The sequence below is a fragment of the Pseudoalteromonas sp. Of7M-16 genome (genome assembly GCF_022347805.1).
Classification (GTDB): domain Bacteria; phylum Pseudomonadota; class Gammaproteobacteria; order Enterobacterales; family Alteromonadaceae; genus Pseudoalteromonas; species Pseudoalteromonas luteoviolacea_F.
On record NZ_JAKRFY010000003.1, the window covers coordinates 57,672 to 173,014 of the forward strand.

Below are 115,343 nucleotides of genomic sequence, written 5' to 3' on the forward strand. Positions count from 1 at the left end.
GCTCTATCGCATTACTGCCCGGCTGTTCCGTGGTCAGCGTTGCATAAGTGTCGACGATTGCCATTACCCTTGCCGCTTTACTGAGTCGATCACCCTCCAGTCCTCTAGGGAAACCACTGCCATCTAGTCGTTCATGATGATTCACCACCATGTCGATAATCAATGGAGTCACTCCCCTTTCTTCTTTGATCATTGCAACTGAATAGGCAACATGCTTTTGCATATGACGCGTTTCATTTTCGGTCAGCGGCGACTTTTTTTCTTGAATGCTCTGTGGCACTTTACTTTTACCAACATCATGTAACATTGCGGCCATCGCCATTTGTTCGACAACATGCGGTTTAAGGCCTAAATATTTGGCAAATATAGTCATCAATATTGTGCTGTTGATCATGTGGCGCCAACTAAAACTGCGTTTGTCTTTTAGTCGCGTCAATATCGCCATTACATTGCTGTGGTGAGTAACTGAAGTAATGATTTCCTGACAAATATCATGAACGAGATGCATCTGCAGCGCTTCACCACCCAAAATGTTGCCGTAGAGCAATTGCAGTTTTTTGTTTTGCACTTCAAACTGATTTAAAGCTGCTGAAAACACCTCTGCGGTAGGTAAAACTTGATTATGATGGGAAGTTAATAACTCCTCTTCATCAGCCCCCTGATCAGCTTCACCTTGCTGCCCTATATGCTTTCTTTCTACATTGGCAACATTCGCTCTGATAAAGCGTTCAGGCACTGGTACTTGGCTCTGAGTAACATCAATATTAAGTTCAAGTACGCCATCCGCTTCAAGCTGGGAAATAATCGCCGAATTACGCACCATCCCTCGTGACTTTAATTTAATTTCTGCATCAGATTTTAATTTGTGGACACTATCAACAAACATACCTGGTACAAGTTCACTGATGGGAATAGTTGCGTGCATGGTTCCTTAGAGAAGCTTTTTTAATCAAACCGCAATAATATGCATAGTTACGACTAAATTGTCTACTAGAAGATATAAATACAAGAATAAAGGATTAGTAAATAAAGGTAGAGAGAAATCCATTTCTTTCTTTTACTAGCAGCGTGACATGATCAGTCCTGGAAGTATGTACCCCAACCGTCATATTCAACGCCAGTTTGCTCAGCAACTGCTACCAACTTAGAGACATCCTCCATGATAACTTCTGCGTTGAGCTCAGCTTCAACAACAATATCAAAGCCCCAGATCTTTCCGCCATCTTCAAGCTCAAGCTCTGCTGGTTCCTCAACATCATAACCGAGTTTAAAAGCCGCTAAAGCAGCCTCTTCCAGCTTATCAAAGTTCTCACATACAAAGTGATGTTCTACTTCGTAAAGTTTTTCCGGATTAGAGCCATCTTCAAGTAGTGACTCCACGATGTCTTCACTGATCTCTTGCCAATTTTCCATCAGCTTTATTCACCTTTATCTAATTGTGCGATTTTATCGGCCATTTTAGCATGAATACTATTCGCATGCTCTCTTGCAGAGCAATCATCTGATAACTCAATTGGTGCCAACATCGAAATATACACTTTACCGTTGTTCCAACGGTTTAGTTTAATTTTATCTTGAGTGGAACTCATGCAGACGGGGATAATGGGAACTTGAGCATTCTTGGCCGCATGAAAAGCCCCTGTTTTGAAAGGCAAAAGCCCTCGGCCGTAACTGCGAGTTCCTTCGGGAAACATCCACAGCGACAAACCTTTTTGCTTGATTTTCTCTACTGATTTATCCAACGTACCAACCGCTTTTGAGCGATTCGCTCTATCAATTAAAATATTGCCTGATAACCAATAAAGCTGACCGAAAAATGGGATCCACTTCAGACTTTTTTTGCCCATGCTCACCGTATTGCGTGGTACTACCGCAGGTAGTGTGAATAAATCATAGTTGTTCTGATGGTTTGCCACATATAGTGCAGGCCCAACCTTAGCGACGCCAGGCGCTCTTTCTATCACCAGATCTACACCTATGACTTTAGCCATAGAACCGAACCAAGAGGCGATAATATGCACGTTATTTCGGTGAAACGGCCTGACAATACATAGCGCCAAACCAAAAATACAACTAAAAACAATAAATATGGCCATGGCCAAAATTCGTAATAAAGCTAACAAACTCAGCCCTCCTATAACTTGAGCGGTGTATTATAATCAAATAAGCGTACACTTGTAAGCTCAATTTTTTATGACACAAAAAAATACCGCCCCATAATTGGGGCGGTATTCTTAAAATTATTACAAGTGAGTATTAGCTCATAGCAGCCTGCAGTTTTTTCATTGCTGACTTTTCTAGCTGGCGAACACGTTCAGCAGAAACACTATATTTATCAGCTAAATCTTGTAGGGTTGCCTTGTCTTCAGCCAACCATCTCGCTGCAACAATGTCCTGAGAACGCTCATCTAACGTTTTCATTGCCGCCAACAAGCGGTTTTGTGACTGCTGTTGAAACTGCTCTTCTTCAATCACTTCGGCAATGTCACTGTTTGAATCTGCTAAGTACTGAACTGGTGAGAAGTTGCCACTTTGACTACCTTCATCTTCATCTGCACCTAAATCAAAACCCATGTCCTGACCACTCATGCGAGATTCCATTTCACGTACTTCTTTTTCGCTAACACCCAGCTCTGAAGCCACAGTGCTAACTTCTTCTTGGTTGAACCAACCCAAGCGTTTTTTGTTCTTACGAAGGTTAAAAAATAGTTTGCGCTGTGCTTTTGTCGTAGCAACTTTCACGATTCGCCAGTTTTTAAGTACATACTCATGGATTTCAGCTTTAATCCAATGTACGGCAAAAGAAACCAATCTGACACCTACTGTTGGGTTAAAACGTTTTACCGCCTTCATCAGGCCAATATTACCTTCTTGAATAAGATCTGCTTGCGGCAAACCATACCCTGAGTAACTTTTTGCGATGTGCGCTACAAATCTGAGGTGAGACATAATGAGCTGTTTAGCTGCATCTAAGTCACCATTTTCATGAAGACGAGTTGCAAGCTTGTGTTCCTTTTCAGCGTCCAGCATAGGGATAGTGCTAACAGCCTGCAAATACCCTTCAATACTTGCACTTTGCTGCCCAACTGTTAATGCCATTGCATATGTGTCTTTACTCATTTTTCACCTCAGTGATAAATTCTTAGTCTATTTTAGCACTCTAACCCTTAGAGTGCTAACTGCAATCTACTACTTTTCTTGACCAAAGATCAAGCTTTTTATTATTAACAATAAATGAACAAATAAGCCATTGATATTTATAGGGTTAATTATTGATGAATTTTAGCGTGATGGTAGGTAGCTATGAAAACAACGCAGACTTGTTTCAAACAAGCCTGCTAAAAAGTTAAAACTACACCTTTTCGGGCTCAATTTCTCGGATATATTTTTGCACTGATAGATAAGAACCGATAAAGCCGAGAAAAATAGCTAACATGAGTAAAAAGGACAGCTCTGAGAGATTTAACCCTTCTAGCACAAAGTTACTTTGATAAACACCAACGACAAGAGATACAGCAGACTCTAGCCACCACAGCATCAAAACAACACATATAAAAGCGACCAACCCTCCAACGATACCGTACCATATCCCAGTCCATAAAAAGGGAGTATGAATAAAGGTATTGGTTGCCCCTACAAGCTTCAATACCTGGATCTCTTCTTTTTTATCCATAATCGATAAACGTATAGTATTGCCAATAATCAATACCACTGCACTTAACAATAAGACCCCTACTGTAAATACACTTTCTTTTAATAAGCCAAGTAGTGCATTCAAGCGCTCAAGCCATTCAATATCTAGTTTACCAAACTCAACCTCACGCTCACTTTCAAGTTTTTCTAATAACACTTGAGCACTTTCCGCGCCTCGGTGACGCTTGGTTGGAGTCACCAATACCACACTGGGAAGAGGGTTTTCTTCTAAATAATCCAATGCTTGACCAAAGCCCGACACCTGCTTGAACTCTTCTAGTGCCTGAGATTGAGAAATAAAACTGACCGACTCTACCTCGGGGTAAAGTGCTAATCGTTTTACCAATGTTTGTGTCTCTTGAGCACTAATATCTTCTTTTACAAACAGAGATATCTCAGCTGCTTCTTGAAACCCACTGCTGACTTTCTGAACGTTTTTTACGACTACATATAGGGTTGTCGGTAAGGTTAGGCTTAAGCCCAATACCAAAATCGTCATCATTGAAGCCATAGGTGTGCGCCACATCTCACCTAGGCTGTGTATGCCGTGCCGAAAAATGGTCAGTACAAAAAAGTACAACTTTAAAACCACAGATTTATCTTGGCTATTAACTTGGTTGCCGCGACCTTTGAATAACAAACTCATAGTGTCCCCCCGATAAAGTCACCTTTAAGAGGATCAATGGCTAGAGGGTCTTGTAGCATGCGACCATGATCAAGTGTCAAACTGCGGTACTTCATACGGGCAATTAAACCCAAATCATGGGTGGCGATAAGCACAGATGTACCATGACGATTAAAATCTTCAAACAAGCTTAAAATTTCCATTGATAATTCTGGATCTAAATTACCTGTTGGCTCATCTGCTAGCAGCAAAGGCGGAGAATTTACAATCGCGCGTGCAATACCGACTCGCTGCTGCTCCCCCCCTGACAACGTACTAGGCTGGCACTTGATTTTGTCCAATAATCCAACTTTGTCCAATGCTGCATGAACACGCTTAGTAATGTGCTTTCTGTGTGTACCTTCAATTACCAGAGGTAAAGCAACGTTGTCGAAGACATTATAACGTTCAAGCAATCGATGGTTTTGAAAAATAATGCCGATATCACGACGAACAAAAGGAACTTGGCGATTGGAGATACTATTTAAATCAACATCGTTGATAAATACTTTTCCTGCGGAGGGGCGCTCCATTAAGCTAATCAACTTCAGCAACGTACTTTTCCCCGCGCCGCTGTGGCCTGTTAAAAAAGCCAGTTCACCCTTTCCAAGCTCGAAACTTACTTTTTCTAGAGCTCGGTGACCACCAGGGTAAGTTTTACTTACTTGTTCAAATTTAATCATATGCGACCTACAAAATGCGTATGCTCCATCCTTAAAATTAAAAAGCGCCTCGACTAAGTGGGCGCTTTCTAACTCTTAGCTGTTACTTTTCATCATCTTGGCTAAATAGTGCCTCGATAAAGTCATCGCTCTTAAAGGTTCTCAAATCATCGATTCCTTCACCGACACCAATATAACGAATTGGCACTTTAAACTGATCTGCAACCGCAAAAATAACCCCACCTTTAGCTGTACCGTCTAGCTTGGTCAGAGTAATACCCGTCAAACCAACAGCCTGATCAAATAGTTTAACTTGGCTAATTGCATTTTGTCCTGTGCCCGCATCAATCGTTAACATCACTTCATGAGGCGCTTCAGGATCTAGCTTTTTCATTACTCGCGCAATTTTTTCAAGCTCTTGCATGAGGTTGTCTTTATTTTGCAGACGACCTGCCGTATCAGCGATTAGCACATCGACATTGCGAGCCTGTGCAGCTTGAAAGGCATCAAATACAACAGAAGCACTGTCGGCACCAGTGTGCTGTGCGACTACTGGGATATCATTTCGCTCACCCCAAACCTGCAACTGCTCCACTGCCGCTGCACGGAAAGTATCACCAGCAGCCAGCATCACAGATTTCCCTTGCGATTGGAATTGCTTCGCCATTTTACCTATAGTTGTGGTCTTACCGACTCCATTTACACCTACCATTAGAATGACGTAAGGCTTTTTACCCGGATTAATTTCAAGCGGTTGCTCTGCATCCTTCAAGATCTCAGCCATTTCACTCTTCATCAACTCGTATAGCGCATCGCCATCTTTTAATTGCTTGCGATCGGCTGCGTCGGTCAAGTTGTCAATCAGCTTCATGGTTGTTTCAACGCCCAAGTCAGCTGTTAGTAACTGTGTTTCAAGCTCCTCAAACAGATCGTCGTCAATTTTTTTGCCTCGGAATATCGACGCAAAACCAGACCCAATATTCTCTTTTGTTTTCAAAAGGCCTTGTTTTAAACGTGCAAAAAAACCTTTTTTCTTTGGTTTTTCCACTTCAGCTTGCTCTTTGGCAAGACGCTCTGCTTCTTCACGTTCAGCCTTTTCTTTGGCAAGACGCTCTGCTTCTTCGCGTTCAGCCTGTTCTTTAGCAAGGCGCTCTGCTTCTTCACGTTCTGCCTGTTCTTTAGCAAGGCGCTCTGCTTCTTCACGTTCTGCCTTTTCTTTAGCAAGGCGCTCTGCTTCTTCACGTTCAGCTTGTTCTTTGGCAAGACGCTCTGCTTCTTCACGTTCAGCTTGTTCTTTGGCAAGACGCTCTGCTTCTTCACGTTCTGCCTGTTCTTTAGCTAGACGCTCTGCTTCTTCACGTTCAGCTTGTTCTTTAGCTAGACGCTCTGCTTCTTCACGTTCAGCTTGTTCTTTGGCAAGACGCAGTGCTTCTTCACGTTCAGCTTGTTCTTTGGCACGACGCTGTACTTCTTCGCGTTCAGCTTGCTCTTTGGCACGACGCTGTGCTTCTTCGCGTTCAGCTTGTTCTTTGGCAAGACGCAGTGCTTCTTCACGTTCAGCTTGTTCTTTGGCAAGACGTTCTGCTTCTTCACGTTCAGCTTGCTCTTTAGCTAGACGCAGTGCTTCTTCACGCTCAGCCTGTTCTTTAGCTAGACGTTCCGCTTCTTCACGTTCAGCTTGTTCTTTGGCAAGACGCTCTACTTCTTCACGTTCAGCATTTTCTTTAGCAAGGCGCTCTGCTTCTTCACGTTCTGCTTGTTCTTTGGCAAGACGCTCTACTTCTTCACGTTCAGCATTTTCTTTAGCAAGGCGCTCTGCTTCTTCACGTTCTGCTTGCTCTTTGGCTAGACGTTCTGCTTCTTCACGCTCAGCCCGTTCTTTAGCTAGACGTTCCGCTTCTTCACGTTCAGCTTGCTCTTTGGCAAGACGCTCTGCTTCTTCACGTTCTGCTTGTTCTTTAGCTAAACGTTCCGTTTCTTCACGTTCTGCTTGTTCTTTAGCTAAACGTTCCGTTTCTTCACGTTCTGCTTGCTCTTTAGCTAGACGTTCCGATTCTTCACGTTCTGCTTGTTCTTTAGCTAGACGTTCCGCTTCTTCACGCTCTGCTTGTTCTTTGGCAAGACGTTCTGCTTCTTCACGTTCTGCTTGTTCTTTAGCTAGACGTTCCGCTTCTTCACGCTCAGCTTGTTCTTTGGCAAGACGTTCTGTTTCTTCGCGCTCTGCTTGTTCTTTGACTAAACGTTCTGCTTCTTCTCGCTCAGCCTGTTCTTTGTCGGATTTACCAAACCCCAACCAAGATAAAAATTTGTTTTTCTTTCCCATAACCAACTAATACCATTAAAGTTTGTATCGTGATTTAGTCGCCATAACCGTATCTATGATCACCACCATAAAGCATAACGCTGTGCAGTGCCGCATTGACTGCGCTTCACTATTTATCAGTGTTTATTAGGCTCTAAGGCTTGTACAAAGACATCAATAATCACATAAAAGACTTTGCGATAATTGTTATAATCACTAAGTTAACGCCATAATATGCGCGTAGTGTATCATGTTCCAAGTAGATGAAAACTTTATAATCGAGCACAACCAACTCGATAGCGAAAATATATGAAAAAAAGAAAGCCTCAAACTCGAACGGATGGCCACATTCGAATTATTAGCGGTAAATTTAAAGGCCGAAAGTTGCCAGTTAAAGATGTTGAAGGCCTTCGGCCTACGACCGATCGAGTGAAAGAAACTGTATTCAATTGGCTAATGGCTGACACGCGAGATGCAGATGTTCTGGATTGTTTTGCGGGCTCCGGCAGCTTAGGGTTAGAGTCTCTTTCACGATTTGCCAATCATGCAACCTTTATAGAATTAGACAAAACCGCGGCCGCACAAATCAAACAAAATATACAAACACTTGCGTTGGACAACGCACAGGTGATAAACGGTAGCGCATTAGATTATTTGAGTAACAACTCACAACAACGCAATTTCGACATTGTTTATCTCGATCCCCCGTTTAGAAAGAACCTAGTTTCTCCTTGTTGTGAATTACTCGAAAGTGCTGGGTGGCTAAATAATGACTCGCTAATTTATGTCGAATTTGAGAAAGAAGCACAACCGGATTTTCCAGCTAACTGGCAGTTGCTAAAAGAGAAAAAAGCTGGTCAAGTGAACTGCATGCTTTTTCGCCGAACTGACATATCCGCGCCTTAAATCGCCCATGGATATTAGTGCATGACACAATTATTCAGATCCGCTATAATTTGATCTTTACACGCGGTCTCGCTTCGGCTTACAATACCGCACCATTTTTGAACCAATTGACCATTTTTCGGTCAATTTGAGCCAAGCTCATTATTTAGGTAGGTGAATTTTTAATGCCAGTAATTAAAGTAAGAGAAAACGAACCGTTTGACGTAGCACTTCGTCGTTTCAAGCGTTCATGTGAAAAAGCAGGTATCCTTTCAGAAGTTCGTCGTCGCGAGCACTATGAGAAGCCAACTGCAGAACGTAAGCGTAAGAAAGCAGCAGCTGTAAAGCGTCACATGAAAAAGCTTTCTCGTGAAAACGCACGTCGCGTTAAACTATACTAATTAACATTTGGTCTTGTACATATGAGCTTATTAGCGACGCTAAAAGACGCCCAAAAGGAAGCAATGAAAGCCAAAGACAAACCTCGTCTTACGGCTATCAGAGCAGCTCTAGCTGAAGTCAAGCAACGCGAAATTGATAACCAGACAACGTTAGATGATGCTGGTATCACCTCGGTGTTGGTTAAACTGGTTAAACAGCGTAAAGACTCTTTCACACAGTATACTGATGCTGGAAGAGAAGACTTAGCACAAATCGAGGCTGGTGAAATATCAGTACTTGAGTCATTCTTACCTCAGCCTTTGTCTGAAGAAGAAGTACTTGAGATGATCGATGCTGCAATCGCTGACACAGGCGCAGCTGGTATGCAAGACATGGGTAAAGTAATGGGTGTGATCAAAGCGAAAGCGGAAGGTCGTGCCGACATGGGCAAAATCTCTGGTTTAATTAAACAAAGATTAAGCGCATAATTACCCACATACAAATGTATGAAATTAGTAAACCGAGCCTTGTGCTCGGTTTCTTCGTATAAGCGTTAGGAAAACTATGGCTGGCAAAATTCCAAGACAGTTTATCGATGACTTATTGGCTAGAACTGACATCGTCGAATTAATTGACGGTCGAGTTGGCCTCAAAAAAGCAGGAAAAGACTACCAGGCCTGCTGTCCATTTCACAATGAAAAATCCCCCTCGTTTACCGTCTCCAGAGATAAACAGTTTTATCATTGCTTTGGTTGCGGTGCCAATGGTAATGCCATTTCATTCTTGATGGAGTACGACAAACTTGAGTTTGTTGATGCCATTGAAGAGCTTGCTGGTATGTACAACCTTGAGATCCCAAGAGAGCAAGGGATCGGTGGGCCACAAAGAAGTTTTGAAGAAAAGAAGTCAGATTATGACTTAATGATGCACACTACCCGCTTTTACCAGCAGCAATTAAATACACATAGTAATGCGGCGCAAGTACAAGACTATGTCAGAGGAAGAGGACTTTCAGAACAAACAGTCAACAAATTTCAAATCGGCTATGCCCCGCCAGAGTGGGATGCCTTAATTGGGAAGCTTGCACGTAACCCATCACAGCGGCAACAACTTGTAGAATTAAAACTGGCAAGTGAAAAAACACCTGGTAGACAATTCGATTTTTTCCGTGACCGCTTGATGTTCCCTATTCGTGATAAACGAGGCCGTGTTATCGCATTTGGTGGACGTGTTATGGGTCAAGATCAAGGCCCAAAATATTTGAATTCACCAGAAACGAGAATTTTCCACAAAAGCTTTGAACTGTACGGTTTCTACGAAGCAAAACAAGCACATAAAAAACTAGAACAAGTGCTGATCGTAGAGGGATACATGGATGTCGTAGCCCTTTCAGAGTATGGTATTGACTATGCGGTCGCTGCACTCGGTACTGCGACAACCCTTGAGCATATGCAAACATTATTTCGCAACACTGATAAAGTTGTGTGCTGTTACGATGGTGATAGAGCTGGACGGGATGCCGCATGGCGTGCTCTTGAACATGCTTTACCCAATCTAAAAGATGGTAAATCACTTGGCTTTGTATTTTTACCTGATGGAGAAGATCCTGACTCTTTGGTGCAAAAAGAAGGAAAAGCGCATTTCGAAGAGAGGTTATTAAGTGCGGATGATTATAGTAAAGTACTCTTTAATCGTCTGTCTGAGCAGTGCGACCTAACAACTGATGCTGGAAAGGCCAAGTTAATGGCAGAAGCTATCCCACTGATTAATAATATACCCAGTGAATTTTACCAAGAGTCGCTACTAACTACATTAGCAAGATTGATCGGACGCACCCGTGAGCAACTCACCGCTAAGCTTTCAACACCCAAAAAACAACATACCATAGAACGAAAGTTTAAAGTAACACCTATGCGTCGCGCTATCGGTTTGTTGTTACAACACCCCCAGCTTGCACAGAGCGTTGACTATTTGCCCGAGCTTGCGCATATGCAATTACCTGGTATGGCGTTGTTTTTAAAGTTGCAGCAAACGTGTTTAGAAAACACTCAATATACCACTGCACATATCTTAGAGTCGTTTCGAAATGGCCAAGATTATGAGGCTTTAAAAAAGCTTGCTACTTGGCAGCATAATATTCATGAAGAGGCTTTAGAAGATGAATTTAAACATACATTTAAATTTATTGAAGACCAGTGTTTAAATTTGCGACTAGAGACCTTACTTATAAAAGACAAAACAGAAGGCCTAAGTAGCGATGAACGACTGGAATGTGCGTTATTAACACAAGCTTTAGGCTCTCGTAGAACTGGTCAAAATTAATTTTTGGTGTTATAATGTTCTATTCACTGCGTCAACCAAAATAACGCTGTTTTTAGCTGGCGCCCGTTGTATAAACTTTATCAGAGTGGAAGCAAAAATCTCTATGGATCAATCTCCTCAGTCACAACTCAAACTTCTGATTCAGAAAGGTAAAGAGCAAGGTTACTTAACTTTTGCAGAAGTTAACGATCACCTTCCACAAGACATCATAGATTCGGATCAAGTCGAAGATATCATTAGCATGATCAATGATATGGGTATTCAGGTTTCTGAAGCAGCCCCTGATGCCGATGAGCTGATGATGCAAGAAACAACCACCGACGAGGATGCGGCAGAAGCGGCGGCAGCTGCGCTAGCAACGGTAGAAAAAGAAATTGGCAGAACAACTGATCCTGTACGTATGTATATGCGTGAAATGGGCACCGTTGAGCTACTGACTCGGGAAGGCGAAATTCTAATAGCAAAGCGTATTGAAGAAGGGATAAATCAAGTACAGATTTCTGTTGCTGAATACCCTGAAGCAATTACGTATTTACTTGAACAGTGGGACAAATACGAAGCTGAAGAGATGCGCCTAAGCGACATCGTTACAGGCTTTTTTGACTCACTGGAAGATGACGAAGCAACCATCTCTGCAACCCACATTGGCTCTGAATTAAGTGAAGAAGACTTAGATGACGAAGACGATGAGAGTGATGATGACGATGATTCGGAAGAAGGTGAATCAGGACCGGATCCTGAAGTTGCCCGTGAACATTTCGAAGAGCTACGTTCTTTATATACTAGCGCACGTCAGTGTTTCGAAGACAAAGGTCGTAGTCACCCTGATTCGCAAGCTGCTATCAAAGAAATTGGCGAGTTGTTCCGCAAATTTAAATTAGTACCAAAACAGTTTGACCGCATGGTTAATAACATGCGTGAAATGATGGACAGAGTACGCGTACAAGAGCGTATCATCATGAAACAAGCTGTTCAGATTGCGAAGCTACCTAAGAAAACTTTCGTTAAGCACTTCGCTAACAATGAGACAGATGTCGCTTGGATTGATGCAGAAATCGCATCTGGAGAAAAACACTCAGATAAACTTCGTGAAGTTAAGCCTGAAATTGAGCGCTGCGTCAATAAGCTCAAAGCCATTGAAGAAAGCACAGGCTTGAGTGTCGAACGCATCAAAGACATCAACCGTCGAATGAGCATAGGTGAAGCGAAAGCACGCCGTGCGAAAAAAGAAATGGTTGAAGCTAACTTACGTCTTGTAATTTCAATCGCTAAAAAATACACCAACCGTGGCCTACAATTTTTGGACTTAATCCAAGAAGGTAACATTGGTCTAATGAAAGCGGTTGATAAATTCGAGTACCGTCGTGGTTATAAGTTTTCAACTTATGCAACTTGGTGGATCCGACAAGCTATCACCCGTTCAATTGCTGATCAGGCAAGAACAATCCGTATTCCAGTGCATATGATTGAAACGATTAACAAACTTAATCGTATTTCTCGTCAAATGCTACAGGAAATGGGTCGTGAACCTAGTCCTGAAGAGCTGGCAGAACGCATGATGATGCCAGAGGATAAAATCCGCAAAGTATTAAAAATTGCCAAAGAGCCAATTTCAATGGAGACACCAATTGGTGATGATGAAGATTCGCACCTAGGCGATTTCATCGAAGATACAACCATTGAATCTCCGATTGACTCTGCAACAATGGAAAGCCTGCGTGGTGCCACCAATGAAGTCCTTGCAGGCTTGACGGCCAGAGAAGCAAAAGTACTTCGCATGCGTTTTGGTATTGATATGAACACTGACCACACGTTAGAAGAAGTTGGTAAGCAGTTTGACGTAACCCGAGAGCGTATTCGTCAAATCGAAGCGAAGGCGTTACGTAAACTTCGCCATCCTTCTCGTTCTGATTTACTGAAAAGTTTCTTAGACGTCAAAGGCTAAGAGTAATAAATACAAAAAAAGGCCGCATTATGCGGCCTTTTTATTTGAATAAAATGTGTGCATCCCTAAAACGGCTGAAATAAGCTGATAGGCCATATACACGCAATCTGTCGTGCTCTTTCACGTGCTACAGCCGTGAAATGTTGTGCGCAATCAATAGATGAAAAAAGTTTAATAGGAACAACACTATGGCTTGGATCCAAATCCGAATTGATGCTAACAAAGAAACAGCAGACCTTATCAGTGATTTGTTGATGGACATTGGATGCCCTTCTGTCACATTCATCGATAGTCAAAATAACCCTGTCTATGAGCCTAAGCCTGGAGAAGTCATTTTATGGCCTGAAACAACAGTGATAGGTTTGTTTGAAGCGACACATGACATGCAAGCCGTCATTGACTACCTCACTGCCAACATGGCTGAAGCGCCAAAATATAAAGTCGAACAACTAGAAGATAAAGACTGGGAAAGAGAGTGGATGGATAATTTCCACCCAATCAAGTTCGGTGAACGTTTGTGGATTTGCCCTAGTTGGCGTGACATACCGGAACCTGACGCAGTAAACGTACTTTTAGATCCTGGGCTAGCATTTGGTACCGGAACACATGCAACCACTTCGCTGTGCTTAAAATGGCTTGAAGCACAGGATCTTAGCGGTAAAACAGTGGTCGATTTTGGTTGTGGTTCAGGTATTTTAGGAATAGCAGCTATTAAACTCGGCGCAGAGCGAGTTATCGGCATAGATATCGACCCGCAAGCTCTAGTTGCAAGCAGAGATAATGCCGAACGAAATGGTGTTGCAGACAAGCTGGAAGTTTATTTACCAGAAAACCAACCTGACTTTAAAGCCGACATTGTTGTAGCAAATATCCTGGCACAGCCACTGCGCGAACTCCATGAAATTATCCTTGGCTTTTTGAAGCCACAAGGTGCAATTGCAATGTCAGGCATCTTAGAAGAGCAAGCTCAATCTGTAGCAGATGTATACGCCCCATATATTGATTTAGACGCAATAAAGCAAGAGGGCGAATGGACACGAGTAAGCGGAATTACAAAACAATAACAAGTGTAACGACTATCTTCTGAGTTAGTAATCTATTACACGTAAGGCCTGAACTTAACAGGCTTTACGCTTTATTTACAGCCAATCGGCCGACCTCAATTAAGTCAAAAAAGATTTTTTGAACAAATTTACAGCAATTTATGTAGCCCTTCATATTGTTACCAAAAGTCAACCCAAAAAGTTCAAAAAAAAAACACTTATGTTCAATTTATAGCCTTTGATTTTTGCAAAAAAAACCGTAAACTTAGCGCCCCTTGAAATGAGGCAGATGAATAGTAGTGCGTATTGGTCCATACCAACTTGATAACAATGTGATCGTAGCTCCAATGGCTGGTATAACAGACCGACCATTTAGACAGTTATGTCGGCGTCTTGGCGCAGGGTTAGCGGTGTCAGAAATGTTGTCATCAAATCCAAAGGTTTGGAAAACTGATAAGTCGATGAACCGTATGGATCATTCTGGTGAGTCAGGAATACGTTCTGTGCAGATTGCAGGAGCAGACCCTGAGCTAATGGCACAGGCTGCACAATTCAATGTCAAAAATGGTGCGCAAATCATAGATATAAATATGGGTTGCCCAGCCAAAAAAGTGAACAAGAAACTCGCAGGTTCTGCACTATTGCAGTATCCAGATCTAGTTGAGGAAATAGTACAAGCTGTCGTTGGTGCAGTCGATGTACCTGTTACCTTGAAGATCCGCACAGGATGGGATCCGGAAAACCGCAATGGTGTTGAAATTGCGAAAATAGCCGAACGCAATCGTATTGCATCACTGGCAGTACACGGTAGAACCCGTGCATGCATGTATAAAGGTGAAGCGGAATACGACACTATCAAAGCGATAAAGCAATCGGTTTCTATTCCTGTTGTTGCTAATGGCGACATAACGTCCCCAGAAAAGGCAAAACAGGTTTTGGATTATACGGGCGCAGATGCCATCATGATTGGTCGAGCCGCCCAAGGTCGTCCTTGGATTTTCCGAGAGATAGACTATTATTTGCGAACTGGAAAACACTTGCCAGCACCGGAAGTATCCGAAGTGCGTGGCATATTGATGGAGCACCTTGTAAACCTCCATCAGTTTTACGGTGAACCAATGGGTGCGCGCATCGCACGCAAACATGTATCTTGGTACTTGCAGTCCCATGACCAAGAAGGTCAATTTAGGCGAGTATTCAATGCACTTGAGGAGCCAAAAGCGCAAATCGAGGCATTAGAAAACTATTTTGAAACACTAGCAGCTAACTAAGAAAGAGACATAAAGATGTTCGAACAAAATGTGACTTCTCCTTTTATCACTAACGCTCATGTTCAGTCACAAGAGAAACCGCAACCACTACGCGATGCAGTTAAAAAAGCTGTCCACCACTACTTAAAGCAGTTAAATGGTCAAGACGTGCAAGATGTGTATGAGCTAGTTTTATCAGAGCTTGAAGCACCATTACTAGAAGAAGTGATGACTTACACACGTGGTAACCAAACTCGTGCTGCAATCTTACTAGGTATCAACCGTGGTACTCTTCGTAAGAAGCTTAAAAAGTACGGCATGAACTAATCCGTATTTTTCGAAAACGTCTTTACCAAGACGTTTTCGAGCCCCCTTTTCTGCTCAGTGATATGCTGATAGTACATTTTATTCTGCTTAACTCATCCAATTTTAATATTGAAATCCTAACTTTACCCTCCTCAATATAGAAAGTTCAGTATTTCTCAATCTCGTTAACATCATTTCCATCGTTTTCTCATCCTAGTTGAGCTAAAATACAGCCTTTCTAAGCTAGCCCTTAACTAATCATTGAGGAAATCAAAACCATCATGGATATACATCGTCCTATTCGTCGCGCACTATTAAGCGTGTCAGATAAAACTGGTATCGTTGAGTTTGCCCGCACTCTAGCTGAGTCAGGCGTTGAACTTCTTTCTACAGGCGGTACTTGTAAACTCCTAGCCGACAACGGCATTCAGGTAACGGAAGTATCTGACTACACAGGCCACCCAGAGATCATGGATGGTCGCGTGAAAACTCTCCACCCGAAAGTACACGGTGGGATCTTGGGGCGTCGTGGCCAAGATGAAGACGTTATGGCAGACAACAGTATCTCTGCTATTGATATGGTTGTAGTTAACTTATACCCCTTTGCACAAACTGTTGCAAAAGCTGACTGCAGCCTAGAAGATGCAATTGAAAATATTGATATCGGCGGCCCAACAATGGTGCGTGCCGCAGCTAAAAACCACAAAGACGTTACAATCGTGGTCAATGCAAGCGACTATGATCGCGTTTTAGCTGAAATCAAAGAAAACCAAGGCTCAACAACGTATAAAACACGTTTTGATCTTGCTATTGCTGCCTACGAGCATACAGCACAGTACGACGGCATGATAGCAAACTACTTCGGTAAGCTTGTTGCTGATTACACAGAAGAAGCAGCCGAAGAAACCAAGTTCCCGCGCACTATCAATATGCAGTTCACTAAAAAGCAAGACATGCGCTATGGTGAAAACTCTCATCAAGATGCCGCATTCTATGTGGAAAATGATATTGAAGAAGCGTCAGTGGCAACAGCGAAGCAATTGCAAGGTAAAGCATTATCTTACAACAACATTGCAGACACTGATGCTGCGCTTGAATGCGTGAAAAGCTTCGAAGCGCCTGCTTGTGTTATCGTCAAACATGCTAACCCTTGTGGCGTCGCTGAAGACAAAGACATTTTAAGTGCTTATGACAGAGCGTTTAAAACTGATCCGACATCGGCTTTTGGTGGCATCATTGCCTTCAACCGTGAACTAGATGTTGAGACAGCCAAAGCTATCATCGAGCGTCAGTTTGTTGAAGTCATCATTGCTCCAAGCATTTCTGCTGAAGCTGCTGAGATTGTTTCTGAAAAGAAAAATGTCCGTCTTTTAGAGTGTGGCCAGTGGGAAGCGAAATCGACAGGTGTTGATATCAAACGTGTCAACGGTGGTGTACTTATCCAAGATCGCGACCAAGGTATGGTTACATTGGGCGATCTAACAGTTGTCTCTAAACGCCAACCTACAGAGCAAGAGTTAAAAGATTTACTATTCTGCTGGAAAGTAGCGAAGTTCGTTAAGTCAAATGCCATTGTTTATGCTCGAGACGGTATGACGATTGGTGTGGGCGCAGGCCAAATGAGCCGTGTTTACTCAGCGAAAATCGCGGGGATCAAAGCCGCTGACGAAAACCTTGAAGTGAAAGGTTCTGTTATGGCATCAGATGCATTCTTCCCATTCCGCGACGGCATCGACGCTGCAGCAGAGGCTGGTATCACCGCAGTGATCCAACCTGGAGGCTCTATGCGCGACGAAGAAGTTATTGCCGCGGCTGATGAAGCTGGCATGGCAATGGTATTCACCGGAATGCGCCATTTCCGCCACTAATCGAAAAGCGCGAAACGTTTAACGTTTCGCGCTTTTTGTTTGCACCAAATTAAAGTATTCTGACCAAAAGACAATCACAATAACCTTGAAGGAACTGAATAATGAAATTAGGTATTAAAGCATTAATCGCTGCAGGCATCGTCACTGCAATCACAGGCTGTAGCAGTACAACAAGCTCTGATGGCTCAAATGCAAATATTGCAAAAGCGGCACAAAGCAGTGAACGTGCTGAGAGTAATCGTGCGCGTGATAAATACCGTAATCCAGTCCAAACATTGGAGTTCTTTGGTCTTAAGCCCAATATGACTGTCGTTGAAATCGCACCAGGTGGCGGTTGGTATACAGAGATCCTAGCGCCAACAATAAAAGGCCAAGGTACTTTATACGCAGCACACTTCCCGGCCGATTCCGAGGTTGAGTATTACAAAAAGTCATTAGCCGCATTTAAAGGTAAGATTTCAAGTGATACACGTTTTAGCGAAATCAAAATGACTGAATTCTCTGCATTGACTCATCATGATATCGCTCCAGCAGGCTCTGCGGATATGGTTTTAACTTTCCGTAATGTTCATAACTGGTATATGCGCCCTGGTGATGAAGGTGTACTTAAATCATTCAAAGCATTCCATAAGGCGCTTAAGCCTGGTGGGATCTTAGGGGTGGTTGAGCATCGCTTACCAGAGCACCGTGATACAGAAGATCAAAAGCGTTCAGGTTATATGAAGCAAAGCTATGTCATAGAAATGGCTAAAAAAGCAGGCTTTGAATTGGTAGCAAGCAGTGAAATTAACGCTAACCCACTAGATAGTGCAAATCACCCTCGCGGTGTTTGGACACTACCGCCAAGACTTGCGTTGGGTGATGAAAAATCAGCGCAATACAAGGCGATTGGGGAAAGCGACCGAATGACTTTAAAGTTTAAAAAGATTTAATAGGAAACTTTGCCATGAATGTACTTGTCATTGGCAGCGGTGGCCGTGAACACGCACTTGCGTTCAAAGCCGCTCAAAACCCATCTGTAAAAACTGTATTTGTAGCACCTGGTAATGCTGGTACTGCTTTAGAACCAAAATTAGAAAACGTTGCAATTGGTGTTGAAGACCTTGATGCACTTGTTGCATTTGCCAAAGAGCAAAAAGTATCGTTGACGATTGTTGGTCCTGAAGCGCCATTGGTGATTGGTGTTGTTGATCGCTTCCGCTCTGAAGGCCTCGCTATTTTTGGCCCAACTCAAGCAGCAGCACAACTTGAAGGCTCAAAGTCATTTACTAAAGACTTCTTAGCTAGACACAAAATCCCAACAGCGAGCTACCAGACATTTACCGAGATTGACCCTGCAATTGCATACGTCAAAGCGCAAGGTGCACCCATAGTAGTCAAAGCAGATGGTTTGGCAGCCGGTAAAGGCGTGATCGTAGCAATGACCGAAGCTGAAGCGGAAGAAGCGATCCGCGACATGCTAGCAGGCAATGCATTTGGTGATGCTGGCAGCCGCGTGGTAATTGAAGAGTTTTTAGAAGGTGAAGAAGCTTCATTTATCGTCATGGTAGACGGTAAAAACGTCTTACCGTTTGCCACCAGCCAAGACCACAAACGTGCATACAATGGTGATCAAGGGCCTAATACCGGTGGTATGGGTGCATATTCGCCTGCGCCTGTTGTAACTCAAGAGATCCACAATCGCATTATGGATGAAGTGATCTACCCTACGGTAGAAGGAATGGCAGCTGAAGGCCACCCTTATACAGGTTTCTTATATGCTGGCTTGATGATAACAGCTGATGGCACACCAAAAGTCATTGAATATAACTGTCGCTTTGGTGATCCTGAAACACAGCCAATCATGCTTCGTTTACAATCAGATCTTGTATCTTTAATTGAAGCTGCAAACCGCCAAGAGCTGGATCAAACTGAGATTCAGTTTGATCCAAGAGCTGCTGTCGGTGTTGTACTCGCTGCGAAAGGTTACCCTGCAAGCTACCCTAAAGGAGATGCAATCTCTGGTCTTCAAGTAAATTACTCTGAAGGCGAGAAAGTATTCCATGCTGGCACTAAACAGCAAGGCGATGCTGTTGTAACAGCTGGTGGACGTGTACTTTGTGCGACAGCACTAGGACACTCAGTAACAGAGGCGCAAAAGCGCGCTTATGCACTGGTCCAAGATATCCACTGGGAAGGTGTAGAGTTCCGCACTGATATTGCTTATCGTGCCATTGCACGTGAGCAGTAATCAAACTAGGTATCCTATAAAAGCGGCTCAAAATTAGCCGCTTTTTTTATTTCAATTTTAAATAACGCAAATAAAAACAAAAACCAATATCAATTGCAAACAATTGAAATATATAATTTTTTTGATTTTATCATTGGTATTTTTTGGCTGTCTTGCTAGGATCTCCTTTTGTATCATCTTTAGGGGCGTAAAGATGCAGGGCACACTAAGTAAACTTAAAGCCACCCTCACAAACCCAATTCAATATCAACTACCCATTGGCGATCAATTAGTTAATTTAAATGACTATTTCGGTCAGGAAATAACTTTGACTTTCACGGGTAATATATATTGCTGTAGTTGTGGTAAAAAGACTAAAAAAAGCTACTCCCAAGGCCATTGTTTTGTATGTATGAAAAAACTCGCTAGCTGCGATATGTGCATCATGAAGCCTGAAACTTGTCATTATGACCAAGGTACTTGTCGCGAACCTGAGTGGGGAGAAGCCAATTGCATGATCCCTCACTATGTCTACTTGGCGAATACATCAGGGTTGAAGGTTGGTATCACACGCCATACTCAAATTCCAACCCGCTGGATAGATCAAGGCGCAACACAGGCGTTACCAATCTTTAAAGTACAAACTCGCCTCCAGTCGGGTTTGGTAGAAGTTGCGCTCGCAAACTTCATTGCCGACAAAACCAATTGGCGCAACATGCTCAAGGGTATCAACCCAGAGTTAGATCTGAAGCAAAGTGCTCAGGAGTTGATCCCTCAGATCCAAGAAAAACTCGATGAACTTGCACAGCTGTTTGGTGCCACAGCAATCGAGCGCCTCGATGAAGAGGTGGTTGATCTAGCCTTCCCAGTAGAAGACTACCCAACCAAGATCAGTTCATTTAATTTTGACAAAGAACCCTCTGTGACCGGGATCTTAAAAGGGATTAAAGGCCAGTATTTGATCTTTGACAATGGGGTTATCAACATTCGTAAGTTCACCTCTTACGAAGTCAGTTTTTCTGCTTGATAAAACTCATACCAAGCCGCTTGAGTAAGCGGCTTGCAATACAAATATCCTTGCATCGCATGACAACCTAGCTTTTGTAAAAAACGCATTTGCTCCTGCTTTTCTACTCCCTCAGCGACAACGTGCAGTTTAAGCGCTTTGGCCATCGCAATAATAGCGCTGACAATTTCGCTGTTTCCATATTCATCAGGGATCTTGGCAATAAAACTTGGATCTATTTTTAAGATATCAATCGGTAGCTTAGTTAAATAACTTAAAGCGGAATAACCGGTGCCAAAATCATCCAAGGCAATACTGACCCCCATTGTTTTCAGCTCAGTCAGTACCGCCTTAGCTCGCTGAAAATTACTGACAAAACTGCACTCTGTCAGCTCTAACTCAATTTGTGTACCACTCAGGTTATATTTATCTAACGCATAGCGTAAAGTATTAACTAGATCCCCTTGTGTTAAGTGCTGCGCAGAAATATTAATAGCTAAGTGCCGTATTTCAATATTGGTCTTCCTCCAATGTGCAAGCTGTGCACAAGCGCGATCAATCACCCACTCATCCAGTTTTACAATTAACCCCAGCTCTTCCGCTAGAGGGATAAATTGCGCAGGAGAGATCATCCCAAGATTGGGATCGTGCCAGCGCAATAAACACTCCAAACTTGTCAAGCGGCTACTTACTAGGCACTTTAGAGGCTGAAAATAAAGTTCAAACTCACCATTTTCAAGTGCACTTTGAAATCGACTTTGCATCGATAAGCGCTCTAATGAACGAGCATTCATTGAAGCCTTATACATTTGAAATGAGTTTCGTCCCAGCTCTTTGGAGCGATACATAGCCACATCAGCATGCTTTAATAAGCTCTCACTATCCAAACCGTCATCGGGGTAGATGGACGCGCCCAATGACGCAGTGGCAGCAACACAGATGTTTCCCAAGTCAAATGACTTATTAAACTGTAATAACAGCTTATCTGCAAAATTAACCACAGAATCCACATCGACCACTTCTGTCAGCAAAACCACAAACTCATCTCCGCCGAGCCGTGCCAAGGTATCCCCTTCATTGAGGATACTTTTGATCCGCTCACTAACTTGCGTGAGCAACTTATCACCAGCACTATGCCCTAGGGTGTCATTTACCTCTTTAAAGCGATCTAAATCGATAAACATCACGCTGATCTTATGTTGGTCGCGATGTGCCGATGCCAATGCCATAGACAACCTATCATAAAACAAGCGCCGATTAGGCAGTCCTGTCAACTCGTCAAAATATGCAAGGCGCGCAATTTTTTCTTCTGCATTTTTACGCTCAGTAATATCACTGAATATCGCTGCGTATAACGTTTCATCACTATAGGGGTCATTGATTTCAATAATTGTGAGCCACTCGACATAAATATCCCCACTTTTCTTTTTGTTGCAAATTTCGCCTTGCCACACCCCCTTCTCTCTCAGCGCTTCCCACATTCTGTTATAGTAGCTTTCATCGTGAAGGCCTGAACTCAGTAGGCTCGGAGTTTGCCCTATCACCTCGTAGTCTTGATAGCCTGTCAGAGCACTAAAAGCTGGGTTAATTTGAATGATCTCTCCACTGCTACGCGTGATCATAATGCCATCGAGTGATGCATCGATGATCCGATTCGCTAAATAGAGGTTTTTCTCCGATTTGCGTAATGCGATATCTCGCTGTGCCAATACATTCTCAAGCTCACTGCAATAGGCTGTTTCGATTTCTGTAAGCACATTTTTCAGTGCCAAAAGACCAATGACTTCATTCGATGTCGCATCTCTGACAACGAGGTGGCGAATAGACTTAGCCGTCATCATACGGTAGGCATCAAATAAACTTTCCTCCGGAGTCATGGATAACATAGGATAACTCGCGAGCTGCCAGCATGGCATTTGCCACTGCGGATCGAGTATGGCATATGCAATATCACGTTGTGTGATGATCCCGTACTCTTGCAGTTCAGTGTGATGAACTAACACTGCGGTTGTTTTGTCTCTGCGCATGATTTCAATCGCGTCGCTGATGCACTGCTGACTATCCAACACACTGACACAGCTGTCATAATGATCGGCAATAGGACGAAAATGCAGATAGTGATCCAAGCCCTGATTACGAACTATATCTGATAGCGAAACCACACCTGCCGGTTCATTTTTCGAATCAATTACCAGTAAGTGTCGGATACCAAGTTGATGCAGTTTAATGGTTGCTTCGCTCAATGTTTTATCAAGCAGAATATCGTGCACTGGCGAGGTCATGACCTCACCAATAGGGAGCTCTGTAAGGTGAATATGTTTAAGATCTAGCTTTACACAATCTGATTCTGTCCAAATACCCGTTATCTCACCATCTTTCGTGATAAAAATGGAACTTACGCTATGCTGTCGCATTCTGACGAGTGCATCGTATAAACTGGTTGATTCATCACAAGATAACAAGCTAGTCGAAAACACGTCTTTAATTTTCAGCTGACGTGAGTCACCTATCATAAGCACTTTCCTCGCATTCTAACTACCATCTTGAGTATACTTGGCTACCTAGTGCTAACTTTGACTGAGAACAAATAATGACGATTAAATCATACCCATTAGTGCTGATATTCGACCAAAGTATAGAGTATGTTGACAGCCCACAATCACTGCAAGAAAGTGTGTTTTATTTAACTGAAAAGCAAATAAAAACAACCACATGTATTTTTAAGGATGGAAGTGCAAGTACACTCAATGGCGAGCCAATAACGCTGGATAGTTTTGCCAATTTAACGCCTTTAGTGCAACAAAAGCTCGCTTCTGAAGGTCACTGCTGCACTGCAAAAATACACATTTCTGATATAGAACAGGTATTTAGTTTAATGGCGGAAACTATCTAGAAAGTTTACGATTCAGCTAAGTTTCTTATGTGTGTTTCAACACTGCGGCCAAGAGAAGACAAATCATAGCCGCCCTCTAGGTATGAGATGATACCAAGACAATCAAGCTCTTTACTTAAGAGCGCGATCTGTTGAGTAAACCAAGCGTAATCACTTTCGACAAATTTGAGCCCACCCATATCATCTTCTAAATGAGCATCAAACCCGGCGCTAATAAAGAGCAACTCAGGGTTAAATGCGCGCAGTTTAGGTAGCCATTGTTGACTGTACAATGCTCGTAAATCATTGCCGTCACTCGCAACGGCCAATGGCGAATTAACGACAGTCTCGGTATTTACAATTTCAGAGTTTGGATAAAAAGGGTATTGGAACAAAGAGCAAAAGAGAACATTAGGATCCTCCTTTACAATTGCTTGTGTACCATCACCGTGGTGCACATCAATATCCAATATTGCAATGCGCTTAATGCCTTTAGTTTGCGCATATTTGACAGCAATCGCAACATTGTTAAAAATACAAAACCCCGCTGACTTATTTTGACTTGCATGATGCCCTGGCGGTCTCACTGAACAAAAAGCAGCATCGTGGCGCCCTGCAAGTACTTCATCGACTGCCAAGATACCCGCACCAACGGCCCGCTCTATAGCTTTGAATGAATCTCGGCACAGTGCCGTATCACCATCTAAGTCCGTAAGACCATGCTCTGGAATTGCCGACAACACCCGCTCAACATGCTCAGTATCATGTGCCAATATATAATGTGACATTTCTGCTTTGGGTGCAGTTAAATGAGTCACCGCGATGTCCAACCCAGAAGCTAATACCCGATCAGAAATCGCATCTAGACGCTGCGGTGATTCGGGGTGTTCACTCGCCATTTTATGCCGACGACACAATGGGTGGGAGATGATTGCAGTGCGCATATCCGCTGTCCTTACAAAAACTGAGTGACCAGTGTATCAAAGCATGGGGTTACATGCTTTGATACTTTGGTTTGATATACCAGTAACCCGTTCTGCCTTAATCTTCTTGAGGCACCGCGACTAACCCAAGATTATGAAAATCAAAACTAAAGTCAGTAACATCTGGGTTTACCCACTCCAAATCAGCACTTTTAACGTGCTGATCATGCATGGTGAAATGAATATATGAATCAGCTTCTAATAGCTTTTCATGCCATTTAATCACAAAGGTATTGCCATTATGATGGCTCAATGTCCCTTTCAACAGTTTGGTATGTGTAAAATCAATATGTAATTGCCCTGCGATTTCTTCCACAATCACGTCCCCGTACCAAGGACTGCGAAGTGTACCTGTGTAGTGGCTCAAAGGTAAACTCGCTTGCTTATCAATAACTTTTTCAGGACCAAGATTATTGTACAGCGCGTCGCGCTGTTGTTTATAGCTCTGATAGCTTTGTGCTACCCAGTCTTGAGGTTCTAAACCAAGTGCCTGTTCGAATACTTCATTGGTAATTGCTTTGAGCGCAGGGTAGGCGTGTTGATTCGATAAAATGACAACCCCTAGCCCTTTTTCTGGGATCATTGCAACTTGCGAGCCCATACCCAATATCCCGCCCATATGGCCCACACGCTTATAACCAAAATAGCTCTCTACGGCCCAACCCAGAGCATAACCTTTAAAATCTTGCTTAAATGCCGCTCTATCAGACTCTTTTGGTAGGCGCATTATTTGGGGATGCCATAAATATTGATGCATGTACGGATCAATCAGCTGCTTTCCTAAAGGCGTTTTACCTGCATTGACCTGTGTCTGCAACCACATAGTCATATCCGTTACGTTTGATGCAATGGCACCAGCTCCTCGGAAATCCTCGAGATAGTCACCGACAAACTCTTCTAGCTGCCCATTGTATTTAATTGTGCCTGTCGCAAAATTTTTATTGCTGTTTCCAATACGAGAAAAACCTGCATACGAGTTATCTATCCCAACCTGAGGAAAGATGCGTTTTTCAACAAAGTCTTGCCAGCTCATATTGCTGACTCTTGCAACAACCTCACCTGCTACAACAAACATCAAATTATTGTAATGGTACTCTGTGCGCAGTGCAGCAATAGGTTTAATATGCTTTAGTCCAGCCAATATATCTTTTATCGATTTATCTGTATTTGGCCAAATCATCAGATCACCAGCACCGAGTGCCAACCCACTGCGGTGGCTCACCAGATCTCGAATAGTTATTTGCTCAGTTAATTGCTGACTATGTAACTGGAATTCAGGTAAATGCTTAATTACGGGGTCTCCCCAGTTTAATTTACCTTCTTCCGCTAACATCGCTAATGCAGTTGCAGTAAATGCCTTACTGTTTGAAGCTATTCCAAACAACGTATGTTGATCTACTAGGCCCTCTTTGCCAAACTGCCTAACGCCATACCCTTTCGCTAATACAACTTTGCCGTCATTTACAATCCCGATCGCCAGACCTGGAATTGAAAAATCATCCATAGCTTGCTGTACAGACTTTTCAACTTCAGCCAACTGTGGCGCAGTTAAAGCTAAAACACTGTTACTCATCAACATTGCTGTTGCACAGCATACTTTGCGCCAAAAAGCTTTTTTCATATCCGTATTGCCTTATTTTTTATAAATGTTTGATTCCAATAAATGTTTATTTTTATTCTCGTCAACAATGCTTCTTTGCATTTTAATTTTTTCAATATACGGTTCTGGAAACCCATGCTCCAAAGCCCCGTTTAGCACATGTTGTTTATACCAATCAAAAGGAAGCTGATTACTTACGAAAGTATTTGCAACATAACAATGGGCTTTAATCGTTCTTCGATTCATTAAGTCGACGTTGAATATGACACGATCATAGCGAGCACCTTCAATGTTATCTAGCTCCGTCATTTCTAATTGGGACAAGCCATACACAACGCCATAGACAACCATGGGCGCAGGCGCACCAGCAATATTGCACTTGGCGGAACCATCTTTGCTCAGCATATCAAATGTGAGTTGATGTCCTTGCAAAACCGCGGTGCCAATTAAGCGTGCATTCGGCAGCCTTTTTTTAAGCCGCAAAGTTGATAAATTTGAACCGTAGGCAAAATAAAAATAATCGTCAGTTTGCATTGCACTACCTATATTACAACTCGCATTGCCAAAAGCAGCAACACCACCCCGATCCCTCTATCAAACCAATGTCCGGCACGGTGAAAAAACCGTCGAACTCTCGGCCTAGATAAAATTACTGATAACAGAGAAAACCAAACCCAAGTTGCCAAAGCCATATACAAGCCGTAAAAAATTTGTACTGCCTGTGGCGTTTCAGGATCTATCATCAAGGTGAATAAAGATAGAAAAAACAGCGTCGCTTTTGGGTTTAATGCATTGACTAAAAAGCCACGTCGCAAGGCTTTAAAATCAGACTCAGTGTTAGACGATGCATCAAGATGTTGTTCAGGCTCCGTGTTCTTTTTAGCACGTAATGCCTGTACGCCCATATAAGCTAAATAAGCGCCAGCAACATACTTAAACAAGTCAAAAAGTTCAGGTGAATTGGCCAGTAGTATCGCCACACCCAGTAGACAATATGAAACATGCACAAAAATGCCTAAACCGACACCCGCGCTAGTATACAAAGCATTCCGTCTGCCCTGCTGGACACTTTGTTTCAAAACAATCGCAAAATCAGGTCCCGGACTTGCAACCGCAAGAAAATGAGCCAGTGCGATGATTAAAAATTCATCGAGATATTCAACCACGACCGCGTTCCTCTAATGCCAGTAACATAGGATCTGGCGACGTTTCTAATATTTTTTTCAATTGCTTTTGCGCCTTTTTAAACATGCTTTTTAAGTGAGGTTTAAGGTGCTTCCCACCTTGTTGCTCTCCTTTAAAGTGGCACACTAAAGCATGTAAAAATATACTTTCTTGCTCACTCAGCGCGGCTTGACGATTTGCATATGGATTGTAGCACGAGCCGCACCCGCCTCTAAAATGATACGCGGTGTTACATAACATGGTGCCAAAGCCCATAAATATCGCCAATACATCTGCCGCCACAGATAAATTTTGCTGTCCGCCTGGCGGTAACTTCCCAACATGATGAATTAGCATCAGCGCCATACCACCAGCCATACTGGCCACAAGATCTTGTGGTTGATTAATTTGGTTTGGATTATAAGACAACAAAATTGGCTGACTTGGTTTACTCACCAACGAAATATCCTCTCCTCTTAGCCCACCAGACAATGTGAACCGAGGAAATGCCTGCTGCATAGGCATATGTTGTGGCGCACTTAACTGAACTGGCCAGTGAGATAAACCTGCGTAGCTTCTTACACGTTCAAACACAGATTGTGCCATCTCTTCAACGCTGGTGACCCTGTCAGGAAAGTGTTTTTCTGTCGGCTGTACAACTTGGGTTTTTTGTAAAAAATACTCACTATCAAAATGTTCTGCAGCCCACAGGAATAAATCAATTAGCGATTGTGACTCAGGGGACTCTAACAGAGGCTTTGGCTTAAAAATTGATAACATACGCTTTTTCGACATCTCTAGAGGATAATAACTCAACACCTTACCAAGGCCTATTCAGTTAAAGCAAGGTAAGACGATGATAAAATAACATTAAAAGCACGGTAGCAAAATCTCTGCGGACCATACTTGAAGATATGGAGTTCTAGACTTGGCTAACAGCGAGAAGCCAATTATCATGAAGCACCAAGAATAAATAATCGCAACCTTATGCCACACATCATTATTGAACATTCAGCATCTCTAGATACCGACTTTTCACAACTACTCAAATCCATACACCAAAGCACCATTGACACAAATCTATTTGATGCAAGCACCATTAAAACACGTCGAGTGGCTTTCCCGGAGTGCATACTGGGAAATGGTAAAACTGACTTTGTTCATGTCCAAGTCCATCTCTTAACAGGAAGAACGCAAACCCAAAAACAACACCTAAGCGAATCCTTACTGAGCACATTGCAAACCCTATTTTCTGAATCCGTCAGTTTGAGTGTGCACCCCTATGATTTAGACCCTGCTATTTATCGAAAAAATTAAATGATTCATAATGTGTACCTAGCAATACCATCAAGTAAGAGAAAATAGATGAAATTCCCATGCCGAATAGACAAATTCGTTAGTCATATAAACGAACTGCCGCGTAGCAAAGTAAAAATCCTGATCAAAAAGGGAGAAGTGTCTATCAATGGCATAGTAACAAAAAAAAGTGATGTTCAAATCACTCGCGAAGACAGTGTTGAAGTAAGCGGTAAACCACTGAAATATTTAGGTAAAAGATACTTCATGTTGAACAAACCACAAGGCTATGTCTGCGCTAATAGCGATGAATTACACCCTACTGTTTTTGATTTACTTGATGAGCCGAACTTAAAAGATTTTCATGTCGCAGGTAGACTTGATATCGATACTACAGGGCTCGTACTGATCACCAATGATGGTGAGTGGTCACACCAAATTACCTCGCCAAAAAAGCAAAAATACAAGACATACCTTGTTGAAACAAAAGAAATAATTACAGAAGAAGCGCTGGAGCAATTACGCCAAGGTGTCGCTTTACACAATGAAAAGCAATTAACTCGACCAGCACAAGCGCAAGCTGTTGATAAATATGCACTGCGGCTCTCTATCTGCGAAGGGAAATATCATCAAGTGAAACGTATGTTAGCAGCAGTATCAAATCATGTTGTTGAATTGCATAGAGAAAAAATAAGTGATATTGAACTTGATCACGAACTGTCAGCAGGTGAATACCGCCCTCTTACAGAGCATGAAATAGACATAATCAATGCAAAATAGGTCGTAATAAGGTCGTCATATGAGGAAAAATCATCTAATTTTTACTTATATACGGCAAAGCCCTACTTACATAGCGCGCTCAAACATGATAAATCATAAAGGTAGAGTGCCATAAACTTTTAACTTCCTCGCTAAGGTGCATATTGTGTTTTCGACTCTGACTTTAAGACTAAAAATAATATTTTTTGCAGCTGCTATTTTTATCGCCTTAATCTCCATCGCGGTGCTCGGGCTGCAATCACTTCGTCACGCCAGTGAAACGGATAATATCGCTCGAATTAATCAATTGATGAAAAGTACCGTCAATATCGTAGAACAATTTGAGCAGTTTGTGCGAGCTGGCGAATTAACTGAACAGGAAGCAAAAAAACTGGCAGCACAAATTCTTAGAGAAAATAAATATCACGACTCCGAATATGTGTACGTCGTCGATGAGCAGCTTAATTTCGTTGCTGCCCCCCATGACCCACAACTACACGGCACCAGCTTTAACGACTTTAAAGACGCCGATGGCAACAGTATTGGACGACTGGTGGAGAGAAAGGTTGGCAACAAAACGAATCGCATCATTACCTATCACTGGAACTCTCGACGAGACGGAGAAGTGGTTGATTTAACATCTGTGGTGCAAAAAACCTCTCTATTCGGGTGGTATGTTGGCACAGGTATCAGTTACAAAGAAGTTGATGCGAGATATTGGGAAACCGCTAGCTGGCTGCTCACACTGTCTCTGATTATCGCAATCGCACTCACTTTCACCGTCACGCGCTATGGACTGTCGCTGTCCAATAAACTGGGTGCGGAGCTAAATGAGGTGCTTGATATCGTACGTCATGTCTCTCACGGCAATCTCACATCACTAATAGATACGTCTCGTGCTAAGGATTACAGCATTATGGCTGCCATGAGCTATATGCAAGACGGTCTAAAAGGTGTTGTTAGCGGACTTATGGTGGTCAGTGACAAGTTAAAAGAGCAAAGTTATGACGGTGAAGCGCGCTCTAATGATCTCGAAAGCCTAACATTGAGTTTAAGTGAAGAAACTCAGATGGTTGCATCTGCTATAACAGAATTAACGGCTTCAGCTCAAACAGTCGTAGAACATGCTGAGCAAGCTGCTTTTTCAGTACAAGAGGCAGAAAACCAAGGTCAAAACGCTGATCGGCTTACCGCAAATGCAAGTGAAGCCATTGTGCTACTTGAGCAACAAATTGATAGCGCAGGCAACAATATTCAAGCACTTGATGAAGAAGTGAATAATATTGCCAATGTGCTCAGTGTTATTCAGAGCATTGCGGAACAAACTAACTTACTTGCACTAAACGCAGCAATTGAAGCAGCTCGTGCTGGCGAACAAGGCAGAGGGTTTGCCGTGGTTGCTGATGAAGTACGCCAACTTGCTCAGCGCACCCAATCTAGCACAGAAGAAATTCATACGATGATTGGCAACTTGCAAGCAGCGACACAAGAAGCCAAATCTTCAGTTTCTTTGAGTATTGCTACCAGTGAAAAAACGGTTTCGATGTCCAATGAGGCCAGCGAAGCACTACGCAGTGTAGCCACTTCACTGAGCGCAATTTCTCAAATGAGTGACCAAATAGCCTTGGCAGCAAAAGAGCAATTAATGGCAGGAGAAGACACCGCAAGACGGGTAGTAACCATCTCTGATACAGCTGCACAAACAGCAAATGTATCGCAACAAGCCCACAGTGCAACTGACAGCATTAAGGCGCAAGCGGCGCAATTAGAAAGTGAAATGGCGAAATTTAAGCTTTAATTTCACACTTTTACCATAATGCATTTTCCCAAAGTAGAATAGGTACATCTAACCTTTTCTATTTTGGGTATTTTTTTTCACAAATTGGCCTGAATTTAGCATCCTATTTTTTTGTAAAAAAATGTTTAACTCTAAATTATTTGGTGTTAAATTCATTGAGTCGCCCAGAATAAATCGAACGTAAAGTACCAACTTTGTTTTTTATTTTGGTTCTTTTTAATGATTTTTGGTGATACTTCTTCTGGTAAAGCAGTAAGGCTTTGCGTTGTGCCTATTGCCATTGGAAACTAGAGAATGTCTCACATTCAAATAGCTGACTAGACGATAATGAAATAAGGATAATCACAATGAAGATGATTGCTAACAAACAATGCCGTTTAATTGCAGGCGGCTCAGGTTTATTAGGTCCTGCGGACCCTTTTTCAGAAAAGCGGAACTCACAACGAGAGGCGCTTGTTGCAAATAATAATGCGGGCCAAAAAAAGCCCAGCCAATACCCTTAACTTATTTTTCTGATAAGCATCACTTATGGCAAAACAGTTTGCATTCAAAGATTTACTACTACCTTATGTTGTAATGGTAGTGGTGATCTTTATTATTCAAGACGCGACATATTTCTTTTTTCTCGCCTATATCTCTATTATCTCTTTGGTATTTTTGATTGGACATAGACTCCGAGATGTCAATATATGCTCCATTTCATTTATCGCGATGATCCCGGTCTTATTTGAAAACATTATCTTCACGACGGGCTTGATCAGCTTGGTATCAACACCCGGAGATAGACTTATCCAAAATAGTTTGATTTACGGTGTTCACTTATTTAAAGAGCTCATTATTTTAGTGCCGCTTACTTATCGGGTAGAAATATCTAAGCGCCTCTTTCCTAAGCACAAAATCCGATATACATTTGCTGACAGTATATTACCTTGGCTTTGCCTTATCAGTGCAGCAATGAGCTTCTTTGCGCTGATAGAGAATTATATACGTAATGGTAAGGGGTATGATATGACGTTCTTTTTCTATGCCTTTGACATCACAGGTTACTTAAATTATTCGCTCTTTTGTGGTGTTTTAGTAGTGTTGACATTTATCACATATAAAGAGGCGTATGACTTCAAAGTCCCTTCAATAAGGCGCTAAGTAATTTCAATGAAATGGGTTTGTTAGCGGCAGCATATGACTCTTTGACAACATATTGAGGTCAAAGTAGCGCTGTAATAGCGCATGGTACGCACCGCTGCTTTTCAGTTTAGCTAACCCCATTTCAAGCTTTTTGGCCAACCCTGGTTTGTCTTTATTGACGAAAAAATAAAACCTTGCAGGATAAGATAAATAGTAATCGGGCACTATCATTAATTCTGGGCGATTTTGGTTTACGATTTCCGATTGTGCCTCGACAATCGAGCGAGGAAAATAGTCTGCTTTTTTATCCAACACCATATCAAACATCGCCTGGTAATTTACGATCGGTTTTACGTTAAGCCCATTGCTTGACAGAATTTTGGTGTCTGGCCAATCGTGTCCCTGTACCGCTGTAAAACGGCTTAATTGCGCTATCTCTGTGACTGCTTTAAAACGAGCGTATTGGGCCTTATGGATGATCAATACTCGTTTACCTATTAGGCCATCAAACAAAGGGAATTTTACCGCTATTGCCAATTTCTCACGCGCGGGGCTTGTCATACTCCAATGTAAGTCAACTTGCCCTTTGCTGAGCGCCATTAATGTCCGCTGCTGGTGTGGATGCACTTTCACATGTTCGATATTAACGTCATGGTCAACAGCTTTTAATGCCTGTTGCAGTAGCTCATATAAAAAAAGGTCACGATCATAGAGCGGGCGCTGCTCTTTAGCGACATAGATGGTTTCTTTTTCGTTATCGTTTGCACTTGCTGCAATGGCTAGCGCAATTAGGCAAAAGTAAAAAATATGTCTGATCATAATGTTCCCCAAACGTGCTAATTAGCTCGGCAATTACGACGTTATAAATCACTATATATAAACAAAGAAAGAATTTCTCTTCGCCTTAAGTATATATATTTCACAATTTATATTCACGAAGCAATAAGTTTGCGCCAATTAGCTGCAAACTCAGTTGGGGCTGCACACATTATTCCTCAGTACCAAATTTAAGTGATGATACACGTACGTGCTTTAATTAACAGCGGCTTCAACTTCTAACCTCACCATTGGGGCACTCGGTTTACGTCGATTGCATACAAACAGGTAGCTATTTCTGTAGCGCTTAGCTTCTTTTTTTGCATCAGTAGCTAACGCTGCTACCTGATGGCTATTTTTACATGATTCTACGTCAGGTGTTACTAAGCCAATTGAAAGTGTCAGTAAAGGTACAAACTGTTTTTGCCCTTCTCTATTAGTTGCCCAGTAGCCACCGGCAGCAACATGTTCGGGAGTAAATAACGCCTTTGATCGCGCTTCAAACTGTTCAATGATCTGATGACACAGACACTCGGCATCGGCTTGGTCAAACACCACCATAAAGTCATCTCCACCGATGTGACCAACAAAACACTGGCTGTGCTGACATACCTGTAGCGTGACATCCGCAAGTAATTTAATGACACTGTCTCCACTGGCATAGCCATAAAGATCGTTAAACTGCTTAAAGTGATTCAAGTCGATATAAGCCAGTGAAAAAGTATGTTTGGCACGAAGTCGCTGCTCAATAGCCTCATTGATTGCAACATTGCCAGGTAACATAGTCAGTGGGTTGGCATGTTGCGCATGGCGGATCTTATCCTCTGTAATATGTTTTAGAATATCCCTCAGAGGCGCCAGACCAATATACTCCCCCTCTTTGGTGATCACTATATGTCGTCTAATATCAAACTCATTTTCGGTAATGAGTTGACTGACAAAATCGAGCTGTTGTTGCTCATCAACGATCAAAGGCTGCTTATCCATGAGTTTGACAACAGGCTTTTTGTCAAATAGAGCGTGTCCATAAGGAGCCGCGAATACTTCTGTTAATTGGTCACGGTGTAACAGCCCTACAGGTTGTCGCGTATCGTTTAATACAGCAATGCTTGTTAACCTTTTATTTTGTTCAAAACGTCGATGTGCGTCCAAACATTGGGTGTTCATGTGAATAGCTGGTACATCATGTGCTAACCAGCCAATCGCCATCGACTGTTCAAACTGACTTACGGTTGGTTCAGATTTAATTTGGTCATTGAGAATATGGCTAGGGCTAACAGCCAAATCATTTGATTCTCGGCTTGGCCTCGCCAACAAAAAGCCTTGAGCATTGATAATGCCCATTTTTTTGAGCAACTTTAATTCTTCCACTCGCTCGATCCCCTCGGCAATCACCGCGGTATTGGTCGCTTTAGCCAGCTCAATGATCGACTTGAGGAACTCTCTTTTTACGATACTTTGATCACAGTAATCGATAAAGTAACGATCTACTTTAACAAAGTCCGGACACAGTTCAGACCACTGCTTTAACCCTGAGTAACCTGCCCCCAAATCATCAATGGCAATTTGGAAACCTAGTTGGCGATAGTGTGAAATGGTTTTCAGCAATAAAAACCCGTCGTCCACTTTGTCCTGCTCTGTTACTTCAATAACAACTCGGTTGCAATTTAATCCCGCTTCTTCGATTAAATGAAGTGTTTCCCCTTTTGGGTGTTGAGGATCGAGTAAGGCCTTAGGGCTTACATTCAGAAAAAGCTTGCCGGGTAAATTCAATGCAGCAAACTGCGCAATCGCCTTTTTTCGACAAAGTAGTTCAAGTTCAGATAGTCGGTCATATTTACTGGCAACTGCAAACATCTTATCAGGCTGCACTAACTCGTTATCTAAACTACCTCGGCTCAATGCTTCAAAGCCTAGTACCTGCTCTTTTGCTATATCAAAAATGGGTTGAAACATTGGATATACAGCTTCGTTTTGCAAAATGTCATCCAACATGACGTATAAAGGATCCACCGAAACAACCAAACTTAATTCAAGTGCTCAATAATCGAGCAAAATATCAAAGATTTATGACAGTTAGATTGCAATCCAATGGAAATTACCAATTTCAGGGATAAATGTGGAGTGAAGGTGAATTTGTGGGCAAGCCAATGAGATGAAAACAGGATGTTTTCATCTCAATACGCGATTAATTCAAAGCGCGTTCTACTTGATCAAAATGTGCAATCACTTCGACAATTTCTAGCTCAGCGTCTTGGTAATGCGTTTTCTCAGTGAAGCCTAGTTTAGCAATCGCTTGAACAGTTGCTGGGTGCACCAACAGATCTTTGGCATGATAGCATACAGGATCGCTGTATTTAGGCAGTTTACCATCTTCGTGGTAGCCGCTTTCAATCTCTTCCAAAGGCAGTGTAGGGATCACATCCGCAGCTTTATCGAGCGCGTCTAGATAATCTTTACATTGAGGGTATTTGGTCACAAAATTCGCTAGCACATCACGAGATGTTGCTACTAACTCAGCTGATTCTTGCTCTAGAGCGGCAGCTGATTTTTGTTCCCTGATGTTTGCTAACAATGAAGTAGCCTGAGTTTTATACTGGCCCAGTGCGTTTTCACTTGCAGGTGCTTTTGCTTCAGACTTAGCTTCTTGCGTGCTTGGTTGTTCTGAACATGCAAATAGTGCCAAAGCAGCGCATGCAATTCCTAGCTGTTTATACATACAATCCTCAATTCATTATTATTGATAACAATTCTCATTATACAGTCTTGTCATGAATTTGAAACCAAAAAGGCCACAATAAATGTGGCCTTTTTGATTCAGTTCAAAATAGATTTGAGTTGAATGAGCAAATACTAAGTACTGCTCAAATACTCATAATTAAGGCATAGCGTCTAAATCTGCACCTTCTTTCTCTACTTCTACTGGGATCAAGTCTTCTTTACTTACACCCATTGCAACCGCAACAGAGCTCGCAACATAGACAGAAGAGTATGTACCAATGAATACACCAAACAACAGTGCAGTTGCAAAACCGTGGATTGTTTGACCACCCCACACAAACAAGGCAATAAGTACCAAGATTGTTGTGATTGAAGTCACAAGCGTACGGTTCATTGTCTGCGTCAATGAAATGTCGATGATTTCCAATGTGTCATCAATACGAACTTTACGGAAGTTTTCACGGATCCTGTCAGAAACAACGATGGTATCATTCAGCGAGTAACCGATTACAGCCAAGATTGCTGCAAGAATCGTCAAATCAAACTCTAAGCCCAATAACGAGAACAGGCCCATCGTTAAAATTACATCGTGAAATAGTGCCGCAACCGCTCCGACCGCAAAACGCCACTCAAAGCGAAATGCAACGTACACTAAGATACATAAAAGCGCAGTAAGCATCGCTAGACCACCCTGCTCTTTCAGATCTTCACCGACACTTGGTCCGACAAATTCAATTCTACGCATTTCAACACTGCTATCAGCCAACTTCAATGCATCGATTAACTGGTTACCAATGGTCTCAGCTTTGACATCATCACGCGGTGCGATACGTACCAACACTTCTTGGCTTGAACCAAACAAGGTAACCGCAGCATCTGCGAAGCCATTCTCAGCCAATACTTTACGAATTTTAGGCAAATCCGCAGGTTGTGAGAATCCAACTTCAACTGCCGTACCGCCGGTAAAGTCCAGACCAAAGTTTAAACCCTTGGTCATAAACGATGCGATAGAAGCCAAAATCAATAAAGCAGAAAACGCCATCGACATCTTTCTTGCCGACATAAAGCGGATCGTGCTCGATAACTTTAATAATTGCATGCGCGCTCCTATATCGACAATTTGTTGATGCGTTTACCACCGATAAAGGCGTTGATCACGGCACGAGTACCAATGATCGCGGTAAACATTGAAGTCAAAATACCAATCGCAAGTGTTACTGCGAAGCCCGCAATTGGACCCGTACCCACTGAAAACAGGATAATTGCAGCGATTAGTGTTGTGATATTCGCATCGAAAATCGTACTGAATGCGCTGTCGTAACCAAAGTGAACAGCCTGCTGTGGACTTCGTCCATCGGCTAATTCTTCACGAATACGCTCAAAAATAAGCACGTTTGCATCAACAGCCATACCAACGGTCAAAACAATACCTGCGATACCAGGTAGGGTGAGTGTCGCACCACTGATCATTGACATCACACCAATGATCATCACAAGGTTTGCAGCCAGTGCCAAGTTAGCAACTAAACCAAACCCTTTGTAATACATCAACATGAATCCAAGTACAAAGGCAAAGCCTAGTACTACCGCCGTCATACCAGCTTCAATGTTTTCCTGACCCAAGCTTGGACCAACCGTACGCTCTTCAACAATTTGAATTGGTGCAACCAAAGCACCCGCTCTTAGCAGTAAGCTCAAATTATGGGCTTCAGCTGGATTATCAATACCTGTAATACGGAAAGAGTTATTCAAGCGAGATTGAATAGTCGCTACGTTGATGACTTCTTCTACCTTAATAGGTGGCAGCGCTTTACCGTTCGCATCTTTCTTACCTGAAGGTTTATATTCGATGAATACCGTTGCCATGCTCTTGCCAACAGCACGCTTGGTAAAGGCGCTCATCTTCGCGCCACCTTTGCTGTCAAGGTTAATACTCACTTGCGGGCGCTGATATTCATCCATACCAGACTGTGCGCCTGTAATATGAACACCTTCGAGGATAATACGTTTTTTCAATACTACAGGGTAGCCATCTTTGTGATACAACACTTCACTGCCCGCAGGTACGCGGCCCTGTGTAGCTGTACGTGTATCCGCTCTGTCATCCACTTCACGGAACTCTAGCGTTGCGGTAGCACCTAAGATTTCTTTCGCACGAGCCGTGTCTTGTACACCTGGTAATTGCACGATAATGCGCTCAGAACCTTGTCTTTGTACGTTTGGTTCAGCAACACCTAGCTGGTTAATACGGTTACGAATAATGGTTTCATTTTGCTTGATGGCATAATCGCGAAGTTCGCGAACCTTTAAGTCACTCAGGCTAGAGAAAAATGCCAACTCGTTACTGCTGTCATTAACAAATACATTGCCTGGGTAGCGACTTTTCAAAAAGCGTTCAGCAGCTTTTTTGTCTTCGACAGAGCGCATCACAACCTGAATACGGTCACTATTGGCTACTTCACGAATAGTGCGATAGCGAAGCTTCTCACCGCGTAAATCGCTCTTATAGTCTTGCTCCATCTGCTCAAGCGCTTTGCCAAGTGCTGTTGCCATGTCTACTTCCATTGTGAAGTGAACACCACCGCTGAGATCCAAACCCAATTTCATTGGATTTGCCCCAATGCTCTTAAGCCAGTCCGGTTGCGCTGGAGACATGTTGATTGCAGAAATGTAGTCTTCGCTTAGTGTTCCACGCAGGATATCCTGTGCCTTAAGCTGATCTTCTACATTCTTGAAGCGAATGAGAACTTGCCCTTCTTCAAGGACAGCAGATTTGATAGGTAAATTATTGTCTTGTAGTGTTTTATTTGCTTGATCAAGCACGCTTAAATCGGCGCTGGCCCCTTTCTTTCCAGAGATCTGTATGGCCGGATCGCGACCATACATATTAGGGGTGGCATAAAGAATGCCCACGGCCAATACAGCGAGTACAAGTAAATATTTCCACATTGGATACTTGTTTAGCACTGGATTATCCCTTTGTTATTGTTATAGCGACTTCATCGTACCCTTAGGTAAAACTGCTGCCACTGCTGACTTTTGTACAGTTACTTCAACTTGATCATTCAAGGCAATTACCACGAAATCCTTGTCTTCAGCAACTTTCGAAACTTTACCAACCAGACCACCTGACGTTAAGACTTCATCGCCTTTGCCAAGTGCACCCATTAGGTCTTTATGCTCTTTAACACGCTTCGCTTGCGGACGGTAAATTAGGAAATAAAATACCAAACCGAAAATAGCTAACATGATAAGCATTTCCATGCCACCACCTGCTGGCGCTGCTGCCGCTGTGCTTGCATGGGCACTAGAAATAAATAAGCTCATTGCTTTTCCTCATCTAATTTTTTATATAAAACTGTTATTCTGCTTCTACATCAGCAAGAGGGGGAACAGGTAGCCCTCTACGCGCATAAAAGTCAGCGACAAATTCATCAAATGTGCCCTCAGTAAGGGCATTTCTCATACCTTCCATCAAACGTTGATAGTAACGCAAGTTATGGATGGTATTTAAACGCGCTCCAAGTATCTCATTACACTTATCTAAGTGATGTAGATAGGCACGCGAGTAATTTTTACATGTATGACAATCACACTCTGCATCAAGCGGGCTTGTATCTGTTTTATGAACAGCATTACGGATTTTAATCACACCGTCGGTAACAAACAAGTGGCCATTTCGTGCATTTCGTGTCGGCATTACACAGTCGAACATATCAATACCGCGGCGTACGGCTTCTACCAAGTCTTCAGGCTTACCCACACCCATTAAGTAACGAGGTTTTTGTTCCGGCATTTTGTAGGCACAGTGGTCCAAAATTTTAACCATTTCTTCTTTTGGCTCGCCCACTGATAGTCCACCTAACGCATAACCATCAAAACCAATTTCTTCTAGACCTTTTTGTGATTCAGCGCGCAGTTCAGGGTACATACCACCTTGAATAATCCCAAATAAAGCTGACGGGTTATCAGCATGGGCTTCTTTTGAGCGCTTCGCCCAACGCAGTGATAACTCCATAGAGTCTTTGGCTTCTTTTTCAGTTGCAGGATAAGGCGTACATTCATCAAATATCATCACGATATCTGAGCCTAAGTCACGCTGCACTTCCATGGCTTTTTCAGGAGACAACATGATCTTTTCACCGTTGACAGGTGACTTGAACAATACACCTTCTTCAGAAATTTTACGCATTGCACCTAGGCTAAATACTTGGAAACCACCTGAGTCGGTTAGAATTGGCTTATCCCAATTCATAAAGTCATGCAGGTCACCATGCTGTTTAATGATTTCTGTGCCAGGACGTAACATCAAGTGAAACGTATTACCCAAGCAAATATGTGCACCTGTATCTTTCAATTCATCTGGTGTCATACCTTTAACGGTGCCATACGTACCAACAGGCATGAATGCTGGTGTTTCTACAACGCCGCGATCAAATACCAAGCGTCCGCGACGTGCTTTGCCATGTGTGCAATCTAATTCAAATTTCATAACTACCTCGTGTCGGAAAAACAGTCCAACAAAACTCAACCTGTGACGCCCATTTACAATGGGGTCATATAAACCGTCAGATTCTATCAATAAAGCCAGCGCAATTCTAATATTGGGGCTAAAAAGGAATAAATAAAGTCACAACCAAAAAAGGTGGGGTATAAATATGAAAAAACCGGCACTTAGCCGGCTTTTTAAAACTATATTATTGTTTTTTAGTTAAAAACATCGCATCGCCATAACTGAAAAAGCGATACTGCTCAGCGATAGCCTGCTGATACGCATTCATGATATGTTCTTGGCCCGAGAACGCGCTGACTAGCATGATCAGTGTTGACTCTGGCAAGTGAAAGTTGGTGATCATCACATCGACGACATTAAACTTGTAACCTGGATAAATAAAAATATCAGTATCACCGTAGAATGTTTTAAGTTCTCCGCCGTGAACTTTTGCAGCCGACTCTAAAGATCTCACCGATGTAGTGCCCACGGCAATAACGCGGCCACCACGGCTTTTGCATTTAGCAACTGCATCAACAACTTCATCTGGTACTTCAATATATTCAGAGTGCATATGATGCTCTTGTACATCATCAACACGAACTGGTTGGAAAGTCCCTGCGCCCACATGCAAAGTAACAAAGGCCATATCTACGCCCTTGTCTTTAAGCTGTGCCATCAAACTATCATCAAAATGCAGGCCCGCTGTAGGTGCAGCAACAGCACCTGGCTTTTCCCCATACACGGTTTGATAACGCTCTTTATCCCCTTCTTCGTCTGGACGATCTATGTAAGGCGGTAGCGGCATATGGCCTATTTCATCTAAGATATTTAGAACTGAGTGCTCGCCTTTAAACTCCAGTTCAAACAGTTCACCATGACGGGCAACCATGGTTGCATTCGCTTTGCCTTCAAGGATCAGCTCGGCCCCCGGCTTAGGTGATTTACTTGAACGAACATGTGCAAGTACACGATGCTCATCTAAAATGCGCTCAACTAAAACTTCGACTTTACCACCTGTAGATTTTTGACCAAACATACGAGCCGGGATCACTTTGGTGTTATTGAAAATGATTAAATCATCAGGTTCAATCAGATCAATAATATCCTTAAATATTTTGTGTTCTAATTCCCCACTGTTTCCATTCAATGTTAAAAGGCGGCTACTTGTTCGCTCCGCTTTCGGGTGGCGAGCGATCAATTCATCTGGTAGTTCAAAACTAAAGTCAGCAACGCGCATATCAGACCTCATATTCGTGCAATAAGGCGGCAAGTCTAGTGCTGCAAGATAACGAAATCAAGCAACAAACATGATCTATTCATACTTTTTCACCTCTTGTCAGCTCTGCCAAATAGCATTACTCTACGGACTGATTTACATGTATTAGAATTCGTCAAGGCGCTCGAACAAGCCTTGGTATGTTGCTTAAAAGGCAATATAAAACATGTAAATAAGCAATATTGGGCAACATTTAAAAACTTAAAACATGGGTTTGGGGTCGTAACGCCATGGCTAAACAGCTTACTTTATTACTCGTCAATGCAGATCATGGTGAGCGTCAAACCGTAATAAGAACGTTACAAAAGCTCAATGTATTTCAAATAATAGAGCTCAATGATACGCAGGCAGCTTTGCAGGTGTTGAAGCAACGGGCCGTTGATTTGGTAATAAGCGGCTTAAATGTCGGAAAAATAGATGGCTGGCGCTTTTCCCGTATGATCCGTTCTGGATTACTTAAAACACCCAAGAATACTCCTATCGTGTTAATTCCCCCGACTTATTGCGAGCGCATAGCTGAAACCACAGCTCGAAGCTATAGCATAGATGCAGTCTTACCTTTGGAACGTCACGATGTACTACCACAAGTTTTGGCCAATGTGTTGTCCACACATTTAGAAAAGAGTAGTCGCTTAAACTTGTTATTGCTCGAGCCCAATGAACAAAAAGCTGCCGATATTAGCGAGCACTTGGCCCTGAGTTTCACATGCAATCAGGTAGCCACTGAAAATGCGGCGCTCTCAGAGTTTTTACAAAACGACTATTCAATTGTGTTGCTAGATGCAACATCTACACGCGCAGAGACCACCAAAGAACTTGTCGAGAATATTCTGCAACATAAGCCCAGCCAAGCTATAGTCACCATTATTGACAATCAAAATGCAGATTATGCCGAACAACTGTTGCTATTAGGGGTAACAGATTTCGTCCGTGTCCCCTACAACTTATCTGTCCTGAGCAAAGTCTGCGATCACGCTGCGAGGCGCGAAGACTTTATGGTGAGCTACGCGGAGTTTGCTCATAAAGTGGAACAGTTAAGCCGACGAGAACAAAGTTATAAAGAACTGTTTTCAGCCCACCAACGCATTTTATTACATTTAAATACCGTGGTCCTTGAATTGGATGCCACTGGTTGTATTCGCTTTATTAACCCAGCTTGGGAGCAATTGACCGGTCACAAGTTAAAATCAACTCTGGCCACACGCCTCTGTGACTATGTTCAAAAGAGTGATTTACCAGCTTTAAATAAAGCCATTGAAGAGGTGCTAAGCGGCCCTTATACATCGACCGTTGAACTTCAACTAATTCATCACTCTGGTGCATCTGTGTGGGTGGAGTGCCGTTTTCAGCTAATTAAAAACCAAACAAATATCGCTTCAATCACAGCCACAATAGATAATATTCACGAGCGCAAAGAAGCTGAGTTACAGCTACGTCACTTGGCATTACACGACACGCTGACAGGCTTGCATAACCGTTACTTTTTTGACCAACAGCTCAACCACTTTTGCAAAGATGCAAAACTCAAAGATGATACCGAGCACGCGCTGATTTACATAGATCTGGACCATTTCAAGATCATTAATGACAGTAAGGGGCACCAGCAGGGCGATATTGTCTTGCAAGAAGTGGCGCAATTATTCAGAGCGCATATCAGTCAAGAGCACTTAATCTTCCGGATCGGTGGCGATGAGTTTGCGATTTTACTGAAAAATACACGTTTGTTAGATGCCCATATGATGGCTGAGAGTATTTGCAGTGCCATAGAAGGTCATCAATTTCATTCCGAAGAAGCCAGCTATACCATCAGCTGCTCCATTGGCTTAACGCAAATTTCCCGCGTCAACTGCGATCCCAATGAGTGCCTTAAGCAATCAGACATCGCGCTGTATATTGCAAAAAACCTTGGCCGTAATCTGGTTCATTGCTACTCCAAAGAAGATGCCAAAAATAGTACCCTACAAACGGGTTTAGAGTGGGGTCATAGTGTTCGCGAAGCGCTTAAGAACAATCAATTTGAGTTACACTATCAGCCGATCTGGGACTTTAAGCTCAACAAAATCGCCTATTTTGAAGCCTTGTTACGTTTAGTTATCGACGACAAACTGATATACCCTAATCAATTTATTCCGGCCTTGGAGCTGCTCAACGATACTTATTTAATGGACCAGTCGGTTATCAGAGAAAGCATTCGAGCTGTGGCTAATCACCCCGAGCTACATCAGATTTCTCTGAACTTGTCTGCCCAGTCATTTCTTGATGAACGCTTGATGCCACATATACAAGCGTGTTTACGAGACTTCCAAGTCCCGGCACACTGCATCATATTTGAAATTACTGAATCGGCAAGTATAAACAACCTCAGTGCAACACAAGCTATGATCAACCAATTGAACCAGCTGGGTTGTCACTTTTCAATCGATGACTTTGGCACTGGATTCAGTACATTTAGCTACTTGAAGCAACTGCCTGCACAGCATGTAAAGATTGACGGCTCCTTTGTTCGCGATATGTTAAATGACCCCATTGACCTTGCGCTGGTTAAGGCCGTCAATGATATCAGTCACTCTTTGGACAAGTGTTCTGTCGCAGAGTACGTTGAAAGTAAAGAAATTTTTGATGAGCTAAAAAACATCGGTGTGGATTATGGGCAAGGTTACTATATCTCTAAACCACTTCCAGTCGAGCAGCTTAAGCAGGCTATGAAAACTATTTTATCCTTAAAAACAGCATGCTAATTAAAATGGGGAAAAAAGTCACTGCAACCCCCAAAAAACTCAACTATAATAAAAGTTCGCAATGAATGTCTTCTTAATTCACTTATTTACATATAAGTAGAAGACATACAATGGATTTGAGCACATCTCGTAATGGAATTCGGGGAGATAAGTATGTTTCAGTTTATTCTGTTTCTATCACTGGTGCATTGTCTAATCACAGTACAATGTTACCGCTGCGCCAAACAAAAAGGGTATCCAACTAAGTTGTTTACTGTATTAGGATTTATACCGTATTTTAACTTAGTTGTTTGGGTGTACTTATTATTTTTACCCAATATTATGTCACAGAGCAAGCTCAGTTCGACTTAAAAAATGCTTCATCATTTTATCAAAAGCAGTGTTATTGACACTGCTTTTTAATGAACTCACCAACCTCATTACTAAACAGCCTAAAATCGCGAATACGGCCTGTAGTTTTTCGCCACAGCAAGCCTATTTCTCGGTATGCATCCGCTTGTGGTGGCAATGTGATCATAGGCTTGCCTTGCAAAATACCGGCATTTAATGCCATCTGAGGTAAAAAGGTCACCCCATTTTGGTATTCAACCATGCTTAACAGTGTGTGCAAGTTTGCCGCCTCAAACGGATTGATACACTCACTTCGAGTCAGGTTACATGCACTCAATGCATGACCAGTCATACAGTGCTCACGCTCTAATAAAAATACACTGTCTTTAGGTAAGAGGTTAAAATCCTCAAGCGCATCAGGGATTTCATAATCTTTGTGGTGCACTAAAGAAAAATGGTCTTTCGTCAATACTTGGGTATGAAATTTGTCTGTCCGGTAAGGCAACGCCAATATACCCATATCAATCTGACCGTGCTCTAATTTATCAAGCAGCCTGTCACTGGTATCTTCTACCAGCACCAACTGGAGGTTAGGAAAGACACTCTGACAATACTGATATAGAGGTGCGGCAATAAAACTAGCAATGGTCGGGATTAATCCCAGCACCAACTTTCCTGATAATGGGTTTTTAAAGCTCTTTGTTAATTCCACCACACTAATAGAGTCATCAATGATTTTTTTTGCACGAGCAACCACCTCTTCACCTACATCAGTAAACATTAAGCTGCGATTTTCCCGCTCGATTAACTGACAGCCAAGTGTTTCTTCTAAATTTTGGATTGCACTGCTCAGCGTAGATTGACCGACAAAGCATGCCTCAGCTGCGCGACCAAAGTGTTGTTGTTGATGAACTGCAATGAGGTATTGTAATTGTTTTATACTTGGTAAGTTATTCACTGATATACCCATAAATAAAAAGACCCCAACACCACTGGCGCTGAGATCTTTTCAAGCTAAAAGTCTGTTTTTTTGTTAAACGCCGAACACGCTTCTCAAAATATAGAATATAACAATAGCAAGGGCAGCACCGACTGGCAATGTGATAACCCAAGAAACCACAATGTTTCTGATCACACCCATATTCAATGCAGCAATACCACGTGCCATTCCCACACCTAGTACAGCACCAACCAAGGTCTGCGTGGTCGAAATAGGTAATCCAGTACCTGAAGCGATCACCACGGTAGAAGCTGCTGCAAGTTCAGCTGCGAAACCACGGCTCGGTGTCAAATGCGTGATACCTTCACCAATCGTTTTAATTACTTTCTTACCAAGTACAGCAAGACCGACTACGATGCCTAAGCCACCCAAAGGTAGAATCCACCATGCAAGCGCAGCTTTTTTCGCCATTTCACCGTTGTTCTCAACGATGTTAACAACCGCAGCTAATGGACCAATCGCGTTCGCAACGTCGTTTGAACCATGCGCAAATGCCATACAACACGCGGTCAAGACCATTAAGACAGCAAATACTTTTTCAACATTGTTAAACTGCATTTGTTTGTCAGCATTTGGATCCATTTTCATGCGTGCAATAACAACTTTACCAATCAGGCCAATGATTACCGCGATACCAACCGCAAGCGCATACCCTTCAAAGGTGCCCAGATTAATACCAATGTGCTTTAGACCCTTCTTAATCGTGACTAAAGACATTACAAAACCAGCTAGACCCATGTAGAAAGGTACAAATCGTTTTGCGTTACTTAAAGGCTTATCGGTATCGAAAATCAGCTTTTGTGCGCTCATAAAGATTAAATAAGCAATAAAGCCTGAAATCGCAGGGGTAACAATCCAGCTGCCAACGATACCTGCAACTTTGCCCCACTGTATAGCTTCGCTACCTACGGCGACCAAAGCAAAACCAATGATTGCGCCAATGATTGAGTGTGTAGTTGAAACAGGCCAGCCCAATACCGACGCTAACAACAACCACGTACCTGCTGCAAATAACGCAGAGATCATGCCCAGAATCATTAATTCTGGTATCTCAGCGAATGGGGCTGCATCAATAATGCCCTTGCGGATCGTTGACGTTACCTCACCACCAGCAAGATAAGCACCCGCGAATTCAAAAATCATCGCAATGATGATTGCCTGCTTGATTGTGAGCGCTTTCGACCCCACTGAAGTACCCATGGCATTTGCAACATCGTTTGCACCAATACCATAAGCCATAAAGAAACCAACTGCCGCTGCGATGAGAACTAACATCGAGCCATGAGAAGCAATGATATCCATTGAAAAACCTTTAGTGTTCTTAAAACACTGATTGTGTATTTATATGTTTATCTCTCACTGTCTTAACGAGACGACATATAAATAACCATTAAACAAACACAACACCGCCGCTCTCTAGTCTACGCTTTGAGAGTAACAACGGTGTACTTCTTTATAAACTGTCGCTGATCAAGATCAGCGTGCTAACATCACCTCAAGGCGTGCGCCTACGCGCTCAGCAATATCGGCAAGCTCACCTACCCACTCGATGATCTTGTATAAAAACATCACATCTACCGGGTTAAGTTCAGCTTCGACTTGGCGAAGTTCTTGGCGAATTTTAATTTGCATATCGTCAGTGTCTTGTTCAATGGCATCTAGCTCACTCAACATCTTCTCGACTAATACAACTTCACGACCTCTAAAGCCTGTTTCTAACAGCTCATCCAGTTCGTTAATAGCTTTTGAGGCTTGTTTCGTAGCGTCTACACAACGGCTCAAATACGCGACGAAATCATTTTGAATTGACTCGGGGATCACCATTTCTCGGCCTACGACTCGACCAGCGATGTCTTTGGCTTTATTGGCAATTTTATCTTGATGGGTAATAAGTTCCAGTAAATCAGTCCGTTCAACTGGCATAAATAGACCACGAGGTAGCTGAAGACGTACTTCTCGCTTTAACGCATCCGCTTCACGTTCTAGGTTACGAATATTAACGCGAAGTGCATCCGCTTCAGTCCACTCCCCTTTGAAGACATGTTCAAAGAACGGGATCAAGCTTTCACTGGCTTGATGCACTATCTTAATGTGCTCTTCAATCGGCTTTATAGGAGACTTTGCAAACACTCCTAAAAACGCATTACTAGGCATAACTGACCCTTAAATCATAATAATATGCATGTGCAGAGGCCAAGTTTACAGCATTAACCGAAATTGTGAACGATTTTTATCGTGAAGTTAGGATTATTCGTTCATTTTTGTTCGAATAATCCATTCCCAGATTAAAGGGTTTTTTCGATATCTTCTTGAGAGGTATGGCGAATATCTTTTCCGTTCACGAAATAAATTACATATTCTGCAATATTCTGACAGCGGTCACCGATGCGCTCTAACGAACGTACAGACCAAACAAGGTCCATTATTTTGGGTATCGAGCGTGGGTCTTCCATCATGTAAGTCATGATCTGACGCGTAAGCGCTTCATATTCACGATCCACTTTGGCATCTTCTTTATGCACTTCAAAAGCACACTGCGCATCCATTCTTGCAAAAGAATCCAGAACATCGTGTAGCATTTTAGACACTAAACGACCCATGTTCTCAACATTCACAAGTAGATGTTGCTGATCTTTGGTAAATGAGTCCAACGCAACTTTCGCAATGCGTTCAGCTTCATCACCTATGCGCTCTAGATCCGCAATGGTTTTGGCAATTGCGACAACCAGTCTTAAGTCACTTGCAGCAGGCTGTCTCTTTGCAATAATGCGTGTACACTCTTCATCGATGTTGACTTCCATCGCATTGACTTTGTAGTCGTTTTCACTCACCTTGCGGGCTTTTTCAGCATCACTTGTGCTCACGGCATCTAGTGCCAGGTTTAATTGCTGCTCAACCAATCCACCCATGCTCAATACATGGTTTCGTACGTTTTCTAGCTCTTCATTAAAGCGGCCAGATATGTGCTTATTAATATTGTGTTCCATCTAAAACCCTACCTTTGATAACAACCCAGACGCGCTGCCCACCCAGGGGCAGCAGAGATTCCTCATCTTAACCGTAACGACCTGTGATGTAGTCTTCGGTTTTTTTCTTCGTTGGTGTTGTAAATAGTGTATTGGTATCCGAATACTCAATCAGCTCACCCATATACATGAAGGCTGTTTGGTCAGATACACGTGCAGCTTGTTGCATGTTGTGTGTAACAATCACAACAGTATACTTATCTTTTAGGTCATTAATGAGTTCTTCAATAACCAATGTCGAGATTGGGTCAAGTGCCGACGTTGGCTCATCCAGCAGTAAAACCTCTGGCTCAATCGCAATAGAGCGAGCGATAACCAAACGTTGTTGCTGACCACCAGATAGACCAAATGCACTGTCGTGAAGACGATCTTTAACTTCATCCCAAAGCGCAGCACCGCGTAGTGAGCGCTCTACAACCTCGTCAAGTTTACGTTTGTCTTTGATACCTTGCAGGCGAAGACCATAAACCACATTTTCATAAATTGATTTAGGAAACGGGTTAGGTCTTTGGAATACCATGCCCACGTTGCGGCGCAGTGCTGCAACGTCGACGCCTTTGTCATATATATTTTGACCATGGAGGTTAATCTCACCTTCAATGCGACATGTATCTACCAAGTCATTCATTCGGTTGATACAGCGCAACAGCGTGGATTTACCACAACCAGACGGGCCGATAAAAGCGGTTACTTGACCCTTGGGGATCAACATATTGATTTTACTCAGAGCTTGTTTATCACCATAGTAAAGGTCAAGGTCTTTGATCTCTAAAGCGGTTTGCTCTGGGCTCAAGTTGGCAAGATCTAATTTCGTATTAGCATCTGCATTATTTACTTGTGGCGCTACTGTAATCATAAAAGGATACCTATTTCAAATCTGTACTATTAGTGCTCTAGAGCTCTGAATTTTTCGCGTAAGTGGTTACGAATGCCAATCGCTGTGATATTCAGTGCGATGATCACCGTAACAAGTAAGAAAGCTGTCGCATACACAAGTGGGCGTGCCGCTTCTACATTTGGACTTTGGAAACCAACATCATAAATGTGGAAACCCAAGTGCATAAATTTACGATCTAGATGGATATATGGGAAATTGCCATCTAGCGGTAAGGTTGGCGCCATTTTAACTACACCTACCAACATCAGTGGTGCTACTTCACCGGCAGCACGTGCAACCGCAAGGATCAGACCCGTCATAATTGCAGGACTCGCCATCGGTACGATAATACGCCATAACGTTTCAGCCTTGGTTGCACCTAACGCCAAAGAACCGTGGCGTACTGAACTTGGAATACGAGATAAGCCTTCTTCTGTCGACACAATTACCACTGGTAAAGTTAAGATTGCCAATGTAAGCGCTGACCAAATGACACCTGGCGTACCAAATACCGGGCTAGGCGCTGCTTCTGGGTAAAATAACTGGTCAATAGAGCCGCCCAGCATATAAACAAAGAAACCTAGACCAAATACACCATATACAATAGATGGCACACCCGCCAAGTTAATTACTGCAATACGGATCATTTTGGTGACGGCATTTTTAGCCGCGTACTCATGTAGATAAATAGCTGCAACAACCCCAAACGGTGTCACGATCACAGCCATCAGCATAACCATGAAAACAGTACCAAAAATAGCAGGGAACACACCGCCTTCTGTGTTTGCTTCACGTGGGTCATCGCTAATAAATTTACTCGTCTGTGAGAAGTAATGACCTACTTTTGCAAAGAAGCCCATGTTATTTGGGAACCAAACGTCGAGCACTTGGTATAGCGGTAAGGTGACTTCTTCACCACGCATATCACGCACTACCACATAATCTCGTTTGGCGTCTGAACGCAGTTCAAATAAACGCTTTTCAAATACTTTGTAATCTTCACGTAACTGAGCACGTTGTGCTTCCAAGTCTGCTTTAATTTCAGGCGTCAGATCGTTGTCCAGCTGGTAGCCGCGCTCTTTTAAACGCAGTCTCTCTAGCTCATAGTTGATATGGCCAATATCACCGTTTTGTAAATCCAGCGCCTCTTCGTTTAAATCTACTGCGCGCTCAACGAGCTCTTCCAGGCGCTCCACTGGGCTTTGCGAAACAACTTGACCGTCTTCAATAACACGTACAACGTAGCCATAGAAGTTACCATTTTTAGTTCGCTCAAATACTGCCATTTCTTCTGGTACTGAACGACTTTGGATATCTGTCGTTAAGATCCAGCGGAAATCCAACTCTACAAATTCACGGTTACCGGTTTTAACCAACAAGCGCTCTACAAATTCATCTTGATAATCAGACAAATCGTAGCCCGCTGCTTCTAGGCGTGATTTAGGTACCATTTCTCTGTCGTAAACTTCACCAATTACGGTTTGTTTGGCAACTGACCCTTCCAGCTCAAACTGAACTACTTCGGTTGGCCAGAAAAAGCTCAACCCTTTCCACGCGATCATCGCCAACAAGCCGATGACCGAGATTAAACTGATGCTAACAGCACCACCTGTCATCCAGATCCACGGAGATCCTGACTTAAACCATTGTCTTACCATGTCATTTCACTCCATTACATCGAGCTGTATTTATCACGTAGCTGCTGACGAACAAACTCGGCCACGGTGTTAAAGATAAATGTAAAAATAAACAGAACAAATGCAGCTAAGAATAAGATTCGGTAGTGCGAACTACCTACTTCTGATTCCGGCATTTCGACAGCAATATTTGCGGCCAACGTGCGCATACCTTGGAAAATACTCCAATCCATGATCGGTGTATTACCCGTCGCCATTAGTACAATCATGGTTTCACCTACCGCACGGCCAAGGCCCATCATCACGGCTGAGAAAATACCAGGGCTAGCAGTCAATAGTACTACTCGTACTAGGGTTTGCCACTGCGTCGCTCCCAGAGCAAGAGAGCCATTAGAAAGATGTTTAGGTACACTGAACACCGCATCTTCCGCAATAGAGAAGATAGTTGGAATAACGGCAAAGCCCATTGCGATACCCACGACTAAAGAGTTACGTTGGTCAAATGTCAGGCCTAATTCATTGGTTAGATACTGGCGCACATTCCCGCCAAACATCCAAGTTTCAATGCTGTCGCTGATAGCAAATGAAAGCCAGCCAACGATTAATACAACTGGGATCAACAACACTGAATGCCAACCATCAGGTAATAGATGGCGAATTTGCTTTGGTAGCTTAGTCCAACCAAATGCCGTCCCTAGAATTGCAAGCGGTAGCATTATTAGTAGCGCAACAATGGCTGGTAAATGCGCTTCAATCAGTGGCGCTAACCATAAGCCTGCAAGAAAACCAAGGATTACGGTCGGAAGCGCTTCCATGATCTCAACGGTTGGCTTCACAACTCGGCGTAGCTCTGGTGACATAAAATATGCCGTGTAAATCGCTGCTGATAGGGCAATTGGCACAGCAAACAACATCGCATACATCGCAGCTTTAATGGTACCAAATGAGATAGGAACTAACGAAAACTTAGACTCAAAGTCATCACTTGCAGAAGTTGACTGCCAAATATACGCAGGTTCTGGATAACCTTCATACCACACTTCTTGCCATAGCGCCGACCACGTTACTTCAGGGTGCTCATTGTGTAACTCAACCACATTTAGCGTATTGCCTGAAAGTAGCAAAGCAGCATTTGCTCGAGGTGATACAGCAAAATGTTCAATTGCACCATCCGTTACTTTACCTTGCCATAAATGTGCTTCGCTGGTGGTATAATACAAGCCTAGTTCACCAGTATTCGTGGTAGTAAAGAAAGTACGGCGGTAGAATTCGCTAAAGATATCAACTTGCGCACCAACAACACTTTCAAACGCACGTATTTTGGCAAATTGACGACCTTGCTCTGAATTGACTTCAAACCACTGAGATACTTCACCATTGTCATTACTGATCATCAGTGAGTTAGCGCCCGCTAATAAATTCATATTGACTAAGTTGGCGTTTTCTTCATTTGCTGCCAACAATTGAATTTGCTCTACTTCATCAGCAAATCGTGTGTCAAATACATAAATTTGGTTTGCCGAGCGTACAAATACACGTGTTGTATCTGGTGAAATCAATATTTCATCAACACGCCCTTCAATCGGCAGTAAACTACGTTCAACCGCCCACTCTATCTCGCCAGAGAACATATTTTCTTCAGCGCTGAAAGATGCAAAAATAACGCGCTTATCCGCCATTTGTGCAATGACTGCGGTTTTATCTTCATAATGGCTAAATGCAAACTGTTTAATGGCCTGCCCTTGCTCATCAACCACTAACTGCACGCCATCTAAAGGATAGCTCAGACGCGGCTTCATCACGCGTTGATTGCCTGGGAAAGAGATTAAAAAACTCGGCTTAACAAGCTGAACTTGACCATTGTCTAAGCCGTATGCATACATGCCTAAAAAAGGTGCACTTTGAGCAAAGCTACTAACTTGACCATCTAACTCAACTGCTAATGAGCTAAGTTGTTCACCGGTTTTGTCACCTTTGATCTGATAGAAGTCGACTTGGCCAGCACTATCTAGTAGATAAGCTATTTCAGTTTGCTCCTCCATGCCAAGACCCAAGTAAGTTTTTTCACTTTGTAGGGCTAATTCGGTACGCTTAGTCACACTTGCAGATTCAAAAATCGGCTGTACGACATAAAGTAAGTAGAAGAAGATCAAAAGCAAAGCAACCAATACCATCACCCCACCCGAGGTAATGCCAAATTGGGCAAAGCGGTCTTTAAAGAGACGGCTTCTATCCGTTTTGAAGGACGGTTTTTGCGGATTGGAAGTCATCAAAACACCTTTTTATTATCAAGTTGCGGCGCATTATATTTCATCAAGATGACAGTTATGTTACATCAGCCATGATGATTTTGTGCCTTTTTTTAACTTTTATTACGCCTGCGCAAATCCCACATTGAATGCACTGTATTTTCATTTGCATTTGTTTACAAAGCAAATGTCATCTTATTGGAAAAATCTGCCACATTTACTAGGCTTAACAGGCGATAGATCGCTTTTCCACCACCGCCAAAAAGGCATTTAATAATAAGAGACATGTGATATGAAGCAGTTAGTATTAACACTTATAGGTAAGGACCGGCCTGGTCTCGTTGAAGAAATATCTGCCACAATTTTTCAGTATCATGGTAACTGGGCAACCAGTAATTTAAGCCACTTAGCTGGACAATTTGCAGGTATTATACTCGTTGAAGTTGCAGAAGAGCATTTGCAAACATTGCAAGACGCCCTTCACGCATTACCAGAGCTTGAAGTCCGTATAGAGCATGGCGAACACAGCCAGCCAGAATCTCAAATTGAAAAACTAAACTTGGTGATCACCGGTAACGATCGCCCGGGAATAATCCAAGAACTTTCGAGTGTGATCCGCCACAAAGGCGCCAATATCACGCACTTGAATTCAAGGCAGCAAAGTGCACCCAACTGGGGTTTGCCCATATTTAGCGCATTTGCCACAGTGAGCTTACCGCCAGGAATGGATAAAGAACATGTTGTGGATGCCCTGGAAGCTATCACCAGCGACCTGATAGTTGATGTTGAACCTGACTAATCTTTGATTTTAAATAACCCAATATTTCAATTACATTCTAAACTTTATATGGCAGGGAGGTTTACCACTGCCATATATCTCTTTTCTGCATAGCTTGTACCCAATGTCATATAAGTGTCACATTCTGGACATACTCTAGAATAAGCTATCGTTACTACGGAATGTAAAATGCACGCACTATCTAGCGACCCTAAAGCAATCAGCTTTTTTGCCAAAGAGCTTAGTTGGCTGTCATTTAATGAACGAGTCTTACAAGAAGCCAAAGATAAAAATAACCCAATTATTGAGCGTATTCGCTTTTTGGGTATTTTTTCTAATAACCTTGACGAATTTTTTCGCGTTCGTGTCGCTGATGTAAAACGCCGTATACTTTTGAGCAATTTACCCGATGCTAATTTTGAAGAAAACGAAGCACTTCTAAATCAAATACAAAAAAAAGTACTGTCTTTAGGCAAGAAGTTTAATCATATCCACAAACAAATTTTCACGGATTTAAATGCACACAATATTCATGTAAAACAGCCTGAAGCGCTTTCCGAATTTCATAAAGTTTGGCTACGAGATTATTTTAACGATCAAGTATTGCAGCATCTATCACCAATTTTACTGACCGAAAATAAAGATTACTCTGATCTTATCAACGATACGATGACCTACCTGTTTGTAGAAATGCGTAACGACAATGACAAACATCATCACGCCCTATTAGAGCTACCAACTGATCGCCTCGATCGTTTTGTTATTTTGCCGCCAGAAAGAACACGTAGGCAAAAAACCCTGATGCTACTTGACGATGTGGTTAGATATCACCTGCGTGAAGTGTTTAGTAACTTCTTATCCTTTGAACATATTGAAGGCTATGAAATCAAGCTGACCCGTGATGCAGAGTACAACCTTGATGATGAACTAGAAGAAGGCCTGTTAGACAAAATGTCCAAAGGCCTCAAACAGCGTTTATATGCTGAGCCGGTAAGACTAACTTACGACGAAGCCATGCCTGACAGCATTATGAAAGTGATGAAAAAACGTTTAGGCGTGACACAGCAAGATGCGTTAATCCCAGGTGGCAGCTATCGTAACTTTAGGGACTTTATCGCTTTTCCTAATGTTGGTAGAGGCTATTTGGAAAATAAACCTTTGCCTCCTCTCAAAAGCAGTGCGTTTGATAAACATGACAGTGCATTTAAAGCGATTTCTGAACAAGATGTTTTGCTTTACTATCCATACCATACCTTTAATCACATGCTGGAATATGTGCGCCAAGCAGCATTTGATCCAAAAGTAACACAGATAAAAATCAATATTTATCGTGTTGCGAGCCGCTCACAGCTCATAGCCTCGCTTATCAATGCAGCCAAAAACGGTAAAAAAGTCACCGTGATGGTCGAATTAAAGGCTCGTTTTGACGAACAGAACAACATTGAATGGGCCAAAATGCTCAGTGAATATGGTATCAAAGTCATGGTTGGTCTACCCGCACTGAAGGTACACAGTAAGCTTTGTGTGATCCACAGGAAAGAAAAAGGACAAATCGTTAAATATGCTCATATTGGGACGGGTAATTTCCACGAAAAAACCGCGCGAATTTACACTGACTTTAGCTTATTCACCAAACATCCGGAGATCTGTAATGAGTGTGACGATGTGTTTAAATTCATCGAAACCAGCTATCGCCCTTTTAGCTTCAAGCATTTAATGATTTCTCCACTCAATGCCAGAGAAAAAATATACTCGCTCATAGAGCAAGAAGTAGAAAATGCTCGCGCGGGGAAAACAGCTCGTATTACTGTTAAGGTCAATAACTTAGTCGACAAAGAGCTGATCGAAAAACTCTACAGCGCCGCAATGGAAGGTGTAAAAATTCGCATGATCATTCGTGGTATGTGTGCCTTAGTACCAGGAATTGCAGGCTTTAGTGACAATATTCGCGTGATCAGCATTGTCGACCGTTTTTTAGAGCATCCAAGAGTCATGGTGTTTGAAAATAATGGCGACCCTCAGGTTTATATTTCTTCCGCGGATTGGATGACACGCAATTTAGATCACCGTGTTGAAGTCGGCGTACCTATTTATGACGACACATTAAAACAGTTGATCATTGATACATTGGAACTACAATTTCGAGATCGGGTGAAGGCGCGCTTGATAGACGGTGAACAAAAGAACAACTATGTAAATCGCGGCAATAAGAAAAAAATTCGCTCACAGATCGCAATATACGATCACATAAAAAAATGGGAAAGCAGTAGGATTTAACATGACAACATACCCCTCTTTTGCAGCCATTGATTTGGGCTCAAACAGTTTTCATTTAGTGGTAGCAAGGGAGGTGGATGGTCGATTGCAAATTCTCCATAAAGAAAAGCAGCGGGTATATCTGGCTGCCGGTCTCAATCAAAATTTCGACCTCGACAACACAGCCATCGAGCGCGCAATGCATGTATTGGCCCAGTTTGCAGCAACTCTAAAGGGGTTTGATAAACAAAATGTTGAAGTAGCAGCAACCTACACGCTGAGAAACTGCAGCAATCTTCGCACCTTCTTAAAACAAGCAAAATCCGTTTTCCCATATAAAATCAACGTTATTTCTGGTCAAGAAGAGGCAAGACTCATTTATCAAGGTGTTGCCAATTATATCCATGACGAAAACAACCGCTTAGTGATCGATATTGGTGGTGGCAGCACAGAAATCATCATTGGTAAACATCAGCATCACAAATTACTGACCAGCCGTAACATTGGATGCGTAACCATGAGTAAACTTTTTTTCGAAGATGGCAAGCTCTCAGAGAAACGCTTTAAAAAAGCCATCATCCATGCCGAACAAAATATTGAGGGCATCACAGCCAGTTACTCAAGGACTGGCTGGCAAACGTGTTTAGGTACGTCAGGCACGATTAAAACCCTCGCAGCCATCAATGAAGAATTATTTGCCAATAAAACGTTAACTTTAGCATCTTTAGAGTTGATCCAAGCTTACTTTGTTCAAGCTCAGTCACTTGCTGACATTAACCTCAAAACGTTACCAGAAGAGCGTAAGTCCAGTATTGCTGGGGGGCTTGCAGTGCTAATTGGTGCATTTAACCAGCTTAATATTGAACAGATGGTTTACTGTGATTATGCTTTACGTGAAGGCCTACTGCACGAGCTGGCGCAAAATGCAGAGTTCGATATTCGCACCCGAACCATTACCTCTTTTGCTGAACAGTATGCAGTTGATACCTTGCATGCACAGCATATTTGTCACACCGTCGCTCGTCTATTCAAAGCCGCTAGAGTACACTGGCAATTGGAGAGTTTAGACCTTGAAATATTGCGCTGGGCAGTACAACTACATGAGGTTGGCATTGCGATAAACTCTTCGGGTATTCATAAACACAGTGCTTATGTTGTGAGCAATAGCCAACTTCCAGGATTTACGCAAGAGCAGCAACAGCTGCTCGGTGCGCTCATTCGATTTCACCGAAAAAAAATCAAACCATCGGAGCTCAATACACTCGTTGAATTGGAGTCGCAAGGCCAGTTTGCCAAACTGCTCACCTTATTGCGATTGGCTATTCTTTTTCATCAAAAGCGCCAAAAAAGCCAAGTACCTGACTACACACTGTCAGTTACCAATAGCACTGTTGAATTGTCATTTGATCAAAGCTGGTTTGAACAACATAGTTTGTTTGCAGCAGATCTTGAACAAGAACAGATATATTGGAAAAGCTTACCGTTGTCGCTTTGTATCAACACATACAGTACCAAGTGACAAAACGCGCGATTGGCTCACGGCGCATTAATTTTCATGCTGCCCCAAGTCATCTCGCGCCACAGCGAACATTTCGTCGCCATACGCACGGCTCTTAAGGATCAAGTCAAATAACACTTGTACATCGGTCGCTGGGCGAATGGCGTTCAAAATCAATTCCGCTTCTGTCAGGTTGTTGCGCTCTACTTCAATAGCAAGCCGAAGTGCTCCACCAATCAAACCTTTATAACTTAGCAGTGCACTGCTTAAGTCTGGATCGAGCGAAAACTCATCAACCACAACAGACAACTCTACATCTAAGATGGCATCCAATACAGACATCAAGCCTATCAGGTAACCCTGCTCCGCCATTTCTTCGCCACCGGGAGCCAAAAATAGCTCGAGAAACTTAGCTCGGTTTAAGCCTAACTTAGTCAGCTCTGTCGGCTTATCAGCACCCAACTCACTCAAAGCTAGCACTTTCACAAACTGACGTATTGCATCTTCGCCAAGATAAATGACAGCTTGGGATATGGAGCGGATCTCAATACGATCTTCACCTGCTTTGGCATTTGCAAGGCGCAATACACGTGCAGTTAAACTCAAATCTTTCGATACGCGATCTTGTACTTCTTTAAAACAGAGGGATTTTTTCGCGGTACAACGCAACAAATCGAATACCGCGAGTTTAGATGGTTCAACATTACCGTGATTAAGCATCTCAGGTTTAGCGAAGAAAAAACCTTGAAAGTAATCGGCACCCGCACTGCGGATAAAGTTAAACTGCTCTTGTGTTTCAATTCGCTCAACAATCACCTGTAGGTGAGGATATTGACGCTTAAGTTTTTTAACCATCATGGTTGTTTTGATGATCGGCAGTTCGACTTCAATCTTAACAAAATCCACTAATTCCAACAGCGGCTGCCAACGAGGATCACCGTCATAATCATCAAGCGCAAAACGATAACCTACCTTTTGGAGTTTCGTGACCGTGGAAGTCAGACTTTCGATATCTTGAGATCGCTCAACGATCTCAACCACGAGCCCCTGTGGACTCAATAATTTAGGAAGCTCTTGGATCAGCGTTTCATCAGAGAAGTTTACAAACGCCAGCGCACCCGCGGCGAGTCTATCTAAACCAATAAACAGCAGTGAATTAAAAAATAGCCGACCCGTTGCTAACCCATCACTGATACCACTGGGAAACACATTATTGTGAGAGTCCCGATATAGCAGCTCGTAGGCATGTACCTGTAACTCGCCATTTAAGATAGCTTGGCGAGCGATATACTGAACGGCACTTTTTTTTACCTTGGCAGTTTCACTACTCATTAACATCCTTCACTCTTGCACGCATTTCTGGCATCCATAGCTTCAGCATATGAAAAGTTCGCCAGCGGAGCAAATAAAATCCAACCTGATCTTAGTTAAGATCAGGAGGCCATACAGTTGGGGTTATTCGCCAACCAGTTCAATACTGCGAAATGCCCCTTCATCGGCAGCTAACTCTTTGACCAATTCCGGCAGTACACTATCCATTGTATCTTTGAGCACGTAGGGAGGGTTGATAACTATCATTCCCGATGCCGTCATACCTCGCTCTTCAGTATCCGCCGAAGTCGCTAATTCAAATAATTGGATATTCCTCACGCCAGAGGCTATCAGCTCGGCTTCCATTTGATCAATACGCGCTCGGTCAACGACTGGGTACCAAATCATGTACGTACCCGAGGTGAAGCTTTTATGCGCTTTTAAAATGGTATTTACCGCTTTTTGGTAGTCTGTTTTTATTTCGTAAGGCGGATCCATCAACACCACAGCACGACGGGACAACGGAGGAACCAAACCGAGAAGGCCTTTAAAACCATCTTCACCCTTTACACGCAATGAACGTTTATGTGCCGTGTTTTTTTGCAATATCGGCAAGTCTTGCGGGTGTAATTCAAAGAACCACCCCTTATCTTGTTTACGCAGGTATTGTTCGGCCACTTTTGGGGATCCAGGGTAGTAGGCTAAAGCTTTTTCGTTAAAACCTTTTACCATATCTAGATAGCGGACAATTGCCTCGTTACTGCCGCCATAGTGCATAAGGCGCCCTATTCCGTCTTCAAATTCTTGAGTCTTTTGCGCGTCACTGGAAGCCAACTCAAATAACCCAGCGCCAGAATGTGTGTCTATATAGTCAAAAGGCTTATCTTTGCGAGTCATGTATGAGAGCACTTCTGCCAATACTAAGTGCTTGATTACGTCTGCTGGATTACCAGCATGAAAAGAGTGTCTATAACTGAGCATAATATGCCTTATTCACTGACTATAAGTGGCTTTTTGAAAATTCGTCTCAAATCCGTGCGGCCGAAATCTGACCACTTTAATGAATAACAAATGAACAAAATACGAAGTTATCGGAATTATCTCTCAAAACGGCGCAAAAATCAGTATAAAGCTACGCAAATACTGGTAATAAAGCCCACTTTGCTTTACATTTGCATGACAAAACACAGTGATAAGAGCGCATTTAAAATGAACGATATTCTTCCACAACTCGAACAACTGGTAGATCAGCTTATTGGCAAAAATGAGCAACTAGAGCAGCAAATCAATCAATTAAAAGAGCAAAACAGCAAATTAGTTGATGAAAATGAGACGTTGCAGCTAGAGTTACTTGAACGCGAAGAAAAGCAAAAAGAAACCAGCACAACACTTAGCAGCCTACTTGATAAACTTCAGAGTGCTCATCAGGCGAGCTAATGACAGATAAAGTAAGCCAGGTGGCTGTTACCTTACTTGGTAAAAGTCACCAGTTTTCGTGTCCTGAAGGTCAAGAGCAAGCGCTTGTTGATGCTGTTGAGCTACTCAATTCGCGTGTCGACGAAATGAAACGCAAAGATACAGTTCGTACAGATCAAAATGCCCTACTAATGGCAGCTCTTCATCTCTGTCACGATTTTCAGGCACTAGAGCAAGAACAGCAATCGGCGAGAGCAAAGAGCAGTCAGCTAGTTGAGCGACTAGGTGCCCACTTAGGGGCTAAGTAACATGCCATCAAGAATCGGCGTCGGCCTCTTTTTTCTGCTGCTTCTTCCGATCCAATCACTCGCCGCAACTTGGCATCCAATAGACGACCATACAACCCTTATTCAACCTGCTAAACAAGCCAGTTATTTACTGCCCAATCAAGCACTGATCCAAGGAGACAAATGCGCCGCATTAGTCGACAGCCACGGGGACTTCGTTGCAATTGAGTTGCTAATTGCGCAAATTCGCTCAAAGCTCACTGTACCACTTTGTTACGTGCTCGCCACCAATTTAGATTTAAAGCAATTATCTGGTGTGATGTTGCTGCAAGGAGCATTTCCCGAAACGGTTATTTATACCGCCACGTACGGACATGAAAACACCCAGCTAAATAGTGCCCTAGAACAAGAAATTGCACATAAATTACAGGGCTTTGAACAGAGTTTACAATTGAGTGAGAAGCGTATTGCTTCAGCACCTAAGTCGGCACAACTAGATTGGCATGCAAAATTACAACAAGCCAAACAGCGATTAGCGCGCTGGCGCGCACTAAAAGCACCGAAAATTACACAAATTGATAAACCACTCCATTTGGAATTAGGGAACTTCATTCTGCACGCAAAACCTTTACATGGTTACAAGGGCCACGGACTTTACATACAGACTCCAAGCAATGGTGCCCTGTATGGTGGCCACACGGTCAACCCTTTGCCCTACGTTGCACAGTCGAATACCCAAGCATGGCACAACACACTGCGTTCAATCGAACAATCCGAGGCATTCAATTGGGTATTACCCAGTTTTGGCAAGCCCTATAAAAAGTCACAATTACATCTGCCGATCGCTTTTTTTGAGTTGCTAAATTCAGCTCATACACCACAGAAACTCAGCGAGTTACGCCAAGTATATTTAAAACACAACATCTCTTCAGTGCAGTTCAATGCATATTTTGAACAGGCGCTAAAGCAAAAATAACACGCTAGATTTTGAACAAATAACCATCAACAGGTATAGTACTGATCATGAACTATGCTACTTCAACTATCGAATACCCTTTGTGGTTTCTTGTGCGTTACTTTTATGAAGTATAAAAACCTATGTGCAAACTTTTGTTTTTGCATCACTTTAATCAGCATAATAGGATGTAAGCAAACGCCTACCCAAAGCGCATCCCATCAAGATGTGTTGAATGATCTATTGACGCAAAAAATATTTAAGCCGGTACCTGAAGTGATTGAGCGTGTTGTTAAACCGGAGCCTGAACCTCTAAAACCGTATAAAGCGCCTGATATTTGGCAGCACATAGCCCAGAACCTCAGTTTTGAGCAGACTCCACACCCTCGCCTTAAAACCAGAGTTGATTGGTACCTGTCTCAACCTGAATACTTACTCACGGTGAATCGCCGAGCTTCACCTTATCTATACCATATCGTAAAAAAGATAGAACAGCGCAACTTGCCGCTTGATCTCGCGCTCTTACCTTTTGTGGAAAGTGACTTTCGCCCGCTTGCAGTGTCACAGCAAAGTGCAGTCGGCGTTTGGCAGTTAGTTGACGCTACGGCCTATCACTTTGGCCTGCAAAGCAATGATTGGTATGATGGCCGTCGCGATGTATTGGCATCCACGGATGCCGCATTGTCTTACCTACAGTACTTGCATAAAACCTTTAAAGGCAATTGGCTACATGCCATTGCTGCATATAATACTGGTGAGGGGCGCGTTAAAGCGGCGATAAAACGCAATCGAGAAGCAGGTAAAAGTACGCACTATTGGCACCTCAAACTGCCAAAAGAAACCGCTGATTATATTCCTAAGTTGCTAGCACTGAGTTATTTGCTCAAGCACCCCCAAACAGGGTTCAAACGCCCGAATTTAAATAACACACCGAGCACGACAATGTTGGATGTTGGTCAAGCTTTTAACTTTGGTGTACTCGCAAAATTACTCGACATTGATAAACAACAGCTTCACGACCTTAATACAGGCTTTTTACGCCATCAAAGCCCTGAGCAAGGCCCCCACAAAATACTCGTTCCACTCTCAGAAAAAGCGCTTATGCAAAGCCCGTTTTATCGTGAGCAATTCAGCCGCAGCTACAACGTAAAATTAAATGACACGCTCTATGGCATTGCACGCCAGTTTGGCACCTCGGTAAAAAAAATAAAGCTGTTAAATAATAAACAAAGTAACCTAATTCGGGTTGGTGAAACACTGCTGATCAATCAAGCAAACTTAGACCGTTCACTGACCGTCGACTACCAGATAAGCCCTTATTTAGAGCAGCAAGCCATACCTAAAAAGCCCACCATTGAACATCACCATACAATAGTTTCCGGCGACTCACTGTGGGATTTAAGCCAGCATTATCAAGTGCCATTAAAAGATTTGCTTGATTGGAATAACTTACAAGCTGCCAGTATATTATCACCGGGTAAAGTGCTGATATTACACCTACCAAGCCAAGCCAACCCGCAGCCAGAGACACACGGCAACGAACCGAGTTATTTAGATGTCTTGGAAGGTGCTCTACAGCTCAAAGAAGCACCTAAGCCAAATCAACCTAACTTGCCCCCAGACTAAGGGCTAGCGTAGAATATAGGCTCACATCAAAGAGATATAAAGAGCACATATGCAAATAGCAAAAGATACCGCGGTAGAGTTTCACTACACGCTGACAGAAGGCACTGAGCAGATTGAGTCAAGCACGAGTGGAGAACCACTTAGCTACCTGCACGGCCAAGAAGGCATGTTACCTGGCTTAGAGCAAGCGTTGGATGGTAAAGCCGCTGGTGACAAGTTCACTGTGACTCTTGAGCCTAAAGACAGCTACGGTGAATATCAAGAAGGTCTAGTGCAGCGAATTCCGATCAAGCACTTACAAGGTCTTGGCAACAGTAAAGTTTGGAAACCTGGCATGACAGCCATCGTCGACTCGAATCAGGGTAGACACCAAGTAACTATCGTAAAAGTTGGCCGTTTTAATGCAGATTGCGATCTGAACCACCCATTCGCAGGTAAGACTTTAACATTTGATGTAGAAGTTGTGAGTGTTCGAGCTGCAACTACCGAAGAGCTTTCCCACGGCCACGTTCATGGTGCTGGTGGCTGCGGACACGATCACTAAGGAAAATATATGCAACCTGTTGCCATCATCACTGGTGGCAGCTTCGGCATTGGTAAAGCCATTGTTGAGAAGCTGCAAAGCCAAAACTACCGAGTGTTTAACCTCGACATTGCCCACAGCGAAACTGGCGAATTTCGTCACTGTGACGTCAGTCAAGTTGAGCAAGTTAAACAAACAATAGCTGAAATTACCGCCGAAACAGGCCGCATTGATGCGCTCGTTTCAAATGCAGGTAAACACCTCAGTGCCACCATAGAACAAACTGACGAAGCAACACTGGATGCACTTTTTGCGCTTAACGTAAAAGGCGCATATGCGGCGGTACAAGCTGTACTACCGAGTATGAAAACACAACAAAATGGCAAAATTGTGTTTATTTCCTCAGATCAAGCACATGTTGGCAAGCCAAACTCATTTGCATACAACTTAACCAAGCACGCTCTGGCTTCTATGGCTAAAACAACGGCATTAGATTACGCGCAGTATAATATTCGCGCAAATGCTGTTTGCCCAGGCACCATAGAAACTCCTCTTTTTCACAATGCCATTGATAAGTATTGTGCTAAAAGTGGTGCTGATAAGGCCGAGGTTGTCGCTGAAGAGGCGGCACTACAACCTTTAGGACGACTCGGTCAACCAAAGGAAATTGCCGCTCTGGTTGCATTTTTACTGAGTGACGATGCTGCCTTTATTACCGGTAGCTTACAAACTATAGACGGTGGTTATACGGCACGCTAATGAAGATTATCGACCCACATTTGCATTTTTTTGACCTTGAAAAAGGCCAATATCAATGGCTCAAGCACAATCCACCAGCTTGGAAGAATATTGAACAGATAAAGCAAAACCACTTGCCATCAGACTTGCTGGACATGTCTTCGATTGCAGTGGCAGCATGTGTTCATGTTGAAGCAGGGTTTGATAATAGCAATCCAATTAACGAGCTCCAATGGCTGGCAAATGTCGTCCCGCCATTACCCTATAAAGCGGTCGCTTACGCTAAAATAGATAACCCTCCAGAACTTTTTAACGCGGCGCTTAAAAAACTACACCATCCCAGCTTGGTGGCCATACGAGATATTACAGAGGGAGAGGATGCCGAGCGCCTACTGTCTCCTAATGTGATCCGCAACATGCAGCATTTAAGCGAGTTAGGTCTGCACTTCGAAGCACAATTTGAAATTCATAATACTGCGGTCTGTGAACACTTGTTCGAGATACATCAAACTCATAAAAATAGCCGTTTAGTCATCAACCACGCCGGATTTATGACTTGCCGTGACGATTGGCAGGACAATATTGAAAAGCTAGCAATGCTGAATAACTGCTTTATTAAATTTTCAGGTCAAGAGCTGCTTGATGCACCAATGAACCCAAAACAACAACTCGACGTTTTGTTAACGAATTTTGGACCGACACGCGTAATGCTTGCTTCAAATCACCCGGTGTGCCTAATCGAGCATAACTATCAAAGGCTGTGGGCGCACTATTACGAACTGGTACAACAAATTGATCCGACGCTTTGGCAAGCGCTTAGTTTTGGCAATGCCAAACGCATTTATGGGATTACACTTTAAGAGCGGATCTGAACCAAATCAAATGCGGCTAAGCTTGGCACAATGACTTGTAAGCGCTTTTCTGTTTCGTCCAGTGTATTGAGACATTCGCAGTATTCATTGGCCTTCACTTCTAGCTGTGCCGCTTTTTGCTGTAAAGATTTATCGATTTCTTTGGAGATGATCTCCATACGCTGTCCCATATCCGAAAATCGACTTTCAATATTGCCTTCTCGAGATTTGAACGCATCACCTACAGAAACTAAGATAGCACCTAGTGAGCCATGTACTGCGGAGTGAATTTTTCCGCTGATCTCTTTTGTAAAGAAGTCGTCTATTTTGGAGAGTGATTGAGGAGCGATGTAATAGAAGTCTTCTCCGCGCTTGAACTTGTCCATCAGTGCGCGTTCAACGTATTGGAGTTGTGTTTTCAGTACTTCTGGATTGCTATCTGACATTCCTTCGACCACTTGCTCAATGGCGCTCAATCCAAGGTTTACTCCATCAGTGGCAAGGTTAACTAGCTCGGGTACAGTGTCCCGGATCCCCTTTGCATATTCTTGCAATACTTGAGTTTCCTGCTCATTGAGTTGCACCCAAAGCCCACGGACGAGCAGCTGGTTGTCATTGTTGATTTGAACACGTGTTTGACCATTATCTAAAATGCGGATCACCGAATCAGTGATAATTAAACCATGCCCTAACTCTACATCACATTTATCATCTGCATAGGCAATACTTGATGCGCCAAACAACAGCGAGAATAAAACAGACTTAGTGCTAGATATAGACAACTTCATACTACCCCCATACGTAATAGCATGAGGGTAGCAAATTTTAATTTTTAACCAAACTTATTTTTCTGATTGCGGGCAAAATGTATATCGCATTAAACGCACAAACGCGTCTGAGGTTTTGCTACTTGATCTATCGTTCAACCCATCCGCAAACTGGTATGTCCAAGCTCGTGATATATCTTTTGCATAAGTCGTGCTAGTCCAGTAATTACCACTGTGATTACCCAAAAAGACAGTGGCATTAATCGCAGGATCTTCACAGCTGCGCTCCACAATGGTTGCAAGTTCCTTAACATTTGGCACCTGCCAGTCATCATGACCCCCTAACCGGCTATTATTTGCTGCCGTTAAAGCCTGCTGCCAATTAAGCTGCTGCTCCTTGTTATCACAGCTCCCTGTTTCTGCGTTGAATACAAAACCGAAAGTACAACGTTGCCACATTATATCCGTTTTGGTGTCGCAGACTGTACCGTCTTCATTTACGATAAATCGCTCGTCAGGCGTAGACAGCGGAACAGAAGTGTCCGAGGCACATTGCTGAGCAAATGCCACAGAGCTAAACAAGGAAGTGGCTATTAGAAGTTTAATTTGCATTGGCATTTCCTCGTACAAGTCTCACATACGCGGTTTGTGCCTTTGCTCTTGGCACGTCATTTCCGGTTATCATATCAATTACATAAGCTCTGGTAAGATTAGCATCCAGTCCATCGGTTCCCCCTACTGCCGTTTGATTTGTCCAATAGTACAAATGTCCCTGTATTGCTTCATCTGGCATATTGGGGAAAAAGGCAGGATCTAATACATGGACACTATTTCGACCAAAATCGACAATGCTCATCAGCTCGGTATAACTCGGTAAACGCCACGTGTTACCGCCACAATAACCACCAGCTAGTCCATTGACATTATTGATAAACGCTTGAATACCACCAGCTGTATTTGCATTAAACGTCCAAGTATAATGGTTTTGCGCATAACGAACTGACGTTGCAGTTTGATCTTTAACTTCCCAAACTAGCCCTGTGATGTTGTCCCGCACACAGCTAAATGTCGGCGCATCATCTTGCAGCTCTTTGCCGTCAGCATCAAGTTTAGTAAAGTCAAAAGCTAAATTGCCAGACCCCTCTTTAGAGATCACTTGCGCTACGCTATCTCTACCCAGCTCAGCATCTTGCCTTGGAAACAAACTATCGCCACACGAAATAGCTGTAGAATTGTTGTAGCAGGTGCTTGAACCACTGTCATTCAGGTTACTGAGTGGTTTGGGTAATATATCAATTCGAACCTCATCATCACCACTGCGATTAGAAGAGTCTGTCACCGTCACTTTAAAGGTAGCAAAGGTATTTTGTTCTTTATCAGGGGCTTGAAAAGTCGTTTTACATTCGGTGTTATTGGCAAGGGTGATAGCGCTGCCGGTGCTGGATTGCTGCCAGTTACACGTATATTGTCCGTCAACAGTGACACTTTTGGTTGCGTCCAGCGTGACTGTATCAAACTCAAGTACCTGCTGGTCCTCACCGGCTTCGGCAAGCACAACCTCATCATTTTTAGCCAGAGCAACACTGATATCCGTTGTTGTACTGCCCCCTTCATCATCAGTGACAGTTAAGCGCCAGACCGCAGTTTGTGTTTCAGCTAATAAAGGATGTACAAAACTTAAAGTGACCTTGCCCGTATCTTCCACTGAGATGTTGCTCGGCCCTGAGATCAACTGCCATTTATACCCTACCACCTGACCGTTTTCATCGGGGTCACTCGACTCCGACGCCGATAAAACTATCGTGTCTTTATATTTTGACGACTCTTCCGGCGCGGTTTGCTTTACAACCGCAACAGGCAACTGGTTATTAGATGTAATATTGACATTCAGAGTATCGCTCACCAGCTCGCCATTTGGCGCAAGGTAGTCCACTTTCAGTACAGCGAGGCTGTTGCCTTTTACATCGGGAGCAGTGACAGTCAACTCTTCCCCAGTTTGTGGAAATCCATCAAAAGACGGGCCTGATGTGACCTGCCAGTTAAATGTTCCTCCAGAGGGAGAAGCAGCAGCTTTAAGCGTAAATTCGTTCTTTTCGATGACAGTGACATCTTGTCCTGCATTGACACTGGCTCTGACAACTTCTTCATTTGAGCCACCTGAACCTCCACAGCCACTCAACACCGTTGAGATGGCCATGACGACAAGCGATTTTTTTAGCATTACAACTCCTAACTGACTACCTCCGTGTCATGTTAGAGGTAGCTATCTTGATGGATACGAACAAATAACTTAGTGCCAACCTTACTGTAATCTACTTTGTATTCACGACCGTCTAATGACTGAATAAACAGCAGTCGCTTAACTTCGCTGAATACGTCTGCACTTGAAATTTGCACCACCTCTAAATAGCGCTCTTTAGCTTCCCGACGATTTCTCGGTAACTCTTCTTTAAACGGCACTAAACCCGTGGCTGTTACCTTAATCTTTGGGTGAGTTTCCCCATTCACGATCACTAAATCGAGCTTTTTATCTTTATGGATAATGGTATTACGACCACTTTTAATAAAGGCTCTATCGAAGCTCATGTATATATCCTGTTACTTCATCTAGCGGTGGCAATTTGCTCATGCAAATCTTTGACCACCTTTTCTGGCGTTAACTTCCAGTGGTTTAAAATATTAGCAAATTGCCATATATCCCTGTCTAAAACATTCGCAGGTAAGATGAGATCATACCCAGTAATCGTTTTAAGGTTTTGCATCCGATTTGCAAACATGGCCATCAGGCCTGAATATGAGCGCCCGTCCGGCGATTCATAGCAGGTTTCTTCTATTAGCCATTCTGATGGACAATTGCCATTTGCGCAATGTATTTTAACAGCTTGTAAAAAAATATGCCGCTGTTCTATTAATAGCTTCCCAGCCAAACGGGGGGTCAGCTCTATCAAAAACTCATCAATATTGTTTAGTTTAATACCTACAGCATTTAACTCAAGGTTTTCAACTCCTTGTGTTACAAAAGGGACACCGCTGGAATGAAAATTCTTGTGAGAAACATGCATAACGCCATATTTATGGACATAATTGAGTGTAATGGCGCTCATTTCAATGCTGTAAAAAGGCTGCTGACTTTTTAAAAAGCCCAGTAATATCGAGCAAATAGCAGCTGCTGCAAGCGCCAGCTCCAATATTGTGGGCGGCGTGGCCCGCAGCGTAACAAACACAATAATAATAACAAGGCAGATACCACCTGCGAGCATAAACTCGATACTGTGACGATTGGCTGTGGCACGCAGTGATACTTTATGCATAGTAGAACCACCAATAAAATATCAGCATAGCAATCAACCACACGAATAGTTTTCGTAATTGCAGACACTTTTTACAGGGTTTTACTTTACGCATTTTCGTAACCTTTTGGGTACACAGTAAGGAGTCTTGTTATATTTTCGTTTAATACACAAATATACAAGATATCCGCAATTTTCTCCCTCAAGAATTTTTGTACACTAATCATCTACAAATAGTGAGATTAAATTATGCGTGCAAACCAGTCGGGCAAAGCCCTTTTTCCTACCCTTATTTTAATGCTAATTGCATTGTGCGGCTATCTCTATTTTCCCGCATCACAAGGTGAACAATCAAATCGTGCCAGCAGGGCTGTAGAAGTCTCTGTTCATACGGTTATCCCTCAACATCGCGCAATCACCGCCGAAGCTATTGGCTCTGCTCGGGCCAACCAAGCGGTCGACATTACAAGTTCACACAGTGATTATATCAGCGACATTTTATTCCGCGATGGTCAATCAGTATCGCGTGGGCAAAAATTAGCGCAGCTGAACAATAAAGAGGAGCTTTTAGCTGTCAAAGAGTTGACTATCAATTTAAAAGAACAACAAAGACAACTCACCCGCTTAACAGAGCTGGCCAAAACACAGTCTGCCGCTCGCTCTCAGCTTGATGCACAGCGTTCGACAGTCGAGGCGCTCAATACTCAGCTTCAAGCCACAAAACTCAAGCTCTCAGAAATGACTATTTATGCGCCCTTTGATGGCGTATTAGGGAAGCGCTTGGTGTCAATCGGCAGCTACGTAAAAGACAACACACCACTGACCACCTTAGATGACATCAACACCATCAAAGTAGATTTTCAGCTCCCAGAAAAATACTTAGCAAAATTAACTTTAGGCATGAAGGCCAGTGTAGTCAGTGACGCCTATCAACAACAGCTGTTTTGGGGGCACATTTCTCATATCGACCCACGTATTGACGAATCCACTCGCAGTATTCAAGTCACCGCCAGTTTCGACAACGCTGAAAAGCAACTTCGTCCGGGTATGTTACTTAACGTCGCAGTGCAACTACAACAGGTAGACGCCTTAATGGTGCCTGAAAAAAGCCTGATCCCAAGGCAAGACAAACATTTTGTGTATATTGTTGAGGATAATAAAGTTAAACAACAACAGATCACCTTGTTAAATCGCTTTTCCGGCTGGGTTGCGGTTAAAGGCATCGAGTCGGGACAGTTGGTTGTGACCGAAGGCACAACTAAAATTCGCAGCGGTAGCCAAGTTACGGTAAAGGGGTAAAGCGTGAAGATCACTGATACGGCCGTAAAGCGCCCTGTTTTTGCCATTGTCATAAATTTACTGTTGCTTACTTTCGGTATTGTGGCTTTTACCATGCTACCTCTGCGTGAATACCCCGATATTGAAACCCCTATCGTCAATGTCAGCACAGATTACACTGGCGCGTCAGCAGCAGTAGTCGAAGCCAAAATAACCCAAGTACTTGAAAATCGTATTTCAGGCATCGAAGGTATTAAAAGCATTAATTCATCGAGTCGCAATGGTCGCTCTAACATCACCATCGAGTTTAATATTGATAGAGACATTGACGCCGCAGCAAACGATGTTCGTGAACGAGTTTCTCGCGCCCTAGATCGACTCCCCGAGCAAGTTCGCCCTCCAGAAGTGTCTAAATCCAGCGATGATGAAAACGCCGTAGCCTGGTTTGTACTCAATAGTACGTCAATGGATACACTGCAACTCTCAGACTACGCTCAACGTTATATAGTGGACCGTCTAGCCGTTGTTGACGGTGTCTCCCGAGTACAAATCGGTGGAGAGCGAAGGTATGCGATGAAAATTTGGCTTGATCGCAAAGCAATGGCCGCCAGAGGTGTGACAAGTAGCGATATAGAAAATGTGTTACGTAGAGAGAATGTTGAACTGCCCGCCGGTGAAATTGAATCACTAGATCGTGACTTCGCAGTGCGGATAGCACGTAATTATACCTCTCAAACCGATTTTGATAATCTTGTTATCAAACGGGGAGAGAATGGCTACCTGATCCGATTGAGCGAAGTTGCCAAGGTATCTTTAGAAGCGCAAGATGAAGAAAGTACATTCCGCGGCAATGGCAACAATATGATAGGCCTGGGTATCGTAAAGCAAGCCAAAGCCAATACTCTGGAAGTAGTTGATAACGTTAGACAAGAACTTGTTGCTATTAAACGAAATCTGCCTGAAGGCACTCGGATAGAAGACAGTTATGACTCCTCTATCTTTATTCGTGAATCGATATCGGAAGTATACCGAACACTCGCCATCGCCATGGGCCTAGTGGTACTGATCATTTTTATTTTCCTCGGTAATATTCGCGCGACCTTGATCCCCGCAGTCACGGTCCCCGTTGCCTTGGTGGCAACTTTTATGTTCTTACTGGCAATGGGTTATTCTATTAACTTGCTAACATTATTAGCATTGGTTCTCGCAATTGGCTTGGTTGTTGATGATGCCATTGTCATGTTGGAAAACATTCACCGCCGAATTGAGCAAGGAGAACCTAGGCTACTCGCCGCATTTCGTGGTGCACGAGAAGTTGGGTTTGCAATTATCGCAACCACGTTAGTCTTGGTATCGGTTTTTGTGCCGCTCGTCTTTATGGATGGTCGTATTGGTGCGCTATTTACCGAGTTCGCTCTGGCAGTCAGCGCTGCGGTTATATTTTCGAGTATCACCGCCCTTACGTTATCACCTGCTCTTTGCTCAAAAGTACTCAAGCAAGGCCAAGAAGGCCGCTTTTCACAGTGGATGAACCAACAGTTTGGTAAGCTGGAGCTTGGCTACCAAAATGTACTAAAAAATAATATTCATAGCCGATATGGCTTGATATTGGTGCTAGCACTTTCAGTTGCCGCCAGCTACGGACTCTTTAAGCAAATTCCCTCTGAACTTACTCCCAAAGAAGACCGCGGCACCTTTTTTATTATGATGAATGGCCCTGAAGGGGCGAGTTATGAAAATAACGCTGCAAATATGGCACAAATAGAACAGCACTTAATGCCATATTTGGAAAACGAAGAGCTCAGCCGAGTCTTGGTTCGCGTGCCTGGGTGGGGTAACCGCGGGGGTGTCGCTATCGTGGGCATGCCAGATTGGGATGAGCGCAAACGTTCAACCTGGCAAGTAATGTCTGAGATCAGTGGCAAGATGCAACAAGTTACTGACGTCCGAGCATTTGCGATCATGCGCCGTGGCATAGGTGGTGGTGGCTCTTCCCGCCCAATTGAGTTTGTGTTGCAAGGTAATGACTATCAAGAGCTAGCAGCTTGGCGAGATCGCATTTTTGAGCGAGCCCGCAACAATCCGGGGCTAGTCAGGTTAGATCATGATTACAAAGAGACCTTCCCGCAGTTTCTCATCAGTATTGATAAACTAAAAGCGGCTGATTTAGGTGTATCAAGCAATGACATTGGCCGTACTCTTGAAACCATGTTAGGCCAACGACGAGTTACCACATTCATTGATCGTGGCGAAGAATACGACGTCATCCTAAAAGGAGAAAAAGCGGATTTTAGTGCCCCTACAGATATCAACAATGTCTATGTTTCTTCACGTACAGGCCAGCTTGTGCCACTAGATAGCCTGATCACAGTCAAAGAAGAAGCGACAGCGGCAAGGCTTAACCGCTTTAACCGCATGCGCGCTATCACGATTACTGCCAACCTTGCACAAGGGTATACCCTAGAACAAGCGCTTGATTTTTTAAATCAAGTCGCAGCTGACGAAAACCACACCGATGGCGTTATCGACTATAAAGGTGAATCACAGCTCTTTTATGAAGGGGCATCGGCAATGACCTATGTATTTATTTTGGCTCTGGCTGTGACTTTCCTAGTGCTGGCAGCGCAATTCGAGAGCTTTGTTCACCCGTTAGTGATCATGTTAACCGTGCCACTTGGATTGATAGGCGCAATGCTAGGTCTATACTTCAGTGACAGCTCATTAAACATTTACAGTCAAATCGGTATTGTTATGTTAATTGGCCTCAGTGCTAAAAATGGCATTTTGATTGTTGAATTTGCGAACCAGCTGCGCGATAAAGGAGTCGCATTTGAACAAGCCATTATTACCGCCGCGACCCAACGGTTGCGACCGATCGTCATGACCTCACTTACAACAGTGATGAGCGCCATTCCACTGGTTCTCGCAACTGGTCCTGGATCCGAAAGCAGAATGGTAATTGGTGTCGTGGTTTTTGCTGGTGTTAGTTTAGCCACAATTCTCACCTTGTTTGTGATCCCAACAGCTTATAGCATACTAGCTAGACGCACACGATCACCAGAGCATACGGCCATTGCACTTGGTGAACAGCAGCAAGCTTACCCTCATCGTGAGCAAAACGAAGGAGTTGAATAATGAGCAAACTACATTTAGCCACGTTTGGTGGTGGATGTTTTTGGTGTATTGATGCCGCCTTTCGCAAAGTTAACGGCGTCACGGCAGTAACCTCAGGTTACACTGGTGGTAGCACACTTGATCCGACCTACAAAGAGATCTGTTCGGGCACAACCGGACATGCGGAAGTAGTGCAATTGGAATTTGATGCCGAGCTGGTTACGTACGAGACATTACTTGAGATGTTTTTTACGCTTCATGATCCGACACAATTGAACCGGCAGGGAAATGACGTTGGAACTCAATACAGAAGTGTGATTTTTTATCACTCAGATGAACAGCAAACCCTCGCACAAGCACATATTTGCGCGATTCAAAAACACTACGATGCGCCTATTGTGACCGAACTGAGTGCGGCTGAGGTATTTTATGATGCTGAGCAATATCATCAAAACTATTTTGATGAAAACCCTAACCAAGGGTATTGTAGTATCATGATAGCGCCAAAAGTTGCTAAGTTTGAACAGCGATTTAGCGATTATTTAAAGTAAAAAAGGTGAGCATCAGCTCACCTTGTTTTATGACTTAAAAGCGGTATTGTAAATTAACAAAGAAGCGTCGCTCAGGTGTATTGTAGTAGTTTACAGAAACGACCTCTTGTTGTTCATTCGATACTAGACTTGATACCACCGCACCATATTCTTTATCAAACAAGTTTTCTACTCTCGCCGATAGTTTTAGTGCATCAGATAGTTCGTAATTGGCTGCTAAATTAACCAATGTATATGAACTCAAGTTGAAAGCTTCCCCAGTAGGTGTAGATCTAGAGCTGTCTCGTTGACCTCGGAATTGAAGCTCAGTTACCACCTCTAGTTCATTCCATTGTTTTGAAAGCAACCAGTTGGCAGAGTGCTTAGCGATACGTGGCAACGGCTTGCCCTTCGACTCGTCTTTGGCGTTCACAAAAGCATAGTTAAAGTTAGATTCGATACCGAACATCAACGTGTTTAACACGCTGACCTCCAAACCTTGGTGCAAAGCATTGTCAATATTGGCAGGTGCCCAATTGCCTTGAGCGTTCGGCGCCCAAGCTATTTTGTTTGTATAATCGGTGCGATAAACTGCAAAATCAACCGTGGTATCAGCCAGTGACGCTTTCAAGCCAAGCTCAAAGTTATCTGACTCTTCAGGCAGTAGTGCCGGGTTTCCTGAACCAGGATAATACAGGTCATTGAAAGTTGGAGCTTTGTAGCCTGTATTATGCGCAAATCTAAATGTTGCATCACGGTGTACCTTGTACCCCAATGCTACGCTGTGTGTAACTTCACTGCCAAATTGGTCATCGTCATCGTAACGCACTGTCGCTTCAACAAGCGCTTGGTCATATTCATACACTGACCCCACAAACACACCCAAAGTATCTCGTGTGCTTTGCTCATAAACTAACGTCGAAGCCGATACATCATCTTCTGATGCACTTACCCCGCCCAAAACAACAAGGTTTTCTTGGACATCGATATGCCCATCGTAGTTAAATATGGTGCGCTTAGTGATCGTTTTCTGTCTTTTAGACTCGTCTACACTCACTGATTCATCTTGAGATTTTGTCACTGTAAAGGCGTGTGAGGTTTGACCTAACTGAGTTTCAAAGCCCAAACTCAGCACTTGATTATCGTATTCATCAAGATACGCAGTGTCGTTTTGTGAACCAAAAGGATTATCATAGAATGTATCCCCTTCACTGCCTTGGAAAGCTGCAAATAGCTTGCTATCAGGTGCGATTTGATACTCGGCTTTGAGGCCCAAACTGGTATTGTCATGACCGTCTGAGTCTGGCTGTGTACCTTGTAATACGTCAAAATTATCGGTTTCTTCATGCCCTAAGTTAGCCAATATTGTCAGGTCTTCATAGGTATAAGACGTCGCCACTTGCCCATTGCGGTAACTGTTACTGCCAACAGTAACATCAGCTGTGGTATGCTCAGCTCGACGAGTAATAATGTTGATCACACCTGCCATTGCGTCCGAACCATAAATCGCAGCGCGTGAGCCTTTAACAATTTCAACACGCTCAACACTTTGCAATGGGATTTTTTCAATCGACTTGTAACCTAATGTCGCTGAACCCACTCGAACACCATCAATTAACACTAAAGTGTGATCTGAACTTCCGCCTCTCAATGCAATAGTCGTCGTGTGACCAAAACTGCCGTTTGCATTAATTTGAATTCCAGCTTGCTGAGATAATATGGTTGCAAGGTCACGTGCGCCACTACGCTCAATGTCAGCGCGGTCTATAACCGACACAGCTGCTAGCACATCTTTTTGTGACTGTTCGATTTTGTTTGCGGTTACTGTAATGCGTTCAATTTCTTGAGAAGCAGACGTGTGAAATGAAACCGCTGCTATTACAGCAGCGCTTAGCGCAGATATTTTTATCATGAAGATCCCCTACCTTGTGCCCACCGCACAAAGTTTCATCAAATAAGTCAAATTCAAGGCCGGTCTCCGGGCTCAACTATTTAAATTTAGTTTTACCGTTGCGGGGGCAGCGTTGGGTTTACCAAGTCCTATACTTGCGCACCAACTTCCCGATTATCCATTACATTTATATTCCGTATATATCTTTTGGCACCTCGAAATTCCGCGCATATTGTCCGAGATTTAAGGGGGGATTGTCAATGGACGTCTAGAGTTCCAGTGCCATATTTAGACACTGAAACTCTCAGAGTTTTAAGATTAGTCTCTGAAGTTTTTAAATTGGAAAGGCTGACCGAGTTCCGCTGTGCGGATCAACTGCATGACTTCTTGTAAATCATCTCGTTTTTTACCCGTTACACGCACTTCTTCACCTTGAATAGCAGCCTGTACTTTCAACTTAGAATCCTTGATAAGTTTGACGATTTTTTTCGCCATATCTTTATCAATACCTTGCTTCAACGCAACTTTGCGAGCAAAAGTTTTACCACTGCGCTCTACATCTTTCAACTCGAAGCTGCCAACATCCAAGCCTCGCTTTGCTGCTTTGCCAACCACCATGTCGAACAATTGCATTACCTGCTGTTCAGATTCAGATTTTAATTGAATTACTTCATCTTTAAGCTCAATTGATGCTTCAACACCACGAAAGTCATAGCGTGTTTCCAGCTCTCGGTTTGCATTGTCAACGGTGTTTTTAGCTTCCGTCATTTCTATTTCAGATACGATATCAAAAGAAGGCATTGCTTTCTCCTCAAAACAAATTTACGGAGAATTATAACAACGCTCAGACGCAATAATATATAGTTTTTTACACAATGCTCACGCCAGTTATTTTTAGAAACGATCAAGCGCTTATATTGTTGACTATTCATACGTTTACTATTAAGCCACTTTTAATATTTCAGTGTTATACTGAATCTTCATCACGTTGGAGTTGGAGTGCATGTGACAAGACAAGTATATCGAACACTGTTGCTGTTATTTTTGATAGTCATTACTTATCTGTTTGCAAAAGAAGTTAAAAATCATGTCGTTAGAATTGAGCACCTAGACAAAGTGGTGCATTTTGGTGTGTTTTTCGCGCTAGCGTTTTTTTCCCACCACGCATTTAGATTCAAAATTTGGTTTCATATGACACTCTTAATCGGCTACGGGGCAGCAGTTGAATGGATGCAATCTACCTTACCATATCGACAAGCATCACTCGGTGATTTCATTGCCGATGTGATGGGCGCCATCAGCTATTTTGTAGCCATCTGGCTGTTTCGCAAATATAGACTGCGCCGAGGGGAGCAATGAGTGATATTTACATTTTGGGGTGTGGTGCCGTCGGCTTATTACTCGCTGAAAAACTGTCGCATAACCACTGTGTGACTTTAATTACCCGCACCGCTTCAAAGCAAGACTTCTTTTTTATCAATGGCAAGCAACGTACACGATTAAATGTTAATTTGACTACACTGGCGGACCTCAATGAAAAAATACACACATGTATTGTCCCAGTCAAAGCTTACCAATTAGTTTCGGCCATGGAAGCGCTCTCCCCTCACCTAAGCCAAGATGCCAATGTGATTTTGAGCCACAACGGGATGAGCGACCTCAACCATTTCAATAGTATTTTGCAACCGACTCAAGCGCTCTACTTTTTGAGTACATCAATGGGAGGGATGAAACCTGACTATAATACTGTGATATTCAAAGGACCAGGGCTTACACAGTTAGGGGCCTGTAATGTACAGGCTAAGAGGCAAGTTACAGAACTATATAACCACTACTTTATGCAACACTTTGAACCCATTGAGCTCACCAATGATATTGCTGAAGTCCGCTGGCAAAAGTTATGTGTGAATATTGCAATCAACCCTTTGACGGCCTTATTGGAGTGTCCAAACGGTGCATTGCAAACTCCCGCCTATGCAACACAAGTGTTAAAACTACTCAATGAAGCCTGCTTTGTTGCTCAATGTGAGGGGGTGGAATTGCAACTCGCAACCGAGTTAGCGCGAGCGTATAAAGTCATGGCGCTCACACAGCATAACACTTCATCTATGGCCCAAGATATTAAGCTAAAACGCCAAACTGAAATTGATGCAATATGTGGCTATATCGCCACCACAGCGAAAAAGTACGGATACCAAGCCACAGAAAACGAAATCTTGTGGCAACAAGTAAAAAGAAAAGAGCAGACTTAAGCCTGCTCTGTCATTATGGTCTATACACTTTTACCTTAGTAAAGCCGTTCTCGTGCAAAATCAACGCTTGCAGCTGGCTCATAACTCCTTTACTGCAGTATAGGTAATAATCTTTATCCTGAGGCAGATCACCGAATTTAGTCGCGAGACGGAAAAACGGTAAATGGATCACTTCAATTCCCTCTATCTCAAGCGGATCTGCATCTTCTTCTTCAGGTGAGCGAATGTCCACTACCACAGCATTTTCCGGCAGCTCCTGAACACTTTCAGCCTCTTTCACTTCTTCTTTTGCTTCAGCCTCAATATCGCGAATATCTTTAATAACCGCGTTACTCACCACAGTATCAAGTACGTCAAAATCAAAATTAGCTTCTTCCGCTTCGATTTTTTCCAGTACCGCTTTAACAGTTGGTTTTTTAGAAATAACGCCACAGTATTCTGGCATTGCTTCAGCCATCTCACATGTGCCTATTTCTCTGGCGATACGAATGATCTCTTCTTTATCATTTTGGATCAAAGGGCGTAAAATCAAGGTGTCTGTCACTCGATCTATAACGCTTAAGTTGGCAAGAGTTTGGCTTGAGACTTGCCCGATACTCTCCCCTGTTACCAGCGCTTGAATACCCAGTTTTTGTGCCACTGAACTGCCCGCACGCATCATCATACGCTTAAGTACAACACCCATTTGGCTGTTTTCAACATTTTCAAGAATTTCAGCGACGACAGGCTCAAAATCGACAGTAATAAATTTCACCTTATGGGTAGAGCTATATTGCTTCCAAAGATAGTGGCTTACCTGCTTCACACCAATTTCGTGAGCAGCGCCACCTAAATTAAAGAATAAGAAGTGTGTACGCGCGCCTTTGCGGATCATTTGATAAGTTGCCACACCAGAGTCAAATCCGCCGGAAACAAGTGATAAAACATCTTCTTGAGTAGGTAGTGGAAATCCACCAAGGCCGCGATACTGAGCTCGCACAATGTAAGCAAACTGATCTTTAATCTCTATTTTTACGGTCGCTTGAGGTCTGGTTAATTTAACGCGAGCCGTTTCAACATTCTGATTCAAACCACCACCGACGTAACGCTCAACATCACTAGACGTAAAGTCGTGCTTACCTTGGCGTTTGACACGCACACAAAACGTTTTATGTTCTATCTGCTCACGCACCAGTGGCAGCGTGTGTTGGTAAATATCGTCTAGCGTTTCAAAAGTAACTTCTTGGACCTCTAGAAACAAGGTGATCCCTGGTACGCGCTTTAAACCATCAATTAAAGCCAACCGAGTATTGTCATCACTTAACTGACTAACCACGGTGATATTATCCCAGTTATTTTTAACTGTGACTGCTTCATCAACACGACCGAGCAAGAGTTTAATATTTTTCTCTAAAATCTTAGTGAAACGCTTACGCACCGACTTACTTTTGATGACAATTTCAGGGTGCAGCTTGACGATAAATTTAAGCATAAGAAGTTACTCGCTGGTGTGAAACTATAAACGTACAAAACGTTGAATCATTTTAAGGCGCGGGATTATAGCAAACTTATTAAAGACTAGGAAATAAACAGACAGAATGGCAACTTGTTTACAGTTGAAACATTAAGCTGCTAAGTAATTCAGCAGCTTAAATTGAATTGAAAAATGTATTTAAGCAATGCTCGGTAAACTGGTGTCCGCTTGCTCCTGATAGTAGTCACGCAGCTGAGCAATCTTGTCACTGCTCATCTGTGTGGCGTAGGGTTTAAACAACATCAATACTTTAACAATGCCGTTGTAGATATCTTTTTGCTCTAAAACACCTGTCAACCGACGCGCTTTGACATAAGGAGTCCAAAAACTCACAACCATTTTTAACATGTGAGCCAGCTCATCAACATCGTAATCCTCGATGTCAATCACACCGGCACTGCGCAGGCCGATAACAACGGCTTTTACTTGCTCAAACAGCTGCGACTGAAACTCAATATAGTCTTTTTTTAGACCTTTATCACGTGCCAGAATGTCCGTCAGGTTGTCGTAGAAAAAGTGATAGCGCCACATCAGTTCAAACAATGAATCTAAGTATTGCGTCAATTGTTCCAAAGGTTCATGGTCAATACTCAGCGGCTTGAAGTGAGTACTTAAATGCTCACTGTAAAGAGAAAAGATATGTCTAATAATATCTTCTTTATTTTTAAAGTGATAATACAAATTACCGGGGCTTATCCCCATATTAGAGGCAATATGATTGGTCGTTATCGCTCGTTCACCATGCAGGTTAAACAAGGCTATGCTCGTACGGATTATTTTTTCCTTGGTATTCATATCCAACTCTCTTTACACGCTTAATTATACTAACGGCTTAGCGGCCACTTGGTTAATTGAAAATAGCACTAAACATATACAAGGTTAAATGAGCAAATTTGAAAGCAGACCAGTGAATTTGCTTGAGAAGCTTGCTAACATAGCAAAAATTTTTAGTGTTACAATAATCCCATGAAAGTCATAGCTCTCTACCCTGGTACATTTGACCCTTTAACTAATGGACACGCTGATCTTATCAAACGCGCAGCAAACATGTTTGATACAGTTATACTGGCCATCGCCCATAATCCAACAAAAAAACCTTGTTTTACATTGGAAGAACGGGTTGATCTTGCAAAGCAAGTACTTGGCGATATACCTAATGTCAGAGTAATTGGCTTTTCGGGATTGCTCGTGGACTTAGCTAAAGCACAAAATGCAAACGTCTTGATCAGGGGGATCCGTGCAGTGTCAGACTTTGACTATGAGTTTCAACTTGCCAATATGAATCGCAGATTATACCCGCAGTTAGAGAGTGTGTTTCTCACCCCTTCAGAGCGAAACTCTTTTATCTCATCAACGCTAGTCAAAGAAGTGGCACTTCACCATGGAGATGTCAGTGAGTTTGTAGACCCAATTGTAGCTACAGCACTTATGGAGAAATTACATCAATGAAATTAAGGTACCTCAGTGCTATTGGTCTATGCACGTTGTCACTAAATAGCCACGCAGGCCCTTGGATATCAGCCGAAGACAGCGCGCTTAAACACTCTATAGACTTGCTTGTTAGCCATGGTCTAATCAACCGCCCGGTCAATCAGTACCCGCTGTTATGGCAAGGTATTGCACATGACCTAAAACAGATCGATTCAGCGACTCTAAGCACAGAAAGTGCCTTTGCGGTTTCTCATCTTCGTCACGCACTTCAACACGCAAAAAATAAAGCACACTCTGGCGTAAAAATGCATTTCAGAGAAAAACCAAACACTGACACGGGTATGGGTGAAAACAGCAGAGAAAAGTCTGGCGTCACCACATTTGGGGAAATTACCAGTAATAATGTCAGTGCACGAGTACAGGTAAATTACGCCGACGAAGCACTAGATGAAAAGCATGTCAATCACCACGGCAGCCACCTTGCAGTGCTTCTTGGTGATTGGTCTCTAAGTGCTGAACGAATAGATTATTGGTGGGGTCCAGGTAATGAAACGGCCTTGCTGCTGTCAAATAACGCACCGCCAATGAAAGCGGTACGCTTAAGTAGAGCAAACACCAATTATAGTGGACCAAAGTTTCTATCCTTTATTGGACCTTGGCAAATCACTGCTATCGCAGCGAAACACAAGCCAGTCGACAAAGAAGGCGACTTTTGGGGTGCACGCTTTTCTGCGACTCCCATACAAGGCCTAGAACTGGGCTTTGCAACAACTGGAAGCGACTTTTTGTTTACTCATTTGGACACCAGCTCTGAGCTTAAAAAGCAGCGTATCACCAGCGTTGACTTCAAGTACTCTTCAATTCTTGGTGGGCAACCTTTTGCAATTTATGGCGAATACAGCGGAAACAATGACAATGGCGTTTTGCCAGATGAAGCGTTATTTAGCGCCGGTATAGAAAGCTTTTGGTCCGATAAAGATTACCGCATTAAAGGCTATGTCGAATACAGTGATACCACCACGGATTGTTTAGCCCAATCGGCGAGCTTCCAGTGTAACTTTCAACAATTGGGCAAAGGCTCAGACTACAAAGAATATGATCTTTGGCTTGGCGCTGCCATCGGCCCTCAAGCTAAAAGTTTGACAGTGGCTTTTGACTACTTTCAAATTGAAGGTGCGGGCGGATACGGTAAAGTCAAGCTTACTGACTTCGAAGCGATTAACACCGAGCGGTCACTGGTTGAGCTTGGTTTTCAGCACGCGTTAGCAAAAGGGTTATTTAAAGCAAGTATCACTATGTGGGAGGATGAAACAGACCAACAAAGCGATACACACCATGCCCTCGGAGTAAGCTGGGAGTTTCAGTACTAACAAAGGCAAGTGGCTGCTATGACGCGCAGGAGTAGCAGCCTCGTCTTTATGTGGTTTTAATATTTAGCACTTTGCGAGAAATCAGTTGTAAACCCAGAAAATCTCTATTGAGGATCAGTGCCCCCACCATCACCAAGTCGACGATATTGACCATAGATGAATAGAAGTACCAAAGTGCCCATGGTTCATCAGTGCCAAGTAAATGAGAGTCAATAAACATCGCCAGAAATAACATTGCGTTAATCGTTAAGCCGAGCGTGCAATAAATGTAGCATGGCTGTCTTGAGTCACATTTGTAAAAGAAATGCCGAGACATTATGACAATAGCCAACGTAACTATGTCATAGACAAAGTAGATCGCAAAGTCGATCGACTCAAAATTAACAGACGTCGTTAAATCGCTGAGACTGTATGATGCAGCAAGAATGAACGCACACGCCAAGGCTTGCACATTTTTATTAACAGCCAGTATGTAAAAGGATACATGGAGTAAACTGGCCATAAAAAAGCCCCAAATTACGAGGGCTCCTATACTTAATCCGAAGTAATCATATGCCATTATCTACGATGATAGTTGGAAAGCGCTTTTTGGGATAATTGCCACTAGCACGTCCACCAGATATTGCCTTCAAGCTTGCTAAAGATTTAATCACATTAACAGAAAGCGTCTTTGTTTTACCAGCACTTTTCGATGAATCAATATTTTTGATATTTAAATTAGCCATTGTTTTCCCTTTAATAAATATATTCATTTCGGCCTACACAATAATTTTCACAGCCAAAACTAATTGCGACTGTAAATAAGCAACAAACAAGCCAAAACCTTCAAAATAAATACAAATATTTTACCAAAAAGACCAATCGATTAACAATTGCACAATTTAAATTTGCAGCTCCATCATTGCATGACGAATTATCAAATATTACTTCTTGCCACTTTCATATGGCTCTGAGCTGGAGGAGAAAATTTATAACTCGTTATAAAGTATCAAGTTATAAATTTTTCTCTAACCAAATATATGTAAAATGTACGATGCGTCAGTGTACCTTGGCCAATCATTTGGTGCTGTGCTTTTACACCTCTCGCCACTTTTTCAATAAAAATAAATTAGGTTAAGAGCTTGATAATTTTCATTATTAAAATAATCAAAATATAGCAACAAAGATGTGTAAGGTATGATGGGTACAGATTAAGAGTCTAGTGAGGCAGCCACCCTACCTCACTACAATAGAAGATATCTAAAAATTTAGCCTTTTGACTTAAACTGCTGTATTGCAGTGCGGACTTGAGGCAATGATGTGCCGCCCAAAGCCTGTCTAGCGGCAATACAGGCGGCAATTTCTAGCCGCGGATATACGTCATCATCAATTTGTGGACAAATTGATTGAAACTCTGCGATAGAAAGCTCCTCTAGGCACTTTTGTTGCGCAATTGCGACTTGCACTAGCTGCCCGACAATATGGTGCCCCTCTCGAAACGGGATCCCTTTCGCTACCAAATAGTCAGCAAGCTCGGTGGCATTTGCATGCCCACCCTGTGCGGCTTTAAGCGTGGCATCAGCATTCACTTTTACACCGCGAATACATGACTCAGCCATATGAATACAAGCAATCCAAGTTGGCAGTGCATCAAACAGCCCCTCTTTGTCCTCTTGCATATCTTTGTTATATGCCAAAGGAAGCGCTTTCAAAGTCATCATCATCGCGCTAAATGCACCAAACACGCGGCCTGTCTTACCCCGGATCAATTCCAAAGCATCGGGGTTTTTCTTTTGTGGCATTAAAGACGAACCAGAAGTAACATTATCTGCCAGTTCTATAAAGCCAGACTCACCACTGTTGTAAAAAATCATATCCTCTGCCAGCCGAGATAAATGCATCATAGATATGGATGCACAGCTTAATATCTCTACCACAAAGTCTCTATCTGATACTGCATCCAAACTGTTTCGAGTGGCGCGTTGAAAGCCAAGCTGCTGTGCCAGTTCCTCTCTATCTATAGGGTAAGCGGTGCCCGCAAGTGCGCCAGACCCCAAAGGACATTCGTTTAAGCGATCAATGGCATCGCTCAACCGCGAAATGTCTCTGTTCAACATTTCTACGTAGGCCATACACCAATGGCTAAACAACACAGGTTGTGCTCGTTGCAAATGTGTGTAGCCAGGTAAAATCGTGCCGAGCTCTCGCTGCGCTAACTCTACCAATGCACCTTGAAATGACTTTAACGCAGTTACGATCTGCTCGGCAGTTTGACGACACCACAAGCGAAAATCTGTTGCAACTTGATCATTTCGACTGCGACCTGTATGCAACTTTTTGCCAAGCTCCCCGACCTTCTCAATGAGCTTTGCTTCAACAAAAGAGTGAATGTCTTCAAAGCCACTATTTGCAATCGAGGCCATATTTTCTAAAGACTCATCCAACAGCGCATTTAGCCCAGCAACCAACTGGTCATACTCATCACTGGACAAGACTTCGACTTGTCTTAAAGCGCCCGCCCAAGCTATTGAACCGACGATATCTTGTTCAACCAGCTGATAATCAAACGGCAGTGAGTCATTGAATTGTTTAAACGCTTGATCAGGCCCTGTTGAAAAGCGCCCACCCCATAATGCCATAATATATAACTCCTTGTGCGCGAATTAGGACTGATTTTGTTTATTCAATGCCGCAATCCGGCTTGAAAGTGAAAACAGACGAATAAAACCTTCCGCATGTGATTGATCATAAACATCATCTTCACCAAAGGTCGCAAAATCTTCACTATACAAACTATTGATCGACTGTTTCTGTACGGCAACCACTTGACCTTTATATAGCTTTAATACCACTTCACCAGTTGCACATTCAGCCAATGCTTTCGCGGCTGCCAAAATAGAGTCTTTTAGTGGTGTAAACCAACGGCCATCGTAAACCAGATGAGAAAACTCACTGGCATAGGTTTCTTTCCATTTACGACTCGATTTATCTAACACCAATTCGTCAATCGCTTGCAGTGCAGCCATGATCACTGTGCCTCCAGGAGTTTCGTAACAACCTCGTGACTTCATGCCTACAAGCCGGTTCTCGACGATATCTACTCGACCAACACCATGCTTTGCAGCAATTTTATTTAACGTTACTAAGCATTGGTAGGGGCTGTATCTCTCGCCGTTAATTGCCACAACTTGCCCCTGTTCAACCAAAACAGACACAAACTCTGGTGAGTCTGGCGCTTGTTCAGGAGAAGATGTCCACGTCCAAACCTGATCACTCGGCTGGTTCCAAGGATCTTCAAGTTCTCCGCCTTCATGAGAAATATGCCAAATATTTGCATCACGGCTGTAAATTTTGGTTGCCGACGCAGTACATGGAATATCTCTTTGCGCAAGGTAGTCAAGCAGTGACTCACGACTTGATAGGCTCCACTCACGCCAAGGCGCGATTACTTTCAGATCAGGTGCCAACGCTGCAAAGCATGACTCAAAACGCACTTGGTCATTACCTTTGCCCGTGCATCCATGGGACAAGGCATCAGCACCGACTTTGCGCGCAACTTCAACCTGCGCTTTTGCAATAATCGGCCGCGCCATTGAGGTCCCCAACAAGTACGTACCCTCATAGATAGCTCCAGTTTGGAGCGTTGGGTAAATATAATTGCTCACCAACTCTTCTTTTAAGTCAACAACATGGCACTCACTGGCACCCGAGGCTATGGCTTTTTCCTCTACACCGGCAAGTTCTTCTTCACCTTGACCGACGTCGGCGACGAAGGCGACCACTTCGCAGCCGTAGTTTTCTTTTAACCAGGGTACGATTGCAGACGTATCCAAACCGCCAGAATACGCCAGTACGACCTTCTTTACTTCACTCATTTTCATTACCTTTCTAATATTGTTTGTTTAACAAAGTCACCAGTAGCGCATTCTGGGCGTGCATCCGGTTCTCAGCTTGTTGAATAATTTTTGCGTGCTTGCCATCCATAACCTCAGAGGTAATTTCATACTCTCTATGTGCAGGTTGGCAATGCAACACTGTCTGTGCACCAGTCTGTTCTAGCAGCTGCGTATTAATTTGGTATGGCATAAATGTATCTTTTGCTTGTTCAAGTGATACATTGCTACCCATTGAAACCCAAGTATCCGTATACAGCACATTGGCACCTGCGGCCGCTTCCACTCGGTCGCTGATCAAAATACTCGCTCCGTTAACTGCGGCCATTTGCTCAGCCTGTTTAACGATTTGTGCATCAGGGGAGTGGCCTTTGGGACATACCGCAACAAAGTCTGTTCCTAAGCTCGCGGCCAATAACATTAAGGAGTGTGTCACATTGTTCCCCTCTCCCAAGTACGCTAACTTAAGGCCACTAACGTCTCCATATACCTCCTGCAACGTCATAAAATCAGCTAAAGCCTGACATGGGTGATAAAGGTCACACAAACTATTTACCACAGGTACATCAGCATATTCAGCTAAGGTTGACAGTGTACTGTGCTGATTTACGCGAGCGACAATACCATCTGCCCACGTCGAAATGTTCAATGCAAAATCTTTGATGGACTCACGGCTTCCCATTGCTCCGTTCTGCTGATCCAAGTAAACCGCATGACCACCTAGCTTATTAATTCCAATATCAAAAGATAAGCGAGTTCGTAGACTTGGCTTCTCGAACAAAGTAACAATGGATTGACCTGCCAATGCCTGTGCAAAGTCCTGCGGTTGTGCTTTTATTTGATGGGCTAGATTGAAAAGATCTAAAAGTTTATTTTTATCGAGTTCTAAGCCCGTAATGAATGACTGATTCATGTTCTATCCTAAGGTAAAATTTGTGTTCCGACATGCTCACCTTGTAATAAGGCGATTAAGTTTTCTGGCTTTTGCCAGCTTGAGATATAAACACCACGTCGTAAGTGTTGGGCAGCGTGAAGACTGGTCTTAACTTTGACCTCCATCCCGCCCACAATAACCTTCTGTTGGATAAGTTCATTTATTTGCTCAACATTCAACGAATGCAAAGGTTGTTTTTGTGCATCTAAAACCGCTTCGACATCGGTCATAAAAACCAACTCTGCACCAATCGTTTGAGCGATTGCGGCTGCGGCTTCATCTGCATTTATGTTGTAAAGCCCACCGTCTTGGCCGATACCTACCGAGCTGACTAGAGGGATCCGGCCTAATGCCAAAAGACTCTCTAGCAAGCCAAGCCCTGCTTCGGCGATGCAGGTACCAACCTGGCCCAAGGCTTTGAGCTTTTGTTTGGCTAAAAAACCGGCTTCGTATAAACATGTTCCAACGGGTTGTAAGCCAGCAACAATGGCTTGAGACATCAACTGTTTATTTGCACATCCGGCCAATGCGCCAACAATGTATGGTAACTGCTCTTTTGGGCTGATCCGCAATCCTTGATGTTTTGCTGTAGCAAAACCCGCATCTTCTAACCAGCGGTCGACTAAAGCCCCTCCACCATGCACAACTACAAATTGCTTGTCTTGCTCTTGACTCAATTCATACAATACTTGGAACAGAGATAGCGCGGCTTGCTCTGTATTTAAAACCGCGCCGCCAATTTTAATAACCCAGGTTTTCTTAGCTAGTTTATTCATCCTTTTAACCCCAAAGTCGGTGTAAATTCACTGGCAATGTTCATACATTGAAGTGCTTGCCCTGCGGCCCCCTTAAGGAGGTTGTCAATTGCCACAACCACGATCAATTGCTGATCTTGTTGTTGCCAGCCAATATCAACATAAGGCGAGTTAGCAGCACCTTTGATAGACGGCAATTTGTCTCCTTTTAGTCTGATCAAAGGCTCATCAGCAATACATTGGAAAGCAGCTTCGACGTCATGTGGCGTGGTTCCCTCTTTCAACTGTACATAGATAGTTTCGAGGATCCCCCGTGAGAAATTGCCTAAATGGGGTGTGAATAAAACTGGGTGTCCTAAATATTGCGTTATTTCAGGGCCGTGGCGATGATTGAATAATCCATAAGGTGAGAGGGAGACTTCGCAAAAATGCGTCGTCAAAGATGCTTTTCTTCCTGCCCCAGTCACGCCGGAAACCGCGTTGATGATAATTTGCGCATCAGTTAATAAACCCGCATTTTTAAGCGGTTTTAGTGCGTTGAGTGCGGCGGTTGGATAACATCCTGCTACGGCAATCAGCTGAGCATCTTTAATCGCATGAGCATTCCACTCAGCCAAACCATATTGGGCTTCATCTAATAAGGCTTGGTGTGGATGCTCAAAGCCATAAAACTGTTGGTATTGAGACGCATCCGCTAAGCGAAAGCCTCCTGACAAATCAAAAACTTTAAGGCCTAGGTCGAGCAGTTTAGGAGCGAGGGAAACACTTACCTTGTGATCTGTGCACAAGCACACATACTCAGACTGCGCAGCGATCTGTACAAACGCTTGTTCTGTTAATGGTGCTAATTGTATATCCAACAGTCCTGCGTGCTCTGGATAAAGGTCACTGAGCAACTTACCTTTGTCTAAGCTTTGCTCTGACACATAGCAGCCAATCAAATTAAATTCAGGATGATTTGCTAGTAATTTGGCTAATTCTGCACCACTATATCCACTGGCGCCGATAATAGAAACATTTAACATCGATAACTCTTTTATAGTTGATTGATTGGGGAGTCAAACTTGCTATAGATGAAATGTTCTTCGCATCGCCCACCCCTAAGATAATTATTCTTTAAAAATGAATTGATATTCATACTAAACACATATAAATTTTTATGCAACATCTTTGAATAAATATTTTGGAGTATTATGTCTTTGCCCAATTTTCTCGATATGTATAAAAGGCTGATCGCCAATCCATCGGTTAGTGCCATCGATAAATCTTTAGACCTCAGCAATAAAGCAGTTATAGACGAACTTGCCAACTGGTGCCGAGAGCTGGACTTTGAGGTGGAGATCACTGAATTGACTCACTCCCCCGGCAAGTTCAATTTGCTAGCAAGGCGAGAACCGCTAGATAAAAATTTAAGTGAAGGCGGTTTGATGCTCGCAGGTCACACCGACACAGTGCCTTTCGATGATATACGATGGAACTCAGATCCTTTTGAATTAACAGAAAAAGATAATAAGCTGTTTGGCCTTGGTAGTATTGATATGAAGGGGTTTTTCGCATTTGTACTAAATGCCATTCGTCAGCTTGAACACAGCCAACAAACTACCCCACTAATGATCCTTGCCACCGCAGATGAAGAAACCACAATGGCGGGCGCTCAACAAGTTGCACAGCACACCTCACTTAAACCGAAGTATTGCGTCATCGGTGAACCAACCGATATGGTGCCAGTATTTACACACAAAGGGCATATGAGCAGCGCTATCCGTATTACCGGACGATCAGGCCACAGCTCAGATCCGGAAAAAGGGTTGAATGCCATTGAAATTATGCAGCAAGTGATTACACAGGTGTTGCAATTAAAAGAAGAGTTAAAGAATAAATATTCAGTTGAGCATTTTGCTGTACCACATCCAACTCTAAACCTAGGTCACATCCATGGCGGGGATAACGCCAATCGAATTTGTGGCTGCTGTGAGTTGCACATTGATATTCGTCCGCTGCCTGGGCTCAGTATTGTTGAATTAGAACAGATGTTACTTACTGCACTCAAGCCTATTAACGAACAATATCCGGGCAGCGTAGATGTCATTGATCTTCATGATCCAATTCCCGCGTTTAGCGGTAGAACCGATTCGGGACTCGTAAAGCTAGCAGAGAAGTTATCAAAACAAAAAGCTATTGCTGTCAATTACTGTACAGAAGCGCCCTTTTTGCAACAACTAGGGTGTGAAACCATAGTAATGGGTCCAGGCTCTATTGCCCAAGCCCACCAGCCTGATGAGCATTTGGCAATGGACAAGATCAAACCAAGCCAAGAGATCATTTTAAACTTGATCCAAACGTGTTGCTTCAATAAAGAAAAAGCCAGCTAATTGCTGGCTCTTTTTTATTTTAATGTTACTTTACGTTCATTGTAGTAATCGATGAGGTCATCAATTGCCTGCTGGCAATACTCTTTGATGCCAGAAACTAGCATGTGCTTTTCACCAAAGCCGACTTTCTCACCATTGCTGAGCAGTTCAAAACGTAAAATGATTTTCCCACGTTTACCTTCATAGCTAAACTCAGGATCTGCAGCCTCAAGTGTCACTTCTTCAATGTCCAGCGTATCTAAATGGATCGACATAGATTCATAGATAACCATAGGGCGTGCCGGGTTTATCATTACCTCTTGTTGACCCATTAAAGGAATGATTACATGTGGGAATGCCTTACCAGAAAAAGCCACATAGTTCTTGATTAAACTCTCGACCAATTGAGCACATTGTTTACTTTGACCTGAGCGCTTCACTGAAAGCATGGTTTTTTCATTTGAAATAATATCAAACGCATCACTGCCTTCAGGAAACTCTAATTGAGAGGTTTCGTCTACCATCCCAGCAAATGTAAAGTGCATATTTTCACTCACACCGTATTTATCAAGTACCAATGAAAATAGTAAATCACCAGGAACACAGAACTTTTTTGCGTCTATATCGTGCAAAGGGTTAAAGTCATCTGCCACTTGCTTGGCAAATTGGCTACCTTGTTCACGGCTGATCACGAGTTTATTGGTTTCTTGTTGATAGTAAGGTGTAAGCATAGTTAACTTCTTTCTTGCATGAAAATCGCGCTATATTAGCAGAAAATAAGCACAGAGAGGTCATATCACTGGATAAAATACGCTATCTCTTCACGTTCAACCCAAGTCTTGTGGAAATGAGACTGCGCCTCAGTGGAGTTGATGCGTGAATTTGACCTCAAAGTGCAACAATAGTTAAGTAGACGTATCACAGCCTAAAAACTACAGAATGGCACCCAGCGGCTCTAAGCCCCAAAAAACGATAAGAGTAGCAGCAAGCGCGGCAAAAATAATATAACCCCACATCCCATTTCTCAACTTTGGAGAGTGCTCAGATGCTGTCATTTTTCCCGTCAATAAAGTGCGTAGCAGTTTAACACCTTTAAGGCGATAGATTGCAATGGCGAGGATATGGATAACAATACCCAGTAACAATATATCGATATTGGTTTTATGAATATTTCCAGCCAGCTGTACCCAGTCATAGCTAACATATTGCACTAGCGGTCCATCCATTAGAATATCATCTGAGGTTAATAAACCTGAGATTAGCTGTACAAAAATAACCACAAAGAAAAACAGCACCATCAAACTCCCTGCGGGGTTGTGGCCAACATGGGGTGCTTTACTTTTGAGCGCTCTAAATATCGCTCTAGGGTGATGGCACAGTGCACTGAGCTTTGCCGTGTCACTACCAACCACGCCCCATATCACTCTTGCCACCATAAGGGCCAATAATAAATAACCTGTGACAAAGTGGAGATCAAGCCACCCCTCATCTCCTGACACGTATAAAACTGCAATTCCGATCACTAACAACCAGTGAAAGCCACGAATAAACCCATCCCACACTTTAATCATAATTGCCCCTATTATTGATTGTGTGACAGCAGAGGTTACCTGAGGAATAAATCAAAAACGATGCTTTTGCGTTATAAAGCGCAAAATTATTGTGGCAAGACAACAATGAGGAATTAAATTATCAAAAATTACGGGCCAACCGATGTGGCCCGCATATGAGCTGACTATATTATAAACTAGCGGCTATAATCTGACGGCTCTTGTCAAGAGTAACGGATTGCTGTTCACCAAGGGCTGTCATCCCATGACGCTCAAGTTGGTTGGTAATAGCCTCAACAGCTTCTTCTCCCACACCGTAGTCACTCAGCCGAGTCTTCATATTAACAGAATGGAAGAATTGCTCCGTAAGCTCAATAGCAGATGCTATCGCCAGCTCTTCGTCTGATATATCTAGACCTAAAACACGCTCTGCATATTGTAGGATTTTGGCGCGTTTTGATTGTTGCTGTGCAAACATCATTCTCGGTAATATCACGGCAAGTGTTTGAGCATGGTCTAAGCCATATACGGCAGTGATTTCATGTCCAATCATATGTGTCGACCAATCCTGCGGTACGCCCGCGCCTATTAGACCATTTAACGCCATAGTCGCTGACCACATCACATTGGCACGTACTTTATAGTCGACATCGTCAGATACCAGCTTTGGACCTTCTTCCATTAACGTCATCAGTAGCCCTTCTGCGAAACGATCTTGCAGTTTTGCATCAACTGGATACGTTAAATACTGCTCCATGGTGTGAACAAACGCATCTACCACACCATTGGTCAGTTGACGCACAGGTAATGTTTTCATCACTTGTGGGTCAAGCACTGCAAACTTAGGTTGAACATAAGCTGAGGCAAACGGCAGTTTATCTTGAGTATCACTATTTGATACAACGCTGAAGCTGTTCGATTCGGATCCCGTCGCGGGCAGTGTTAACACCACACCTATTGGCAGCGCTGATTTCACCTCACCCCCCTTGCTCAAAATATCCCAAGGTTCACCACTAAACTCAGCTGCTGCCGCAATAAACTTGCTACCATCAATTACTGAGCCGCCACCGACAGCGAGAATAAAGTTAAACCCTTCAGCCTTAATTTTTGCCACAGCCTGCATGCATGTTTGGTAAGTAGGGTTTGGCTCTATACCGGCAAACTCCTCCCAGCTAAAGTCACTTAGCGCATCACTTACTTGATCGTAAATGCCGTTTTTATGAATACTTCCGCCACCGTAAACAACTAATACTTTGGCACTTTTTGGTATTGCGTTAGTCACTTGACTTATTTGGCCTTCACCAAAAAAAATCTCTGTTGGATTGTAAAAATTAAAGTTCAGCATGCATGCTCCTGCAATGACGGTCGGTTTGTTAATTCGCACACAGTCTAATAACTAGGGCAAAGAAAATCATTATTCATAACGCAATTCACTTTTGCACAACAGCAATAATCAATTAATATAGTGATAGATAATTGCACAGGTAGAATTAAAAGATGTGGCAGGGCTTGGATATATTTTTAGCGGTTGTAGAGCATAGTAGCTTTAGCAAGGCAGCCACCGCACTTGATGTATCGACATCACATGTTAGCCGCCAAATCCAACAACTGGAAACTCGTTTGGGTACAGTGTTATTACAAAGAACGACGCGCAGTATTAAGCTCACTGAAGAGGGGCTCGCATATGCCAATAAGTTAAAAGTGATCCAGCAAGAGTTACTCGATGCCAATAACGAACTACAAGGCGTTCAACATACTCCTAAGGGGCCCATTAAAATAACCGGTGCTGGAGACTTTATGGCTAACCGGGTTGCTCCCATTATTGCCAAGTTTTGTAAACTATACCCGGAGGTGCATGTACATATTGATTTTAATGCCCGCAACGTCGATTTGGTAGAAGATGGTTTCGACTTAGCTATTCGCTTTGGTCGCCTGCAAGACTCACGGCTGATTGCGAGAAAACTCAGCACACGCTATATGAAACTGCTAGCCAGCCCTGAATATTTAAAAAATGCCCCACCACTAGAAAAACCGCAGGACTTATCCAAACATAACTGTTTAATTGCTATCTCAAATCGCTGGCGATTTCTGGGCGACAAAGGGATCGATGAAATCAAAGTAACGGGAAGCTGGCGCAGTAATAACCCTCAAGCAATCCTACATGCCTGTAAGTCTGGTCTAGGTATCGCTCACCTTGCGCAAGATATCGCTGAACGCAGTATTGTCAATGGTGAACTAATTTCACTATTAGATGACCATCAAGTTACGGACAATGCGACTTGGTTGGTTTATCCACGAAAGGACCTTATTCCACTGCGCGTTAGGCTGCTGATTGACTTCTTACTTAAACACACAAGTTGATCTTTAATCTTGCGAGTCCAATATATTTGATCTAACATTTAAATCGCACACGATTAAATCATAAGAGATTAAATATGTTTTACGAGTTCACAGCAAATACACTGCAAGGCAAACCATATGCTTTTTCTAACCTTAAAGGTAAAGTTGTTCTTGTCGTGAATACTGCCAGCAAATGCGGATTAACCCCACAATATGAAGGCTTGCAGCAGCTTCATCAAGAACTGTATGGTGACGGACTGGAAATTATTGGCTTTCCCTGTAATCAATTTGGACAGCAAGAGCCTGGCAGTGCATCAGATATTCAACAGGGATGCCTGATCAATTATGGCGTAGATTTTACTATGATGGAAAAGATTGACGTCAACGGTGAACATGCACATCCAATCTATCAATACTTGAAAACAGCGCTGCCTGGGTTGTTGACCAATAATATCAAATGGAACTTTACTAAATTCCTTATCGGTAAAGATGGGCAACCTCTTAAACGTTATGCACCGACGACAAAACCAGAGAAAATTAAAGCAGATATTATACAGGCATTACAGAGCAGCTAATGAGTGATAAGTTTCCTGAACTCAATTTGGATAACCAGCTTTGTTTCAGTCTATACGCCGCATCTAGACACGTGACAAGGCTTTATCAGCCACTATTAAAAAAGTATGATTTAACTTACCCACAATACATTGTAATGCTGATTTTGTGGCAACAAGATGGGCTTCTTGTCAAAGAAATTGGCAATCGTGCTCAGCTTAAAAGTAATACACTCACACCGCTGTTAAAACGTTTAGAGCAAGGAAACTTACTAAAACGCCAAAGAGACACTGAAGACGAAAGGCAATGTTATGTATTTCTGACAGAAAAGGGAAAAAGCTTGGAAACTCAGTGCGCTTGTATTCCATCACAAATGCTCAAGCAAACTGATATGCCGTTGGAAAAAATCATTGAGCTTAAACAGCTACTAGATCAATTGATACTGCTTCAAGATCCGCATGGCAAGTAAACCCACTTGCCATGCATTATCGGTTAGCCGATAGTTGGGTACTCTCGGTACGCCTTTTCTAGCTTTTTAGCCAGCTTTTTAGACACACCGATGTGGTTAAGGGCTACACGTAGACGAGCACGAGAAAGGTCAGATCCAAGTACCTCCATCGCATCAACCACTGATGTTGAAGAAGTTTTGCCTGTGATCGCCACAAAAATCGGCTCTAAAAACTCTTTAATCTTCAATTCATGGAAAGTTGCGACACTTTTCGCAATCGCAAAAATTTCCGATTTATTCCAACTACGTAGCTTCTCAAGCTCCCAAATAAAGAATTGCAGTGCTTGTGTGATCACCGCATCATCTGCTTTGCCCGCGGTCAGTAGTGCAGGGTCGTAATCAGGAATGCCACCGACAAAATGGCCAGCAAGGTCAACTAGATCAGACAGCGTATTGATACGTGCTTTTGCTTCTGGTAATACTCTAGCCAGTGTTTGCGCATTAAACTTCCAATCAACAAAACGTTGGATCAGCTCTTCGTCGCTCAAATTTTCGCGGATCCACAAACCGTTTAACCAGCTTAGTTTGTCAACATCAAAAACAGGCCCACCAAGTGAAACTCGTTTCATATCGAAGTGTTCGATCATCTCTGCCAAGGTAAACTTTTCACGCTCATCAGGCATTGACCAACCCATGCGACCAAGATAGTTGAGCACTGCCTCAGGTAGGAAGCCCATCTCTTTATAATAATTGATCGAAGTTGGGTTTTTACGCTTAGAAAGCTTAGATTTATCTGGGTTACGAAGCAGGGGTAAATGACCCAGTACAGGCGCTTCCCAGCCAAGATCCTGATACAACTTTAATAACTTAGGCGCAGAGTTGATCCACTCTTCACCGCGGAAAATGTGGCTGATCTGCATGTGGTGATCATCAACCACGTTGGCCATAAAGTAAGTTGGGAAACCATCAGCCTTTAATAGCACTTGCATATCAACATTTTCCCACGGGATTTCAATTTCACCACGTAGGTAATCGTTAAACTTAAATGTGCCTTCTTCAGGGATCGTCATACGGATCACATAGGGTTTACCGGCATCCAAATTGGCTTGGATCTCTTCTTTGCTCAGGCGCAAACCACGACCATCATACTTAGGGCGAAGGCCTTCAGCCATTTGCTCTTCGCGCATTTGGTCAAGCTCTTCTGCTGTTGCGAAGCAATAAAATGCTTTGCCTTCTTCTACCAACTGATGCGCAAATTTTTGATATAACTCAGTGCGCTCAGATTGACGATAAGGGCCAAATTCACCGCCCACGTCCGGACCATGATCCCAATTAAGGCCCAACCAACGTAAGCTATCCATAATAGCCTGCTCTGATTCAGGGGTGCTTCTAACCTGATCAGTGTCTTCAATACGAAGTACAAACTCACCACCTTGCTGCTTGGCAAAACAGTAGTTAAATAAGGCAATATATGCAGTTCCTAAATGCGGATCACCCGTTGGAGAAGGCGCAACACGTGTACGGATTGTCATGATAAATCTCTTAAATTTGTTACTTTAAAATAATAAATGGAATGCTAGCACAGCCTCAATACAGGGAAAATAGCCAACATAAAGAACCGAAAGTTAAGCTGGTTGTTCTAATCGCTGCAAATAGCTCACAATATCACTTGATTCATAGAGCCAAGTAACCTGACCTTGTTCTTCAATTCTTAAACACGGTACTTTAACTTTACCACCTTGCTCCAGCAGTTCTTGACGGTAAGTTGTATTGTCCTTTGCATCACGAGTTTCAAGCTTGAGCCCCTCTCGTTTTGCTGCGCGTCTGACTTTGACACAAAATGGACAAGCCTTAAACTGATAGAGCTTGAGGTTTTGCGTAATATTGTCCAGTTGTTGTTGCGCTTGCGTTGAGCGCTTTTTGCTTCTTGGTGTAAAGATAAAATCAAATAGTAAGATAAGTCGACCAAGTAACCAACGGATCAGTTTCATGAATATTCTCCCAATCAAATTTCCGGCTAGAATATCACATTGTTGCACAACATACGCGCAAAAGATCCCAAAAACGCTGGCTAATTATGTGTTCAAAAGTACGACAATATTATCGTTAAACGCTTTAAAAGAGTTCGATGTCTGTGTCCGCTTTGGCTTGACCAGCTATGCCTAACTCTTCAAAGTCGACCACCTGATCTCGGCCATGTTTCTTGGCGTGATACAAAGCTAAATCGGCTTCATGCACCAATTCAGAAACTTGAGCTATCTCTTCCAAAACTGTGTAACCAATGCTAATCGTCAAGCGCTGTACCTGAGGAAAATTAAAATTGGCGATGACCTTGCGAACACGGTTAAGTAATGACTTAGCTTCAGCTCTGTCATGTGCCTGGAATAGCACTGCAAACTCTTCCCCACCATATCGAAAGACAAAGTCTTCCGCTCGAAAGTTATCCTTAAGTTGCTGTGCAACTAGCAGTAAAACTTCATCACCAATTACATGACCAAAATCGTCATTGACTATTTTAAAATGGTCAATATCGAATAATGCTAAATACCACTTTCTCACGCCTTGTTGCTCACGCTCAATCACAAACCCCTCCCCTGTTGTGATTTCAATGACTTTATCATCAAAGGTCTGCCGATTGAGCAACTGAGTCAGAGGATCTATACGGCTCAGTGCAAGGGTGTTTAATTGGTGATAAAACACGTTTATCAAATGTGCTATTAAGTGACTGCGCGCTGTCGGTAGCTTCTCTCCAATCCACAGTAACCCCATGACTGCCTTATTATTTCTCAGAACAATGCAAAGATGGCTTTCTCCGCGCAATATATGTTGGTGTTTTAAGGTTTCCGCTCTTGCTAGCAGATATTCGAGGTCGGGGGGTGAAACTGCTGATGATAACGTCAATAGTTTCAGGCGTTCTTTTTCTGATAAACTTGGCGCCAAATACATTGCCATAGGAATATTGGGAAGTAGTTCAGTCAGGATTTGTTGAATGCGTTTGTATAGATCATTTTCACTGCGCATTTGCAGTAAGCTAATCGCAAAATCATGTCCGCATGGCGATATATCCACACTTAAGCCTCCCAATACTCTCACATTGTATAGCTTAGCCCCTCTATGTTAGGTTGCAACGTGCTCCAATAAGACAAGGTCGTCTCTATGAATAACCACGTTTGCAGTTTGATAACCGAGTGCCTTACTGATTTGAGCACTGTGCAATCCTTTGATTTGTTGTAACTCTTGATGATCAAATGCCACTAGCCCCTTGGCAATCACTCGCCCTTGCAAGCTTTTAAGTTCAATTAGATCCCCTCTCGAGAATTGCCCACTTACATCCGTAATACCCTTAGCCAATAAACTTGCTCCCTGTGTACATACGGCATCAACCGCGCCATCATCACAGATCAAAGCACCGCTGCACCTCGGACCCGATAGCAACCATTTTTTGCGTCCATCCAACGGCGCATCAAAACGAATAAACTTAGTGCTTTTCGCCTGTCCCGATTGAATGTTTACGATCACATTGGATTCACTCCCTTTTGCGATCACCGTTTCAATGCCTGCCCGTTGCGCAATTTGAGCCGCCTGCAACTTGGTTGCCATACCGCCAGTACCTAATGTCGTACCTGAGCCACCCGCTATAGCTATAATATCCTCATCAATTTCATCTACAGTTTCAATTAAACGCGCATCTGGATTTTGCCTAGGATCGGCAGTAAATAAACCAGCTTGATCAGTCAACAACAGTAACCTATCGGCATTTGCTAAAATTGCGACCATCGCGGATAAATTGTCGTTGTCGCCCACTTTTATCTCAGACGTCGCTACCGCATCATTTTCATTGATAATTGGCACCACATCGTGACTCAGAAGTTGATTTAGCGTATCTCTGGCATTGAGATAACGAGCTCTGTTCTCCACATCAGCCCTGGTCAACAATAGCTGTGCAACCGAAATGTCATAGATTGAAAATAAACTTTGCCATAAATGTATTAACTGACCTTGTCCAATTGCTGCTAACATTTGCTTTTCAGCTATGGAACTTCCTATTTCTTTGTTCAAAGCTGCTCGCCCGGCAGCAACCGCGCCACTAGACACCAGAACTACTTGCCAACCAGCAGAGCGCAGCTCAACACACTGACTTGCCAGTTCGACCAACCGAGGCTTATTCAACAGTGTCCCACCAGCGGTTAACACGCTAGTTCCAAGCTTCACCACAACCACTTTGCGACTAGCCATCTATTTTACTTCCACAAATCCAATACAAGGCTATTTTTATATCATGGGCTAAATTAATTGGATACAAAACGATCAGACAAATATAAATTATTTCAAGGTGTGGGGTCATTTGATGTTTAATGAGCAGAACTCTTCTGATCGATGTCAATCTCGTGGCCACTAAAGTGTGTATACTCAAAGTCGGAGGTAAACATGAAAAAATCACACTACAAAAAGGAATTGATCATGCTGCCGCTGCTCCTTATCAGTATCGGGCTGTGCATAGGCGGGCACTTTATTTTGCAACCAAGCTACCAAGACACTTCTTGGGCAGAGTACAGCCTTGCGGCTTTACCATTTTTGATGTTTGCGATTGTGATCATTGCAATTAAACTGGCGGTTAAGGCGGATAAAGAGGAATAACACCTCTCATCAGTTCCGATCTAGGCATTGGCTTGAAATATGCCTAAATAATAAATTCCAAAGCTTGATATACACTTATAAATAAAGCATTTATATTATTTGGAAAAATAACAACAAAAAGGCCATATCGTGAGAAGATTATTTTTGCTCTGTTTGTGCTTGGCAAGTTATGTCAGCCACGCACAATTTACAGTCGTTCATAATGTCAAAGGGTACACACCGACACGCTCTGGGAAAATTGCGCAATTTTCTACTTTAGTGATCAAAGATGGAAAAGTCGTTAAAACAGGTAATGCAGACACGCTAAAACAATACCCACAGTCAACGGTTATTGATGGTCAAGGACTTACCATGTTACCTGGCTTGATAGACGCACATGGTCATGTGATTGGACTAGGTGAAAACCTCTCCAGACTTGACTTAAGACACACTAAATCCATCGCTGAAGTTGGTCAACGTCTAAAGCAATACGCCGAAAATAACCCCACAGGGTGGATCATTGGCCGAGGATGGGATCAGACAAAGTGGACACCCAACCAATTCCCAACAGCACAAGACCTTGATAAGTTCGTAGCTAATAGACCCGTGGTTCTTACCCGTGTCGACGGTCATGCAATTTGGGTTAACTCCAAAGCCATGGCACTGGCCAGAATAAACAAAGATACCGTGACACCAGATGGCGGGGAGATTGTGCGACTGGCCGATGGCACGCCCAGCGGCATATTTATTGACAAAGCGGAACCGCTCATCCTAAAACATGTGCCCGAACGAACACCAGCTCAATTAAACACAGCGCTTGATAAGGCCGCTGCCCACCTCCTCAGCTTAGGGATCACCTCAGTACACGATGCAGGTATCGATGAAGCGACTTGGCGCCTGTATAAAAACAGGTCAGAGCAACGCTCTATGCCGCTTAGAATATACGCTATGTTAAGTGCATCTGACCCCAGTCTCGAAAAAATGCTTAAAGCCGGTATTGTGAAAGAACAAACTGACTATCTCACGATACGCAGTGTAAAAATTTATGCTGACGGTGCGCTAGGTAGTAGAGGCGCAGCTCTATTAAAAGATTACAAAGATAGGCCGGGACACCGAGGTCTAATGCTCGAGCAACAGCCGGCGCTAGAAGCACTAATACGTCAGAGTGTTAAACATGGCTTCAGTGCGCACACCCATGCCATTGGTGATCGTGCCAATCGCATTGTATTGAATAGCTATAAAACCGTGTTCAAGGAAACCGGTGGTAAGTTACTACGCAATCGAATTGAACACGCTCAAATTGTCGATACAGATGATATCCCTCGATTTAAAAGCCTGAAAATAATTCCATCAATGCAACCTGTACATGCAACTTCAGATATGCATATGGCGCAACAGCGATTGAGAGAGTCTCAACTGACTGGGGCTTATGCATGGCAAACATTTCTTAAACATGGAATTAAGGTCGCTGCGGGCTCTGATTTCCCTGTTGAATTAGCCAATCCATTCGATGGCTTATACGCGGCAATAACAAGAATGGATAAAACACAACAACCGAAACAAGGATGGCGCAACACTGAGAAGTTGAGCAGAGAGCAAGCACTCACTGCATTTACTTTAGATGCAGCGTACGCGGCTTTTCAAGAATTTAAAGTCGGCAGCTTAGAACATGGAAAGTGGGCTGACTTTATTTTGATTGACCGCGATTATTTCCAAATTGAAGAGGCCCAGTTGCACAATATACAAGTACAGCAAACTTGGATTGCAGGTAAACCTAAATACAAACGTAATTAGTCCTTAGATCGGACCAGTTTGAAAAGGTGGTAAATATTGACCAATGCCAGCAAGCCATTGGTCAAAACCACTGGCCATGCACTTATCATTGCACCGTATATCGTAAAACAGATGCACCCAGCTAAATTAAACCAGCGTAATTTAGTGACATTGGTCATCATAAGAGAAACCACCAAAAAGACTGAGGCCAGATAGCCTAAATATTCCCAAGTCATTTGTTCTCTCCTCTCAGTTGGGTTAGCATTAGTAAGTAAAACGATATTCAAGTCACTTTTTAAGGATAATAGCAGACCATATAGAGCCTCTAGAGCCCAATTAAAGCTTAGACTCTCTACACTTTTATTCAGTTAATCCGCCGTATTTTGCACAGTTCAGTTTGTGCGCGGAACCCTGAGTATCAAATTCACCCATTTAAGGATAAGCAAGAATAAAGTCTTAAAAAGTTGTAACGCGTATAGCCTTGAATAATTCAGTTCATGCTATCTTTATAATAATTTAATAAATAGGACAATTGTCCGAGAGCTAACCAGATGTTCCAATATCACTTTTCAACTACTTTGGTCGAACAATTATTAAGTTTTGCCGGTAATAGTTTTCAGCATCGCAAAAAAGAAGTTTTGATCCATCAGGATGAACCGCTGAGCAAATTGATCTTGGTGAGAAGTGGTACTGTCTCTTTCAGCTATGATGTAGGCAATGGCAGAAGGTTATTACTTGGTCAGTTAGATTGCAACAATACACTTATTGGGGAAATTGAAGCGCTCAACAACCAGCCTTGTATTTACACCGTTACATGTTTAAGTGATGTTCAATACAACCTCATTGAATTAAAACACTGGCGCCAGTTACTGCTCGAGCAACCTGAATTAAGCCTTTATACAGCGCAAACAATTGCCGCCAAATTTACAGAAAATCAAAAAATAAACCTCGATAAATTGCTGTTGCCACTGAGTTACAATATTGCAAAAGATTGCTTGTTAAGAGCTGAAGATAAACATTCGACACTGCTCAGAGCGTACTCAACGGTGAGTGCAGAAGCAGAGCGCTTTGCGACGACAGAGCGAGCCTATCGCCGAGTAGTCAGTGAGCTCGTTGAAAAGGGTCTCATTGAGAGAACAGGCTCAGGATTAAAGCCAGTAGATTTGGAAGCTTTAAACGATTTTGTCGATGCTTTCTCGAGACTGTAATGAGTTGTATATTATTATTTTATTAACATTGCACAGTTCAGATCCCAATTCTAGATCAATGTGTTATTATTAAACGTGAATTTTTGGATAAAGTTAGACCTGTTCACTTGACGAACATTTAATGTACGCTTATTCTCTTATTCACTAATTTGTATGCAGGGCAAGGCTGTCTTACATCTGCACTTAATTGGTTAAAACTCTCAGTTTACTTGTATTTAAAGGAAAAGGTAAAAATCATGGGAAATAAAAATTTGAAGCTAACTAAACTTGCCCTCGCACTAGGGTTAACAGTAGGTTTAACAGGCTGCTTCAGCGACAATGACAACGATGTTACAATTACTCCGCCAGATCCGGGTGGAGATCAAACAGTCGCGGTTCCACCAACTGCTGTTGAATTGGCTGATGGTGGCTTCGTAGTCACTGTAACTGATTCACTAGGTGCTCCGCTAGCTGATGGCACATCTGTTCAAGTTGTATTCAATTCTTCAATTGAAGGCTTACAAACAGCTTCAGGTGTTGCAATCACAGCAAATGACGAATACAACACCAACACAGCTGGTGCGTTCTCGTACACAGTTGACGGAATTGCTGAAGGCGAAAGCAAGACTTTTGCATTCACAGTTCAGTCTGACAACTTCCTTTCAAATACTGCTGAAGTAACAATTGGTGCAGGTGAAACTCTAACTGAAGTTGTAAGATTAACAGCTCGTACTTTCGAAAGTGCTGACATTCCTGTTGTCGCAGAGACTAAAACACTTGCAGAACTTGCTGGTGCAGATGTTACTGTAGAATATAGCGCTGCTGGTGGTCTTGTTGTAAACGGTGCAGACTCAATCACTTTACCTGTTGAAATTGATGCAGCTCAAGCTGAGAAAGCAGTTGGTGGTGCAGAGGTTGTCCTTCCTGCAGGTACTCAATTCGTACAAGACAATGGTGAGCCACTTCAATCAGCTCCATCTCTAACTGTTGCTTACTTCGCAAACGAAGCTGCGGCAGTAGAGGCCAGCACTGAAGCTGCGTCAACAGACCAAACGTCTTCACTAGACGCGTTCCCAGGCGGTCTAAACCTTGCTGTTGCAAACGGTGCAGAAACTGTTGAAGGTAACTTCACAACTGGTGGTTTCGTTGCTATCGAACTTGTTAACGAACAAGGCGAAAAAGTAAAAACTTTCGGTGATGGCAACTCTATCACTGTTGCGATGAAAGTTGACAAAGACACTCGTACTCCTTGTCCAATTACTCAACAAGACGGTGAAACTGTAGCTCAAGCGGCTGCAAGAGGTTTCAACACAGACTCTGGTGTATGTCTAGCTTCAGCACTTGTAAGTGAGCCAACTCCTGTTCAACCTGGTCAAATCTTCCCAGTGTGGAGTTACGAAGAATCAAACGGTCAATGGTCATTTGAAAGCTTCGGTGTTGTTGCAGACGATGGTAATGCGAACAGCTCAACATACAACGTAGAAGTTGAAGTTGATCACTTATCTTACTGGAACTTGGACTTCTTCGCACAACGTGGTTGTAACGTTTCTTCTTTCAATATTGTTGACAGCGACGGCCAGCCAAGCTCACGCTTCACTTCTGTACAGCTACTAACAAACAGCTACAGATTTGACGCACAACCTTGGAACCGTGCAGCACTAAGCCGCGCAACTTTCCGCAACCCGCCTAGCTTTGATGTAGAAGTACGTGTTCTAGAAAACAACGTAAATGTACTTGACGGTATTCAAGGTAACACTGGAACAGCAGTTGACAGCACAGTATCTGTATACAGCGGTCCTCTTTGTGACCTAAATGGTGCAACTCTACAACTAGCGCCAGTTGACAACGTTGAAATTGTTACTAAGCCTGTATCTACATTTGCAGTATGTAGCAACAATGATGACGTAGACCAAGCTGCTGACCCAGTTCTTAGTCCTACAACCGTTCAACTTTACCGTGGTGCAGTACTTGCGTCTAACCTACAAGACAGCTACTACGGCAGTGAATTCAGTATTGACCTAGAATCAGGTGTTGATTACACATTCCGATTCTTCAATACTTTCACTAATACGTGGGAAACACAGACTGCTACAGGTAGTACTGATGCATTGTCTCTAAACATGCTTACAGTGTGTGATACTACAACTACTACTGGTGCTACTGGTGGTAACTAATTTTACTAAGTAAACTGAAACTTAAAGCCGCGATTTATCGCGGCTTTTTTATTTTACAAGGCATAAAACTGCGTGCCTTGTCTGCTTGTTCGGTAGATAAATAACAAAACACCCACCCCCTTAAAAACCCCCTTCAAATAAATGACCTAATTTTAGTACTGGGTCGCCAACAGGTTTTGTTCAAGAAGTATTTAGAGATATGCCAGACAAGAGTATATTTGGAGATTAATTTAAACACATCTAAATGTGCGCCAGATAAACAAACTCAATCCACCTACGCTTAGGTATTACAGATTTAATATCAGCGTGCTAGAGGCTGATTTGGCGACTGAGCAATAGACAACCCCCTTGTTCACCTAGTTAGCCATTTGCTTATTATTAAGCTTAGCGTCTATTGCTCTTTTAATCGTACGACGGTGTAGCAAGTGCTCGATGCGATGTCACCTTCGTTTTGACGTTAACTGCTAATAAATTTATATGACACTGTACGTAGTATGTTTCGCCCTGATTTAACAATGTAGAACGCATCGAGTATCAATCTTCATTTAGCTTGGTCAAAAAGCAGGATGACATTGTAGTGTCGCGAGATGGTTTAAAGTCTCTATTTAGTATCTCGACACGTTTGCAAACAACTGCCAGTTTGAAAATGACTACGAGTAGCGTTGGACTTTCTAGCCAACCCTGCTCTTTTTCAAATTACTAAGAAATTAGCCAATCAGAGAACATGTCATATCTGTCTGGATCACTTAAATAATTAGAGGTTGGCGCTATTGAGGTGCTGGGATTGATAATGCCCCTTTGAGATAGGGCTTGTCTAGGAGTTATTTATAATTCAGGGGGTAACTAGATTGAGTTCAAGCCTAAATTGAAACGCTCAGAAAACAGTTATGTTAACGGGAGTCGCGTCAATTCAGGCCTGTAAAAAGAACTACTTATTTATAAGTTAAATAAGCATCTCGCAATCTCGATAAGTTGTTGTGAATATACTCTACAGAACTACGACCTTGGTTGAAAAAGGTGTCGCTCAAAGTCACAGGTACTTTTGGTTGGTACGCTTGTTGATAAACCAACTTGTTGTGACTTTCACCGATTCGAGTACCTACCTGATAACGCCAAGCACTAGTTCCTTTTACCTGTCCAAACTTGGTTACATTCATATTTTTACGCTTAGATAATGGAATATTGACTGCTATCCCCGCAACCCTAGCGTTGGTGTCTTCACCATATACTGCTACGTAACTGTCACCGAACCAGAATCTAGACTCGACTTTGATACCGCTATCTTTACGCCAGAACTTACCACCCGTCACGTGAAAGCTAACATCTTTATCAGCCCAGTAATATTGGTAGTCAACCGTATGATAGTCTCTATCACCGCTGTAATCTTGATACTCAAAGTAGCCATATGTATTGGTGACTTTATGGCTTCCATTTGGGCTCACCCATGCAGTTTCATTAATTAGGCCTTTATATTTATGGAACTCTCTGAAAAAGCCAATTTTAGTCTGGTTGTAAAGTCCCCAAGGCAGCTGGTAAGTTTGATAGAAGAATGCGCTTCTTACGCCATTATCCTCGGACAAGTCATCAAAGAATTTTTTGTCTTCAAAGTCATCACTTTCAGATACTAGAGTTTGGGCTGTGAGATTGAAACCCGCACCACGCCATAAAGGCACATTAATATCTGCTTTTAACGCCAATGAATAATCAAAAACGCCAAACTCAGTGGCGTGAGCTGAATTAATTTCAGGACTCAGTGTTACCCTTGGTTTCAAAAAGCGTTGATTAGCGCTTTCTAAACCAACCCAAGTTACTCCGCTTACACCGCGCATACCGCCCATTTTGACGGAAACCTGTGGATCAAAGTCGTTTTCTATAAACTGTTCGTAGTTTGTGGTATCACCAGATAGCGCAAGCATTGCAATACCGTGGTTTTGAAGCTCTAACATAAACTTAGCGGGCGTGCCCGAGAATACTTCAGCGACTCTGCCGGCAGCTAAACCCAAGGCGTCTATTTCGTTATTATTAAAAACGGCGTTTTCAAATGACACGATAACCATAGGCTGCGAGTTAAAGCCAACTCTTACCGCTTCAAAACCATCCGCAATGAGCACATTTCTCAACTTTCTAGCCAACCTATTCATTTCGGCTCTATCGGCCTTCTTCGAACCAACCGCGTCGCTTTGAGAGTTAGACTGTTTAAACGCTCTAGGTGCTTTATGGCTTGGTTTCATTGGGGTATTTTTTGCTGTACTACTGTGCACAACTACAGGCGCTGGCGCGGCCTTTACCCTATCTCGGTGTGGTTGGGCATGCTCAGAAAATGGCGCGATAAAGTTTACAGCCCAGTAAGTATCCTCTTGAGAGTAGTCGGTATTACTATAAAAACGGCTAGTTAGTGTCAGCTCTCCCAAATCAAATAGCCACTCTTTTGGTACTGTTAACCTTGCCGCGGCGTTAAACGCTTCTGCATCATGTTCTATCTGTAATCCAAACCATTCGGTCGGTAACCACTCCACACCACCAAACGCGCCATTCATCAGCCCAGTACTATGATCGCTGCTCGCTAAACCAAGCGAGAAGCGAAAATCACTCCACTCTTTTGAAGCTACAGCAAAGTTGGTTTTATAATTATTTGCAGCACCGCCGATATCTTTGCTACCTATGCTCAGCTTAAACCAATCATTGGGGATCAGTGGAATTTGATATTTAGCATTAAATGACAGGTCCCGTGTTTGTGAGCCGACAGGTCCTGAAGTTGGATAAAATAAGTTTTCATGCATTTTATTCGATGCAACCAAGCCACTTACTTCAAGCCCATCGAATATACCTGCAGAAAACACAAAGTTGTGCCCATCAACATATTGATTCCCTCGAAAATCAAGCATGTTATTGTAGCCCACTCCCCAGTTACCCTTTTCCATTACTTCGGCATTAGAAGTGTTGATAAGCCCTGTAAATCCAGTAAAAGATTGATAAGTATTTAACGGCTCTGCTGCTATGCTAGGAGCAGATACCACCACAAAACATGATGCCACATAAGGGAAAAGCTTAGACATATTCTAAATTCCGATGATTATTATTTAATCCAAAATAACTAATTACAATATAACTTTGATCACTTGCTCGAGTACTTCTAAAGGCTATTCCAAACAAGTATTTGCAAAGGGCTGTGCTAATTTTCATCACCAGTTTACGCTAAACGAGATAAAAAAAACATAACACTGGTGTTGTACTACTTTACGAGTTAAATATATCAGTGCAATTAAATACACCGGTATTTCGCACTGATATATTCAGGTAGATGGGTCTATTTAAAGCTAACAACGTTTGAGTCAGCTGGCTCCATTTGTTTTTTCCTTTCATTCCACACTAAATCGCAAATACCATCTGTTGGATTGAACCCTGTAGGCGCGTCCAGCAGTAACTCTCGGATCATTTCGTGATCAAAATTGTGGCAGGCGATATCAAGTGCTTCCAAAAACACATTGAGCTCTGTCAATGGCAGCATAACTTCTTTGGCTGTCATTATTCTTTGGTGACTTGTTTGTCCAACATTATCTCCAATCAAAAGCTCTTCATACAGTTTTTCCCCAGGTCTTAGACCTGTGCACTGGATCTCAATATCTCCGTGCGGGTTTGACGTACTCTTCACTTCGAGTCCTGATAAGTGGATCATTTTCGTCGCCAGATCTTTTATCTTCACAGACTCACCCATATCCAAAACAAAAACATCACCACCTTTGCCCAAGGCACCTGCTTGTATCACGAGCTGTGCCGCTTCTGGGATGGTCATAAAGAACCTTGTGATGTCAGGGTGGGTTAATGTAATGGGTCCACCTTCTTTTATTTGTCGACGGAACAAGGGAACCACCGAGCCAGATGACCCTAAAACATTACCAAAGCGGACCATACAAAATCTCGTTTGATGTATACCTTTTTCTTTATCTTGAGCGAGCCCTTGAAGACATAGCTCCGCCATCCGCTTAGTCGTCCCCATCACATTGGTTGGACGAACAGCTTTATCCGTACTTACTAAAACAAAAGTTTCTACTTTGGAATTAATGGCTGCTTTCGCTGAGTAATAAGTGCCAAATACATTATTTCGCACCCCTTCAACCACATTGTGCTCAACTAATGGCACATGTTTATATGCAGCGGCGTGATAAACCGTCTGCACACCAAATGCCATCATGCAGGTTTCTAGGCGATTGATATGCTGAACAGAGCCCATTATCGGGATTAATTCAATCCCCAACTCTTTGGAGTTTATAATTTCGCTAAGCTCTTTTTCTATTGAGTAAAGGGCAAATTCTGTGAGTTCAAACAACACCAGTTTTTTTGGCGCTTGTTTTATAATTTGACGACACAATTCAGACCCAATTGAGCCACCAGCGCCCGTGACCATAACTGACTTGCCTTTAATGTTGGCATCTAATAACTCTTGACGTGGAGTCACAGGATCGCGGCCAAGTAAGTCTTCTATTTCAACATCTTTTATTTCGTCTAATGTCGCTCTCCCTTCTACAACGTCAGCCATACCTGGAATGGTCATTACTTCTACAGGTAAGTTTTCTAATTGTGAAAGGATCTCTCTACGGCGTGCACGACTCTCACTTGGCATCGCCATCAGTATTTTTCTCACCTTCTTACGCTCAATTAAGCTGAATATACCATCGAATGAAATTACGGGGATCCCTTGCAATATCGCGCCCTGTTTCGACTTATCATCATCGATAAACGCACTTACATAATACTCCTCGCCTGCGCCTATCGCTGGTGCCAATTGCCGACCAGCTGAACCTGCACCATAAATCACTACTGGTGTTTTATTTACCGTTGCAAGCCTGCCTACCATTGCCCGCACCATAATTCGAGAGCCACCGACAGAAAGCACTAACAGCCAAGCGTAAATAATAGGCATGGTACGAGGGATGGAGACATTGGTGAAAAAAGACGACAATACAAGCACAACTGTGCTAATAACTGTTCCTACTACGATTGCGCCAACCGCGTGAGCGCCAACGTACCTCAATACTGCGCGATATAACCCTAAATTTACAAACGCAAACAAACTGACCGGTAAAATTAAAGCAAGTAACAACCAATTTTTTATTTCAAAGAATGGCGCTAAGCTATCAAGTCTTACAACTAGTGCTAACCAAAATGCACTAAAAATAAATATAGAGTCGATAACAAGCGTTAAAATTCGCTTTTTTGAACGGGAAGTATTGAGTAAAGTTCGGAACCAACTATCCACTGTAAATCCTTGAGCTAACGTAATTCGGTTTTACGCTGTAATAATAAAGTTATAGAAGTTAAATATACACATTTATTCAACTTCTGTCATTTTAGAAGCACTCACTCTGTGTGATCTCACCTTCATCACTGGGTGTGAAAAATACGCTTTTGTGCTTCTAAAGAGTTTGTAAAAGATCTCGGTTTGTATAAAAACTAGTGTTTTTTAACTCTGTCACCGCTTCCTTTACCTGCGACTGTCATAATAATGTATTTGAAGTAGTTGCCTATGCTCATCGTTGCAATCATCTCATTGTCTGTTTTTGCCAGTAGCTCAGGCGTAGACATATCGATCTCATTTACTTGCGATAACCCTGTAATGCCAGGGCGAACTGCATAAACATTCTGTGCATCACGCGCTTTAGTCAGCTCATCTTGATTGAACAACCCAGGTCTAGGTCCCACTAAGCTCATTTCTCCTTTAAGCACGTTCCACAATTGCGGTAACTCATCTAATTTAGTTTTACGTAAAAACCCACCTAATGGCGTGATAGAAGCTTGCGTTGCCAAATGCGTTGCTACAGATGCCGTATCGACTTTCATCGTCCTGAATTTAACCAAAATAAAGGGCTTTTTATTTCTACCAACTCTCTCTTGAGTAAAGATAGGTGATCCTGTATCAAAAAGACCTATGATAAAAATTAGGACTAAAAAAGGAAACGCCACAATCAAGCCAAATAAGGCCAGTAAAAAATCTAATAATCTTATCATTTTAAAATTCCATTAAGCTCGATTAGCCGACAACTTAAACCCTTCCTCAATTGAATGAGGTGGTTTCCAGTTTAATGTTTTCTTTGTGTGCTCAATATCTACTTGTAATGAACCTGTCAGCCTATCAATTACATCTGACTTGCCAAGCAACCTTCCCGCCAACAAAAAGAGTACACTAGGCACGGGTAATGAATAATCGGTTTTCCCCTGTACCCTCGCCATTAACGCAATCATTTCAGCAGTCGAAACATCGTGATCATCACTCACTAAAAAAACCTGATTTGCAGCCATCGGATGCGAGATGCAGGTCTCGATAAGATCAACTAAGTTATAAACCGACACTAAACTGCGCTTGTTTTTATTAATCAATCTAAATGGTAACGGAAAACCTTTACCAACACATTTCATCAATGATGCAAAGTTTGCTTTGACGCCTCTGCCATATACAAGCGGGGGACGGATAATCACGACTTCCATACCCGTCTGTGCACTCAATGACCTGAGTTGTGATTCGGCTTCCGCTTTTGAAATACCATAAGGGTCTTCGGGCTTAGACTCATCAGTTGATGAAAAAGCACTTCGACCAGAGGTCTTTTCACCATTGACTTTGATTGTGCTCACAAAAATAAAGCGTTTAACACCAGCGTCAGCGGCTTGGCGTGCTAAATTTAGCGTGCCAGCAGTATTGACTGCTCTAAATGCTTCTAGCGGCTCCGCTGCATCGTCATTCATAACATGAACGCGCGCTGCGGAATGAATCACCACCTCAACTCCATTTAGCGCGTCACTATAATCTGACGTCGCATCTATATTGGATTTATACACCTTACCCTGGCTTGACGCTTTTCTCCCCAACAAATTCAGTTCAAAAGCATCTCCAAGGTGATCTATTAAATGACCACCAACAAACCCGGAATAGCCAGTCACAAGTAACTTAGACTTCATTTTTAGGCCTTTTAACTAGCTCAAAAAGCTTAAATGGGATCTTAGTTAGTAAAAACAACAAATTTGTATAAATGCTGTTTTCTAAACAAGCCTTTACAATTTCTTGATTCAGCCTTATCGAACTCTGAATTCCCGACGTGCTGACCCCGCCATCTCTCATCCGTACCAGTGTTTTTGCAACATGTTTAAACGACAACTTATGAACCAACAGTAATCTAACAAACATCTCGTAATCGGCAGAAATTTTATAGTCTAGTTTATACAAACCATGCTTATCGTAACTGCTTTTACGAATGAAAGTGGCTGGATGAGGAGGCATCCAACCAAATCTAAGTTTCCAAGGTGCAAACTTAGGTAACGAGTAGAAGCGCGTAACTTTAGATAAATTATCTGCATTCACAAAGACGAGATCGCCAAACACAATATCTGTTGCATCATCAAACTCAGATACGATGCTTGCAACGGACTCTTTTGTTTCATAAAAATCATCAGAGTTTAAAATACCAACAACGTCACCAGTAGCCGCTTCAACGCCCTTATTCATAGCATCGTAAATACCACGATCAGGTTCGCTGATCAAAACATCGATATGTGCTTTGTATTTATCAACTATTTTCAGCGTATTGTCTGTAGACCCGCCGTCGACAATAATGTATTCAATGTCATCATATGTCTGAGAGACAACCGATCTGATTGTATCTTCGATCGTTTCTGCACTATTGTAGCAAACAGTAACAATACTTACTTTCATCCACGCGTTTCCACAATTAATTTTAAAACATCTTCTACAAGTGCTTGAGCTTTTGTCTCAGATTCAGATTCAGCATAACACCTCAGCTCAGGTGCATTTCCTGATGGTCTCAGGTGGACAATCTCATTGCTTTGAGTTGTGAGCCTTAAACCGTCTGTAGTGCATACTGCTTTCAGTGTACCAATTGCTAACGAGGTTAAAAATTCAGAGGGATTTTCACCTAAATCAGCAATTAGTTTTGCACTTTTTTCACGAGCAAAGTCTTTTAATCTGTCACTAGCGGTATAGCGCTGTGGCAGTGACGCCTTCAGCTCTGTGAATAGTTTATCTTGCGCAATGAGCATAAGCGCTGGTAATACAGCATCTCTTGTTGGAAGGGCTTTAATGAGCTTGCCATTAAATTCGAAGTCACTGGCCAATAAGTAGCCGCCATTGGCTTCAAAGCCTGCGACTTGACTGTATTTCTCGGTCAGAGCTGCAAACGCTTCAATGACATACGGTGAGCCAATCTTGGTACGTACAACTTCCTGGAACTCATTTGACAGCTCCATAGCTGTGTTACAGCTAACCGGTGTAGCCAATGCTTCGATACTGAGCGCTTGGCTGCAAAGCAGACCTAAAATATCGCCTCTTAGCCACTCACCATCTTCTCCGGCAACAAGGGGTCTATCACCGTCACCATCAGTCGAAAATAACATATCTAGCTGAAGCTCAGAGACCCACTTTCTGGCTCTCTCTTTATCCTCTTCTGATACAGCCTCAGTATCGATCGGAATAAACTGCTCACTTCGACCCAAGCTAATTACTTGTGCACCAAGCTGCTCAAATAGAGTACGGTATATGTCGCGCCCAGCACTTGAGTGCTCGTAAATACCTATCTTTTTACCCGCCAGTACGTCGCTAGAAAAAAGCGTAGTATAACGCGCTATATACAGCTCCGAAGCTTTACCGCTTTGGGCTAAGTTCACATTGGCAAGGTCTATATTGTTAACGCTCACTTCGGCGCTTAAAATAGCCAATTCATCTTGCTTAGTGATCTCCCCATCTGGCCGATAAAACTTGAGACCATTTCTGTCAAATGGGATATGACTACCTGTGACCATAATACACGGCATATCATCTTGCATTGCGGTATAAGCCAGTGCTGGGGTCGGAACCACGCCATAATAAACAACATCAATATTCAGCTGTTGCAAGCCAGCTGCACAAGCTTGTGCAATTTCAAAACTGCTTGGGCGGTTATCAATAGCAATAGCAATCGTTTTAAAGCTAAACTTGTCTTTTATACTGTGAGCAAATGCGATTGAAAAAGCGGCACACACTTGTGGTGTAAAGTCGACCACTAACCCCCTTGCTCCACTAGTACCAAAAGCAATACCGCTTTGCTCAATTATATTCCGTGTATTCATCATTACTTTACTCGTCCATATCGGTCTTCAAAGCGTACGATATCATCTTCCCCAAGGTAAGAACCGGATTGAACCTCAATAAGTTCTAAGTCTACTTTGCCTGGGTTTTCCAAAGCGTGTACTGCTGTAATAGGAATATATACAGATTCATTTTCAGTCACGAATTGCTCTGTATCATCAATTTGCACTTTAGCCGTACCTGATACCACTATCCAGTGCTCAGCTCTATGATGGTGCATTTGGACCGATAATTTAGCTCCCGGCTTCACGGTAATACGCTTCACCTGAAAACGTTCGCCGTTATCAACCGAGTCGTATTTACCCCACGGGCGGTATACTTCGCGGTGGAAGGTCACTTCGGAGCGGCTATCTTCTTTAAGTTGACTGACGATTTGCTTCACTTTCTGAGACTCGTTTTTGTGAGCCACTAACAAGGCATCTTTTGTGTTTACAATAACCAAGTCTTCAACACCTACGGTTGCTACTAGCTTATCTTCACCAAATACCAAGGTATTTTTCGTATCAACAGCTTTCACATCCCCAATAAAGGCGTTGCCATTGTCATCTTGCTCAGATACCTCCCAAAGCGCAGCAAAGCCACCCACATCATTCCAACCGGCATCCATAGGTACAACGACAGCATCTTTGGTGTGTTCCATCACTGCGTAATCTATAGACTCATCAGGACATGATTCAAATGCAGCTC

General features: G+C 42.9%; 105 protein-coding genes, 1 pseudogene and 1 riboswitch (2 of these 107 cut by a window edge). Of the genes and pseudogenes, 45 read left to right on the top strand and 61 right to left on the bottom strand.

Annotated features, from left to right (window positions below; genetic code table 11):
- From MHN81_RS03980 to ftsY, 7 genes are all read right to left on the bottom strand, one after another.
- Nucleotides 1-925 carry the 5' portion of an HD-GYP domain-containing protein gene (locus tag MHN81_RS03980; RefSeq protein ID WP_239425073.1) on the bottom strand. Its footprint begins 329 nt before the window's first position, so only the first 925 of its 1,254 coding nucleotides appear in the window; the start codon lies at nt 923-925; its stop codon lies beyond the left edge, outside the window.
- Nucleotides 926-1,077: 152 nt separating this feature from the next.
- Nucleotides 1,078-1,413: a ribonuclease E inhibitor RraB gene (rraB, locus tag MHN81_RS03985; RefSeq protein WP_239425074.1), complete on the bottom strand. Its 336-nt coding sequence runs from the start codon at nt 1,411-1,413 to the stop codon at nt 1,078-1,080.
- A 5-nt stretch (nt 1,414-1,418) separates the two neighbouring features.
- The gene (locus MHN81_RS03990; protein ID WP_023398889.1) at nt 1,419-2,123 is read right to left on the bottom strand and encodes a 1-acylglycerol-3-phosphate O-acyltransferase; all 705 of its coding nucleotides are present in this window, start codon (nt 2,121-2,123) and stop codon (nt 1,419-1,421) included.
- 133 nt (nt 2,124-2,256) lie between these two features.
- The gene (gene rpoH, locus MHN81_RS03995) at nt 2,257-3,120 is read right to left on the bottom strand and encodes an RNA polymerase sigma factor RpoH (protein WP_023398888.1); all 864 of its coding nucleotides are present in this window, start codon (nt 3,118-3,120) and stop codon (nt 2,257-2,259) included.
- A gap of 232 nt (nt 3,121-3,352) precedes the next feature.
- Nucleotides 3,353-4,339, bottom strand: coding sequence for a permease-like cell division protein FtsX (gene ftsX, locus MHN81_RS04000; RefSeq protein WP_023398887.1), 987 nt, complete (start codon nt 4,337-4,339; stop codon nt 3,353-3,355).
- The gene (ftsE, locus tag MHN81_RS04005; RefSeq protein WP_023398886.1) at nt 4,336-5,040 is read right to left on the bottom strand and encodes a cell division ATP-binding protein FtsE; all 705 of its coding nucleotides are present in this window, start codon (nt 5,038-5,040) and stop codon (nt 4,336-4,338) included. Before ftsE ends, ftsX begins: the two co-directional genes overlap by 4 nt.
- Before the next feature lie 82 nt (nt 5,041-5,122).
- The gene (ftsY, locus tag MHN81_RS04010) at nt 5,123-7,342 is read right to left on the bottom strand and encodes a signal recognition particle-docking protein FtsY (RefSeq protein ID WP_239425075.1); all 2,220 of its coding nucleotides are present in this window, start codon (nt 7,340-7,342) and stop codon (nt 5,123-5,125) included.
- A 288-nt stretch (nt 7,343-7,630) separates the two neighbouring features.
- Between ftsY and rsmD the strand changes: the two genes are divergently transcribed.
- The 12 genes from rsmD (at nt 7,631) to MHN81_RS04070 (ending at nt 20,557) form a co-directional block, all read left to right on the top strand.
- The gene (gene rsmD, locus MHN81_RS04015) at nt 7,631-8,227 is read left to right on the top strand and encodes a 16S rRNA (guanine(966)-N(2))-methyltransferase RsmD (RefSeq protein ID WP_023397471.1); all 597 of its coding nucleotides are present in this window, start codon (nt 7,631-7,633) and stop codon (nt 8,225-8,227) included.
- A 164-nt stretch (nt 8,228-8,391) separates the two neighbouring features.
- Complete coding sequence (rpsU, locus tag MHN81_RS04020) at nt 8,392-8,607, top strand: 30S ribosomal protein S21 (RefSeq protein WP_010362466.1); 216 nt, start codon at nt 8,392-8,394, stop codon at nt 8,605-8,607.
- Nucleotides 8,608-8,628: 21 nt separating this feature from the next.
- A complete protein-coding gene (locus MHN81_RS04025) occupies nt 8,629-9,075 on the top strand; it encodes a GatB/YqeY domain-containing protein (RefSeq protein ID WP_023397470.1) in 447 nt (148 codons plus the stop codon).
- 76 nt (nt 9,076-9,151) lie between these two features.
- Nucleotides 9,152-10,909, top strand: a complete 1,758-nt coding sequence (gene dnaG, locus MHN81_RS04030) for a DNA primase (RefSeq protein ID WP_239425076.1) — start codon at nt 9,152-9,154, stop codon at nt 10,907-10,909.
- Nucleotides 10,910-11,012: 103 nt separating this feature from the next.
- Nucleotides 11,013-12,854, top strand: coding sequence for an RNA polymerase sigma factor RpoD (gene rpoD / locus MHN81_RS04035; protein ID WP_023397468.1), 1,842 nt, complete (start codon nt 11,013-11,015; stop codon nt 12,852-12,854).
- Between the two features lie 188 nt (nt 12,855-13,042).
- On the top strand, nt 13,043-13,918 hold the full coding sequence (prmA, locus tag MHN81_RS04040; RefSeq protein ID WP_023397467.1) for a 50S ribosomal protein L11 methyltransferase: 876 nt from the start codon (nt 13,043-13,045) through the stop codon (nt 13,916-13,918).
- Nucleotides 13,919-14,196: 278 nt separating this feature from the next.
- Nucleotides 14,197-15,168, top strand: a complete 972-nt coding sequence (gene dusB, locus MHN81_RS04045) for a tRNA dihydrouridine synthase DusB (RefSeq protein ID WP_023397466.1) — start codon at nt 14,197-14,199, stop codon at nt 15,166-15,168.
- Nucleotides 15,169-15,183: 15 nt separating this feature from the next.
- Nucleotides 15,184-15,474: a DNA-binding transcriptional regulator Fis gene (gene fis, locus MHN81_RS04050; protein WP_010374122.1), complete on the top strand. Its 291-nt coding sequence runs from the start codon at nt 15,184-15,186 to the stop codon at nt 15,472-15,474.
- A 260-nt stretch (nt 15,475-15,734) separates the two neighbouring features.
- The gene (gene purH / locus MHN81_RS04055) at nt 15,735-17,321 is read left to right on the top strand and encodes a bifunctional phosphoribosylaminoimidazolecarboxamide formyltransferase/IMP cyclohydrolase (RefSeq protein ID WP_023397465.1); all 1,587 of its coding nucleotides are present in this window, start codon (nt 15,735-15,737) and stop codon (nt 17,319-17,321) included.
- Between the two features lie 101 nt (nt 17,322-17,422).
- Nucleotides 17,423-18,253: a methyltransferase gene (locus tag MHN81_RS04060; protein ID WP_239425077.1), complete on the top strand. Its 831-nt coding sequence runs from the start codon at nt 17,423-17,425 to the stop codon at nt 18,251-18,253.
- A 14-nt stretch (nt 18,254-18,267) separates the two neighbouring features.
- On the top strand, nt 18,268-19,551 hold the full coding sequence (gene purD / locus MHN81_RS04065; protein WP_239425078.1) for a phosphoribosylamine--glycine ligase: 1,284 nt from the start codon (nt 18,268-18,270) through the stop codon (nt 19,549-19,551).
- 193 nt (nt 19,552-19,744) lie between these two features.
- A complete protein-coding gene (locus tag MHN81_RS04070) occupies nt 19,745-20,557 on the top strand; it encodes a DUF2797 domain-containing protein (RefSeq protein WP_023397462.1) in 813 nt (270 codons plus the stop codon).
- On the opposite strand, the gene MHN81_RS04075 is transcribed toward MHN81_RS04070, so the two are convergent.
- On the bottom strand, nt 20,533-23,049 hold the full coding sequence (locus tag MHN81_RS04075; RefSeq protein WP_023397461.1) for an EAL domain-containing protein: 2,517 nt from the start codon (nt 23,047-23,049) through the stop codon (nt 20,533-20,535). The two genes, MHN81_RS04070 and MHN81_RS04075, sit on opposite strands and share 25 nt — an antisense overlap.
- A 77-nt stretch (nt 23,050-23,126) precedes the next feature.
- Here MHN81_RS04075 and MHN81_RS04080 point away from each other — a divergent pair, with 77 nt between their 5' ends.
- A complete protein-coding gene (locus MHN81_RS04080; RefSeq protein ID WP_023397460.1) occupies nt 23,127-23,429 on the top strand; it encodes a hypothetical protein in 303 nt (100 codons plus the stop codon).
- A gap of 5 nt (nt 23,430-23,434) precedes the next feature.
- Here the strand turns inward: MHN81_RS04080 and MHN81_RS04085 are convergent, their stop codons facing one another.
- The 5 genes from MHN81_RS04085 to MHN81_RS04105 form a co-directional block, all read right to left on the bottom strand.
- On the bottom strand, nt 23,435-24,352 hold the full coding sequence (locus MHN81_RS04085) for a histone deacetylase family protein (protein ID WP_239425079.1): 918 nt from the start codon (nt 24,350-24,352) through the stop codon (nt 23,435-23,437).
- Between the two features lie 97 nt (nt 24,353-24,449).
- Nucleotides 24,450-26,012, bottom strand: coding sequence for a serine hydrolase (locus tag MHN81_RS04090; RefSeq protein ID WP_239425080.1), 1,563 nt, complete (start codon nt 26,010-26,012; stop codon nt 24,450-24,452).
- A gap of 12 nt (nt 26,013-26,024) precedes the next feature.
- A complete protein-coding gene (locus MHN81_RS04095) occupies nt 26,025-26,525 on the bottom strand; it encodes a gamma-glutamylcyclotransferase family protein (protein ID WP_023397457.1) in 501 nt (166 codons plus the stop codon).
- Between the two features lie 8 nt (nt 26,526-26,533).
- On the bottom strand, nt 26,534-27,157 hold the full coding sequence (locus MHN81_RS04100; RefSeq protein ID WP_023397456.1) for a LysE family transporter: 624 nt from the start codon (nt 27,155-27,157) through the stop codon (nt 26,534-26,536).
- Nucleotides 27,150-27,935 (bottom strand): hypothetical protein, encoded by a 786-nt coding sequence (locus tag MHN81_RS04105; protein WP_036975000.1) that lies wholly within the window; start codon nt 27,933-27,935, stop codon nt 27,150-27,152. The genes MHN81_RS04100 and MHN81_RS04105 overlap by 8 nt, the downstream gene beginning before the upstream one ends.
- A 207-nt stretch (nt 27,936-28,142) precedes the next feature.
- Between MHN81_RS04105 and MHN81_RS04110 the strand changes: the two genes are divergently transcribed.
- The 5 genes from MHN81_RS04110 (at nt 28,143) to MHN81_RS04130 (ending at nt 32,151) form a co-directional block, all read left to right on the top strand.
- Entirely contained in the window at nt 28,143-28,472 is a 330-nt protein-coding gene (locus tag MHN81_RS04110) for a 5-carboxymethyl-2-hydroxymuconate Delta-isomerase (RefSeq protein ID WP_023397454.1), read from the top strand.
- 48 nt (nt 28,473-28,520) lie between these two features.
- Complete coding sequence (gene rsuA / locus MHN81_RS04115) at nt 28,521-29,231, top strand: 16S rRNA pseudouridine(516) synthase RsuA (protein ID WP_023397453.1); 711 nt, start codon at nt 28,521-28,523, stop codon at nt 29,229-29,231.
- A gap of 145 nt (nt 29,232-29,376) precedes the next feature.
- Nucleotides 29,377-31,008 carry a methyl-accepting chemotaxis protein gene (locus MHN81_RS04120; RefSeq protein WP_023397452.1) on the top strand — a complete coding sequence of 544 codons (1,632 nt, stop codon included), beginning with the start codon at nt 29,377-29,379 and terminating at the stop codon, nt 31,006-31,008.
- Between the two features lie 347 nt (nt 31,009-31,355).
- Complete coding sequence (locus tag MHN81_RS04125; RefSeq protein ID WP_023397451.1) at nt 31,356-31,511, top strand: hypothetical protein; 156 nt, start codon at nt 31,356-31,358, stop codon at nt 31,509-31,511.
- Nucleotides 31,512-31,536: 25 nt separating this feature from the next.
- A complete protein-coding gene (locus tag MHN81_RS04130; protein WP_023397450.1) occupies nt 31,537-32,151 on the top strand; it encodes a hypothetical protein in 615 nt (204 codons plus the stop codon).
- A 6-nt stretch (nt 32,152-32,157) separates the two neighbouring features.
- Here MHN81_RS04130 and MHN81_RS04135 read toward each other — a convergent pair whose 3' ends face one another.
- From MHN81_RS04135 to queA, 8 genes are all read right to left on the bottom strand, one after another.
- Nucleotides 32,158-32,952, bottom strand: a complete 795-nt coding sequence (locus MHN81_RS04135) for a transporter substrate-binding domain-containing protein (RefSeq protein ID WP_023397449.1) — start codon at nt 32,950-32,952, stop codon at nt 32,158-32,160.
- A 213-nt stretch (nt 32,953-33,165) separates the two neighbouring features.
- Entirely contained in the window at nt 33,166-34,962 is a 1,797-nt protein-coding gene (locus MHN81_RS04140; RefSeq protein ID WP_343224724.1) for a bifunctional diguanylate cyclase/phosphodiesterase, read from the bottom strand.
- 175 nt (nt 34,963-35,137) lie between these two features.
- On the bottom strand, nt 35,138-35,668 hold the full coding sequence (locus MHN81_RS04145) for a hypothetical protein (RefSeq protein WP_023397447.1): 531 nt from the start codon (nt 35,666-35,668) through the stop codon (nt 35,138-35,140).
- A gap of 159 nt (nt 35,669-35,827) precedes the next feature.
- Complete coding sequence (gene secF, locus MHN81_RS04150) at nt 35,828-36,769, bottom strand: protein translocase subunit SecF (RefSeq protein ID WP_023397446.1); 942 nt, start codon at nt 36,767-36,769, stop codon at nt 35,828-35,830.
- Between the two features lie 8 nt (nt 36,770-36,777).
- A complete protein-coding gene (gene secD / locus MHN81_RS04155; protein ID WP_023397445.1) occupies nt 36,778-38,637 on the bottom strand; it encodes a protein translocase subunit SecD in 1,860 nt (619 codons plus the stop codon).
- A gap of 21 nt (nt 38,638-38,658) precedes the next feature.
- Nucleotides 38,659-38,997 carry a preprotein translocase subunit YajC gene (gene yajC, locus MHN81_RS04160; RefSeq protein WP_023397444.1) on the bottom strand — a complete coding sequence of 113 codons (339 nt, stop codon included), beginning with the start codon at nt 38,995-38,997 and terminating at the stop codon, nt 38,659-38,661.
- A gap of 34 nt (nt 38,998-39,031) precedes the next feature.
- A complete protein-coding gene (gene tgt, locus MHN81_RS04165) occupies nt 39,032-40,162 on the bottom strand; it encodes a tRNA guanosine(34) transglycosylase Tgt (RefSeq protein WP_023397443.1) in 1,131 nt (376 codons plus the stop codon).
- Nucleotides 40,163-40,367: 205 nt separating this feature from the next.
- Nucleotides 40,368-41,402: a tRNA preQ1(34) S-adenosylmethionine ribosyltransferase-isomerase QueA gene (gene queA / locus MHN81_RS04170; protein ID WP_023397442.1), complete on the bottom strand. Its 1,035-nt coding sequence runs from the start codon at nt 41,400-41,402 to the stop codon at nt 40,368-40,370.
- A gap of 269 nt (nt 41,403-41,671) precedes the next feature.
- Between queA and MHN81_RS04175 the strand changes: the two genes are divergently transcribed.
- Both MHN81_RS04175 and MHN81_RS04180 read left to right on the top strand, forming a co-directional pair.
- Nucleotides 41,672-44,179: an EAL domain-containing protein gene (locus MHN81_RS04175; RefSeq protein WP_023397441.1), complete on the top strand. Its 2,508-nt coding sequence runs from the start codon at nt 41,672-41,674 to the stop codon at nt 44,177-44,179.
- 153 nt (nt 44,180-44,332) lie between these two features.
- Nucleotides 44,333-44,530, top strand: coding sequence for a hypothetical protein (locus MHN81_RS04180; protein ID WP_023397440.1), 198 nt, complete (start codon nt 44,333-44,335; stop codon nt 44,528-44,530).
- A gap of 31 nt (nt 44,531-44,561) precedes the next feature.
- On the opposite strand, the gene MHN81_RS04185 is transcribed toward MHN81_RS04180, so the two are convergent.
- The 7 genes from MHN81_RS04185 to MHN81_RS04215 form a co-directional block, all read right to left on the bottom strand.
- Nucleotides 44,562-45,467 (bottom strand): hydrogen peroxide-inducible genes activator, encoded by a 906-nt coding sequence (locus tag MHN81_RS04185; RefSeq protein WP_036974996.1) that lies wholly within the window; start codon nt 45,465-45,467, stop codon nt 44,562-44,564.
- Nucleotides 45,468-45,542: 75 nt separating this feature from the next.
- Complete coding sequence (locus tag MHN81_RS04190; protein ID WP_023397438.1) at nt 45,543-46,811, bottom strand: inorganic phosphate transporter; 1,269 nt, start codon at nt 46,809-46,811, stop codon at nt 45,543-45,545.
- A gap of 174 nt (nt 46,812-46,985) precedes the next feature.
- Nucleotides 46,986-47,663 (bottom strand): TIGR00153 family protein, encoded by a 678-nt coding sequence (locus MHN81_RS04195; protein ID WP_023397437.1) that lies wholly within the window; start codon nt 47,661-47,663, stop codon nt 46,986-46,988.
- Between the two features lie 131 nt (nt 47,664-47,794).
- Complete coding sequence (phoU, locus tag MHN81_RS04200) at nt 47,795-48,496, bottom strand: phosphate signaling complex protein PhoU (protein ID WP_023397436.1); 702 nt, start codon at nt 48,494-48,496, stop codon at nt 47,795-47,797.
- 67 nt (nt 48,497-48,563) lie between these two features.
- Entirely contained in the window at nt 48,564-49,391 is an 828-nt protein-coding gene (pstB, locus tag MHN81_RS04205; RefSeq protein ID WP_023397435.1) for a phosphate ABC transporter ATP-binding protein PstB, read from the bottom strand.
- Nucleotides 49,392-49,420: 29 nt separating this feature from the next.
- Nucleotides 49,421-51,070 (bottom strand): phosphate ABC transporter permease PstA, encoded by a 1,650-nt coding sequence (pstA, locus tag MHN81_RS04210; RefSeq protein WP_023397434.1) that lies wholly within the window; start codon nt 51,068-51,070, stop codon nt 49,421-49,423.
- A gap of 14 nt (nt 51,071-51,084) precedes the next feature.
- The gene (locus tag MHN81_RS04215; RefSeq protein WP_023397433.1) at nt 51,085-53,319 is read right to left on the bottom strand and encodes an ABC transporter permease subunit; all 2,235 of its coding nucleotides are present in this window, start codon (nt 53,317-53,319) and stop codon (nt 51,085-51,087) included.
- A gap of 271 nt (nt 53,320-53,590) precedes the next feature.
- On the opposite strand from MHN81_RS04215, the gene MHN81_RS04220 reads away from it, so the two are divergent.
- The 3 genes from MHN81_RS04220 to MHN81_RS04230 all read left to right on the top strand — a co-directional run bounded on the left by MHN81_RS04220 (nt 53,591) and on the right by MHN81_RS04230 (nt 57,851).
- Nucleotides 53,591-54,097, top strand: coding sequence for an ACT domain-containing protein (locus tag MHN81_RS04220; RefSeq protein WP_023397432.1), 507 nt, complete (start codon nt 53,591-53,593; stop codon nt 54,095-54,097).
- A 168-nt stretch (nt 54,098-54,265) separates the two neighbouring features.
- Nucleotides 54,266-56,353: a polyphosphate kinase 1 gene (ppk1, locus tag MHN81_RS04225; protein WP_023397431.1), complete on the top strand. Its 2,088-nt coding sequence runs from the start codon at nt 54,266-54,268 to the stop codon at nt 56,351-56,353.
- A gap of 1 nt (nt 56,354) precedes the next feature.
- Nucleotides 56,355-57,851, top strand: coding sequence for an exopolyphosphatase (locus MHN81_RS04230; RefSeq protein WP_023397430.1), 1,497 nt, complete (start codon nt 56,355-56,357; stop codon nt 57,849-57,851).
- A gap of 27 nt (nt 57,852-57,878) precedes the next feature.
- Here the strand turns inward: MHN81_RS04230 and MHN81_RS04235 are convergent, their stop codons facing one another.
- Nucleotides 57,879-59,168, bottom strand: a complete 1,290-nt coding sequence (locus tag MHN81_RS04235; protein ID WP_036974966.1) for an EAL domain-containing protein — start codon at nt 59,166-59,168, stop codon at nt 57,879-57,881.
- A 117-nt stretch (nt 59,169-59,285) separates the two neighbouring features.
- Nucleotides 59,286-60,122 (bottom strand): 23S rRNA (adenine(2030)-N(6))-methyltransferase RlmJ, encoded by an 837-nt coding sequence (gene rlmJ / locus MHN81_RS04240; protein ID WP_239425081.1) that lies wholly within the window; start codon nt 60,120-60,122, stop codon nt 59,286-59,288.
- A 228-nt stretch (nt 60,123-60,350) separates the two neighbouring features.
- On the opposite strand from rlmJ, the gene MHN81_RS04245 reads away from it, so the two are divergent.
- The 7 genes from MHN81_RS04245 to MHN81_RS04275 all read left to right on the top strand — a co-directional run bounded on the left by MHN81_RS04245 (nt 60,351) and on the right by MHN81_RS04275 (nt 65,546).
- The gene (locus MHN81_RS04245) at nt 60,351-60,578 is read left to right on the top strand and encodes a hypothetical protein (protein WP_023397427.1); all 228 of its coding nucleotides are present in this window, start codon (nt 60,351-60,353) and stop codon (nt 60,576-60,578) included.
- The gene (locus tag MHN81_RS04250) at nt 60,578-60,865 is read left to right on the top strand and encodes a cell division protein ZapA (protein WP_023397426.1); all 288 of its coding nucleotides are present in this window, start codon (nt 60,578-60,580) and stop codon (nt 60,863-60,865) included. The genes MHN81_RS04245 and MHN81_RS04250 overlap by 1 nt, the downstream gene beginning before the upstream one ends.
- A 1-nt stretch (nt 60,866) precedes the next feature.
- On the top strand, nt 60,867-61,820 hold the full coding sequence (locus MHN81_RS04255; protein WP_239425082.1) for a hypothetical protein: 954 nt from the start codon (nt 60,867-60,869) through the stop codon (nt 61,818-61,820).
- Between the two features lie 105 nt (nt 61,821-61,925).
- Nucleotides 61,926-63,425 (top strand): transglycosylase SLT domain-containing protein, encoded by a 1,500-nt coding sequence (locus tag MHN81_RS04260; protein WP_239425083.1) that lies wholly within the window; start codon nt 61,926-61,928, stop codon nt 63,423-63,425.
- Nucleotides 63,426-63,474: 49 nt separating this feature from the next.
- Nucleotides 63,475-63,969 (top strand): peptidylprolyl isomerase, encoded by a 495-nt coding sequence (locus MHN81_RS04265; RefSeq protein WP_023397423.1) that lies wholly within the window; start codon nt 63,475-63,477, stop codon nt 63,967-63,969.
- Nucleotides 63,970-63,978: 9 nt separating this feature from the next.
- Entirely contained in the window at nt 63,979-64,707 is a 729-nt protein-coding gene (locus MHN81_RS04270) for an SDR family oxidoreductase (RefSeq protein WP_239425084.1), read from the top strand.
- Nucleotides 64,707-65,546, top strand: a complete 840-nt coding sequence (locus tag MHN81_RS04275; protein WP_239425085.1) for an amidohydrolase family protein — start codon at nt 64,707-64,709, stop codon at nt 65,544-65,546. The genes MHN81_RS04270 and MHN81_RS04275 overlap by 1 nt, the downstream gene beginning before the upstream one ends.
- On the opposite strand, the gene MHN81_RS04280 is transcribed toward MHN81_RS04275, so the two are convergent.
- Genes MHN81_RS04280 through MHN81_RS04300 form a run of 5 tightly spaced genes read right to left on the bottom strand, consistent with a single transcriptional unit; the run spans nt 65,543 to nt 69,615 of the window.
- Nucleotides 65,543-66,325: a YggN family protein gene (locus MHN81_RS04280; protein WP_023397420.1), complete on the bottom strand. Its 783-nt coding sequence runs from the start codon at nt 66,323-66,325 to the stop codon at nt 65,543-65,545. The two genes, MHN81_RS04275 and MHN81_RS04280, sit on opposite strands and share 4 nt — an antisense overlap.
- 54 nt (nt 66,326-66,379) lie before the next feature.
- The gene (locus MHN81_RS04285; protein WP_023397419.1) at nt 66,380-66,916 is read right to left on the bottom strand and encodes a DUF1566 domain-containing protein; all 537 of its coding nucleotides are present in this window, start codon (nt 66,914-66,916) and stop codon (nt 66,380-66,382) included.
- Nucleotides 66,906-68,525 (bottom strand): DUF1566 domain-containing protein, encoded by a 1,620-nt coding sequence (locus MHN81_RS04290; protein WP_239425086.1) that lies wholly within the window; start codon nt 68,523-68,525, stop codon nt 66,906-66,908. The genes MHN81_RS04285 and MHN81_RS04290 overlap by 11 nt, the downstream gene beginning before the upstream one ends.
- A gap of 32 nt (nt 68,526-68,557) precedes the next feature.
- Nucleotides 68,558-68,890: a hypothetical protein gene (locus MHN81_RS04295; protein WP_023397417.1), complete on the bottom strand. Its 333-nt coding sequence runs from the start codon at nt 68,888-68,890 to the stop codon at nt 68,558-68,560.
- 17 nt (nt 68,891-68,907) lie between these two features.
- The gene (locus tag MHN81_RS04300) at nt 68,908-69,615 is read right to left on the bottom strand and encodes a DUF2982 domain-containing protein (RefSeq protein WP_023397416.1); all 708 of its coding nucleotides are present in this window, start codon (nt 69,613-69,615) and stop codon (nt 68,908-68,910) included.
- A 228-nt stretch (nt 69,616-69,843) separates the two neighbouring features.
- On the opposite strand from MHN81_RS04300, the gene MHN81_RS04305 reads away from it, so the two are divergent.
- Genes MHN81_RS04305 through msrA form a run of 3 tightly spaced genes read left to right on the top strand, consistent with a single transcriptional unit; the run spans nt 69,844 to nt 74,537 of the window.
- A complete protein-coding gene (locus tag MHN81_RS04305) occupies nt 69,844-70,893 on the top strand; it encodes an efflux RND transporter periplasmic adaptor subunit (RefSeq protein ID WP_023397415.1) in 1,050 nt (349 codons plus the stop codon).
- Nucleotides 70,894-70,896: 3 nt separating this feature from the next.
- Nucleotides 70,897-74,007 (top strand): efflux RND transporter permease subunit, encoded by a 3,111-nt coding sequence (locus tag MHN81_RS04310; protein WP_023397414.1) that lies wholly within the window; start codon nt 70,897-70,899, stop codon nt 74,005-74,007.
- Nucleotides 74,007-74,537 (top strand): peptide-methionine (S)-S-oxide reductase MsrA, encoded by a 531-nt coding sequence (gene msrA, locus MHN81_RS04315; RefSeq protein WP_023397413.1) that lies wholly within the window; start codon nt 74,007-74,009, stop codon nt 74,535-74,537. Before MHN81_RS04310 ends, msrA begins: the two co-directional genes overlap by 1 nt.
- A gap of 34 nt (nt 74,538-74,571) precedes the next feature.
- On the opposite strand, the gene MHN81_RS04320 is transcribed toward msrA, so the two are convergent.
- Complete coding sequence (locus MHN81_RS04320; RefSeq protein WP_239425087.1) at nt 74,572-76,428, bottom strand: TonB-dependent receptor; 1,857 nt, start codon at nt 76,426-76,428, stop codon at nt 74,572-74,574.
- Nucleotides 76,429-76,467: 39 nt separating this feature from the next.
- Nucleotides 76,468-76,640, bottom strand: a riboswitch (cobalamin riboswitch).
- Between the two features lie 85 nt (nt 76,641-76,725).
- Nucleotides 76,726-77,208, bottom strand: a complete 483-nt coding sequence (locus MHN81_RS04325) for a YajQ family cyclic di-GMP-binding protein (protein WP_023397411.1) — start codon at nt 77,206-77,208, stop codon at nt 76,726-76,728.
- Nucleotides 77,209-77,412: 204 nt separating this feature from the next.
- Between MHN81_RS04325 and MHN81_RS04330 the strand changes: the two genes are divergently transcribed.
- A complete protein-coding gene (locus MHN81_RS04330; protein WP_036974981.1) occupies nt 77,413-77,766 on the top strand; it encodes a VanZ family protein in 354 nt (117 codons plus the stop codon).
- Complete coding sequence (locus tag MHN81_RS04335; protein ID WP_239425088.1) at nt 77,763-78,659, top strand: 2-dehydropantoate 2-reductase; 897 nt, start codon at nt 77,763-77,765, stop codon at nt 78,657-78,659. The genes MHN81_RS04330 and MHN81_RS04335 overlap by 4 nt, the downstream gene beginning before the upstream one ends.
- Before the next feature lie 13 nt (nt 78,660-78,672).
- Here the strand turns inward: MHN81_RS04335 and thiI are convergent, their stop codons facing one another.
- Together thiI and MHN81_RS04345 are read right to left on the bottom strand one after the other, a co-directional pair.
- Nucleotides 78,673-80,130, bottom strand: a complete 1,458-nt coding sequence (thiI, locus tag MHN81_RS04340; RefSeq protein ID WP_023397408.1) for a tRNA uracil 4-sulfurtransferase ThiI — start codon at nt 80,128-80,130, stop codon at nt 78,673-78,675.
- A gap of 180 nt (nt 80,131-80,310) precedes the next feature.
- Nucleotides 80,311-80,967, bottom strand: a complete 657-nt coding sequence (locus MHN81_RS04345) for a TetR/AcrR family transcriptional regulator (protein ID WP_023397407.1) — start codon at nt 80,965-80,967, stop codon at nt 80,311-80,313.
- Nucleotides 80,968-81,138: 171 nt separating this feature from the next.
- Between MHN81_RS04345 and coaD the strand changes: the two genes are divergently transcribed.
- Nucleotides 81,139-81,621, top strand: a complete 483-nt coding sequence (gene coaD, locus MHN81_RS04350) for a pantetheine-phosphate adenylyltransferase (RefSeq protein WP_023397406.1) — start codon at nt 81,139-81,141, stop codon at nt 81,619-81,621.
- Complete coding sequence (locus tag MHN81_RS04355; protein ID WP_239425090.1) at nt 81,618-82,973, top strand: capsule assembly Wzi family protein; 1,356 nt, start codon at nt 81,618-81,620, stop codon at nt 82,971-82,973. The genes coaD and MHN81_RS04355 overlap by 4 nt, the downstream gene beginning before the upstream one ends.
- Before the next feature lie 46 nt (nt 82,974-83,019).
- On the opposite strand, the gene MHN81_RS04360 is transcribed toward MHN81_RS04355, so the two are convergent.
- The 7 genes and pseudogenes from MHN81_RS04360 to argC all read right to left on the bottom strand — a co-directional run bounded on the left by MHN81_RS04360 (nt 83,020) and on the right by argC (nt 89,559).
- Nucleotides 83,020-83,475 (bottom strand): hypothetical protein, encoded by a 456-nt coding sequence (locus MHN81_RS04360; protein WP_052027327.1) that lies wholly within the window; start codon nt 83,473-83,475, stop codon nt 83,020-83,022.
- A 46-nt stretch (nt 83,476-83,521) separates the two neighbouring features.
- A complete protein-coding gene (locus tag MHN81_RS04365) occupies nt 83,522-83,698 on the bottom strand; it encodes a hypothetical protein (protein WP_155250705.1) in 177 nt (58 codons plus the stop codon).
- 528 nt (nt 83,699-84,226) lie between these two features.
- Nucleotides 84,227-85,591: pseudogene (gene argH, locus MHN81_RS04370) on the bottom strand (argininosuccinate lyase); the annotation flags it as partial.
- A 24-nt stretch (nt 85,592-85,615) separates the two neighbouring features.
- Entirely contained in the window at nt 85,616-86,827 is a 1,212-nt protein-coding gene (locus MHN81_RS04375; RefSeq protein WP_239425092.1) for an argininosuccinate synthase, read from the bottom strand.
- Between the two features lie 13 nt (nt 86,828-86,840).
- Complete coding sequence (locus MHN81_RS04380; protein WP_239425094.1) at nt 86,841-87,758, bottom strand: ornithine carbamoyltransferase; 918 nt, start codon at nt 87,756-87,758, stop codon at nt 86,841-86,843.
- Nucleotides 87,759-87,766: 8 nt separating this feature from the next.
- Nucleotides 87,767-88,555: an acetylglutamate kinase gene (gene argB / locus MHN81_RS04385; RefSeq protein ID WP_239425096.1), complete on the bottom strand. Its 789-nt coding sequence runs from the start codon at nt 88,553-88,555 to the stop codon at nt 87,767-87,769.
- The gene (gene argC, locus MHN81_RS04390; RefSeq protein ID WP_239425098.1) at nt 88,552-89,559 is read right to left on the bottom strand and encodes an N-acetyl-gamma-glutamyl-phosphate reductase; all 1,008 of its coding nucleotides are present in this window, start codon (nt 89,557-89,559) and stop codon (nt 88,552-88,554) included. The genes argB and argC overlap by 4 nt, the downstream gene beginning before the upstream one ends.
- Nucleotides 89,560-89,727: 168 nt before the next feature.
- Here argC and argE point away from each other — a divergent pair, with 168 nt between their 5' ends.
- On the top strand, nt 89,728-90,906 hold the full coding sequence (gene argE / locus MHN81_RS04395) for an acetylornithine deacetylase (RefSeq protein WP_023397397.1): 1,179 nt from the start codon (nt 89,728-89,730) through the stop codon (nt 90,904-90,906).
- A gap of 14 nt (nt 90,907-90,920) precedes the next feature.
- On the opposite strand, the gene MHN81_RS04400 is transcribed toward argE, so the two are convergent.
- The 3 genes from MHN81_RS04400 to MHN81_RS04410 all read right to left on the bottom strand — a co-directional run bounded on the left by MHN81_RS04400 (nt 90,921) and on the right by MHN81_RS04410 (nt 93,780).
- Complete coding sequence (locus MHN81_RS04400; RefSeq protein WP_023397396.1) at nt 90,921-91,616, bottom strand: DUF3581 family protein; 696 nt, start codon at nt 91,614-91,616, stop codon at nt 90,921-90,923.
- Nucleotides 91,617-91,817: 201 nt separating this feature from the next.
- Nucleotides 91,818-92,456: a cytochrome b/b6 domain-containing protein gene (locus tag MHN81_RS04405; RefSeq protein ID WP_239425100.1), complete on the bottom strand. Its 639-nt coding sequence runs from the start codon at nt 92,454-92,456 to the stop codon at nt 91,818-91,820.
- 169 nt (nt 92,457-92,625) lie between these two features.
- On the bottom strand, nt 92,626-93,780 hold the full coding sequence (locus MHN81_RS04410) for an iron-containing alcohol dehydrogenase (protein WP_239425101.1): 1,155 nt from the start codon (nt 93,778-93,780) through the stop codon (nt 92,626-92,628).
- 152 nt (nt 93,781-93,932) lie between these two features.
- Between MHN81_RS04410 and MHN81_RS04415 the strand changes: the two genes are divergently transcribed.
- From MHN81_RS04415 to MHN81_RS04425, 3 genes are all read left to right on the top strand, one after another.
- On the top strand, nt 93,933-94,796 hold the full coding sequence (locus MHN81_RS04415; protein ID WP_239425102.1) for a LysR family transcriptional regulator: 864 nt from the start codon (nt 93,933-93,935) through the stop codon (nt 94,794-94,796).
- 74 nt (nt 94,797-94,870) lie between these two features.
- On the top strand, nt 94,871-95,350 hold the full coding sequence (locus MHN81_RS04420) for a glutathione peroxidase (RefSeq protein ID WP_023397392.1): 480 nt from the start codon (nt 94,871-94,873) through the stop codon (nt 95,348-95,350).
- Nucleotides 95,350-95,796, top strand: a complete 447-nt coding sequence (locus MHN81_RS04425; RefSeq protein ID WP_023397391.1) for a MarR family transcriptional regulator — start codon at nt 95,350-95,352, stop codon at nt 95,794-95,796. Before MHN81_RS04420 ends, MHN81_RS04425 begins: the two co-directional genes overlap by 1 nt.
- Before the next feature lie 23 nt (nt 95,797-95,819).
- On the opposite strand, the gene gltX is transcribed toward MHN81_RS04425, so the two are convergent.
- The 4 genes from gltX to proB form a co-directional block, all read right to left on the bottom strand.
- Nucleotides 95,820-97,307, bottom strand: coding sequence for a glutamate--tRNA ligase (gltX, locus tag MHN81_RS04430; protein ID WP_023397390.1), 1,488 nt, complete (start codon nt 97,305-97,307; stop codon nt 95,820-95,822).
- A gap of 93 nt (nt 97,308-97,400) precedes the next feature.
- On the bottom strand, nt 97,401-97,766 hold the full coding sequence (locus MHN81_RS04435) for a glutaredoxin (protein WP_023397389.1): 366 nt from the start codon (nt 97,764-97,766) through the stop codon (nt 97,401-97,403).
- Between the two features lie 124 nt (nt 97,767-97,890).
- A complete protein-coding gene (locus MHN81_RS04440) occupies nt 97,891-98,844 on the bottom strand; it encodes a GGDEF domain-containing protein (protein ID WP_023397388.1) in 954 nt (317 codons plus the stop codon).
- Between the two features lie 48 nt (nt 98,845-98,892).
- Nucleotides 98,893-100,011 (bottom strand): glutamate 5-kinase, encoded by a 1,119-nt coding sequence (gene proB, locus MHN81_RS04445; protein WP_023397387.1) that lies wholly within the window; start codon nt 100,009-100,011, stop codon nt 98,893-98,895.
- 192 nt (nt 100,012-100,203) lie between these two features.
- Between proB and MHN81_RS04450 the strand changes: the two genes are divergently transcribed.
- Both MHN81_RS04450 and MHN81_RS04455 read left to right on the top strand, forming a co-directional pair.
- Nucleotides 100,204-100,413: a hypothetical protein gene (locus MHN81_RS04450; RefSeq protein WP_023397386.1), complete on the top strand. Its 210-nt coding sequence runs from the start codon at nt 100,204-100,206 to the stop codon at nt 100,411-100,413.
- A gap of 129 nt (nt 100,414-100,542) precedes the next feature.
- A complete protein-coding gene (locus tag MHN81_RS04455) occupies nt 100,543-102,186 on the top strand; it encodes an amidohydrolase (RefSeq protein ID WP_239425104.1) in 1,644 nt (547 codons plus the stop codon).
- On the opposite strand, the gene MHN81_RS04460 is transcribed toward MHN81_RS04455, so the two are convergent.
- Nucleotides 102,183-102,401, bottom strand: coding sequence for a YgjV family protein (locus MHN81_RS04460; protein WP_023397384.1), 219 nt, complete (start codon nt 102,399-102,401; stop codon nt 102,183-102,185). The genes MHN81_RS04455 and MHN81_RS04460 overlap by 4 nt on opposite strands.
- A gap of 315 nt (nt 102,402-102,716) precedes the next feature.
- Between MHN81_RS04460 and MHN81_RS04465 the strand changes: the two genes are divergently transcribed.
- Both MHN81_RS04465 and MHN81_RS04470 read left to right on the top strand, forming a co-directional pair.
- Complete coding sequence (locus tag MHN81_RS04465; RefSeq protein WP_023397383.1) at nt 102,717-103,373, top strand: Crp/Fnr family transcriptional regulator; 657 nt, start codon at nt 102,717-102,719, stop codon at nt 103,371-103,373.
- Nucleotides 103,374-103,609: 236 nt separating this feature from the next.
- Nucleotides 103,610-105,526, top strand: coding sequence for a hypothetical protein (locus tag MHN81_RS04470; protein ID WP_023397382.1), 1,917 nt, complete (start codon nt 103,610-103,612; stop codon nt 105,524-105,526).
- A 932-nt stretch (nt 105,527-106,458) separates the two neighbouring features.
- Here MHN81_RS04470 and MHN81_RS04475 read toward each other — a convergent pair.
- The 7 genes from MHN81_RS04475 to MHN81_RS04505 all read right to left on the bottom strand — a co-directional run.
- A complete protein-coding gene (locus tag MHN81_RS04475) occupies nt 106,459-108,582 on the bottom strand; it encodes a YjbH domain-containing protein (protein WP_239425106.1) in 2,124 nt (707 codons plus the stop codon).
- A gap of 251 nt (nt 108,583-108,833) precedes the next feature.
- Nucleotides 108,834-110,783, bottom strand: a complete 1,950-nt coding sequence (locus tag MHN81_RS04480; RefSeq protein ID WP_023397380.1) for a nucleoside-diphosphate sugar epimerase/dehydratase — start codon at nt 110,781-110,783, stop codon at nt 108,834-108,836.
- A 194-nt stretch (nt 110,784-110,977) separates the two neighbouring features.
- Nucleotides 110,978-111,532, bottom strand: a complete 555-nt coding sequence (locus MHN81_RS04485; RefSeq protein WP_023397379.1) for a sugar transferase — start codon at nt 111,530-111,532, stop codon at nt 110,978-110,980.
- Nucleotides 111,533-111,544: 12 nt separating this feature from the next.
- Entirely contained in the window at nt 111,545-112,477 is a 933-nt protein-coding gene (locus MHN81_RS04490; protein ID WP_023397378.1) for an SDR family oxidoreductase, read from the bottom strand.
- Nucleotides 112,467-113,228, bottom strand: coding sequence for a glycosyltransferase family 2 protein (locus MHN81_RS04495; RefSeq protein ID WP_023397377.1), 762 nt, complete (start codon nt 113,226-113,228; stop codon nt 112,467-112,469). The genes MHN81_RS04490 and MHN81_RS04495 overlap by 11 nt, the downstream gene beginning before the upstream one ends.
- Nucleotides 113,225-114,640 carry a phosphomannomutase gene (locus MHN81_RS04500; RefSeq protein WP_239425108.1) on the bottom strand — a complete coding sequence of 472 codons (1,416 nt, stop codon included), beginning with the start codon at nt 114,638-114,640 and terminating at the stop codon, nt 113,225-113,227. Before MHN81_RS04500 ends, MHN81_RS04495 begins: the two co-directional genes overlap by 4 nt.
- Nucleotides 114,640-115,343, bottom strand: partial view of a mannose-1-phosphate guanylyltransferase/mannose-6-phosphate isomerase gene (locus MHN81_RS04505; RefSeq protein ID WP_023397375.1) — the 3' portion only. It continues 703 nt past the right edge of the window; 704 of the gene's 1,407 nt are visible here — the last part of the coding sequence; the start codon falls outside the window, past its right edge; the stop codon is at nt 114,640-114,642. The genes MHN81_RS04500 and MHN81_RS04505 overlap by 1 nt, the downstream gene beginning before the upstream one ends.

Excerpts from the sequence above, each read along its gene's own strand:
- coaD (WP_023397406.1), top strand. The coding sequence starts at position 81,139 with ATGAAAGTCATAGCTCTCTACCCTGGTACATTTGACCCTTTAACTAAT.
- MHN81_RS04025 (WP_023397470.1), top strand. The coding sequence starts at position 8,629 with ATGAGCTTATTAGCGACGCTAAAAGACGCCCAAAAGGAAGCAATGAAA.
- MHN81_RS04230 (WP_023397430.1), top strand. The coding sequence starts at position 56,355 with ATGACAACATACCCCTCTTTTGCAGCCATTGATTTGGGCTCAAACAGT.
- MHN81_RS04475 (WP_239425106.1), bottom strand. The coding sequence starts at position 108,582 with ATGTCTAAGCTTTTCCCTTATGTGGCATCATGTTTTGTGGTGGTATCT.
- MHN81_RS04345 (WP_023397407.1), bottom strand. The coding sequence starts at position 80,967 with ATGAATACCAAGGAAAAAATAATCCGTACGAGCATAGCCTTGTTTAAC.
- MHN81_RS04235 (WP_036974966.1), bottom strand. The coding sequence starts at position 59,168 with ATGTTAATGAGTAGTGAAACTGCCAAGGTAAAAAAAAGTGCCGTTCAG.
- MHN81_RS04095 (WP_023397457.1), bottom strand. The coding sequence starts at position 26,525 with ATGCAAACTGACGATTATTTTTATTTTGCCTACGGTTCAAATTTATCA.
- MHN81_RS04130 (WP_023397450.1), top strand. The coding sequence starts at position 31,537 with ATGGCAAAACAGTTTGCATTCAAAGATTTACTACTACCTTATGTTGTA.
- MHN81_RS04485 (WP_023397379.1), bottom strand. The coding sequence starts at position 111,532 with ATGATAAGATTATTAGATTTTTTACTGGCCTTATTTGGCTTGATTGTG.
- MHN81_RS04415 (WP_239425102.1), top strand. The coding sequence starts at position 93,933 with ATGTGGCAGGGCTTGGATATATTTTTAGCGGTTGTAGAGCATAGTAGC.
- dnaG (WP_239425076.1), top strand. The coding sequence starts at position 9,152 with ATGGCTGGCAAAATTCCAAGACAGTTTATCGATGACTTATTGGCTAGA.
- MHN81_RS04180 (WP_023397440.1), top strand. The coding sequence starts at position 44,333 with ATGTTTCAGTTTATTCTGTTTCTATCACTGGTGCATTGTCTAATCACA.
- gltX (WP_023397390.1), bottom strand. The coding sequence starts at position 97,307 with ATGACAATCCGTACACGTGTTGCGCCTTCTCCAACGGGTGATCCGCAT.
- pstA (WP_023397434.1), bottom strand. The coding sequence starts at position 51,070 with ATGGTAAGACAATGGTTTAAGTCAGGATCTCCGTGGATCTGGATGACA.
- rpoH (WP_023398888.1), bottom strand. The coding sequence starts at position 3,120 with ATGAGTAAAGACACATATGCAATGGCATTAACAGTTGGGCAGCAAAGT.
- rpoD (WP_023397468.1), top strand. The coding sequence starts at position 11,013 with ATGGATCAATCTCCTCAGTCACAACTCAAACTTCTGATTCAGAAAGGT.
- rlmJ (WP_239425081.1), bottom strand. The coding sequence starts at position 60,122 with ATGCTCAGTTATAGACACTCTTTTCATGCTGGTAATCCAGCAGACGTA.
- MHN81_RS04260 (WP_239425083.1), top strand. The coding sequence starts at position 61,926 with ATGAAGTATAAAAACCTATGTGCAAACTTTTGTTTTTGCATCACTTTA.
- MHN81_RS04360 (WP_052027327.1), bottom strand. The coding sequence starts at position 83,475 with ATGGCCAGTTTACTCCATGTATCCTTTTACATACTGGCTGTTAATAAA.
- rraB (WP_239425074.1), bottom strand. The coding sequence starts at position 1,413 with ATGGAAAATTGGCAAGAGATCAGTGAAGACATCGTGGAGTCACTACTT.
- MHN81_RS04425 (WP_023397391.1), top strand. The coding sequence starts at position 95,350 with ATGAGTGATAAGTTTCCTGAACTCAATTTGGATAACCAGCTTTGTTTC.
- MHN81_RS04135 (WP_023397449.1), bottom strand. The coding sequence starts at position 32,952 with ATGATCAGACATATTTTTTACTTTTGCCTAATTGCGCTAGCCATTGCA.
- MHN81_RS04450 (WP_023397386.1), top strand. The coding sequence starts at position 100,204 with ATGAAAAAATCACACTACAAAAAGGAATTGATCATGCTGCCGCTGCTC.
- rsmD (WP_023397471.1), top strand. The coding sequence starts at position 7,631 with ATGAAAAAAAGAAAGCCTCAAACTCGAACGGATGGCCACATTCGAATT.
- ftsE (WP_023398886.1), bottom strand. The coding sequence starts at position 5,040 with ATGATTAAATTTGAACAAGTAAGTAAAACTTACCCTGGTGGTCACCGA.
- ppk1 (WP_023397431.1), top strand. The coding sequence starts at position 54,266 with ATGCACGCACTATCTAGCGACCCTAAAGCAATCAGCTTTTTTGCCAAA.
- MHN81_RS04290 (WP_239425086.1), bottom strand. The coding sequence starts at position 68,525 with ATGCTAAAAAAATCGCTTGTCGTCATGGCCATCTCAACGGTGTTGAGT.
- MHN81_RS04125 (WP_023397451.1), top strand. The coding sequence starts at position 31,356 with ATGAAGATGATTGCTAACAAACAATGCCGTTTAATTGCAGGCGGCTCA.
- MHN81_RS04320 (WP_239425087.1), bottom strand. The coding sequence starts at position 76,428 with ATGATAAAAATATCTGCGCTAAGCGCTGCTGTAATAGCAGCGGTTTCA.
- MHN81_RS04495 (WP_023397377.1), bottom strand. The coding sequence starts at position 113,228 with ATGAAAGTAAGTATTGTTACTGTTTGCTACAATAGTGCAGAAACGATC.
- MHN81_RS04300 (WP_023397416.1), bottom strand. The coding sequence starts at position 69,615 with ATGCATAAAGTATCACTGCGTGCCACAGCCAATCGTCACAGTATCGAG.
- argC (WP_239425098.1), bottom strand. The coding sequence starts at position 89,559 with ATGTTAAATGTTTCTATTATCGGCGCCAGTGGATATAGTGGTGCAGAA.
- thiI (WP_023397408.1), bottom strand. The coding sequence starts at position 80,130 with ATGCTTAAATTTATCGTCAAGCTGCACCCTGAAATTGTCATCAAAAGT.
- rpsU (WP_010362466.1), top strand. The coding sequence starts at position 8,392 with ATGCCAGTAATTAAAGTAAGAGAAAACGAACCGTTTGACGTAGCACTT.
- MHN81_RS04275 (WP_239425085.1), top strand. The coding sequence starts at position 64,707 with ATGAAGATTATCGACCCACATTTGCATTTTTTTGACCTTGAAAAAGGC.
- MHN81_RS04405 (WP_239425100.1), bottom strand. The coding sequence starts at position 92,456 with ATGATTAAAGTGTGGGATGGGTTTATTCGTGGCTTTCACTGGTTGTTA.
- fis (WP_010374122.1), top strand. The coding sequence starts at position 15,184 with ATGTTCGAACAAAATGTGACTTCTCCTTTTATCACTAACGCTCATGTT.
- MHN81_RS04105 (WP_036975000.1), bottom strand. The coding sequence starts at position 27,935 with ATGTTATCAATTTTTAAGCCAAAGCCTCTGTTAGAGTCCCCTGAGTCA.
- MHN81_RS04460 (WP_023397384.1), bottom strand. The coding sequence starts at position 102,401 with ATGACTTGGGAATATTTAGGCTATCTGGCCTCAGTCTTTTTGGTGGTT.
- purD (WP_239425078.1), top strand. The coding sequence starts at position 18,268 with ATGAATGTACTTGTCATTGGCAGCGGTGGCCGTGAACACGCACTTGCG.
- msrA (WP_023397413.1), top strand. The coding sequence starts at position 74,007 with ATGAGCAAACTACATTTAGCCACGTTTGGTGGTGGATGTTTTTGGTGT.
- MHN81_RS04190 (WP_023397438.1), bottom strand. The coding sequence starts at position 46,811 with ATGGATATCATTGCTTCTCATGGCTCGATGTTAGTTCTCATCGCAGCG.
- tgt (WP_023397443.1), bottom strand. The coding sequence starts at position 40,162 with ATGAAATTTGAATTAGATTGCACACATGGCAAAGCACGTCGCGGACGC.
- MHN81_RS04060 (WP_239425077.1), top strand. The coding sequence starts at position 17,423 with ATGAAATTAGGTATTAAAGCATTAATCGCTGCAGGCATCGTCACTGCA.
- ftsX (WP_023398887.1), bottom strand. The coding sequence starts at position 4,339 with ATGAGTTTGTTATTCAAAGGTCGCGGCAACCAAGTTAATAGCCAAGAT.
- MHN81_RS04435 (WP_023397389.1), bottom strand. The coding sequence starts at position 97,766 with ATGAAACTGATCCGTTGGTTACTTGGTCGACTTATCTTACTATTTGAT.
- MHN81_RS04265 (WP_023397423.1), top strand. The coding sequence starts at position 63,475 with ATGCAAATAGCAAAAGATACCGCGGTAGAGTTTCACTACACGCTGACA.
- prmA (WP_023397467.1), top strand. The coding sequence starts at position 13,043 with ATGGCTTGGATCCAAATCCGAATTGATGCTAACAAAGAAACAGCAGAC.
- MHN81_RS04365 (WP_155250705.1), bottom strand. The coding sequence starts at position 83,698 with ATGGCTAATTTAAATATCAAAAATATTGATTCATCGAAAAGTGCTGGT.
- MHN81_RS04400 (WP_023397396.1), bottom strand. The coding sequence starts at position 91,616 with ATGCTTACACCTTACTATCAACAAGAAACCAATAAACTCGTGATCAGC.
- yajC (WP_023397444.1), bottom strand. The coding sequence starts at position 38,997 with ATGAGCTTATTTATTTCTAGTGCCCATGCAAGCACAGCGGCAGCAGCG.
- MHN81_RS04090 (WP_239425080.1), bottom strand. The coding sequence starts at position 26,012 with ATGAAAAAAGCTTTTTGGCGCAAAGTATGCTGTGCAACAGCAATGTTG.
- secF (WP_023397446.1), bottom strand. The coding sequence starts at position 36,769 with ATGCAATTATTAAAGTTATCGAGCACGATCCGCTTTATGTCGGCAAGA.
- purH (WP_023397465.1), top strand. The coding sequence starts at position 15,735 with ATGGATATACATCGTCCTATTCGTCGCGCACTATTAAGCGTGTCAGAT.
- MHN81_RS04355 (WP_239425090.1), top strand. The coding sequence starts at position 81,618 with ATGAAATTAAGGTACCTCAGTGCTATTGGTCTATGCACGTTGTCACTA.
- MHN81_RS04250 (WP_023397426.1), top strand. The coding sequence starts at position 60,578 with ATGACAGATAAAGTAAGCCAGGTGGCTGTTACCTTACTTGGTAAAAGT.
- MHN81_RS04375 (WP_239425092.1), bottom strand. The coding sequence starts at position 86,827 with ATGAGTGAAGTAAAGAAGGTCGTACTGGCGTATTCTGGCGGTTTGGAT.
- MHN81_RS04175 (WP_023397441.1), top strand. The coding sequence starts at position 41,672 with ATGGCTAAACAGCTTACTTTATTACTCGTCAATGCAGATCATGGTGAG.
- MHN81_RS04490 (WP_023397378.1), bottom strand. The coding sequence starts at position 112,477 with ATGAAGTCTAAGTTACTTGTGACTGGCTATTCCGGGTTTGTTGGTGGT.
- MHN81_RS04270 (WP_239425084.1), top strand. The coding sequence starts at position 63,979 with ATGCAACCTGTTGCCATCATCACTGGTGGCAGCTTCGGCATTGGTAAA.
- MHN81_RS04305 (WP_023397415.1), top strand. The coding sequence starts at position 69,844 with ATGCGTGCAAACCAGTCGGGCAAAGCCCTTTTTCCTACCCTTATTTTA.
- MHN81_RS04280 (WP_023397420.1), bottom strand. The coding sequence starts at position 66,325 with ATGAAGTTGTCTATATCTAGCACTAAGTCTGTTTTATTCTCGCTGTTG.
- MHN81_RS04410 (WP_239425101.1), bottom strand. The coding sequence starts at position 93,780 with ATGCTGAACTTTAATTTTTACAATCCAACAGAGATTTTTTTTGGTGAA.
- MHN81_RS04245 (WP_023397427.1), top strand. The coding sequence starts at position 60,351 with ATGAACGATATTCTTCCACAACTCGAACAACTGGTAGATCAGCTTATT.
- phoU (WP_023397436.1), bottom strand. The coding sequence starts at position 48,496 with ATGGAACACAATATTAATAAGCACATATCTGGCCGCTTTAATGAAGAG.
- MHN81_RS04195 (WP_023397437.1), bottom strand. The coding sequence starts at position 47,663 with ATGCCTAGTAATGCGTTTTTAGGAGTGTTTGCAAAGTCTCCTATAAAG.
- MHN81_RS04285 (WP_023397419.1), bottom strand. The coding sequence starts at position 66,916 with ATGCAAATTAAACTTCTAATAGCCACTTCCTTGTTTAGCTCTGTGGCA.
- MHN81_RS04255 (WP_239425082.1), top strand. The coding sequence starts at position 60,867 with ATGCCATCAAGAATCGGCGTCGGCCTCTTTTTTCTGCTGCTTCTTCCG.
- MHN81_RS04325 (WP_023397411.1), bottom strand. The coding sequence starts at position 77,208 with ATGCCTTCTTTTGATATCGTATCTGAAATAGAAATGACGGAAGCTAAA.
- MHN81_RS04465 (WP_023397383.1), top strand. The coding sequence starts at position 102,717 with ATGTTCCAATATCACTTTTCAACTACTTTGGTCGAACAATTATTAAGT.
- MHN81_RS04085 (WP_239425079.1), bottom strand. The coding sequence starts at position 24,352 with ATGCGCACTGCAATCATCTCCCACCCATTGTGTCGTCGGCATAAAATG.
- MHN81_RS04110 (WP_023397454.1), top strand. The coding sequence starts at position 28,143 with ATGCCACACATCATTATTGAACATTCAGCATCTCTAGATACCGACTTT.
- proB (WP_023397387.1), bottom strand. The coding sequence starts at position 100,011 with ATGGCTAGTCGCAAAGTGGTTGTGGTGAAGCTTGGAACTAGCGTGTTA.
- MHN81_RS04380 (WP_239425094.1), bottom strand. The coding sequence starts at position 87,758 with ATGAATCAGTCATTCATTACGGGCTTAGAACTCGATAAAAATAAACTT.
- MHN81_RS04145 (WP_023397447.1), bottom strand. The coding sequence starts at position 35,668 with ATGTATAAACAGCTAGGAATTGCATGCGCTGCTTTGGCACTATTTGCA.
- MHN81_RS04335 (WP_239425088.1), top strand. The coding sequence starts at position 77,763 with ATGAGTGATATTTACATTTTGGGGTGTGGTGCCGTCGGCTTATTACTC.
- MHN81_RS04075 (WP_023397461.1), bottom strand. The coding sequence starts at position 23,049 with ATGATAGGTGACTCACGTCAGCTGAAAATTAAAGACGTGTTTTCGACT.
- MHN81_RS04080 (WP_023397460.1), top strand. The coding sequence starts at position 23,127 with ATGACGATTAAATCATACCCATTAGTGCTGATATTCGACCAAAGTATA.
- MHN81_RS04070 (WP_023397462.1), top strand. The coding sequence starts at position 19,745 with ATGCAGGGCACACTAAGTAAACTTAAAGCCACCCTCACAAACCCAATT.
- argB (WP_239425096.1), bottom strand. The coding sequence starts at position 88,555 with ATGAATAAACTAGCTAAGAAAACCTGGGTTATTAAAATTGGCGGCGCG.
- pstB (WP_023397435.1), bottom strand. The coding sequence starts at position 49,391 with ATGATTACAGTAGCGCCACAAGTAAATAATGCAGATGCTAATACGAAA.
- MHN81_RS04295 (WP_023397417.1), bottom strand. The coding sequence starts at position 68,890 with ATGAGCTTCGATAGAGCCTTTATTAAAAGTGGTCGTAATACCATTATC.
- MHN81_RS04500 (WP_239425108.1), bottom strand. The coding sequence starts at position 114,640 with ATGATGAATACACGGAATATAATTGAGCAAAGCGGTATTGCTTTTGGT.
- argE (WP_023397397.1), top strand. The coding sequence starts at position 89,728 with ATGTCTTTGCCCAATTTTCTCGATATGTATAAAAGGCTGATCGCCAAT.
- queA (WP_023397442.1), bottom strand. The coding sequence starts at position 41,402 with ATGCGCGTTGCTGACTTTAGTTTTGAACTACCAGATGAATTGATCGCT.
- MHN81_RS04470 (WP_023397382.1), top strand. The coding sequence starts at position 103,610 with ATGGGAAATAAAAATTTGAAGCTAACTAAACTTGCCCTCGCACTAGGG.
- ftsY (WP_239425075.1), bottom strand. The coding sequence starts at position 7,342 with ATGGGAAAGAAAAACAAATTTTTATCTTGGTTGGGGTTTGGTAAATCC.
- MHN81_RS04215 (WP_023397433.1), bottom strand. The coding sequence starts at position 53,319 with ATGACTTCCAATCCGCAAAAACCGTCCTTCAAAACGGATAGAAGCCGT.
- rsuA (WP_023397453.1), top strand. The coding sequence starts at position 28,521 with ATGAAATTCCCATGCCGAATAGACAAATTCGTTAGTCATATAAACGAA.
- MHN81_RS04420 (WP_023397392.1), top strand. The coding sequence starts at position 94,871 with ATGTTTTACGAGTTCACAGCAAATACACTGCAAGGCAAACCATATGCT.
- MHN81_RS04220 (WP_023397432.1), top strand. The coding sequence starts at position 53,591 with ATGAAGCAGTTAGTATTAACACTTATAGGTAAGGACCGGCCTGGTCTC.